General features: G+C 56.6%; 124 protein-coding genes, 1 pseudogene and 1 riboswitch (2 of these 126 only partly in view). Of the genes and pseudogenes, 103 read left to right on the top strand and 22 right to left on the bottom strand.

Annotated features, from left to right (window positions below; translation table 11 throughout):
• Positions 1-886 carry the 5' portion of a hypothetical protein gene (locus AZSP09_RS19530; RefSeq protein WP_152091293.1) on the bottom strand. Its footprint begins 497 nt before the window's first position, so only the first 886 of its 1383 coding nucleotides appear in the window; its start codon is at positions 884-886; its stop codon lies off the left edge, out of view.
• A gap of 79 nt (positions 887-965) precedes the next feature.
• Complete coding sequence (locus AZSP09_RS19525; RefSeq protein ID WP_152091292.1) at positions 966-1415, bottom strand: RidA family protein; 450 nt, start codon at positions 1413-1415, stop codon at positions 966-968.
• Between the two features lie 289 nt (positions 1416-1704).
• On the opposite strand from AZSP09_RS19525, the gene AZSP09_RS20805 reads away from it, so the two are divergent.
• The 7 genes from AZSP09_RS20805 to AZSP09_RS20710 are packed head-to-tail and all read left to right on the top strand — an operon-like array spanning position 1705 to position 6049.
• The gene (locus tag AZSP09_RS20805; protein ID WP_152091291.1) at positions 1705-2400 is read left to right on the top strand and encodes a DUF2251 domain-containing protein; all 696 of its coding nucleotides are present in this window, start codon (positions 1705-1707) and stop codon (positions 2398-2400) included.
• Position 2401: 1 nt separating this feature from the next.
• Positions 2402-2680 carry a hypothetical protein gene (locus AZSP09_RS19515; protein ID WP_152091290.1) on the top strand — a complete coding sequence of 93 codons (279 nt, stop codon included), beginning with the start codon at positions 2402-2404 and terminating at the stop codon, positions 2678-2680.
• The gene (locus AZSP09_RS19510; protein ID WP_152091289.1) at positions 2677-3021 is read left to right on the top strand and encodes a hypothetical protein; all 345 of its coding nucleotides are present in this window, start codon (positions 2677-2679) and stop codon (positions 3019-3021) included. The genes AZSP09_RS19515 and AZSP09_RS19510 overlap by 4 nt, the downstream gene beginning before the upstream one ends.
• A gap of 1 nt (position 3022) precedes the next feature.
• Complete coding sequence (locus AZSP09_RS19505) at positions 3023-3292, top strand: hypothetical protein (protein WP_152091288.1); 270 nt, start codon at positions 3023-3025, stop codon at positions 3290-3292.
• Entirely contained in the window at positions 3289-3867 is a 579-nt protein-coding gene (locus AZSP09_RS19500; RefSeq protein WP_152091287.1) for an NMCC_0638 family (lipo)protein, read from the top strand. Before AZSP09_RS19505 ends, AZSP09_RS19500 begins: the two co-directional genes overlap by 4 nt.
• Entirely contained in the window at positions 3864-4835 is a 972-nt protein-coding gene (locus AZSP09_RS19495) for a hypothetical protein (RefSeq protein ID WP_152091286.1), read from the top strand. Before AZSP09_RS19500 ends, AZSP09_RS19495 begins: the two co-directional genes overlap by 4 nt.
• Positions 4836-4843: 8 nt before the next feature.
• On the top strand, positions 4844-6049 hold the full coding sequence (locus tag AZSP09_RS20710; protein ID WP_269473834.1) for a M23 family metallopeptidase: 1206 nt from the start codon (positions 4844-4846) through the stop codon (positions 6047-6049).
• On the opposite strand, the gene AZSP09_RS19485 is transcribed toward AZSP09_RS20710, so the two are convergent.
• The 5 genes from AZSP09_RS19485 to AZSP09_RS20800 all read right to left on the bottom strand — a co-directional run bounded on the left by AZSP09_RS19485 (position 6046) and on the right by AZSP09_RS20800 (position 8860).
• Positions 6046-6465, bottom strand: coding sequence for a hypothetical protein (locus tag AZSP09_RS19485; protein WP_152091284.1), 420 nt, complete (start codon positions 6463-6465; stop codon positions 6046-6048). The two genes, AZSP09_RS20710 and AZSP09_RS19485, sit on opposite strands and share 4 nt — an antisense overlap.
• A 246-nt stretch (positions 6466-6711) precedes the next feature.
• A complete protein-coding gene (locus tag AZSP09_RS19480; RefSeq protein ID WP_152091283.1) occupies positions 6712-7155 on the bottom strand; it encodes a hypothetical protein in 444 nt (147 codons plus the stop codon).
• Positions 7156-7217: 62 nt separating this feature from the next.
• Positions 7218-7301: riboswitch (cyclic di-GMP riboswitch) on the bottom strand.
• Between the two features lie 111 nt (positions 7302-7412).
• A complete protein-coding gene (locus AZSP09_RS19475; RefSeq protein WP_152091282.1) occupies positions 7413-7898 on the bottom strand; it encodes a hypothetical protein in 486 nt (161 codons plus the stop codon).
• A 16-nt stretch (positions 7899-7914) separates the two neighbouring features.
• Positions 7915-8451 (bottom strand): retropepsin-like aspartic protease family protein, encoded by a 537-nt coding sequence (locus AZSP09_RS19470; RefSeq protein WP_172974854.1) that lies wholly within the window; start codon positions 8449-8451, stop codon positions 7915-7917.
• A 19-nt stretch (positions 8452-8470) separates the two neighbouring features.
• On the bottom strand, positions 8471-8860 hold the full coding sequence (locus AZSP09_RS20800; RefSeq protein WP_442858686.1) for a M48 family metalloprotease: 390 nt from the start codon (positions 8858-8860) through the stop codon (positions 8471-8473).
• Between the two features lie 114 nt (positions 8861-8974).
• Between AZSP09_RS20800 and AZSP09_RS20795 the strand changes: the two genes are divergently transcribed.
• The 7 genes from AZSP09_RS20795 (at position 8975) to AZSP09_RS19435 (ending at position 15129) form a co-directional block, all read left to right on the top strand.
• A complete protein-coding gene (locus tag AZSP09_RS20795) occupies positions 8975-9316 on the top strand; it encodes a hypothetical protein (RefSeq protein WP_172974852.1) in 342 nt (113 codons plus the stop codon).
• Between the two features lie 170 nt (positions 9317-9486).
• Entirely contained in the window at positions 9487-9669 is a 183-nt protein-coding gene (locus AZSP09_RS19460) for a hypothetical protein (protein WP_152091279.1), read from the top strand.
• Positions 9660-9995 carry a hypothetical protein gene (locus tag AZSP09_RS19455; RefSeq protein ID WP_152091278.1) on the top strand — a complete coding sequence of 112 codons (336 nt, stop codon included), beginning with the start codon at positions 9660-9662 and terminating at the stop codon, positions 9993-9995. Before AZSP09_RS19460 ends, AZSP09_RS19455 begins: the two co-directional genes overlap by 10 nt.
• Positions 9996-10063: 68 nt before the next feature.
• Positions 10064-11029: a hypothetical protein gene (locus tag AZSP09_RS19450; RefSeq protein ID WP_152091277.1), complete on the top strand. Its 966-nt coding sequence runs from the start codon at positions 10064-10066 to the stop codon at positions 11027-11029.
• Complete coding sequence (locus AZSP09_RS19445) at positions 11013-12989, top strand: DEAD/DEAH box helicase (RefSeq protein WP_152091276.1); 1977 nt, start codon at positions 11013-11015, stop codon at positions 12987-12989. Before AZSP09_RS19450 ends, AZSP09_RS19445 begins: the two co-directional genes overlap by 17 nt.
• 20 nt (positions 12990-13009) lie before the next feature.
• Positions 13010-13930: a recombination-associated protein RdgC gene (locus AZSP09_RS19440; RefSeq protein ID WP_152091275.1), complete on the top strand. Its 921-nt coding sequence runs from the start codon at positions 13010-13012 to the stop codon at positions 13928-13930.
• A gap of 77 nt (positions 13931-14007) precedes the next feature.
• The gene (locus AZSP09_RS19435) at positions 14008-15129 is read left to right on the top strand and encodes a restriction endonuclease (RefSeq protein WP_152091274.1); all 1122 of its coding nucleotides are present in this window, start codon (positions 14008-14010) and stop codon (positions 15127-15129) included.
• Here AZSP09_RS19435 and AZSP09_RS19430 read toward each other — a convergent pair.
• Entirely contained in the window at positions 15126-15623 is a 498-nt protein-coding gene (locus tag AZSP09_RS19430) for a hypothetical protein (RefSeq protein WP_152091273.1), read from the bottom strand. The genes AZSP09_RS19435 and AZSP09_RS19430 overlap by 4 nt on opposite strands.
• A 633-nt stretch (positions 15624-16256) precedes the next feature.
• Between AZSP09_RS19430 and AZSP09_RS19425 the strand changes: the two genes are divergently transcribed.
• A complete protein-coding gene (locus AZSP09_RS19425) occupies positions 16257-17714 on the top strand; it encodes a replication initiation protein (protein WP_152091272.1) in 1458 nt (485 codons plus the stop codon).
• On the opposite strand, the gene AZSP09_RS19420 is transcribed toward AZSP09_RS19425, so the two are convergent.
• Entirely contained in the window at positions 17711-18310 is a 600-nt protein-coding gene (locus AZSP09_RS19420; protein ID WP_152091271.1) for a DNA-binding protein, read from the bottom strand. The two genes, AZSP09_RS19425 and AZSP09_RS19420, sit on opposite strands and share 4 nt — an antisense overlap.
• A 171-nt stretch (positions 18311-18481) precedes the next feature.
• On the opposite strand from AZSP09_RS19420, the gene AZSP09_RS19415 reads away from it, so the two are divergent.
• From AZSP09_RS19415 to AZSP09_RS19285, 26 genes are all read left to right on the top strand, one after another.
• Complete coding sequence (locus AZSP09_RS19415) at positions 18482-18910, top strand: hypothetical protein (protein WP_152091270.1); 429 nt, start codon at positions 18482-18484, stop codon at positions 18908-18910.
• Positions 18907-20046 (top strand): ParA family protein, encoded by a 1140-nt coding sequence (locus AZSP09_RS19410; RefSeq protein WP_152091269.1) that lies wholly within the window; start codon positions 18907-18909, stop codon positions 20044-20046. Before AZSP09_RS19415 ends, AZSP09_RS19410 begins: the two co-directional genes overlap by 4 nt.
• 17 nt (positions 20047-20063) lie before the next feature.
• The gene (locus AZSP09_RS19405) at positions 20064-21077 is read left to right on the top strand and encodes a ParB/RepB/Spo0J family partition protein (RefSeq protein ID WP_152091268.1); all 1014 of its coding nucleotides are present in this window, start codon (positions 20064-20066) and stop codon (positions 21075-21077) included.
• 996 nt (positions 21078-22073) lie between these two features.
• Complete coding sequence (locus tag AZSP09_RS19400; protein ID WP_152091267.1) at positions 22074-23219, top strand: hypothetical protein; 1146 nt, start codon at positions 22074-22076, stop codon at positions 23217-23219.
• 240 nt (positions 23220-23459) lie between these two features.
• Positions 23460-23792 carry a hypothetical protein gene (locus tag AZSP09_RS19395; protein WP_152091266.1) on the top strand — a complete coding sequence of 111 codons (333 nt, stop codon included), beginning with the start codon at positions 23460-23462 and terminating at the stop codon, positions 23790-23792.
• Positions 23779-24444, top strand: coding sequence for a hypothetical protein (locus AZSP09_RS19390; RefSeq protein ID WP_152091265.1), 666 nt, complete (start codon positions 23779-23781; stop codon positions 24442-24444). Before AZSP09_RS19395 ends, AZSP09_RS19390 begins: the two co-directional genes overlap by 14 nt.
• 75 nt (positions 24445-24519) lie before the next feature.
• Complete coding sequence (locus tag AZSP09_RS19385; protein WP_152091264.1) at positions 24520-25659, top strand: AAA family ATPase; 1140 nt, start codon at positions 24520-24522, stop codon at positions 25657-25659.
• Positions 25660-25669: 10 nt separating this feature from the next.
• The gene (locus tag AZSP09_RS19380; RefSeq protein ID WP_152091263.1) at positions 25670-26125 is read left to right on the top strand and encodes a hypothetical protein; all 456 of its coding nucleotides are present in this window, start codon (positions 25670-25672) and stop codon (positions 26123-26125) included.
• A gap of 11 nt (positions 26126-26136) precedes the next feature.
• Complete coding sequence (locus AZSP09_RS19375; protein ID WP_152091262.1) at positions 26137-27075, top strand: hypothetical protein; 939 nt, start codon at positions 26137-26139, stop codon at positions 27073-27075.
• Positions 27076-27497: 422 nt separating this feature from the next.
• Entirely contained in the window at positions 27498-28040 is a 543-nt protein-coding gene (gene ssb / locus AZSP09_RS19370; RefSeq protein WP_152091261.1) for a single-stranded DNA-binding protein, read from the top strand.
• 81 nt (positions 28041-28121) lie between these two features.
• The gene (locus tag AZSP09_RS19365) at positions 28122-28382 is read left to right on the top strand and encodes a hypothetical protein (protein WP_152091260.1); all 261 of its coding nucleotides are present in this window, start codon (positions 28122-28124) and stop codon (positions 28380-28382) included.
• A gap of 2 nt (positions 28383-28384) precedes the next feature.
• Entirely contained in the window at positions 28385-28729 is a 345-nt protein-coding gene (locus AZSP09_RS19360; RefSeq protein WP_152091259.1) for a KTSC domain-containing protein, read from the top strand.
• A 393-nt stretch (positions 28730-29122) separates the two neighbouring features.
• Positions 29123-30082 carry a hypothetical protein gene (locus AZSP09_RS19355; RefSeq protein WP_152091258.1) on the top strand — a complete coding sequence of 320 codons (960 nt, stop codon included), beginning with the start codon at positions 29123-29125 and terminating at the stop codon, positions 30080-30082.
• A gap of 307 nt (positions 30083-30389) precedes the next feature.
• Entirely contained in the window at positions 30390-31589 is a 1200-nt protein-coding gene (locus AZSP09_RS19350) for a DUF3150 domain-containing protein (protein WP_172974851.1), read from the top strand.
• A 10-nt stretch (positions 31590-31599) separates the two neighbouring features.
• Positions 31600-33444, top strand: a complete 1845-nt coding sequence (locus AZSP09_RS20070) for a VWA domain-containing protein (protein ID WP_172974850.1) — start codon at positions 31600-31602, stop codon at positions 33442-33444.
• A 144-nt stretch (positions 33445-33588) separates the two neighbouring features.
• The gene (locus tag AZSP09_RS19335) at positions 33589-34332 is read left to right on the top strand and encodes a hypothetical protein (RefSeq protein ID WP_152091254.1); all 744 of its coding nucleotides are present in this window, start codon (positions 33589-33591) and stop codon (positions 34330-34332) included.
• A 172-nt stretch (positions 34333-34504) separates the two neighbouring features.
• The gene (locus AZSP09_RS19330) at positions 34505-35356 is read left to right on the top strand and encodes a PAS domain-containing protein (protein ID WP_152091253.1); all 852 of its coding nucleotides are present in this window, start codon (positions 34505-34507) and stop codon (positions 35354-35356) included.
• A gap of 160 nt (positions 35357-35516) precedes the next feature.
• Positions 35517-37547, top strand: a complete 2031-nt coding sequence (locus AZSP09_RS19325) for a type I restriction-modification system subunit M (protein WP_152091252.1) — start codon at positions 35517-35519, stop codon at positions 37545-37547.
• Entirely contained in the window at positions 37544-38179 is a 636-nt protein-coding gene (locus AZSP09_RS19320; RefSeq protein WP_152091251.1) for a hypothetical protein, read from the top strand. Before AZSP09_RS19325 ends, AZSP09_RS19320 begins: the two co-directional genes overlap by 4 nt.
• Complete coding sequence (locus tag AZSP09_RS19315) at positions 38176-39228, top strand: PDDEXK nuclease domain-containing protein (protein ID WP_152091250.1); 1053 nt, start codon at positions 38176-38178, stop codon at positions 39226-39228. Before AZSP09_RS19320 ends, AZSP09_RS19315 begins: the two co-directional genes overlap by 4 nt.
• A complete protein-coding gene (locus tag AZSP09_RS19310; protein WP_152091249.1) occupies positions 39225-40025 on the top strand; it encodes a nucleotidyltransferase domain-containing protein in 801 nt (266 codons plus the stop codon). The genes AZSP09_RS19315 and AZSP09_RS19310 overlap by 4 nt, the downstream gene beginning before the upstream one ends.
• Entirely contained in the window at positions 40022-41329 is a 1308-nt protein-coding gene (locus tag AZSP09_RS19305) for a restriction endonuclease subunit S (RefSeq protein WP_152091248.1), read from the top strand. Before AZSP09_RS19310 ends, AZSP09_RS19305 begins: the two co-directional genes overlap by 4 nt.
• On the top strand, positions 41326-44574 hold the full coding sequence (locus AZSP09_RS19300; protein ID WP_152091247.1) for a type I restriction endonuclease subunit R: 3249 nt from the start codon (positions 41326-41328) through the stop codon (positions 44572-44574). Before AZSP09_RS19305 ends, AZSP09_RS19300 begins: the two co-directional genes overlap by 4 nt.
• Entirely contained in the window at positions 44567-45871 is a 1305-nt protein-coding gene (locus AZSP09_RS19295; protein WP_152091246.1) for an ISL3 family transposase, read from the top strand. The genes AZSP09_RS19300 and AZSP09_RS19295 overlap by 8 nt, the downstream gene beginning before the upstream one ends.
• A gap of 56 nt (positions 45872-45927) precedes the next feature.
• A complete protein-coding gene (locus tag AZSP09_RS19290; protein ID WP_152091245.1) occupies positions 45928-46182 on the top strand; it encodes a YunC family protein in 255 nt (84 codons plus the stop codon).
• Between the two features lie 27 nt (positions 46183-46209).
• Positions 46210-47154, top strand: coding sequence for a sensor histidine kinase (locus AZSP09_RS19285; protein WP_152091244.1), 945 nt, complete (start codon positions 46210-46212; stop codon positions 47152-47154).
• Here AZSP09_RS19285 and AZSP09_RS19280 read toward each other — a convergent pair.
• Positions 47126-47785, bottom strand: coding sequence for a response regulator (locus AZSP09_RS19280; RefSeq protein WP_152091243.1), 660 nt, complete (start codon positions 47783-47785; stop codon positions 47126-47128). The two genes, AZSP09_RS19285 and AZSP09_RS19280, sit on opposite strands and share 29 nt — an antisense overlap.
• Before the next feature lie 433 nt (positions 47786-48218).
• Between AZSP09_RS19280 and AZSP09_RS19275 the strand changes: the two genes are divergently transcribed.
• The 31 genes and pseudogenes from AZSP09_RS19275 to AZSP09_RS19130 all read left to right on the top strand — a co-directional run bounded on the left by AZSP09_RS19275 (position 48219) and on the right by AZSP09_RS19130 (position 79165).
• Positions 48219-48671 (top strand): hypothetical protein, encoded by a 453-nt coding sequence (locus AZSP09_RS19275; protein ID WP_152091242.1) that lies wholly within the window; start codon positions 48219-48221, stop codon positions 48669-48671.
• 10 nt (positions 48672-48681) lie between these two features.
• The gene (locus AZSP09_RS19270; RefSeq protein WP_152091241.1) at positions 48682-49326 is read left to right on the top strand and encodes a FlhC family transcriptional regulator; all 645 of its coding nucleotides are present in this window, start codon (positions 48682-48684) and stop codon (positions 49324-49326) included.
• 96 nt (positions 49327-49422) lie between these two features.
• On the top strand, positions 49423-51417 hold the full coding sequence (mobH, locus tag AZSP09_RS19265; protein ID WP_152091240.1) for a MobH family relaxase: 1995 nt from the start codon (positions 49423-49425) through the stop codon (positions 51415-51417).
• Between the two features lie 3 nt (positions 51418-51420).
• Positions 51421-53346, top strand: a complete 1926-nt coding sequence (traD, locus tag AZSP09_RS19260; protein WP_152091239.1) for a conjugative transfer system coupling protein TraD — start codon at positions 51421-51423, stop codon at positions 53344-53346.
• A complete protein-coding gene (locus tag AZSP09_RS19255) occupies positions 53343-53867 on the top strand; it encodes a hypothetical protein (RefSeq protein ID WP_152091238.1) in 525 nt (174 codons plus the stop codon). The genes traD and AZSP09_RS19255 overlap by 4 nt, the downstream gene beginning before the upstream one ends.
• Positions 53868-53877: 10 nt before the next feature.
• Entirely contained in the window at positions 53878-54513 is a 636-nt protein-coding gene (locus AZSP09_RS19250; RefSeq protein ID WP_172974849.1) for a DUF4400 domain-containing protein, read from the top strand.
• A gap of 85 nt (positions 54514-54598) precedes the next feature.
• Positions 54599-55291, top strand: coding sequence for a lytic transglycosylase domain-containing protein (locus AZSP09_RS19245; protein WP_152091236.1), 693 nt, complete (start codon positions 54599-54601; stop codon positions 55289-55291).
• The gene (locus AZSP09_RS19240) at positions 55284-55874 is read left to right on the top strand and encodes an OmpA family protein (protein ID WP_232058927.1); all 591 of its coding nucleotides are present in this window, start codon (positions 55284-55286) and stop codon (positions 55872-55874) included. Before AZSP09_RS19245 ends, AZSP09_RS19240 begins: the two co-directional genes overlap by 8 nt.
• The gene (locus tag AZSP09_RS19235) at positions 55871-56125 is read left to right on the top strand and encodes a hypothetical protein (RefSeq protein ID WP_152091234.1); all 255 of its coding nucleotides are present in this window, start codon (positions 55871-55873) and stop codon (positions 56123-56125) included. The genes AZSP09_RS19240 and AZSP09_RS19235 overlap by 4 nt, the downstream gene beginning before the upstream one ends.
• 71 nt (positions 56126-56196) lie before the next feature.
• On the top strand, positions 56197-56493 hold the full coding sequence (traA, locus tag AZSP09_RS19230; protein ID WP_152091233.1) for a TraA family conjugative transfer protein: 297 nt from the start codon (positions 56197-56199) through the stop codon (positions 56491-56493).
• Positions 56494-56530: 37 nt separating this feature from the next.
• On the top strand, positions 56531-56824 hold the full coding sequence (traL, locus tag AZSP09_RS19225) for a type IV conjugative transfer system protein TraL (RefSeq protein ID WP_152091232.1): 294 nt from the start codon (positions 56531-56533) through the stop codon (positions 56822-56824).
• 33 nt (positions 56825-56857) lie between these two features.
• Positions 56858-57658, top strand: coding sequence for a type IV conjugative transfer system protein TraE (traE, locus tag AZSP09_RS19220; RefSeq protein ID WP_152091231.1), 801 nt, complete (start codon positions 56858-56860; stop codon positions 57656-57658).
• 10 nt (positions 57659-57668) lie between these two features.
• Entirely contained in the window at positions 57669-58382 is a 714-nt protein-coding gene (locus AZSP09_RS19215; RefSeq protein WP_152091230.1) for a TraK domain-containing protein, read from the top strand.
• On the top strand, positions 58382-59644 hold the full coding sequence (locus tag AZSP09_RS19210) for a TrbI/VirB10 family protein (protein ID WP_152091229.1): 1263 nt from the start codon (positions 58382-58384) through the stop codon (positions 59642-59644). The genes AZSP09_RS19215 and AZSP09_RS19210 overlap by 1 nt, the downstream gene beginning before the upstream one ends.
• 71 nt (positions 59645-59715) lie before the next feature.
• On the top strand, positions 59716-60459 hold the full coding sequence (locus tag AZSP09_RS19205; protein WP_152091228.1) for a DsbC family protein: 744 nt from the start codon (positions 59716-59718) through the stop codon (positions 60457-60459).
• A complete protein-coding gene (traV, locus tag AZSP09_RS19200) occupies positions 60456-61049 on the top strand; it encodes a type IV conjugative transfer system lipoprotein TraV (RefSeq protein ID WP_152091227.1) in 594 nt (197 codons plus the stop codon). The genes AZSP09_RS19205 and traV overlap by 4 nt, the downstream gene beginning before the upstream one ends.
• Positions 61050-61064: 15 nt before the next feature.
• Positions 61065-63734 (top strand): type IV secretion system protein TraC, encoded by a 2670-nt coding sequence (gene traC, locus AZSP09_RS19195; RefSeq protein ID WP_152091226.1) that lies wholly within the window; start codon positions 61065-61067, stop codon positions 63732-63734.
• Positions 63734-64282, top strand: coding sequence for a hypothetical protein (locus AZSP09_RS19190; protein ID WP_152091225.1), 549 nt, complete (start codon positions 63734-63736; stop codon positions 64280-64282). The genes traC and AZSP09_RS19190 overlap by 1 nt, the downstream gene beginning before the upstream one ends.
• The gene (locus AZSP09_RS19185) at positions 64279-64881 is read left to right on the top strand and encodes a S26 family signal peptidase (RefSeq protein WP_152091224.1); all 603 of its coding nucleotides are present in this window, start codon (positions 64279-64281) and stop codon (positions 64879-64881) included. Before AZSP09_RS19190 ends, AZSP09_RS19185 begins: the two co-directional genes overlap by 4 nt.
• A 157-nt stretch (positions 64882-65038) precedes the next feature.
• Complete coding sequence (traW, locus tag AZSP09_RS19180; protein ID WP_172974847.1) at positions 65039-65656, top strand: type-F conjugative transfer system protein TraW; 618 nt, start codon at positions 65039-65041, stop codon at positions 65654-65656.
• Complete coding sequence (gene traU / locus AZSP09_RS19175) at positions 65656-66702, top strand: conjugal transfer pilus assembly protein TraU (protein WP_152091306.1); 1047 nt, start codon at positions 65656-65658, stop codon at positions 66700-66702. The genes traW and traU overlap by 1 nt, the downstream gene beginning before the upstream one ends.
• Before the next feature lie 47 nt (positions 66703-66749).
• On the top strand, positions 66750-67439 hold the full coding sequence (trbC, locus tag AZSP09_RS19170) for a type-F conjugative transfer system pilin assembly protein TrbC (protein ID WP_152091222.1): 690 nt from the start codon (positions 66750-66752) through the stop codon (positions 67437-67439).
• Positions 67436-68581, top strand: coding sequence for a hypothetical protein (locus tag AZSP09_RS19165; RefSeq protein WP_152091221.1), 1146 nt, complete (start codon positions 67436-67438; stop codon positions 68579-68581). Before trbC ends, AZSP09_RS19165 begins: the two co-directional genes overlap by 4 nt.
• A pseudogene (traN, locus tag AZSP09_RS20790) lies at positions 68578-68949 on the top strand (conjugal transfer protein TraN); the annotation flags it as partial. The gene AZSP09_RS19165 and the pseudogene traN, both read left to right, overlap by 4 nt.
• Positions 68950-69021: 72 nt before the next feature.
• The gene (locus tag AZSP09_RS19160) at positions 69022-70485 is read left to right on the top strand and encodes a conjugal transfer protein TraN (RefSeq protein ID WP_232058919.1); all 1464 of its coding nucleotides are present in this window, start codon (positions 69022-69024) and stop codon (positions 70483-70485) included.
• Complete coding sequence (locus tag AZSP09_RS19155) at positions 70475-71212, top strand: hypothetical protein (protein WP_152091219.1); 738 nt, start codon at positions 70475-70477, stop codon at positions 71210-71212. The genes AZSP09_RS19160 and AZSP09_RS19155 overlap by 11 nt, the downstream gene beginning before the upstream one ends.
• A 706-nt stretch (positions 71213-71918) precedes the next feature.
• Positions 71919-72992, top strand: coding sequence for a hypothetical protein (locus tag AZSP09_RS19150; protein ID WP_152091218.1), 1074 nt, complete (start codon positions 71919-71921; stop codon positions 72990-72992).
• Between the two features lie 10 nt (positions 72993-73002).
• The gene (locus AZSP09_RS19145) at positions 73003-73803 is read left to right on the top strand and encodes a conjugal transfer protein TraF (RefSeq protein ID WP_152091217.1); all 801 of its coding nucleotides are present in this window, start codon (positions 73003-73005) and stop codon (positions 73801-73803) included.
• Between the two features lie 3 nt (positions 73804-73806).
• Positions 73807-75270 carry a conjugal transfer protein TraH gene (locus AZSP09_RS19140; RefSeq protein WP_152091216.1) on the top strand — a complete coding sequence of 488 codons (1464 nt, stop codon included), beginning with the start codon at positions 73807-73809 and terminating at the stop codon, positions 75268-75270.
• 9 nt (positions 75271-75279) lie between these two features.
• Positions 75280-78636 (top strand): conjugal transfer protein TraG N-terminal domain-containing protein, encoded by a 3357-nt coding sequence (locus AZSP09_RS19135; RefSeq protein ID WP_152091215.1) that lies wholly within the window; start codon positions 75280-75282, stop codon positions 78634-78636.
• A gap of 112 nt (positions 78637-78748) precedes the next feature.
• Positions 78749-79165: a DUF2059 domain-containing protein gene (locus tag AZSP09_RS19130; RefSeq protein WP_172974846.1), complete on the top strand. Its 417-nt coding sequence runs from the start codon at positions 78749-78751 to the stop codon at positions 79163-79165.
• A 53-nt stretch (positions 79166-79218) separates the two neighbouring features.
• Here AZSP09_RS19130 and AZSP09_RS19125 read toward each other — a convergent pair whose 3' ends face one another.
• Positions 79219-79503, bottom strand: a complete 285-nt coding sequence (locus AZSP09_RS19125; protein ID WP_152091213.1) for a hypothetical protein — start codon at positions 79501-79503, stop codon at positions 79219-79221.
• Positions 79504-79775: 272 nt separating this feature from the next.
• On the opposite strand from AZSP09_RS19125, the gene AZSP09_RS19120 reads away from it, so the two are divergent.
• Positions 79776-80831, top strand: coding sequence for an IS110 family transposase (locus AZSP09_RS19120; protein WP_152091212.1), 1056 nt, complete (start codon positions 79776-79778; stop codon positions 80829-80831).
• 186 nt (positions 80832-81017) lie between these two features.
• Here AZSP09_RS19120 and AZSP09_RS20785 read toward each other — a convergent pair whose 3' ends face one another.
• The 10 genes from AZSP09_RS20785 to AZSP09_RS19075 all read right to left on the bottom strand — a co-directional run bounded on the left by AZSP09_RS20785 (position 81018) and on the right by AZSP09_RS19075 (position 89004).
• The gene (locus tag AZSP09_RS20785; protein WP_152091211.1) at positions 81018-81362 is read right to left on the bottom strand and encodes a glutaredoxin family protein; all 345 of its coding nucleotides are present in this window, start codon (positions 81360-81362) and stop codon (positions 81018-81020) included.
• The gene (locus AZSP09_RS19110; RefSeq protein WP_152091210.1) at positions 81362-81901 is read right to left on the bottom strand and encodes a hypothetical protein; all 540 of its coding nucleotides are present in this window, start codon (positions 81899-81901) and stop codon (positions 81362-81364) included. The genes AZSP09_RS20785 and AZSP09_RS19110 overlap by 1 nt, the downstream gene beginning before the upstream one ends.
• A gap of 343 nt (positions 81902-82244) precedes the next feature.
• The gene (locus tag AZSP09_RS19105) at positions 82245-83678 is read right to left on the bottom strand and encodes a hypothetical protein (RefSeq protein WP_152091209.1); all 1434 of its coding nucleotides are present in this window, start codon (positions 83676-83678) and stop codon (positions 82245-82247) included.
• 98 nt (positions 83679-83776) lie between these two features.
• The gene (locus AZSP09_RS19100) at positions 83777-85285 is read right to left on the bottom strand and encodes a hypothetical protein (protein WP_152091208.1); all 1509 of its coding nucleotides are present in this window, start codon (positions 85283-85285) and stop codon (positions 83777-83779) included.
• Between the two features lie 4 nt (positions 85286-85289).
• Positions 85290-85460 (bottom strand): hypothetical protein, encoded by a 171-nt coding sequence (locus AZSP09_RS20065; RefSeq protein WP_172974845.1) that lies wholly within the window; start codon positions 85458-85460, stop codon positions 85290-85292.
• 2 nt (positions 85461-85462) lie between these two features.
• Positions 85463-85840 (bottom strand): GtrA family protein, encoded by a 378-nt coding sequence (locus AZSP09_RS19095; RefSeq protein WP_172974844.1) that lies wholly within the window; start codon positions 85838-85840, stop codon positions 85463-85465.
• A complete protein-coding gene (locus tag AZSP09_RS19090) occupies positions 85837-86589 on the bottom strand; it encodes a class I SAM-dependent methyltransferase (RefSeq protein WP_152091206.1) in 753 nt (250 codons plus the stop codon). Before AZSP09_RS19090 ends, AZSP09_RS19095 begins: the two co-directional genes overlap by 4 nt.
• A complete protein-coding gene (locus AZSP09_RS19085; protein ID WP_152091205.1) occupies positions 86589-87578 on the bottom strand; it encodes a glycosyltransferase family 2 protein in 990 nt (329 codons plus the stop codon). Before AZSP09_RS19085 ends, AZSP09_RS19090 begins: the two co-directional genes overlap by 1 nt.
• Positions 87575-87934, bottom strand: a complete 360-nt coding sequence (locus tag AZSP09_RS19080; protein ID WP_152091204.1) for a hypothetical protein — start codon at positions 87932-87934, stop codon at positions 87575-87577. Before AZSP09_RS19080 ends, AZSP09_RS19085 begins: the two co-directional genes overlap by 4 nt.
• Entirely contained in the window at positions 87931-89004 is a 1074-nt protein-coding gene (locus AZSP09_RS19075) for a PRTRC system protein D (RefSeq protein WP_152091203.1), read from the bottom strand. The genes AZSP09_RS19080 and AZSP09_RS19075 overlap by 4 nt, the downstream gene beginning before the upstream one ends.
• Positions 89005-90447: 1443 nt before the next feature.
• On the opposite strand from AZSP09_RS19075, the gene AZSP09_RS19070 reads away from it, so the two are divergent.
• From AZSP09_RS19070 to AZSP09_RS19030, 11 genes are all read left to right on the top strand, one after another.
• On the top strand, positions 90448-90717 hold the full coding sequence (locus AZSP09_RS19070; protein WP_152091202.1) for a hypothetical protein: 270 nt from the start codon (positions 90448-90450) through the stop codon (positions 90715-90717).
• A complete protein-coding gene (locus tag AZSP09_RS19065; protein WP_152091201.1) occupies positions 90710-91780 on the top strand; it encodes a tyrosine-type recombinase/integrase in 1071 nt (356 codons plus the stop codon). Before AZSP09_RS19070 ends, AZSP09_RS19065 begins: the two co-directional genes overlap by 8 nt.
• A 1-nt stretch (position 91781) precedes the next feature.
• Positions 91782-92120 carry a hypothetical protein gene (locus AZSP09_RS19060; RefSeq protein ID WP_152091200.1) on the top strand — a complete coding sequence of 113 codons (339 nt, stop codon included), beginning with the start codon at positions 91782-91784 and terminating at the stop codon, positions 92118-92120.
• Between the two features lie 24 nt (positions 92121-92144).
• On the top strand, positions 92145-92507 hold the full coding sequence (locus AZSP09_RS19055; protein WP_152091199.1) for a hypothetical protein: 363 nt from the start codon (positions 92145-92147) through the stop codon (positions 92505-92507).
• A complete protein-coding gene (locus AZSP09_RS19050) occupies positions 92476-92790 on the top strand; it encodes a hypothetical protein (RefSeq protein WP_152091198.1) in 315 nt (104 codons plus the stop codon). The genes AZSP09_RS19055 and AZSP09_RS19050 overlap by 32 nt, the downstream gene beginning before the upstream one ends.
• 255 nt (positions 92791-93045) lie before the next feature.
• Positions 93046-93198 (top strand): hypothetical protein, encoded by a 153-nt coding sequence (locus AZSP09_RS20060; protein WP_172974843.1) that lies wholly within the window; start codon positions 93046-93048, stop codon positions 93196-93198.
• Complete coding sequence (locus AZSP09_RS19045) at positions 93195-93794, top strand: hypothetical protein (protein WP_152091197.1); 600 nt, start codon at positions 93195-93197, stop codon at positions 93792-93794. Before AZSP09_RS20060 ends, AZSP09_RS19045 begins: the two co-directional genes overlap by 4 nt.
• A 55-nt stretch (positions 93795-93849) precedes the next feature.
• Positions 93850-94317 (top strand): hypothetical protein, encoded by a 468-nt coding sequence (locus AZSP09_RS19040; protein ID WP_152091196.1) that lies wholly within the window; start codon positions 93850-93852, stop codon positions 94315-94317.
• 214 nt (positions 94318-94531) lie between these two features.
• Complete coding sequence (locus AZSP09_RS19035) at positions 94532-94966, top strand: hypothetical protein (RefSeq protein WP_152091195.1); 435 nt, start codon at positions 94532-94534, stop codon at positions 94964-94966.
• A 47-nt stretch (positions 94967-95013) separates the two neighbouring features.
• Positions 95014-95184: a hypothetical protein gene (locus tag AZSP09_RS20055; protein WP_172974842.1), complete on the top strand. Its 171-nt coding sequence runs from the start codon at positions 95014-95016 to the stop codon at positions 95182-95184.
• A gap of 206 nt (positions 95185-95390) precedes the next feature.
• Complete coding sequence (locus AZSP09_RS19030; protein WP_152091194.1) at positions 95391-96293, top strand: hypothetical protein; 903 nt, start codon at positions 95391-95393, stop codon at positions 96291-96293.
• 359 nt (positions 96294-96652) lie between these two features.
• Here the strand turns inward: AZSP09_RS19030 and AZSP09_RS20050 are convergent, their stop codons facing one another.
• Positions 96653-96820, bottom strand: coding sequence for a hypothetical protein (locus AZSP09_RS20050; protein WP_172974841.1), 168 nt, complete (start codon positions 96818-96820; stop codon positions 96653-96655).
• Positions 96821-97080: 260 nt separating this feature from the next.
• Here AZSP09_RS20050 and AZSP09_RS19025 point away from each other — a divergent pair, with 260 nt between their 5' ends.
• From AZSP09_RS19025 to AZSP09_RS18935, 19 genes are all read left to right on the top strand, one after another.
• Complete coding sequence (locus AZSP09_RS19025; RefSeq protein ID WP_152091193.1) at positions 97081-97716, top strand: hypothetical protein; 636 nt, start codon at positions 97081-97083, stop codon at positions 97714-97716.
• Positions 97713-98108: a hypothetical protein gene (locus tag AZSP09_RS19020; protein ID WP_152091192.1), complete on the top strand. Its 396-nt coding sequence runs from the start codon at positions 97713-97715 to the stop codon at positions 98106-98108. The genes AZSP09_RS19025 and AZSP09_RS19020 overlap by 4 nt, the downstream gene beginning before the upstream one ends.
• Positions 98109-98207: 99 nt before the next feature.
• The gene (locus AZSP09_RS19015) at positions 98208-98831 is read left to right on the top strand and encodes a DUF6012 family protein (protein ID WP_152091191.1); all 624 of its coding nucleotides are present in this window, start codon (positions 98208-98210) and stop codon (positions 98829-98831) included.
• Between the two features lie 264 nt (positions 98832-99095).
• Positions 99096-99536 (top strand): hypothetical protein, encoded by a 441-nt coding sequence (locus tag AZSP09_RS19010; RefSeq protein ID WP_152091190.1) that lies wholly within the window; start codon positions 99096-99098, stop codon positions 99534-99536.
• Complete coding sequence (locus AZSP09_RS20185; protein WP_197739102.1) at positions 99530-99877, top strand: hypothetical protein; 348 nt, start codon at positions 99530-99532, stop codon at positions 99875-99877. Before AZSP09_RS19010 ends, AZSP09_RS20185 begins: the two co-directional genes overlap by 7 nt.
• Positions 99867-100334 carry a zinc-finger-containing protein gene (locus AZSP09_RS19000; protein ID WP_152091189.1) on the top strand — a complete coding sequence of 156 codons (468 nt, stop codon included), beginning with the start codon at positions 99867-99869 and terminating at the stop codon, positions 100332-100334. Before AZSP09_RS20185 ends, AZSP09_RS19000 begins: the two co-directional genes overlap by 11 nt.
• 12 nt (positions 100335-100346) lie before the next feature.
• Positions 100347-100838, top strand: a complete 492-nt coding sequence (locus AZSP09_RS18995) for a hypothetical protein (RefSeq protein ID WP_152091188.1) — start codon at positions 100347-100349, stop codon at positions 100836-100838.
• The gene (locus AZSP09_RS18990; protein ID WP_152091187.1) at positions 100831-101136 is read left to right on the top strand and encodes a hypothetical protein; all 306 of its coding nucleotides are present in this window, start codon (positions 100831-100833) and stop codon (positions 101134-101136) included. Before AZSP09_RS18995 ends, AZSP09_RS18990 begins: the two co-directional genes overlap by 8 nt.
• A complete protein-coding gene (locus tag AZSP09_RS18985) occupies positions 101129-102262 on the top strand; it encodes a DUF5131 family protein (protein WP_152091186.1) in 1134 nt (377 codons plus the stop codon). The genes AZSP09_RS18990 and AZSP09_RS18985 overlap by 8 nt, the downstream gene beginning before the upstream one ends.
• A 5-nt stretch (positions 102263-102267) precedes the next feature.
• Positions 102268-102594 (top strand): DUF4326 domain-containing protein, encoded by a 327-nt coding sequence (locus AZSP09_RS18980; RefSeq protein WP_152091185.1) that lies wholly within the window; start codon positions 102268-102270, stop codon positions 102592-102594.
• Positions 102595-102721: 127 nt separating this feature from the next.
• Positions 102722-104683 carry a DNA cytosine methyltransferase gene (locus AZSP09_RS18975; protein WP_152091184.1) on the top strand — a complete coding sequence of 654 codons (1962 nt, stop codon included), beginning with the start codon at positions 102722-102724 and terminating at the stop codon, positions 104681-104683.
• Positions 104684-104791: 108 nt separating this feature from the next.
• Positions 104792-105769: a thymidylate synthase gene (gene thyA, locus AZSP09_RS18970; protein ID WP_152091183.1), complete on the top strand. Its 978-nt coding sequence runs from the start codon at positions 104792-104794 to the stop codon at positions 105767-105769.
• An 11-nt stretch (positions 105770-105780) separates the two neighbouring features.
• A complete protein-coding gene (locus AZSP09_RS18965; RefSeq protein WP_152091182.1) occupies positions 105781-106053 on the top strand; it encodes a hypothetical protein in 273 nt (90 codons plus the stop codon).
• A gap of 50 nt (positions 106054-106103) precedes the next feature.
• Positions 106104-107081, top strand: coding sequence for a deazapurine DNA modification protein DpdA family protein (locus AZSP09_RS18960; RefSeq protein ID WP_172974840.1), 978 nt, complete (start codon positions 106104-106106; stop codon positions 107079-107081).
• Between the two features lie 130 nt (positions 107082-107211).
• Positions 107212-108348: a phosphoadenosine phosphosulfate reductase family protein gene (locus AZSP09_RS18955; protein WP_152091181.1), complete on the top strand. Its 1137-nt coding sequence runs from the start codon at positions 107212-107214 to the stop codon at positions 108346-108348.
• 45 nt (positions 108349-108393) lie between these two features.
• Positions 108394-109005, top strand: a complete 612-nt coding sequence (locus AZSP09_RS18950; RefSeq protein WP_152091180.1) for a phospholipase D family nuclease — start codon at positions 108394-108396, stop codon at positions 109003-109005.
• A gap of 9 nt (positions 109006-109014) precedes the next feature.
• Positions 109015-109482, top strand: coding sequence for a hypothetical protein (locus AZSP09_RS18945; RefSeq protein ID WP_152091179.1), 468 nt, complete (start codon positions 109015-109017; stop codon positions 109480-109482).
• 142 nt (positions 109483-109624) lie between these two features.
• Complete coding sequence (locus tag AZSP09_RS18940; RefSeq protein ID WP_152091178.1) at positions 109625-110158, top strand: hypothetical protein; 534 nt, start codon at positions 109625-109627, stop codon at positions 110156-110158.
• A protein-coding gene (locus AZSP09_RS18935) for a hypothetical protein (protein ID WP_152091177.1) crosses the window boundary here: on the top strand, positions 110155-110852 show its 5' portion. Its footprint extends 247 nt past the window's final position; 698 of the gene's 945 nt are visible here — the first part of the coding sequence; the start codon lies at positions 110155-110157; its stop codon lies off the right edge, out of view. Before AZSP09_RS18940 ends, AZSP09_RS18935 begins: the two co-directional genes overlap by 4 nt.

Below are 110852 nucleotides of genomic sequence, written 5' to 3'. Positions count from 1 at the left end.
CAGTTGCGCGATCCTTACGGACGTCGATCTTGGCGTGGTTCTCGGGTGGCTCAAGGAACCGCCTCAAGCCATCACCCGCCATCACCAGGCCGCCGGTGATCAAGCGATTCAGGTCTTTGATGAAGAATGAATTGAGAAAGTCGTCATCGGATCGCGGCGCCGCTTTCTTCTCCTGGTCGTTGTTGGGGTCCTTTTTCGGACGCTTGATCTGAACGGACTTGACGCGATGCGTGATGGAACCGCCAACTAGGTTGCCCAGCTTCAGTTTATCGATCACGAGCGCAGCGAATTCACTGATCCACTGGAACCCGATAGGCTCGCTGGCTGGGTGATTCCCTACACGCCAGGCCAATTCCTCTCGCAGCCGATCAAGCTGGATATCAAATCCGGGGAATCCGCTATCCGACGGCGGCAGCTCGCTCTTGCCAGGAGGTGTGTGCAAGCCGTCTGTGTCGCAAGCATCGCCATGTGGTAAGGCGTCCAGACCTCGGGTTTCGACAATGCCGAACGCCCAGGCCGCCATGCTGACCATCAGCGTTTCAGCGAGAGGCCGGCCGTTTTCGTCGATTGAAAGGGTGAATACGCTGGATTGCCCACCAGGGCGTTCCTCGAAGACATCGGGCTGCTTACCCAATCGTCGCTCGAGGAAATCGATGAAGCGTGAGCGGTCGTAGACAACCCCGAACAAGCTGTGCCGCCATGCCTTTGAGGGCGAGATCGGACGACGTTTGAACCCAGCATCAAGCCACGGCGGAAGGATATCTGGCCCCCAATCCCGAGCAGGCTCTTTCGGGTCGTTGGGGGCCTTCTTCGGTATTTCCTGGGGGCTTAGTGCCTCGACGTCGCGCCAGAACTTGATCAGGTCTACAAAGGTGGTGTCGTCCATATCTCACACAAATCCAAGGCCAACGTGATGGCAACGCCCAGGGCGTCCCAGCAACAAAGCGCGGTGACGCGACCAGAACTTACTTGGTTGCGATTGCGGAGATTTCGACGGCGACATCCTTGGGAAGTCGTGCTACCTGAACCGTGGCGCGAGCCGGCGGATTCGCACCGAAGTATGTGCCATAGACCTTGTTCATGGCGGCAAAGTCGTTGAGGTCGCGCAGATAGACGGTCGTGCTAACCACGTTTGCCATGCTCATGCCATTTGCTGCAAGCACCGCCGCAAGGTTATCCATTACCCGCTTCGTCTGCTCATCGATCGTCGTCCCAACAATTTGGCCGGTGCTCGGATCAAGAGGAATCTGGCCGGAGAGGAACAGCATGTTGCCAGAGGCAATTCCTTGGGAATAAGGGCCGAGTGCCGCCGGAGCGCCGTTGGTCGCCACAGCCGAGTTGCCAGGAGGCGTGGCGCACGCGGTAAGGGCGGTTGCAAGAAGTGAAAGAAGTAGGAGAAAACGAGTTTGTTTCATAGCACTTAAATTCCAATGGGATAGAAAAGGCGAATTGTCTTCCAGCGGCCCTCGTTGAGCAAGGACCCAGGACGGGTGGATATCGCTGGATGACGAATGACGTCGCAATTATCACACCGAGCCCAAGTCCTCCTCCAGTGTGTTCCCGCATCTTAGGTCCATTTCTCCGGCTACCACCCCTGTTTGCGCTGCATTTCCGCATTGCCACAGCCCCGCCGCCCCGGACAATGACGGTTTTTCAGCCCAAGCCCCGGTTGCTTGGCGGAGTGACGTCGAAGGAGTCCTATCAATGCCGATCCACATCGTTGCCGAACTGCCATTCCGGATCGGTGTCCCGACAGTTATCAAAGGGCCCGCCCCAGAGGGCCAGTTCGTGGTGGTGCTCGAGGACGACGGCGAGACCGGCTACTTCTACGCCATGGATAACTCGAAGGAGCAACCGTTCCAGGATGGGGTGATGATCTACTCCTTGCAATCCGCAGAGGACAAGCCATACGTCGCCCAAATTGGGTGGTCATCAGATAGCAAGAAGGCGATCCTTCTCATCAATGGATACCCGAATGCCGTATTCGATTTCGATCTGAAGCAAGGGTGCTGCCGCACGGGGTACCCGCCGATGCTTGGACCAGGCTGGTCGCCGCGGGGACACACTTGGGACGACTCAATGCTCCAACCCTTCGCCGCCCCCATTACCCAGCCCGAGAAAACGATTTGGACAGACCTGGTGCCCAACCTCGGGGAGATGTTCGGGATTGACACGTCATTTGAGGACCATCCCGACTTCCTCGTCGTTGATACCTCGCCGGTAACCTTCCTGGAGAACCCCGAACGGATCGAACCCCTGTTCGAGAAAATTCGTGAGCTATTGCCCGCCGGCGCCGTAATGCAATTCTTCAACGTCGAGCACCGTATTGCCTTGGTGCTTGCCCAATCCCAAGACGTGATCAGTCGCATCTCGACCGAGCGAGGCTATGTGGCGAACTGACATGTGGTCAAAGATCAAAGAGGCAACCACGGCTTTATTCGGCCACGGCCACGTCGAGTTTCTGGAAATGGGTAAAGCAATTGTAGGAGTGGCTAACGCCGACCAGGGGTTCAAGGACCCGCGCTTGATTCAACTTTTCGATGTGTTGCAGGAAGGCCTACCGCAGGGAGGCGTCCTCAGCATTCATCACCGGCAACCCCAAGTCATTTTCATCGCCGGCACCGATCGGCGGCTCGTCTCGCAGATTGAGTTGCAGCGTGGATTCCGGGAGGCGGCATGAGCCACGATACGTCCACCAGAAATCATCTCTTCGATATACAGCGCCTTGCGCTTGCGATGGCGCTCATCCTGTTGCCGGGCTGCATCCTTCACCTTGCAACTGATATGGATCTGGAAGGCGCAATTGAGCGCACCTCCTACTGGTTGATCCCAGGCTTCGCCTACATCTATTACAAGTCACGAAGCCTCACTGCCTTCCACAGGTTCTTGGTGTTCCTTCTACCATTCGGCCGCTGGCATTCCAGCGGAATCGTGGTCTTTTGCTGGTTCTGGCCTCTTTCCATCGCGCTGTTTCACCGCTTCAATCGGCGCTTGGACCGGTCGATGAATGGCGCCGAGTAGCATGGCCAAGTATTTCGTCGCATACGCCTACTTTTTGAAGAACGGCGGACATGGTTTCGGCAACATAGAGGCTGATCGTTCGTGGCCTATCGCTGGCCAAGCGGACATCAACGAACTGACCGAGCACATCACCGATTCCCTTTGTCGTGCGATGAATCAGCCATCACTGACGTTGACCATCCTTGGGTGGCAGCGATTCGAGGATGACATCGAGCGTAAGCGGCCTGAGCCCGGACAACCTTCAAACGTCATTTCGCTACATCCGTCATGAGCCAAAGAATTCTCCACAGCTGCCGCTGCATTACTGCCATCACAGCCCTCCTCTGCCTGTCATCTGGCGCATCCGCACGCACCATCTTCGATGGCAATGGGCAGGCGCAAGCCGAAGCCTTCTCTCGTATCTACGCTACGTTCTGCATGAAGCATCTGTCGGACTTGAAGAAGCTCACCGATCGGATGGCCTTCTCGCCGCAGCTCCCGAAAGAAAAGGCTGCACAGTTCCTTCAAGGAAAACCCGGGTCGGCCTGGCCCGTGCCGGAGCAAAGTGGGACATTCATTTTGGCCATCCGCAGCGATAAGCCGATGTGCATGGTCTACGGGATGAAAGCAGACAACGAAGCGGTCGAAAAAACGTTCTCCTCCATGGTCAAGGCCGCCCCTTCACCGATGGTGATCAAACAGATCCAGGATGAGCAAATGAACACCCGCCACGGCCCGGCCCATTCCATTTCATACGAATGGACCATGCCCAAGCAACCACGAAAGATGTTGTTTTCTCTGACCACAACAGCATCCGATACAGCACCCCTTCAAGCTCTCGCCTCCGCTGCGCTGATTACCAAATGATCATCCTCCGCATTCTCCTGGCCGCCGTTCTCGCCGTGCTGATCATGCCGACGGCGAACAATTTGTCACCGGACCAGGATGTCACTGTTTCGCCCCCATTCTCGGTCTCCGTCCTGGCAGACCTCGATCAACATATTGCTCAGGCTGCAGCCACGTTCGGAATCGCTGCTCCAACGGTGCGGTTCGTGACATCCAAGGCTGCCGGTGTCACGACGCAGAGCCCCGATTCCTCGAAGAAGGAACCCGAAATCAGACTTGGGCAACCGCTACAGCGAGCCTCATACCTCGATCGGCCCGATTTGCTTAAAGCTGTCGCCAGCCACGAATTCGGCCATGCCGTAATGCTCGCGCGGCACGATGATTTTCCTCTCTGGTCGATCCTGGTCATGTACGCCACTGGCTTGCTTCCCTTCCTGGCGGTCCTTCCGAAAGTAATCAGCTTGGTCGCCGGCGGCGGCATCATGGTCTTGGCGATGTCTGCCTTGATGCTGTTTCCCAAGTGGGCAATCGCTCATGATGCCTACCTGTTTTTCCTGGCGGGCCTTTCAACCCTATCGCTGCTGATCTGGGCGCTCGATTTCGCTAAGCTCCTCGACAATCCGTTTGGGCGTTGGTTGAAGCCCTTTCTCCCCTCCGCAAAAATGTTCGGTATCGCCGGGCTGGTGGCCCTTCCCCTCTTCCAGATGTCTTGCTACCTGGTTGGGCAAATGAACATCGAGCGCGAACTTCGCGCCGATGCTTTCGGGGCATGCCTCACGTCGCCGGCGACCATGCGCGAAGCCCTTCTTGCCCTGACGGACGTTGCGCCATCGGCGGCCAAGGAAGCCTTTGACACTTTCCATCCTTCGATGAAAGAGCGCACGGCGATCCTGGGCACCCTCGAGCAAGAACCGCTGAAAAGCCGAACCTGCGCCGCCCTTCTGTCAGGCAAAGAGCCGATCGTCATCGATGGCCGTGTGATTCAGTGACTCGGCGGTTGATCCTGCTGGTGGCGGGCTTCATAGCGGCCGCCAGCGCCATCGCCGCAGGACATCCTGTCCAGGGTGCGTATCCATTCCGGATCGAGACAAAGGCCGCCGGCCGAGAATATCGCCTGGTGGCTGTGAACAGCGGGCCGGCGACAATCACTCTTGCCGCTCAGATCAAGGGCGAAAATTTCGCTTCAGATCACAGCTGGCCATTGGTCGAGGTCATCCCCCCCAACGCCAGTCAGGAGCTGGGCCGTGTATTCGCGGCTACCCGTGGCCAAGGGTTCCGATTTACCACGCGCTACAGTCACGCCTTTGGTGACGCCCGCCGGCCACCAGACAGCGCACTCGCCTACCGGCTCCCATTTGCCGACGGCGTTCGCTCCCAAGTCGGGCAAGCGCCGGGCGGAGAGATCACAACCCATACCGGAAAGGAGAGCCTGTACGCGGTGGATTTCACCGTCCCAGAACAGACGCCGGTAGTTGCTGCCCGGGGAGGAACGGTTGTCGAAGTGAAGGACTGGTTCACCGAAGGAGGACCAAACCCGGATCTGCTCGACAAAGCCAATATCGTCACGGTTCAACACGGTGACGGATCCACGGCTCAGTATGTTCACCTCGCGACGAATGCCATTGTGGTCAGGCCGGGCCAGGTCGTTACCCAGGGCCAATTGCTTGGCTACTCTGGAAACACCGGGTATTCGTCGGGGCCACATCTCCATTTCGCTGTGACTCAGGCGGTTGTCTATCCAGACGGGACGGTCCATCAGGATTCACTACCCATTGCCTTCTACGCCTTCAACCCATCGGTTCGATTCGAGGCACGACAGAACATGGTCGTGGCAGCAGATTACTCAAGCCCCGGTAAGGTCGTGTATCCAGAAGGAAAGCGCGAAATCGTGGTCGCAATGGCGCAGCCAGCCCCCGGTCCCCTACCGGCCGAATCCACAAACACTCCCCGGGTAACATCCCAGGAAGTCGGCATATCGATTGAAGCGGAGCCGCAAGGGTCTTGGGCTGATGATATTGAGCGCGAGACCGGCTATCCGCTGTGGGCCTTGGTATGCGCCATCGCTGCCTTGTTTATCATCGTTCGCCTCGTGGCCGAGTTCTTGGACACTCTCAAGCCCCCAGGTGTGGCGATCAGGACAGAGAATTGGCGTGGTGCGGTGTACAACCCACGCGAATTCAGGCGCCCCAGAGACAGCGACTAGGAGACGGTCCCTGTCTGGGCCTTGGATCGGACCTTCGTTCGCCGTGGCTCGGCAGCGTCAACCACATTCGCGTGCGTCCGCTCGTTATCGCTTTTGCGCAACTCCTCACGAACCGCCTCCGGAAAGGCAGCCATCAGCGCATCGCGCGCCCACGCATACCCGAGGTGATTGAAAGCACGAAGCCGCTGCAGGGCGGTCAATGTCCGAGCTTTACCCTCCGGGGTGTTCCCGTTGGCCACGCTTTTTGCGTAACTGCGGATCTCGGATAGCACGCTCTTGTGAGCTCCGATCATCCTCGCCAGCCCACTATCCGACTTCAGCTCGAACTTCTCTTTCACACGATCCATCAGCGCGATATCGCGCTCCAACTCTGTTGAATCGAAGATGGTGAATAGGGGATCTTTCGTCGTAGTCATCGGGGTCTCGTGGTCTGAAGTGTAAATGTTCGCACCATGCGAATTATTATGGCGTAGAATTCGTTCGCACCGTGCGAACGTATTGTAGCTTTTCGTAGCATGGGCATTCGATTTACCTTGGCAAAAATCGACTATTCAGGCCGGCGACCTTGGGAGGTGCCGGCCAATTTTTTGATGGCCACAAGACGCCGATCACGACCTCCCAAGACCATGCCGCGCTGCCGCCAAGGAATCTGCTGCGGGAGATTAATTGACCTTGTTGGTCATGCCCGAGTCGCGGGCGGTGGAAACCAGGTCCTTGCCCAGAGCGACCGCAAAGTGCCGAATGCCGCCGCCGACCTCTAGGCCAATTTCACGCCCGGCGCGCTTCATTTCCGGGTCTTCGTATGCAAGCGCATTGATGCCGTGCTTCTCGACTTGCTCGGCCACCTTGATCGCGTAGCCGGGAATCTTGCGGAAAGAGGAATCCAACTGACTTACGCCGGCGGCGACGTCCTGCTCGATGCCGGCATTGCTGGTGATGACCATACCAGGGGGAGGACCATAACCACCAATCGGAGCAATCTGCTCGACGACTGCTGAGGCCTGCTCTTCTGGAGTGTAGGAAGACCCGTCATCGTGCTGCAGGCCGGTAAGGCCGTATTCAGCCAGGGCTGCGCCCAGGATCAGGGTGGTCAGAGTACCTTTCATGATTTTCTCCGTTCACGTCTTGTTTTGAGAAAACCATCAGGACGAGATACTGGTTGCGTCGATCCAGCAACTCCGCTATCTCGGCTTGGTGGCCGAGACCGGTGGCTTTGCGTCTCCACCTCGCAGTGGGTTTGCCAAAGATCATGCCGCGATCTAATTGCGAACATGAACCGATCACGCCCGCAATTTATTCGCACCATGCGAACGTGTCAACACTGATGGTCGGAATGTTACGAGTTTCGCGAGCCGTTCCATGGCTAACGGCGCTCCGGAACGATCATGTCATGCGCTGTATCCGTGGCGATTCCACTGATGCCGTTTCCAATTTTCCGGCCGACGGCTACACCTTGATCGCGAATTTCCGGCGGGACAGCCAGAAAGCCGCGAAGCCCGTTCTGTTGGATGTGGTTAGCCATTACCGCGGTGTATTTCTGTAGGTCTTCCATCCCCGATTCAAGATCCTTTACACCTTTCTCCATGTTAGGAGGAAGTCCCGGCTGAGCCGATGATCCACCGGAAGATGCAGCCAAATGAGGCTGTGGCGATGCGCTGTTGGCTGGAGATGGCGATGTCGATTCCGAATCGGTGATGAAGCGTTTCCGGGGGGCCTGCGATGGTGCCACCATCGGGCGGCTCGTGTAGCTTGAGGGTGGCGGTGCCGCGTCGTAATAGTTCGGCAGCGCACCTTCAGCCGCGGCAGCGGTACCGGAAATGAGCGCCATCGGCCATAGCAGTTGCTTCATCGAAAGTTCCCCTTCCTCAGTTCAAGCGTTGGAGCTGGATCGAGTCCTGCCCCTGGAAAATTCGGAAGTGACGGAGAACATCCATTCCGAGCAAGGCCATGTCCGAATTGGCCTGGTTCAAGGAAACCATGACCGGAACGTCGCTCAGGGTAAAGGCGCCGACCTGGAGGTAATTGCCCTCGCTCTGCATTGCGCTACCTATCCCGTTGGCGGTACCGATCTGGGCGCTTACCCCTGCTCGAATGCCAGCGTTCTTGGCGATTCTCGCCCCGATTGATGTCTTTGTAGCCCCCGTGTCCAGAAGAAACGTGACTGGGAACCCGTTGATAAAGGCCGGAATCCAGTAGTGGCCATCCGCCGATCGCGGGACCACATACCAGTTGCCTTTGTCCAGGTATGGCGCCGTTACCGCGTTCGGATGACTGGCAGCCCATTTCAGCTGCTCACCCTGATAACTCTTCCCGTCAATGACGACGTAGTTGATTTTTTGCTGTGCAAAGACTTGAGTGGACAAGCCCAAGGCGAAAACGAGGAGGAGAGAGTAACGAGACATAGAAAGTTCGCGGGATGAGCTAGCCGCTCCCCTCCGGAGATATGACCAGATTGCCATTGATGGCGGCAATTCGCCGGCGGAAACTAGGATGGCCACTGAAGAACTCAGAGAAGCGGGACAAATCCTTATCCCCTTCGATGAGGCGATATTCGTCGAAAGCGGCCAGAACATCCTCGGGGCTGGTCCTCTTTACTGCTGCTGTATCGGCAACGAATTCCCATTCCCGAAGCATGAACAGGTAGGCAAGAAGCAAGACAACGACGGCGCCAACAGGAACTCCAATTCCAAACTTGACCGCAGCCACCAGGCCGAGAATCGTTGCTTGTTTGATGGGATGCCGATTGTCAACGTGCCCGTATTCATGAGCAAGAACGCCGCGCAGTGCTCCGTGCGTGAGGGAGTCAACCATGCGCGTACTCACGAAGGCCCGGTGGGTATCTCCAGAATTGACAGTAATGGCGATGAATCTCTCCGAGTCCACAACGGACACGTACATCAACTGTTTCCCTGGGGGAGGTCCGGCTTGGCTACGCCGATCTGTGGCCCGTCGCTCTGCCTCATTCGCCGCAGCCAAAGCTGCACGTCCTTCACGCCGGCGCTTTCCTTTACGGCGCTCCTCGAGTATCCCGATATCGTAGAGGGCTGCACGAATCCTGGCCCTCCGCTCTGGCTCATCAACAAGCCCCTTGCCGCAAAAGACGAGGACCTTCCCCCCCTGGTAAGCGAGGAAGAAAACCATCAACCCGGCAACGCCCCCGGACAGCACGCCGCTGGCTTGGTGCGACAGTCCCCAACGCAAGAACACGTCGTCAACGAGAGCGAGAAAGGCACTGACCGCGAAAAGTACGAGCAGCAGGCGATGTAGTCGGAGTGGAATCATGGCGGCATTGTATGGGAGGCGCTTGTCATCCCGCACCACAAAAATCGCCCTTGCAGGTCCATTCCTACGTCTAACCCCTCAAAAACAGCGACATTTCCGTGATGACGCCTGTTTCGCTGGATGGGATCATCCACACATCAAATGAGAGGTGCGACATGGCTCATCTTCAACATCGACGCTTTCCTGGAAGCTTCCTTCTGGTCGCCGCCGTTTTGGCGATCCCATCCCTGCTCTACGGATTCGTGAGCGCGGCCGAGAAGGCCGACAAGTGCGCGGAAATCGCCAAGAGCGTTACGCCGCATACCGACCAGGCCAAGGCGAACCTGAAATGCGAGTAACGACCGTTGGCGCCATTATTTTGAGCGCCCTCCCCTTCATTACGTTCGCTGCCGAGGGCGACTATTGCGTCATCCCGAAACTGGAGCAGGGAAAGCCGACGATTGTCGACGTGCCCTACATCGATAAGCCGTTCTGCGGCATGGCGCTGATCGATCGTCACTACGTTCGCCTAAGCGAGTTCACCAAGGCACACGATGAAACTCCCGTTTCGTGCGCCACCGATGCTTCCTGCTCCAAGACGTCCCGATACTACCTGGACGAGAAGCGCGAAACAGAGCCCTACATCATCATCTTCCAAGGGCCCAAACAGCCGAAATCCGCATAAGCGGTTTTTTCAGAATCACCCACGTCGTTTCGGTACGCTCTTTGTAGTACCAGAAGGAGGTAACGAACATGACGACCACGAATCTTGCAACGGCGAAGGAAGTAGCGACCGCCGTTGCTTCGTTGGGCTTCCAAGCGTCCAGCGAAACCCTCGGGGCCATCTCCCGCAACTGCCGCGAGGACTTCCTGGAGCACCTGTCCCGCTGCATTACGGACCAAGACCAGGACGGCCGCAGCAAGAAATTCATCGGCAACCTGCTCCGCTGCCTAGCCCCGAACACCATCAATCGGATCAAGCCCATTTTCCCGGATGCGACGATCGACATGATCGTGCCTGTGGCAAAGGCAGTGCCGACCCGCTTCCTTTCGGCTATTGATGCCGCTCACGACCCGAAGCATGCTCGCCATGAGGATGCGAAAGCCTACCTCGCCTCGATCTTCGCGCCGCCAGATACGCATAGTGAGGAAGAGCCGCCTCAGTCTTCCTTGCAACAGCAGCACGATCAGCAAGAGGAACGCCCCGTTGACCAAGCCGCGCTCTCCCGACGCCTGGCGCCATCGGGCAGCAAGAAATATCACTCGGTCCACGTGTATGGGTCGAACGCTGCGCTCTGCTTCAACGCAACCGACTGGAACGGGGCCCCGGGAGTAATGGTCGATGCCGCGATGCAAACCGGCCCCAAAACCTACGATTGGAAGAACGCCGTGCACGTGTGGCTCGACATCAATGAAGTAGGCGCGGTCCTCGCTGTATTCCGTCGTTGGCGCAAAGGCGTCGAGTTCTCCGCCCATGGCGCGCAGAACGACAAGGGGTTCGCCATCGAATTCCAAGGGCAACACTTCTTCGCAAAGGTCACCGCGAAGAAGGCTGCGGCCGGCGCCGTTCGAGCCGTGAAGATCCTCCCGTCGGACGCGATGTCTGTGTCTATCCTCTTCCTTACCCAGCTCGCGGAGAGCTATCCAATGATTCCTCTAAACGAGCTGCTGGCAACGGTGCGGGCCACCCACCAAATCGAAGATGCAGCCGCCGCCTGACAATGAACGGAATGCGGTTGAACAGGCGAATGGGCAGCCTCTGCTCGATCGCCTGAAGCGCCTTGGCGTAACTGCCTGGCGCGAACCATTGCTCTGTCTTCCGAAGCTGTTTCAGGATTACTCGTCGATCAGCACATTGAAGCAAGCGCTGCCCCAAAATGATGTGGTGGCCGGGCCCAAGTTGTTCACCCTTTTGGTATCGGAAAAGGCTGTCGTCCTCTCTCAGCCTAAGAAGCGCCTCGTCATGACAGCCACGGATGGAATGCTCTCCGTGAAAATCGTCATCTTCGTGGTCCTGGGCGTCGATGTTCCTACTTGGAAGGCCTTCGAGGAAGGCGACAAGATTCACCTCCGGGGGGTGCTCCAGAACTGGAATGGAAAGCTACAGATCACCGGCCCAACCTTGATCGATCCGCAACTTGTCGGCAAGGTGATCCCCATCTATGAAAAACGTCGTAGTGTGGTAGCAGACGGTGCCATTTATGATGCCACCCGATACGCTCTCGAGCACCATCTGAAAGAGACGATTGACTACCTGGTCGAGAGCTATCACGGCCTGCCGGAAGCCGATATCCTTCGACGAGCTCGCCTCAAGGCCCCCTCCGTCGAGGTCATCCTGCGCGCGGCCCACCAGCCGACATCCGAGGATGAAGGAATGCGAGGAATCGCAGGAATGCGCCGCCTGGCAGCGCTTTCTGTCGTTGAGAATGCCCGTCGCCTCAAGCAGCGCGACCCAGTGCCGGAATCCGTGGTATCCATACCGGACACGCTGATTCAGCAGCTGACAGAAAAACTTCCCTATCCTCTAACCGGCGACCAACGCCGCTCCATTGGCGAGATTGTCGCCGACATGGCTTCGCCTCTGCCTATGCGCAGGGTTCTAAGCGGCGATGTTGGAAGCGGAAAAACGCTCCCCATCATGATTGCCGCTCTGGCGACGCAGCACCTGGGGCATAGGGCCGTCATCCTTACCCCCAATGGCCTCTTGGCTGATCAGTTCGTGAAGGAATGCAAGGCACTGTTCGGCGAAGACAGCCTGGTCATCTCGGTGACTTCTGGAACCAAGAAACTCGATCTCGCCAGCAATCCAATCCTGGTCGGGACAACAGCCCTTCTCAGCCGTCTCAAGGGGGAGTCTCCCCCTGCCCTGTTCTGCGTCGACGAGGAGCAGAAGATGTCTGTCAGTCAAAAAATCGAACTGACAGGGTTTGCCAGCAATTACCTCCAGGCGACAGCCACACCTATCCCCCGCACGACCGCCTTGATTACCCATGGCGCGATGGACGTCTCGGTTTTGAAGGAGATGCCCGTGGTGAAGAACATCACCACGCACATTGTCACAGCTGGGGAGCGTAAGCGCCTCTTCGACCATACGCGAAAGGTCCTCGCTTCTGGCGGACAGATCGCCATCGTCTACCCGATCGTCAATGACGATGAGCAAGAAAAGAAGAGTGTCGTCGCCGCGGCCGTCGAATGGGAAAAGCAGTTCCCCGGCCTTGTGGGGATGGTGCACGGGCAAATGAAAGAGGCTGAAAAGGTTGCTGCGGTCAACGGCCTCAAAAGCGGAAATCAAAAAATTGCCGTCGTGAGCAGCGTGATCGAGATCGGATTGACCCTGCCAAGTCTCCGTTCTCTCATCGTTGTCCATGCTGAACGCTATGGCACCAGCACTCTGCACCAGCTCCGGGGACGGGTGGCCAGACTAGGTGGCAACGGTTACTTCTTTCTGTTTCTACCGGAGACCGTGGCGCCTGAAACCATGCAGCGCCTTCAGCTGCTCGTCGACCATAGCGATGGCTTCACCTTGTCCGAAAAGGATGCCGAATTACGCGGATATGGCGATCTCTTTGAAGACGCTGAACGCCAAAGTGGAAATAGTCGAAGCACGATCTTCCGCTGCGTGGACCTTACTCCTTCGGAGATTCATGCTGCGACCATTCATGAAGCACTCCCCTCTTAACCTTCAAAGCACAAAACCAAATGTTCTTCCGTAACCTAACTTTGTACCGCCTACCAACTCCATGGAATATGGATCTCGCCAAGCTTGAAGAAATGCTGGCACGAAATCCCTTCACTCGCTGCTCCGGAAGCGAGCAGCAGCGAAGCGGATGGATATCTCCTCGAGACAAAGGCTCTCTGGTGTATGCCCAAAACCGGCAATGGCTAATTGCCCTTTGCACCGAGCAGCGATTGCTTCCATCGTCAGTCATCCAGGATGAAGTCCGAGAGCGGGCAGAAGCCCTCGAGGAGCAGCAAGGATATGCTCCCGGCCGAAAGCAGCTGCGTGAGCTAAAGGACCGAGTTGCTGAAGAACTACTCCCTCGCGCTTTTACTAGACGGCGCACGACATTCGTTTGGATTGATCCAGTCAACGGCTGGCTAGCGGTCGATGCGAGCGCACTGTCCAAGGCCGAAGAAGTTCTCGAACAACTTCGTATGGTGCTCGACGATTTTCCGCTGAGCCTAGTGCATACAAAATTGTCCCACTCATCAGCGATGGCAGATTGGTTGGCCGGCGGCGAGGCCCCGGTCAATTTCACAGTCGATCGTGATTGCGAACTGAAGGCTGTTGGTGAAGAGAAGGCCGCTGTCCGTTATGTTCGGCACCCGCTTGACGGTGATGGAATTGCTTCGGAGATCAAGGCCCACCTCGCCGCAGGAAAACTTCCAACTCGCCTGGCGCTGACTTGGAACGATCGCATCTCATTTGTCTTGACCGAGCGTTTGGAGATCAAGCGCCTTGGCTTCCTTGATTTGTTGATGGAAGAGGCAGAAAAAAATACGGAACACGCAGAGGAAAAGTTTGACGCGGATTTTGCGTTGATGACCGGCGAGTTGGCCCGGTTTATTCCGTCCTTACTGGACGCCCTCGGCGGAGAGGTTGTTGAAGATCGGGCCTGATCGCCGTTCTGTCGTCCCCTCTTCCAAATGACCGGCAGTAACCCCAGAACACAAGAACTCGATTGAAAGGAAAACTCATGTTTGGCCCGAAGAAACAAACCGCCGCAGCAAAGCCCAATGGCGTCGACAATCTGATCCATAAGCTCAAGGCGCTTCCGCCGGCGATTGACCTAATCGTCGCTGCAACTCTGGGCGGTTATTCCTTCGTGGCCATTTATGTCGACAATGCCAAATTCGTTGGCCTTGCATGCATCCTGATCGCGCTGATCTTTGCTGTCCTGGGCATCTCCGCCGTAACACGCGAAATGAAGGATTTCAAAGTGGTTGAGCAGAACTCGAACCCTGAAGCCCTTCGTATGATGAAGACCCAGCAATTCGAGAATTACTTGGTCGCCCTCTTCCGCCTGGATGGCTACCAGGTTCGTCCATCGATTGACGAGTTGCACCGGCAAGACGATGCCGACCTCATAGCGGTCAAGAAGAAGGAAACAATCCTGATCCAGTACAACCATTGGGACGAGGATATCGTCGGTACCAAGCCCATTCAGTCCCTTCACAAGGCCGCCGCCGCCGTGCGTGCTCAGGGAGCAACAGCGATTAGCTTTGGCCGATTCTCAGCTGAGGCGGCTGATTGGGCAAGGCGAAAAGGCGTCACCTTGATGACGATGCAGGACGTGATCGGCATGGCGTGTCGTCTCACTGGTCTGACCCCAGAGGAAGCCGCTGCAGAGCCGGACGAGGAAGTGGTGGTAGAAAAAGCCCATGAGGTAGCAGAGGTAGTTCGTGGCCATCATCGCTTTCTGTTTGTCGACTTTGCCGGCCTCGAGCATGGGCTTGCGCGGCTCAGCGAACTGCTTCTACAACACCCAGCCTACCAGGTGATCGCTTCAACCCTCCCCCCCTTGAAAAGCATGGAAGACATCCGGCTCTCACTGGGGGAATGTGGCGATCGTCTGGCCGGCGACTTGGAGGCGGCTCAAGACGGGCGGTACTTTGCCATCCAAAAGCATCTACAGGCCTCGAGGGAAGGAAAGCATGCAATCTGGCTGGCCGTAGATTCTGAGCCGCGTCAGTTTCCTGAAGGTTGCGCAGAGCTGATTGCTGTTAATCGCGCATTCGGCTTCGATGTCTCTGCATCCCAGCGCCTAATTGAAGCAATGGTGATCATTGATCGGCGAAGCATCGCCGGCGCCGGCTAATGTCGAGCTGAACTGCCGTTACCTGCGGACTCAGACTTGAATCGCATAATGGTCGCGATCCGATGCTCGATCCACTCCGACTTGTTTTCAACGGAGTCGGGCACGTCCTTCGCGACCTCGCGCACAAAGCGGCTGACCTCCGCCTTACTCCCCTTGGCCTCAGCCAGTTGAGCAATGACGTCCTTGTGGATGGTCACAGAGGTTTTCTGTCCGCCGATCGAAACGGTGAAATGCTCGTTCTGCTTGCGCGATTTCTTGGGCTTCACCTGGGCAGCGGCAAGAGCTTGAGCTACGGCATCTTTGATGATGTCGGTCAGGTCGGGAGGATCCAGAGCTTCCTGCGGCCGACCAAGAAGCTTGGCAGCCTTTTGCCGATAGGTTGAGGCGAAGGCGCCAATCGCCTCGTCATCGGCTCCGCTCTCGACGAGACCACGCACCGCTCCTCCTACGAGGGCGTTGAGCTGCCGGTCCTTGATCTCATCGTCGTCCATCACGCGAGTATAACTTGCATGGCCATATGCGCCTACTGGCCCGGGGCGACGCGCATCGCTGTTTTGATGCGCTACTACGGATTGTCGTTACCTAACTCAGCCTTTTTCGATGCGCTAACGACTAACGCGCATCGAGCGCATTGATTTTTTTATGCGGGATGTACATGGAGTTTTTGGCCGATTTGCCTAAACATTAAGCAACGCGCCCTGGTTTTCATGGCTTTTTTTGCCAAAAGAAACAAAACAACTTGCCCATGGCTATCCGCGATCGGGCGCCCTGCTCCGCTGTTTCTTCTTTTCCAATAAACGATTCCCAATGTTCCGGTCTGAATTTATCGTGCGGTAACAATAGGTTAGGCGGCCAAAGTTAAAGAAATGTGGACAGTGGACGGACCAACTGGACCGCGTCTACGGAGACCTTGCTTACAGTCGCTGGAGGGAACGAATACGGTCTATGTACAGATTGAGGAACTTGGGGGGCAAACCCCTGGTTTGCCGAGCACATTCATGTACAACCCGATGACTGGCCCATCGGAAAAAAAGTCTGTGGCATCATCGCGCAATCAAATCCCATAGACTTCTTGAGCGAATGTGGCGGAACGTAGAATACACATCATAGATGATCCTGATTTCGACATGCGCCAGCATCAGCCGGAGCAGCGAAATCTCTTCCCCACGGAAGATCTCATCGTGCCTGAGTCCTTGCAGAAGATGCGCAAGGCCGTCGCCGCTATTCACGCAATTCCCAGGAATCCGGAAGACTCTCAGAACCTGACCAACCGGCGAGTTTTCGACGGACTGATCATCGTAGCCCAAATTCACTGCCGGCAGCGAGGCAAGGAATTCATACAGCGGATCCGGGATGAGCGCGTGTCCCCATTGTTCGAGGTGCGCACCTCAGAACTGGGCAAGCTTTCCGGCATACCAGGCAAGAACTACGACCGCATCATCGAAGAGATCAGTCGGATCTACGAGATGGATTTCGAGTTCAATGTGTGCGCAGAGGATGGCGAGACTATCTGGGAGAACAGGGCTCGACTCCTATCGAGCCTAGGGGTCGGCAAGAATCACAAAAGGGGCTATATCCGTTTCGCAATGGATCCGGAGATGCTGATCTTGCTCCTGGAACCAAACCTCTGGGCATCGTTTTCGCTGTCCGTTATGCACGACCTCGGCACGTCGGCGGCATATGCACTCTTTCAGCAAACCTATCGCTACATCAATACCAACCAAAAGCTGACGGCAGCGTTGCCGACGAAGACATGGATCGAGTTACTGGTCGGAAAAAATCGGTATGTCAAAGACATTGATGGCAAGGAAGTCATCAATTACGGTGAGTTCAAACGGCGCGTCCTGAATGATGCGATCGAGAAGGTCAATGAGGTCCCTGCGCTCACCTACAACATCGAGCTGAAGGAGCACAGGCAGGGAAACCGGGTGGCCCGCCTGCAATTCAAGTTCATCCCCAAAGAACCTACCCTTCAACTCGAGTCGACCTGGCCAGAGGACATACTGACCGTCCTAAAGTCGATCGGGTTCCTGGATAAGGAAATTACCGACATCAGCCAGGCCCACTCCTCTGCGTCCGTTGCGGACGCCATCTGCCGATTGAAGGAAGCGGAGCAGAGATTGAAGTCCGAGGGCAAGGCCATTTCCTCCAGGAAGCCATATTTCCTTGGCATCCTCCGCAACATCGCCGCCGGCGAAGACGATATCGACCCTGAAAAGATTGAGGCTGAAGTCCGTATTGAAATGGCGGAACGCGCGGCCGAGGAACGGAAGAAGAAGATGCAGGATGCCTACGATGAACATCGTCGCAAGCGATTCTCTGCCTGGGTCACTTCCTTGTCCGTTGAAGACCGCAAGCAACTGATTGCTGACTATGAGGCCAGCGAGGACTTCAATCCGGTGCTGGGGAAATCCTTGAAGAAGATCCTGACCGAAGAGAATAGAAGCGGACTATCCACGCTCCGCGTCTGGATGGAAAAGCACAGGTCCGAGACCTTGGCTGGCGTCTTCAATACACCTGAATACCAGAGCCTTGAAGGCTGGATGATGTGGAAATTGTCTGGTGATGATGCGATCGAGGCCTAATCGACGTCGACCCCAAGCTCATGGAGCTGCGAGCTCATCTTGCGGTTCTTCGCGTCCAGTGCCACAAACCGCTGTAGGAGCTGGTCATGTCTAGCCTTCCAAAGGATGCCATCACCGGTGTCGTCGCCGGCAGCCTTCTGACGTTCAGTGGCGATGACCGCAGATGCCATGCCGCCCTGCCCTGCTTTAACCATCTGCCGGAGATCATCAACTCCCTGGAGCAACATCCTCTGGGAATCCTGGTGGCCAGCCAGAAGCTTATCGACGTCTGCTCGCGCGCTTGTCAGGGATTCTCTCAAAGCTTGATTCTCTGCCTCCAGCACCTTTTCCCGAGCCAGGCTTGCGTTAAGGGCGTCTTCAAGGGCGGCAATCCGCTGAGGGAGAGATTTGGCGCCGCGGCCGATCAGTGTGGCCGGCGTGCTGCGCTCTGCCTTGGCAAGTTCCTCTACGACCGTACTGGCAGACCCTCCACCAGCCTCCTTGAGAATGTCGCGGTGGGTCAGTGGCTTTCCAAGCGCAATACGCTCCTGGATTACCTCTTGAATTCGCTCCCGATAGGAATGCCGAGAACGCTTGGGTGTAGTCGATTCGCTCATAGTAGCAACATAGTAGCAAACGCTACGGTAATGTGCAGAAAAACGAGCGAACAGCTGTGGAACAGGCGATTTCCGTGGAACACAAGGGGTGTCGAAACTAGAGAAAACCCTTGTGGTTACTGGAATTCACGGCACATCGGAAGCCGACAGACAAAAATCCGTGAAACATCGATGAACGCCTTCGGCAGAGACGGCGATTCGCGCCAAAAAGAACATTCCAACGTCAATTATCGTAGCCGTGATGGGCGAGAAACGCAAGGTTCGCTGTCGTCAGCCACTAGAGTCCCCGTCCCGCGCGGACACGCACCACACCCGATTTTTCCACCGAGCTGGTCCATTCCTACACGTAAACCCCAGTTTACAGCTGTATTTCACTATTGTGGATTTCCCGAAGTCGCCCATACTCTCGCGAACTTGGAGACCCCGGGTCCAGAGGGCGCGGAAAACTTTGTGCAAAAAAAGATGGCTGAATGTGGTTATATGGCAACGGTTGGTAGGGTAAAAACACGAAAAGCGGCGTTTTGCCTACCAATGCGATTGACAAACAATACTCGCGCCAAAATAATGCGCGAAGGCAACCATAAGGATGAAATGGAATGAGCGACCTCAGACCCACCTATGCATACATTGGCGCTGTTGAGCACCGTCTGAAATCGGCAGCAGCCCTCCTCGGCGTATCCGAAAACACGCTGCGCACCACCCTGGCGGAAAGTGGCATCGAGGTTCGCCGCGCCAACCAGGACAATCCCAATGCTCCCGCCGTTCGGCTCTTCGACCTGCCGACGATCTTCCAAATCGCGGAGTACCGTCGTGCAAAGAAGCTGACCAAGGGCCCCGAGGGCAAAAAGCCCATCGTAATCGCCATTGAGATCATCAAAGGCGGCACTGGCAAGACGACCACTGCCGCCGAAGTCGCGGTGCAGCTCCAGCTGCAGGGCTTAAAGGTCCTGGGGATCGACATCGATATCCAGGCAAACTTTACTCAGCTCATGGGCTACGAAGCGGATCTCACTGAAGACGAGGCCGCCATGTACGGGCTGACTGAAGAAGCTATCGTCAATGGGACGTTCGCTACCATTTGCGGCCCCTTCATCGAGCGCAATGGCCGCCCCGTGGATGCGAAAGCGATCATCAAGTATCCCTTTGGCCCCAGTGGTCCGGCAATCATCCCCGCTGACACCTTTTTCAGTGACCTTGAACACGACATCTCGAAAACCGGCGGCAAGCGTGAGCTGGTCTTCCAGAAATTCTTCAAGGAATCCCTCGCGGGTAACGTCCCCGGCCTGAATGTTGGCGACTTCGACGTCGTTCTCTTCGACTGCCCGCCGAACATCAGCTTCGTGGCCACAAACGCACTCGCCTCCGCGGACATCGTTATCGCCCCGGTGAAGATGGAATCATTCTCGGTCAAGGGCCTTTCGCGCCTCATTGGCGAGGTCCATACGCTCAAAGCCGAGTACGGTGGCGAGGTGAAGGATCCCGAGCTGGTCATTCTTCCAACCTACTATTCCACCAACCTGCCGCGGGTTGGCCGCATGCAAGAAAAGTTGGCGCAGTATCGGGCCAACACCTCCCCCGTGTCGATCAGCCAAAGCGAAGAGTTTCCGAAGTCGACCGATAACTATATGCCGCTGACGGTAATCAAGCCGACGTGTCAGCCAGTCAAGGAATACCGCATGTTTGTTGATCATCTCATCAAGAGGATCAACGAGGTTTCCAAGGCTCGCGCCAGCTGATGAAGTAGGAGGAGAAAATGAAGCAGCGAGTAATTAAACGACCCGACATGCCATTGACAGCTCTCGGCGCGCCGGCGCCGGGCGCGGATACTTCAACCGACAAAGGGGAGCTTCCGGCTGTAAGCGCCACTACTCAGCCCCCCTCCCCTCCCCTTCTCCACCTGGCTGGAGCCGAGGAGGTGGTGGATATTCCGGTCAGCAAACTCCGTGTCTCACCATGCAATGCGCGGAAGATCCGCCTCCCGAAGCGGGTATCGAAGATCGCCGAAAGCCTGAAGAACAACGGCCAGAAGGATCCTCTTTACGTCTACCCCGGAGCCGGTGATGACGAAGGTTATTTCATGGTCCTTGGAGGGGAAACGCGACGCCTTGGGGCCTTGCAGATTGCTCTCCCGACGCTGAAAGCCTTTGTGGATCGGAAGGTTGACCCTACCGATGCGCTTAACCTGACCAAGATTTCCAATATCCTGAATGATTCCGCTGATGAATGCGACCTGGATCGCGGGATGGTTGCAATCGATTTGCTCGAGAAAGGGCACACCCAGGGTGAAGTGGCCGAGGTGCTTGAACTGGAAAGCCATACTCACGTTCAGCGACTGATCAAACTGGCCGGATTGCCGAAGCGATTTATCGACTTTGGCCAGGACTACCCTGAGCGGTTTTCAGCAAGCCTTGGCGCTTACATCAGCCAGGCAATCGACCGCCACGGCGAGGATTTCGCCCACGACCTCCTCAAGGCCGCCCTCGTCGACGAATTGCCGCATCGGAAGATCGCCAAGGCCATTGAAGCTGGGCCGAGCGACAAGCAACCAGGGCAGGAACGTGGAAAGCGGCTCCGTCGAGATGGTGGATTCGACATTCCAACCCCAGATGCTCCGGGTGGGCGCTACGACGTTTACAAATCAAAGACACCCGGATTAAAAGTGCTGAAGCTGCAGGTGGAGGTCCCTGATGAATTGGCAAAGGACTTGAACGAAAAACTGACCGAGGTCCTGACGCAATTTATCCAGACATCTAGGGATCAACAGTAACAAGGTACAGAAATTAAATGATCGGAGTTGTCATAGAACAGGCATTCAAGAGCCGGTGCGCAGCTTGGCGGCTGGCGCCTGTTCGACTCCGCCGGTTTTGCACGTTGACGTGCAATCGGATTCCAGGGATGTCAGCGATGCACGTTGACGTGCAATCCGCACAGCCCTCCTCTCGCATCACCCCTTGGTGCTCGGCAATGCACGTCAACGTGCAGCCCATGCGCCTCCCTCCCCGTCAGCGTGTTTTGCACGTCGACGTGCAACCTGCTGCTCACGTAGCAGGGGATCTGCACGTCAACGTGCAAAGCCCGTTTTTGCTCTCACAAGAAATCTGGCCTGGCGACTTTGGGCTGACCAAAGACATCTTGCACGTCAACGTGCAACCCCCTCGCCACTACCGCCGTAAGCGTGCTTTGCACGTTGACGTGCAAAACCCGTTTTTGCGCCTTTTGGAAGAACGGCCTGATAGCTTCGGGGCGACCGAAATGAGTTTGCACGTCAACGTGCAAAGATTGCGCAGGAACCGGCAACGGTGGGCGGGAGCTCTCTCGCCACACTCAAAACAGAAAGCAAGCAGACAACTGAGGCCCAGGCAAAACCTGGGCCTCAGTCATTTTGGGGCTCGGAAATGAGATAGCGAAAACCGAAGGTAGAAAAGGAAACGCCTCAAAGCGGCAACTTTGAGGCGTTGGGATAGAGAGGGGATTTAGGTCTCTCGTTCGGACAAACGAATCCTAAACACCCTCCCCCATGAAGTCAAACATTTTCATCGGCTGAAGAAGGCCGAGGGGGGTATTCATGCCAACAGTTACTACAACCGTTGGAAGTGGATCTATTGTCGCTGCACGAACGGGAATGGTGCGTCCTCGGAGGCGTCGGCCAGCGGTGGCCGTGCCAGCGCGGTACCGTAACCGGCCGTCGCAAGTGAGAGTAGCCATTTACAAGACTTGGGAAGCGTCAGCATCTTTAGGGTTTACGAAATCAACGACAGCAGTATTGCAAGCGATCATTGCGGCAGGCGTTGCCGCAGATAATCCGTTGGCGCCCATCTTCGCCAGGAAGGCCACGCTTGCAAAAATGGCCGAATGCAGCGAGGTGACGGTCTATCGAGCCATGCGCCAACTTGAAGACGCTGGGTGGATATCGAGATCCGAACAAGTCCGTCTCGACGACGGGTCCATGGACATTGGCCTTCTCTCGATCACGAAGAAGCTGGCTACTTTAGTTGGGCTTTGTCTTGACGAAGAGGTTCATGGCAGCGCAGAAGAGTCTAAGCGTTCACAGGACATTGATTCAGAGCCTATTACTGTGAACAACAAAAAACATACACTTACGCAGAATATTGCGGGCAGAGAGGGAGCGCCCACGGCTGCTGCCCTGGTTGGAAATGGTCCCAAACAGGATGGCTCAGATGCCAAACTTTGCACACAAATGAAAGACGGACTGATAGCCGGCCCCATATATAGGGGGGAACAAAGGGTTGATCCAAAGGCTTCAGTGAACTACCAGTCCACGCGGCCAGGATTCGTTCGCATCGACGGGAGATCGGTGGCGCAGGAACTGGTTTGGTTAATCGAAGAAAAGAGACTGACCTTTGGGGCTTTGTTCCAACTTCAGACGTTGGCAAAACAAGTCCCCGGACAAACCCTGTCCGATTTTGTGGCCTACCGAAGCGAGAGAATCAAACAACTGACAACAACAAATGATTGTTATCGTTACCTGAAGAAACTCATTTCCGATGGCATTGATGCTCGATACCTCTGCGCCCAGCGGGCAAAGAAAGAGCATCGCGTAATGCGGCGCCAGCAACGTGACAAAGCAGCGTCCAGCAGGGCAGCGTGGTGCCGAGCAAGGCACGAAATGACCTTCCTCAACACGCAAACTGGAGTGACTTACAGGATTAACGCCAACCATGAACTGCTCGAAGTGGGTGAGAACGGGCTACCGACTTCGAGGCCAAATCTCGCGATAACGAGCAAGTTCATCAAAGCGGTCGAGGAAGGGAGATTGGTTCCGTTCAGGATCCAAGAACCCGTGATCAATCTGGAGTTGGGCAACCGTCGCCTCGATGAAATGGCGTCGAAATTCCCGTGGCTCCGTCGAAAAGGGAAGGGAAGCCCCGTGGAAGAGGTGAGGGCTTGACATGGTGATAAATTAAGCAGCAAAATGCGAACATTGCCTGAAGTTTAGGCACAAGATTTCTACTTCGGCGTGCTTCATCTGTCGGGGTGCAGGTTTTTCGGGTGACCGAGAACGCTAGCAGAGCAGCGATAAGCTCCGCTTCAATCTGGCCAGTGTGATCTGCGCCAGGTACCTGCAACCCTTGGGGACTCGTAATCCCCACAGGGGCTTGCGATGTCCTCAGAAAGCATGAGGTACGTCGTGAGTAGTGCAGTTCTTCAAGGGGCTCAAGTCCCCCTTGTTGCCGAGTTCCACCAAGGCACGCAAGTGCTCATCCGGTGGGCGTTATGGCATAAGCAGCATGCCTATCCGAAGGCTATCCTGATTGGTGTTTTCCGCAAGGAAGACATTCGTTTGGTGGTCTATCAATACGGAAAAGCTCTCTGCGTTGCGGTGAAAATGGCCGATGTTGCGCCAAAAATCCGTGACTGGAGGGAATGGCGGCAGCGTTACGCTACCGTCAAAGGCAAGCTGATCCAACGCGGGTTTGCGCTGGTGGACGAGCGCGAGGAGGTGAGCCATGTCGCTCACTGACTTCGATCTGTTCGGCCATCCGGTTGCGGCGCCGCAAAATGTAACCCCTCCACGTCGTCGAGTTGTTTCGCAAGCTGCAAAGCGCGCGAAGCTCGCACGCCATCTCGAAAAATCCAACAATCTCGTGCTGTTTGACGAGCTACTGGATTTTCTCAAAGCCCCGTTGTTAAAGCAGCAATACGACATGGACGCGACGTTTGCGTCTGATGTTGGTACGGTGGCCGTCATCGAAGTTGATGAAGATGGTAATACGCAGGACGAGGATTCAGCGCTGGTCATTCCCTACGAAGCTTGGGGGGAAGAATGGGTGACTGACTCCAATGGCCTTGCCTGGTCGAAAGAAGGTTTGTTGTTCACGCAGGTGCGTCTCTTCTGGAGGTCTATGGAAGAACTTGCGCTAAACAACAACGAACAGGAGAAATGGTCTGTTTTGCGTTGGATTTTCCGCCCGGCGATTTGGAAGCATTACGTGTACGACAAGCGCATTGGCCGCAGCCATTGCTTTGAAGTGCACGAGCGTGACGAAACGTTTTCTTTTCACAACTGCTGCATCGCGGCGCGAGTGGATGAGGACACGGTTCGAGAAGGTGTCCGCAGGAATATCCCTGCGGAAGTAGTCAAGGCCGTCGAAAAAGTCTGCAAGTTCGACTGACGGTTCCCGCTAGGGGCACATCCCCTAACGGGGCATGGTGCCCCTTTCTTTTAGCCTTTGTGAAAGGAAAGCTCCATGTTTGATCTGTCTGCAATTCTGGTTCAAGTGTCTTACAGCCTCTGCGAAGTATTCGGGCTCGATCCGAATGAGGTTGATCCGAGCATCACCGTGGATGGGTTTGAAATTCCCGATCCGTCCACTCTTACCGACCCTGTGGCGCAGCAGTACGCAGCATTCCTGCGCGCCGCGGTTCCGCCAATCGATCCGTACTACCAGTTCCGCAAGGACTTGGTGCGGGATATTCGTTACTGGTGGCTGACAGGGGAGGGTGATGTTCTGCTGTTGTGGGGGCCTACCGGCTCCGGCAAGACCTCGGTCTTCGAGCAGTGGTGCGCCCGCCTGGGTATCCCTCTGTTTATGGCCAAGGGTCATCGTCGCTTCGAGCCGATGGAAGCCTTCGGGCAATTCGTCGGTGGTGAGAATGGGACGACGCCGTGGGTTGATGGGCCGGTGACGCTGGCGGCGCGGTATGGCTTGCCTTGCATCATCAATGAGTATGACCGCATTGCTGCGGACAGGACGATCGTGTTCAACGACGTTTTCGAGGGTCGTTCTTTCCCGATCCCCGGCAAGTCTGGTGAGGTGGTAACGCCGCAACCGGGCTTTCGCGTTGCCATTACGGCCAACACCAACCTGGTGGAGGACCTGAGTGGTAACTACGGCACTGCCAACACGCACGATATTTCGATCCTGGAACGGATTGTGGCCCTGCACGTGGGGTACCCGTCCGATGACACGGAAGCGAAGCTGTTGGAAAAGGAGCTGGAGCAATTCAGCGACGATCTTCTCTCCTACTGGTTTGATCAGGAGGGCATCAAAATCTCTACGCCGCAAGGCATGAAGGAAGGATCCGCAATCAACCGCGGTGAGTTCATTCAGGGGCTTTTGGAAGTGGCCAAGAAGATCCGGGCTCAGTCGAAGGATGGTGGCAACACCTCTGACTCTGCGCTCGAACGCACGATGTCCACGCGGATTCTTCGTAAGTGGGCTCGTCACTCGGTCGCACAAGCTAGTGCCCCTGAGAAGTTGGGGTTGTCGGCTTTGCACCTGGCGCTGAAGAAGTATCTCTCCAGCCTCTCAACGGAATCGACCCGTATTGCGCTCCATCAAGCGGTGGAAAACGTGTTCGGCGTTGGTGAAGTTGTAAAGCCGTAAGGAGATGCCCATGAGCAACAACAAGTTCGTGGGCGTTGCCTACTGGTCGGTGGCCACACAGGTCGCCGATTGGTTGGCCAGGGCAGTAGATGTCCTGATGCCGTTGGAAAGGGCAGGTATTGCAGTGCTTGCATATGACTGCTTGCCTGGTGGGAATCAGCTGACCGTTACTTTCGGTGAAGAGCGTCATCAGATGCTCGTCACCGACGGAAAGGGACGCGGTGTAGTGCGCGCGTCCGAAGCGGCAGCTGTGTTTGTCGTATGCCTGGTAGCCTTGAGAAAGGCCCTAGGAGACATCTCAGTTGTTACGGACTCGCAAGAAACCGTACCAGCACTTCCCCGCCAAAACTATCCGCTTTATGCGGACAGCTGGCAGCGCGTCCTACCGGTCGCGCAAGAACTTGGATTGGCCACAGGCGCAGCTTTTACCGCTCGCCATAACGCCGTCTTGAACAACGTGTTCTGAGGAGAATTGAGATGTCTGCACACATTATTGACAAGCTTTTGTTCCTGGTCATCATCGTGGCCGCTGCCCGTGTCCTGTGGCGCTTTTATCCCTACCGTCAGGTGGTGGTGGAAGAAGACTCCCGTGAGGTGGTCGCGCCTGAAGTTCAAACTCAACCCGAAGTAGTACAGCAGCAAATGGATGCTGCTCCAGTTTCATCGGAGCGCGAACAAGTAACGGCGTCACCCCTGTTTGTCCGTCATCTGAATGACATGGCAACCCTGATGGTTCGCTATCGGCATCGGAAGCAAGCCTGCACAGCCCACTTGATTGTTTGGTCGGGCTCGAAGCGCAAGGGTTATTCGGATAGCTACTTCGACCTTGGTCTCATCGAGGGACAGGAGCTTACCGAGCAGGTTATCGAGCAATCGCTGGCCTTGGCCAAGCAACAGCTCGTAGATCTGGCTGAAAAGGGCAAGCGGAAGCGTCGTGAATCCAAGAAGCAGAAACAGGAAGCTGCAGCAGTTGCGGAAGTAGTCGTTGCTGAAGCGGCGGTTTCGGAAGTGGTGGTCGCGGAAGTGGCAGAGGCTCCGGCCGATGTTGCCATCGTGGCTGCCACCGAGGTAGTTGAGCAGAAAGCGGAAGTGCCTCCGTTGGTTGTGGAGGACACCCCGCCTGAATCGATCAAGCTCAGGAAGTTCCCGTCGGTGTACCGGGGCATCATCAAGGAAATTGGGATGATGACTCAGAACAAAGATGGGCGTGAGTTCGAGACCTTCGGCGTGCGTTTCGAGACGCAAGAGGGAATCGTCGATGCAGTATTCGGCGTAAATCTCCGGGAGGCCTTGCGTGACGCAAAAGCGGACGTGGGTGACCAAGTGGAAATCCTGAAGATCGGTCGCAAGACCATCACGAAGGGTAAGGCGCCGATGAATCTGTTCAAGATCGCCAAGCTGGAATGCACTGCGTAACACCTTCATTTGGGAGCAAGGACCTTCGGGTCTTTGCTTCCCCTCCCTTTTTGTTCAATAGCGATTCGCAAAAGTCGCCATCGAAGAAAAAGGCATCCCGGTCCATAGCGGACTTCTTGGCTATCGACGTTCAAGCCTTCCCCAGTTTTTTCTCCGTGAGGAGTCAAGCCGCAGCCCTGGTCGGTTATCCAGGTGCTCTCTTACTCACCTTTGCGTGAGTGAAATTGGGGTCGTTGTTTGGCCTCAACAATCTTCAGAAATGCATATCTCGCCTAAGTAGCATCGAGGTAGCAGTTCTGGAAACGCGGTAGCGGCAACATGCTACCTTCATAACTTTACGCCTAATCCGGTTGGTACCTTTTCTATCCGCGCTCATTGAGCCGGCCGGTGCAGAACGTAGAAAAATGGAGATTTTTTCAGCCATGGCTTCAGTCAACAAAGTGATCCTTGTCGGCAATGTTGGTGCCGACCCCGAAACCCGCTACATGCCGAACGGGGATGCAGTGTGCAATCTACGTCTCGCAACCACCGAGTCCTGGAAGGACAAGAACTCCGGTGAAAAACGCGAGCTGACCGAATGGCATCGCATCGTCTGCTATCGCAAGCTGGCAGAAATCACGTCGCAGTATGTGAAGAAGGGCAGTCAGTTGTACCTGGAAGGCCGTATCAAGACACGCAAGTGGCAAGATAAGGACGGACAGGATCGCTACACCACAGAAATCGAAATGACGGAAATGCAGATGTTGGGCAACCGTCGCTCCGGGGACTCTGATGGCAGCGGTGATGATCGCCCGCCTCGTCAGCACAGTGCTGGCGGCGGTGGTAACGGTGAACCGCCGGCGCGTGAGCGTCGACCGGCTCCGGCCTATGACCCGATGGAGGACGACATTCCCTTCTGCCGGGTAGACATGAATGCCGATCCGGCTTTCGTGAAGGCCTCAGCCCGCGTTCGTCGGGTTGCTTAACCAGTTGTACCAACCTTTTGCGGGACCATATCCCGCAAGGGGTGATGGTTCCCGCTCGTTCTATTTTGAGAGGAAATCATCATGTACGGTGCACCTTATCTGGGCTACGGTTGTGAAATCGTCCATTCCTTCAATACCCTGATCGATGCGATCAAGCGTCGCCAAGTGCTTCGCCCGCGGAGCAAGCTCGCCATTAACCTGGCGGGTGGCGACATCGAGGTGAATCTGTTGCCCAACGGTTTCGTTGAGTTGGACGGCAAGGTTCAGCCGGTTGCCGTCGAGAAGGAAATCGAGGACGCCATGCAGCAGTTTGGCGCTGTCCTCAAAGAGGTTCTGGTGTAGAGATGCATCCGAATTTCACCCCGGTGTCGTCGAGCAATATCGACGGCTACCTTTACATGCCAGATCGGAAGATCCTGCTCATCGCTTTCAAAAGTGGTGGGACGTATGCCTACGAAGATGTTGAGCAACCTGTCGCTACTGGGTTCGCGCAAGCATCATCGAAGGGCAAGTTTTTCCGGTCGGACATCAAAGACCGTTACGCCACGTCCAAGCTGGATGACATGGCTGTTGCGAATCTCCTGGGTGGTATGGGTGCTTCGGTACCGCCGCAACCTCGCCGCAAAGCGCCGAGGGTAACGCTTCAATCGTTGTTGTCGCGCTATCCAATGCTCAATGCGGTTTTCTGATGATTCGGCCGGTAAGGATTCCTTCGGGACGCCTTCCGGCCGGCGTCATCTTCAGGGCACTTTCGCATGTGTATTGCATCCGAAAGTGACTTGGCGTATTGTCACTGCATAGTTTTTCTGGAGTGATCCAGAGAGCGGGAGCGCCCGGCATAGCGCGATCTCGATCCAGCCGCTCTGGCTGGGTAACCTGCAGCAGCAGTTCGTTGCAGTCTTTTTCCCCGGATGGGACACAGCTCCCGGATGGGGGACTTGTGCTCCGTTTTGGGTTTCCGGTCCTGTACCGACACCGTGGGGTTCGCTAAGAGCCTTGTTGTGTCCGTTTTCAGGGCTATCAGCCAACCTGTCCGTCCAACCTGGGCGCTGCGCGGGGGCAATCCAAGAAAGGAGTTCATCATGCAAAAGGACCAATCGTCCTTGGCCGGCACCTTGCCGGCAAACCGTCGCACTATCGTTGCGATGCCCGATCCGATACTCGGCAGCCTGCGCTGGCCCAACCGACCGAAGTTACCCGAAGGCAATCCTTGCTGGACGTACATGGTCGAGGGAACGCGCGAGCAATATGCTGTCGCTGTCGGACACGTGGAGAATGGCCGTCCGCATCCGTTTGAAGTATGGGTGTTGGCCAACGAGCAGCCCCGCTGTCTCGGTGCTATGGCAAAGACCCTATCTGCAGACATGCGGACTCAGGATCGCGCCTGGCTCACCAGGAAGCTCGAAGTCCTAGCATCGGTTACTGGCGATCTTGCCATTGATCTACCGCTTGGGACGGAAAGGCTTCTGGCAAGCAGTAATACCGCCGCGGTTGCACGTATCGTGCAATACCGGCTCAACCAGTTGGGCGTTGCTAATCCTGAAGAAGGGGAAGCCACTCCTTTGGTTGACGCCTTGCTGCCGGTTCGCGATGCAGGACACGAAGGAACGCTTTCGTGGACCGCCGACATCAAGAACCCGTCCTCCGGTGATGACTTCACGGTATTTCTACCAGAAGTCCAAACCGAGGATGGCCAGCATCGTCCTGTTGCAGTCCGTCTATCCGGCCGCTACCCACGCGATTTGGATGGATTAGCTGCGATCTTGACGATGGATATGGCAGTCGTCGATGTTGCCTGGATCGGCATGAAACTCCGGAAGCTCCTCGATTACGACGAGCCAATGGGATCCTTCCTTGCCAAAACGCCTGGTACTGGAAAGACCGAGCGGTACTCAAGCATCGTCGCGTACCTGGCTCGCCTGATCCTTCATCGCTATGCCACGCTCGGATTGCTCACAGCATCTGGCTACCCGGTGGTGGAAATGGGGGTGATGGTTTCCGTACCTGGCGACGCATCAAACGTCGTGCCCATTGCAGCTTGAATGCGAAGAGACAGAGCCCCCCCGGGTCTGTCTCTCGCTTCTTTTCGTCTTCTGCCCGATGTGGTTTGCAAGCAGCCCTCATCGGGCAGCAGTTGAAAAGGTTTGTTCCGTGAGGAGCGAAAACGCCGTGTCCGTCGTCTATCGGTCACTTGCTTCGGTCAGTTGTCTTGACCGGAAACACTCGTGTGTATGTTGCACGAGTTTCATTGGGTCCCTCTGGGACTCGAAACTAACCCGTGCGGGTGGTCCTGAAAATACCTCCCGCAAGGGGGGTCGGATCATTACGCACTCAGCTTGGAGAACTACCATGCAAGACGTGCTTAATGAAAAACTGACGCTGGTAAGCATCAACATCAGCACCTTCTCTGGCTACCGCCGTGCCACCCGCGATCACATTGCGGCGCTTGGTGGGAGTTTGCCTGCAAGTGCTGCCATTACGGAAGGGTCGATCAAGGTGTTCCCGTGCGACGGGACCAAATCCTTGCAGACTGTCCGCCGTGGCATCTTCCGCAAGCTGCAGGCCAAGGGCGTTCGTGCTCTGGGCTCGCAAAATGTGTTCGCAGTCTTGACGGACGATCTCCCTGAGATCGAGAAGGAAATTGCTGATGCCGAGGCCGAGTTCAAGGCCGAGGTGGTTGCTCTGGACAGCAATTATGACCAGATGTTCGATAATCACGTCGCAAGCAACACCGCGAATGAGAAATCGAAAGCAGCCAAGCAGGCCGTTGAAAAAATCATCCGTTCGTTGAAGGTTGATCGGGCGACGGCAATCGCCAAGTGTCGCTTCAGCAGTGACGTCTTCAAGATCGCGCCTTTCCTCCGGGAAGGGCAAAGCGAAGAAGAGGGCGTGGAAGGTATCGTTCGCGGCCTCGGCCGGCAACTGTACGAAGAGTTTGCAGCCAACATGGACAAGCTCCTCAAGAACGACGCCTTCGCGAAGAACCAGCGAGTTGGCCAGAAGACCTTGCGGCCCCTGAAGGCGGAGCTCCAGAAGATGAAGAAGTTGTCTTTCCTCGATCCGTCGGTGGAAGGCGCCATCACTCTGGTGTCGGACATTCTGAAGGCCTTGCCGCAGGAAGGCTATATCGAAGGACAGTCGTTCGTAACCCTGGAGAAGCTTGTAGAAGTGATGTCCGATGCGGACACGCTACTCAATGCAGCATCTAAGGTGAAGAACGGTGTGCCGGCATGCGATGTATTGTTCCCGCCGGCGCCTGTTCAAGCAGTAGAAGCAACGGTGGTTGAGGAAGTGGCGCAAGCTGCTGAATCGACCAAAGCAGTACCTGATGCGCCGGCAGCCGTACCGCCGGTTAGCGTCGCCCAGCAGCAAGTTGTGATGTTGCCGCCAATTCCGGCTGCGAGCGTTCCCGCCTTCACCAAGGGTACGGACGCGAGCATGTCGGACAAGCTGGGCCAGCTGGGGATCGCTCCCCTGCCGGCTCCAGTTCGTGCAGCACCGGTGTTGCGGCCGCGTGAAGCCCTGAAAACCAATTCCTTGATGTTCTGAGGAGACGGACATGGCTATGCGCGCTCAATCGCTGGATCGGGCTCTGCCCGCCATCGCAGGCTTCATTGCCGACCGCACGGGCATCCCGATCATTCGGGGTGACCGGGCCATGACCGACAATCAGGCGATTTACCTGCCGAAGCGTCGGTCTGAAATCGATCTTACCGAACGGGATCTGGTGGAGTCCGTGGCCTACCTCTATCACGAGGCTGGCCACATGCTTCATTCAAACTTCTCGTTGGGGGCAACCAACCCTCTTCAGCGCGCCATTACCGGCACGCTGGAAGACATCCGGATCGAACATCTGGTAATTGGGAAGTTTCCCGCAGCGCGACGCTACTTATCGCGCCTGGTAGGAATCGTGGTCGAAGATGGGGTTGATGGTCAGCGCGGATTTCCTGCGCTGGACGGCTCCGAATCGGAAGCATCGATTCTGCAGCGATACATGATGTATCGCTTGCGGCATGAGGTGTTACGACAGGAGCCTATCGCTGAACTATCGGCCGGTGCAATCAAAGTCGCTCAGCAGCGCCTGCCCGCAGGCATGCTGACGCGGCTGGACGCCTTGATGTTCCAGGTGACCGATTGTGCCAATGAGGACGAAGTGTTCGAGCTCGCCGCCGCGATCATCCAGATGATCAAGGAGGAGAAGGAAAAAGAGCAAGAGCAAAAGCGTCAGCAGCAACAGCAACAGCAACAACAGTCCGGCCAGCAAGGCGGACAACAGCAACAGTCGTCTGGTCAACAAGACGGACAAGGCGATGACCAGCAACAAGGTCCATCGTCTGGCGATCCAGCAGAAGGTGACGAGGAAGGAGGGCAGGGCGGCCAACAAGGCCAAGCTGACCAAGACTCCGAGTCGGGTGGCCAGGGTAGTGGGCAGTCCGGATCCTCGAAAGGGGAAGAGGGCGAAGCGTCGTCGCAATCGGCACGCGGAGCTGGTGGTACCGGATCTGGCCCTGACATGGAACAGGCTCTCGAACAGCTACTCAACATGTCCGACCAGGATGTGGAAGAGGATATGGGCGAGATGCTTCAAAACGCCATCAACACCGCGGCAAACGCCGAAGGCTACGATGGTGTCCATGTTCCGATGCCCAATGTCCACAAGGCGCGGCTCGGAGCGGTTCCCGTTGATATGGTGCAGCTCCGTGCCAGCGTCAATGCAACCCGCACCAGGACGTTGCAGTGGATGAGTTCGGTTGCCGAAGGAGAGGTTTCGCATTCCCGATCGGGGATGCAGATTGATTCGTCGCGCATCTGGCAAGGCCGTTTCGGTGGCTCCATCTTTGTCCGCGAGGATGAAGGTATCGACATCAATGCAGCGGTGTCGATTGTCATCGACCGATCTGGTTCCATGAGCCATACGATTGGCCATGCCGCGCAAGCGGCCGTGGCTACGATGCTGGCGTTCGACGTCCCGGGATTGAAGACGCAGGTATCGGTCTTCCCCTGGTACGGAGGAAATCGCGATGAAGGGGTGGCCGTGATCAAGCGTTGGGACGAAAGTCCTAAGCAGCTGGCTGGCCGAGTTGCAAGCCTCTCGACGGATGGCGGCACACCGATGGCGGAAGCCATCTTGTTTGCTGCTTCCGACGTTGTGCGTCGTGAAGAAACGCTGAAAATCGTGATGGTCGTCACCGACGGCGATCCGAATGACCGCGAAGCAACGAAGTACATCATCGATCGCGCTCGAGCTGATGGCATCACTGTTGTCGGGCTCGGCATCGGCGTCGATACATCGCCGGTGTTTGATTCCAGGTACGCCGCGACCATCACAGATATCGGGGAGCTGTCAGCCTCGATGGTGAAGTTGGTCAAGGCAGCTTTTGAAGACAACCGCCGCGTGCACTAGCACCGCTCTTTACATCCCCGACGAAAGTTGGGGGTGCTTTTCACCTGGCCCTCAATGCGCAAGAGGACCAAGTGAAAAGCACCCAGCAAGATTCCCTGAACTACGTACCCCAGTCGCGGTATCGTTGCGTTATTGGAGATCGACATGAACGATTTACATCTGACCACTACCCCAACCGCTGACCCGCGAGTTTTTGATACCTACTGGATGACAGGTCTCATCCAGAAGGGCCGGGTCCGCGTCACCACTCCCCGTCTCGATGACGCCCGTACGGCCGCCGAATTGGCCGCCGCCCAGTACCTGCTGACGGTCAAGAACGTTTGCGGCCACAACAAGGCAGGCGCCGGGCTGCGAATCTACACGAGTTCCGGCACTATCCCTGAACTGATGGCTGGAATATCGCCGAAAAGCTACCTGGTTCCCTACGCCAATTTCCTTCGCACTCGATTCCTTGGTGCTGAAGTCCAGCATTGCGAATCGCCGTACATCTGGGCAGATGAACTTTGCGAGTCCCAAGTGGATTTCCTGGATGTGCCGAAGCCGTCCGTAACCGTTCTTGATGTCTCCGGCGTCGGGCCCGTCGAGCTGACAGCTCACGCGGTCGAGCAGTATGTGGCCAGATTCGATCGCAAACCAGAGAAGGCTTGGCGAGAGCTGGCGAGAATTGCCCGTGACGTGCAACCCGCGGTACTTCTGAATCGCAACGTCATGAATGACATTAAGCATCGTCGGCCCGGGCGCTATGCGCTTGATGAAAAGCGAAGCGTCTTGCTGGTTATCGCGGAGCCCGACCGGATTGGTCGTCTGCCTCGTTTGGTCACGGTTGTTCATCCGGAATCAAACGCTCGAGTTGTCGCTACAAACGCACTGGCAGCAGCTGGTGCCTAAACTGGATTTTGTCCAGTCAAGCCGTGCGGCCCCGCTCCCGCACGGCTCATTCTTCTGGCTGAGCCACAATCTGTGGCAGGGGTCGCTGAATCGTGCAACAAAACGTCTGCATATCACATATACTGCATGTTTGCCGAATCTGCCCTGTAATCACTGAACATAGGGACCCACTATGAGCCAGCGTTTTTTATCCTCCCTGAATATCAAGACACTACTGTCGGTGGTTGTGCCGGCGCTACTGATCGCCTCGTTGAGCGTTTATGTGCTTGGGTTTCGTCCGAAGCCAAATGAAGAAGCCCGGGTGCTACTGGGAAAGCCGCTCGCTGCTTACGAGCAGTTCTATCCTATTCGCGCTAATGAAACAGGAGCGCTCGTCCTCGACAAGGATCTATTCGAGAAGGCCGTCGATTATTTCACGGCCAATCCCTCTCCTCGAGCGATCGCGGATCTCATCTACCTTGGCAACTCGAACCACGTGACGTTGGTGCTCAGTGAGTCAGCCAGGGCCAAGTACGTCAGCCTCAGCAACTTGCCAGATTACGCTGCAGTGGCAGAAGCGGACGCCCAGAAAGATAAGCTTCTCCAGACCTACAAGGACATCGTGAATGGAATCGGACAGACGTTCTCCGGAACGCCGATCGAAATCGTTCTCCATGACACCCGCAATCCGCTTATTTCCATTGTTGCCGTTCAAAACCCAATTTCCGGGCGGCGACTCGGTGACCCCAACACCAACTTCGGGATTCAGTTGATCAAGAACTACAGCCAAACCGAACGGGGCGCGGGCCAGTCCTTTGTCAGCTATGGCTTGACGTTGAAAGACGGAAGACAGGTCAAGTCGACGACCATTCCTCTTTTCAACAACACATATGGACTCATTGGTTTCATCTGCCTCAACATCGACATCTCGAAGATGGATGGAAAAGACCCTGCGGCCATCGCTAAATTCATCGAGGCCTTCCGGTCTGTCACCGAGAACGAGGCAATTTCCGAAATGATTCAGAACAGCAAGAAGCGAAATTAAGGACTTCCCCGCGTAGTACATTTTTTGGGCTTTGTGCAATCTGAGGTTGGAATCTTGAATCTACGCCAAACGTGATAACCATCCGTTTTGTGCAAAACATGGTTGAAAGTTCCCGCCGGTCTGGTATTCTGTTTTGTGCAAAACTTGGTTGGAGAACCACATGGCAGAACAGACAGGCTCGGGCGCATCGCTGGCGGATTTCATCTGGAAAAACGCCGAAGACCTATGGGGTGATTTCAAGCACACGGATTTCGGCAAGATCATTCTGCCGTTCACCCTGCTGCGTCGATTGGAATGTGTTCTGGAGCCAACTCGGAAGGACGTTCGTGAAACGCATGCCGCATTCAAGGATGCCGGGATCGATATTGACCTAGTGCTTCGCCAGGCAACCCGCTACCCGTTCTACAACACCTCCGAATACGCCTTGGGCAATCTGGGCAGCGCCAAGACCCGCCAGAACCTCCAAGACTATATCGCCCACTTCTCGGACAACGCTCGCATCATATTCGAGCAGTTCGATTTCACGAACACCGTCATTCGTCTCGATAAGGCTGGCGTTCTCTTCAAGATTTGCAAGAACTTCGCTGGTGTCGACCTGCATCCGGAAACTGTGCCGGATCGCGTAATGAGTAACCTCTATGAGCACTTGATTCGCCGATTTGGCGCCGAGGTGAATGAAGGGGCAGAAGACTTCATGACGCCCCGCGACGTGGTGCATCTAGCCACGGCCCTGCTGCTCGACCCAGACGATGCTTTGTTCGAGTCAAACCCCGGTCTTATCCGTACCCTGTATGACCCGACGTGTGGCACGGGTGGTTTCCTGACCGACGCCATGAACCACGTTGCCGAGTACGGTAATCGCTTCAAAGTGCCGCCTGTCCTTGTTCCGCATGGACAGGAGCTTGAGCCGGAAACCCATGCTGTCTGCCTGACCAGCATGTTGCTGCGGACCCTGGAGTCCGATCCGGGGCGCGATCTGTCGAAGAACATCCGTCTGGGCAGCACGCTCTCCAATGACCAGTTCGCCAACGAGCGCTTCCATTACTGCCTCTCAAATCCTCCCTTCGGCAAGAAGTGGGAGAAGGATTCGGACGCCGTAAATACCGAGCACAAGGAAAAGAAGTACGACGGTCGTTTTGGGCCCGGTCTGCCGCGCATCAACGATGGCTCGATGCTGTTCCTCATGCACTTGGCCAGTAAGCTGGAATTGCCTGAGAACGGCGGCGGTCGTGCGGCCATCGTGTTATCAGGGTCGCCGTTGTTCAACGGCGGGGCTGGTTCAGGGGAATCGGAGATCCGCCGCTGGCTGCTGGAAAACGATCTGGTTGAAGCCATCGTGGCGCTGCCCACGGAAATCTTCTTCCGCACAGGCATCGGCACCTATCTCTGGATTTTGTCGAACAAGAAGGATGGGCGCAGGGAGAAGCGCGTCCAGCTCATCAACGCCACAGGCTTTTGGTCGTCGATCAATAACGAAGGCAACAAACGCCGGATCGTGGATGACGACCAGCGCCGACAAATTGTCGACATCTATGCCGCCGCCGAAAACAGCGATGTTTCTCGGATGATCGACTACCGCACCTTTGGCTATCGCCGCATCAAGGTATTGCGCCCGTTGCGCATGTCGTTGGTGATCAACGACGAGGGGTTGGCCAAGCTCCAAGAAGAAAAGGCATGGCAGAAGCTGTCGCCGGAGCATCAGCAAATTTGGCTGGATGCATTGCGGCGGCACATGGGTGCTACGCATCTCTTTGGCTGGACCGAAACCTTTGCCGATGAAACGGTGCGTTCGGCGCTGGCTGCTGGCAAGGTCATCAAGGCGGGCAAGACCTTCATCAAGGCATTGACCAATGCCTTCGGTGTCCGCGATCCGCTGGGCGAACCTGTGCTGGATGCGGATGGTGCAGTTGTCGCCGATCCTGAATTGACCGACTACGAGAACGTGCCGCTGACCGAAGACATCCGCGACTACCTGGCCCGCGAAGTCCTCCCACATTTGCCGGACGCCTACATTGACGAAACCTTCCGCGACGACAAGGACAAGGAAATTGGACGTGTTGGCTACGAGATCAACTTCAACCGTTTCTTCTACCAGTACGTCCCGCCGCGCAAGCTGCATGACATCGATGCGGAGTTGAAGCAGGTTGAATCGGAAATCGCGGCGCTGTTGGCTGAGGTGGCCACAGAATGAAAAACCACAAGCAAGAACGCTTTGGCCGGATGCAGCGCCAATATCACCAACAGCACCAGTGGCGACTGGGTAAGGATGGTTTATACATCCCGCACTCCTACACCGAAACAACGCCAGATAGCCTATCTTGGTGGGACGACGTTGGCTTCATCCTGAATGGACGACGGGTAATCGTTTGGTGGCAACACCCACGCCATATTTACAGCACTGCCATTGAAGAACAATCCTGGGATCGGGCTGGACCCGACCCACAGGATGATTGGCTCTTCGAGGGTGCGACAACCAATTACAAGCAAGTGGGCAAGTCGCGGAAAAAGATCGTCAGCTACACCTCCCGGCAGCCATCGGCAGAGCAGGACGCTTATTACGAACATTTGCGTACCGTTCGTCAGAGCATGGAGGCCGAAGGGATCGACCTCGATGTTTCCACTTCATGGAAACGGGAACGGCTGAACTGGGCCACGGGCGTTAGCCTGGTTGTTCCACTGGAAGTCAGAAATGAAACTGAACTAGCACAACTGGCGTCCATGGCGCGGCGACTGTTGCTCGGGCAAACGACCTTGCAAAACGAGTTTCCTGATTATCGGTATGGCAGGGCGGATTGGCTTCGTGAGCAGGAACCCAGCAAATGACGGACATCACAATTCAGACGGATTCACTGCTGGCAGAAATCCGTGCGTTGATCGAGGATACGCGGCGTCATGTCGCACAGACAGCGAACAGTGCGCTCACGCTTCTTCACTGGCGACTCGGAGAACGTATTTCGCGTGAAGTCCTGCAAGGACAACGCGCCAGCTATGGAGAAGAGATTTTGCCAACACTGTCGGCAAAATTGGTTCCTGAATACGGCAAGGGATTCAGCGCACGCAATCTTGCCAGAATGATTCGGTTCGCAGAGGCATTCCCCGATCCGCAGATTGTGGCATCGCTTGCTCAGGAATTGGGCTGGAGCCATTTTGTTGAGATTCTGCCGCTCAAGCAACCGCTTGAACGCGAGTTTTACGCTGAAATGTGCCGGGTTGAACGTTGGAGTGTTCGCACCCTGCGAGAGCGCATTGGTAGCCAACTCTATTTGCGAACAGCGATTGCCAAAAAGCCGGAAGCAGTCGTACAGGCGCAACTCGGACAACTCCGTTCCGATGGGCGAATGACACCGGACATGGTGTTTCGAGACCCATACATGCTGGACTTTCTTGGACTGCCGGAAGGCTATAGCGAACGCGACGTGGAAGCTGCGATCTTGCGAGAAATGGAAAGCGTGCTTCTTGAATTGGGGAGCGGGTTCTGCTTTGTTGCTCGCCAGAAGCGCATGACCGTCGGCAAGGACGATTTCTACCTCGATCTCCTTTTCTATCATCGCCACCTGCGCCGCCTGGTGGCCGTCGAACTCAAGCTGGAATCCTTCCAGCCAAGCCACAAGGGGCAGATGGAGCTATACCTGCGCTGGCTGGACAAACATGAACGGGCTGTGGGTGAAGAGCCGCCTATCGGCCTGATCCTCTGCGCAAGTGCCGATGCTGAGCAAGTTGAACTTCTTCAACTGGATGAGGCATCCATCCGTGTTGCGGAATACTTGGTTGAGTTGCCGCCAATTGCCGTGCTGCGCGAGCGCCTGCATCGCGCAAGCGAACATGCCCGTGAGCGTGCCGTGCTGGCCGCGCCGGAAGAGGGTCAGGCATGAATACCGCGCATCCAATTGATCCGGCTGTCCGATGTGACATCGAGGCTCGCCTGACAACCATTGAGGCAGAGCATAACGTTCGAGTGCTCTACGCTTGCGAATCTGGCAGCCGGGGCTGGGGCTTCGCATCCCCTGACAGTGACTACGATGTTCGTTTCATCTACGTTCATCCGCTGCCCTGGTATCTCCGTGTCAGCCCTCAGCGAGACGTAATTGAGGTGCCGATCTCGGGCGATCTCGACATCAACGGATGGGAGTTGCGCAAGGCGCTTGGCCTGCTGAAAAAGGGCAACGCCACCCTGATTGAATGGCTGGATTCCCCTGTGGTGTATCGGGCCGATCCGGATTTCCTGAACGCCATGCGTGATGCCGCCCGGCAAACACACCAGGCAGAACGCACGTTCCATCACTACGTTCACATGGCACGCCGGAATTACCGTGAATACCTGCTGGGCGAAACGGTACGCCTGAAAAAATACCTGTACGTGCTGCGCCCCTTGCTGGCAACGCTGTGGATTGAGCAAGGGCGCGGCGTGGCTCCAATGCCGTTTCAGGAATTGGTGGATGCCATCGTCACTGATTCCGATTTGCTGGGAGCGATTGATCAGTTGCTAGCCATCAAGCGTGCAGTAGGGGAAGGGGAACATGGATCGCATTTTCCGATCATCAATGCCTTCATTGATGCCGAACTTTCGCGGCTGGAAACCGTCCTGCCGCCCGTGTTGCGCGACACCGATTACTCAATTTTGGATCGTTTGCTGATGGATACCGTGCTGGCGGGGGAGACCAAGAAATGAGCCACTACAAGCCTTACCCGGCCTATCGGGATTCCGGCGTGAAATGGATTGGGCAGGTGCCGGAACATTGGGAAATCGCTCGAATTAAGCGCCACGCATCAATCAGAACTGAACGACGTAGCGATGTGCCTGCCAATGCTACTTATGTTGGGCTTGAAGACGTTGAGGCCGAATCCGGCCAATACAAGCCAACAAGCGGTAATTCTCGGCAAACCGAGGATTCAACGGTCGGCATTTTTTATGAGCAGGACGTTCTGTACGGCAAGTTGCGTCCCTATCTGCGAAAAGCCATCGTTGCTGAGATGGATGGTGCATGCTCAACTGAATTTCTGGTTCTGAAAACGGGAAATACACTTCCGCGCTGGCTTCAACAGTGGCTGCTGACCCCTGATGTGACACAACAAATTGAGGCCGGATGCGAGGGTGCCAAGATGCCAAGGGCCGACTGGGAGCATGTTGGTTCTATTGAGATGCCAACCCCTTCCCATGAAGAGCAAATTCAGGTCATTTCCGCCGTCGACCGCGAAACCGCCCGCATCGACGTCCTGATCACCAAGAAAACCCGCTTCATTGAACTCCTGAAGGAAAAGCGGCAGGCGCTCATCACGCATGCGGTCACAAAGGGACTTGATCCCAACGTGAAGATGAGGGATTCGGGCATTGACTGGATTGGAGAGGTGCCGGAGCAATGGAATGTCGTCCAAGTGCGCCATGTTGCAACGCTTGGTTCCGGCCACACCCCAAGCAGGTCTCGCCCTGACTGGTGGGAGGATTGTTATATCCCTTGGTTCACTCTTGCGGATATTTGGCAGGTACGCCGCGAAGGTAGGCGTTTCGTAACCGAGACAGAAGAAAAGGTCAGCGATCTGGGGGTCGCCAATTCATCAGCAGTTGTGCATCCAGCGGGGTCTGTGATGCTTTCGCGCACCGCATCAGTGGGATTCCCTGCAATCATGGGTTGTGACATGGCTACATCGCAGGATTTTGCTGTCTGGCGATGCGGTTCCAGGGTTGTTAATGAATACCTGTACCTCGTTCTTCTGGGGATGAAACAGGAATTATCACGTTTAATGATTGGATCAACCCACAAGACCATTTACATGCCTGATATTGAGGCATTCAGGATGCCGCTACCTTCTGAAGAGCAACAAAAACTGATCGTCCAATATGTCGGCGATGAGCTTCAGCGGTTCGATACGTTAGTCGCTAAAACCCAGCGCAGCATCGATCTCCTCAGAGAACGCCGCGCCGCCTTCATTACCGCTGCCGTCACCGGCCAAATCGACCTTCGGGAGTCCGCATGAGCGACACCGCACACCAAGAAAAACACTTCGAGAGCTACATCGTTTCCAAGCTGGAGGCACAGGGCTGGAAGGTTGGCGAAACCACGAAGTACGACACCGAACGGGCGTTGTATGCCGACGACCTCATTGCTTGGCTGGAAGCATCCGGTCAAGGCGAGAAGTGGGCCAAGCTCAAGAAGGACAACGGCGACCGTGCTCTCGAAATCCTAATGGATCGGCTGGCCAAGGCGCTGGAAACGCATGGCACGGTTCAGGTGCTGCGCCAGGGCTTCTCCATCGCCGGGTGTGGGCATATCGATCTCTCGGAAGCAGCCCCGGAAGACAAGCGTAACGCTGATGTGTTGAAGCGCTACGCCGCCAATATCCTGCGCGTGGTGCCGCAGCTTCAATACCATCCATCACGCAAGCTGGCGATTGATCTGGTGCTGTTCATCAACGGTATCCCAGTGGCGACCGTCGAACTCAAAACCGACTTCACCCAGTCGGCGGATGCGGCCATGGATCAGTACCGTACTGACCGCTTGCCCTACGATCCCAAGACCAAGCGCCGCGAGCCGCTGCTGACCTTCAAGCGGGGTGCTGTCGTCCATTTCGCCATGTCGGATTCAGAAATCCAGATGGCGACGAAGCTCGATGGCGACAACACCTTCTTCCTGCCATTCAACAAGGGCAATGATGGCCATGCAGGCAATCCGGAAGGCGAGTTGAAGGCCGATGGCACCCGCGAATACCCGGTAGCCTACTTCTGGGAGGCTGTTTGCCAACCGGATGCCTGGCTGCGCGTGTTCCACAGCTTCGTCTATGTCGAGAAGAAGGATGTGGTCGACCTGAAGGGCAATTGGTCGAAAAAGGAAACGCTGATCTTCCCGCGTTTCCATCAATGGTCAGCGGTCAATGAAATGATCGCCGATGCCAAACAGAACGGCCCCGGCATGGTCTATTTGGCCGACCACAGCGCCGGTTCCGGCAAGACCAGCACGATTTCCTGGACGGCCCATGACCTCGTGAAGTTGCGCAGTGACAACGGCGATTCGATCTTCAGCAGCGTCATCATCGTCACCGACCGCAACGTGCTGGATGGACAACTCCAGGATGCCGTGAAGCAAATCGACCATCAGTTTGGTGTGATTGCCGCCATCGACCGCCAGAAGTCATCGAAGTCGAAGAGTCAGCAACTGGCCGATGCGCTACTGGCGGAAACGCCGATCATCGTCGTGACCATCCAGACCTTCCCGTATGCGATGGAAGCCATCGTGACGGACAAGGCGCTCAAGGGAAAGAACTTCGCAGTCATCATCGACGAGGCGCACAACTCCCAGACCGGCACCACGGCAGCCAAGCTCCAGACGGCGCTGGCGATGAGCGGCCAGGGCAAGATGGCTTCGCTGACCGTCGAAGAATTACTGGAGCAGCTTCAGAAGTCGCGGGCACGTCCGGATAACATCAGCTACTTCGCCTTTACTGGTACGCCCAAACACTCCACATTGATGCTGTTTGGCCGCGTTCCAGATCCATCGCGGAAGCCATCCAAGGACAATCTGCCCGAAGCCTTCCACAAGTACAAAATGCGCCAGGCCATCGAAGAAGGATTCATCCTGGATGTGCTGAAGGGCTATGTGCCGTACAAAACCGCGTTCAACCTTGCTAAGCAGATAGAGGACAACAAGCGGGTGAGCGGCAAGGCTGCAAAACGTGCCTTGGCTCAATGGATGTCGCTGCACCCAACCAACGTTACGCAGAAGGTGCAGTTCATCATCGAGCACTTCAGTAAGAACGTGGCACACCGTCTGGATGGCAAGGCGAAAGCAATGGTCGTGACCAGCTCCCGTGCTGCAGCGATCCGCTACAAGAAGGCATTTGACCGATATATTGCCCAGCACGCTGAGTATGGACACATCCATTCACTGATCGCCTTCTCGGGCAAGGTAACGGGCAAACAGGTGATGCAGGGGGACGACGAGCAATTCAAGGATGATGTCTTCATCGTCGATGAGAACGAGGAATTCACCGAGGAAAGCATGAACCCGGAGGTAAAGGGTCAGGATTTGCGCCTTGCCTTTGATCGCCCGGAGTATCGCGTCATGCTGGTGGCCGACAAGTTCCAGACTGGCTTTGACCAGCCAAAGTTGGTGGCCATGTATGTCGACAAGAAGATCGCCAACGATGTCGAAATCGTTCAGACCTTCTCCCGTCTCAACCGGATGGCGCCGGGCAAGGATGAAGTCTTCATCATCGACTTTGTGAACGATCCGGAGAACGTTCGCCGGGCCTTTGCCATGTACGACAACGGGGCCCAAATCGAGGATGCTCAAGACCCTAACGTGATCTACGAGATTCAGGAGCAACTTGACGGCCAGGGCTTGTATGACGCAACTGATCTGGAAGCCTTCAAGGAAGCACGGTTCAAGACCATCCGCGACATCACGCATGCTCAGGAGCCGCAGCACAAGGCGCTCTATACCGCGACCGATGGCCCCAAGCGCCTGTTCGAGCAACGACTGAAGATGTTGCGCGAAGCCATTGCGACTTGGGAGGCGGCATTTGACAAGGCGCACAGCCAAGGCGATCAGGCAGGCATGAAGTCGGCTGACCATCACCGGCAGGAGCATGCGGAGCAAATCAAAACGCTGATGTCCTTTAAGGCTGGCCTTGGCCGTTTCTGCCGCACTTATGCCTATGTCGCCCAGTTGATCGACTTTTGCGATCCTGAACTGGAAAACTTCGCTGCCTTCGCCAAGTTGCTGCAAAAGCGTTTGGCCGGCGAAACGCCCGAGCGTGTGGATTTGAAGGGGTTGGTACTGACTGGTTTTGATATCAAAGGCAAAGAGGATGCCCACCGCGAAGACGATAAAACGCCTGTGCTCAAGCCCATCGGGCCGGGAGGAGGCGGTGGCGCAGGCGACACGCCGCATTTCCTTACTGAAATCATCGACAAGCTCAATCACTTGTTTGGAGAGGCGACCCCGCTTCGGGATCAAGCAGCCTTCGTGAATCAGATTGCTTCAATCGCTCGTGAGAACGATGTGGTTATGGCCCAGGTTGAAAGCAATACGCGAGATCAGGCGATGAAGGGCAATCTACCCGGTGCTGTCCAGCAAGGCGTGGTTCGCGCCCTGACCAGTCACCAGAAGCTCGCTACGCTGGTATTGAAGTCCGACCGCCAAGCAATGGCGGCACTGACCGATGTGATTTACGAACTGATCAGCCAGCAGCGGAACATTGACCTGGATAGCACCAGTGATTGACCTCTTGAACCTCCCAGGCGTCAAGCCGGTGGACTACTTCTCACAGAAACACGGGCTCACCGTCGTTGCTGAAGCGCTCGATGGTGATTTGCCTTCATGCCCCGATTGCACCAAAGCCATGTACCGGCACGGCAAACGATCCAATATCTTTGCCGATACGCCGATGCAGATGCAGCCGGTGCGCCTGGAAATCTTCAGGCCACGCTTCCGATGCGATAGCTGCGGCAAGATGTTCTCTCCTGAATTGACGTTTCTGGATGAGAAGCGTCGGGCAACCAAACGACTGGTCGATGCCATCCGTGAACGTTGTTTGGGCATGACGTTTCACGCGCTTGCCGAGCAGACTGGGCTGGCCGTCAACACCATCAAGAATATCGCTCACGATCTGATTGAGGAGCTAGATCGAACGGTGCATTACGAAACCCCGGTCATCATGGGGATCGACGAGGTGAGCATCGTCGGGAAGTACCGGTGCGTCATCACGAACCTGGCCACGAACAACGTCTATCAGATGTTGGAGCTACGCACGCAGGATCACCTGAAGCCATTCTTCAAGAACCTGCCCGACCGGGAACGGGTGGAATGGGTCTGCACGGATATGTGGCGACCGTTCAAGCGATCATTCGCGCAGTACCTTCCCAATGCCCGCCTGGTCATCGACAAGTTCCATGTCGTAAAGATGGCATCTGAGGCTCTTGATGAAGAACGTAAGAAGTACCAGGCGACGCTGAGCAAGGAAGAGCGCGTGCATGTGAAGAAGTCGATTCGCTGGCTTACGCTAAAGCGCCCTGGCTCTTTGAATGCAGCGGAACTGAAAGCGCTGGCTGCGGTGCGGGAAACCATTCCTGAATTGGGCAAAGCCTATGACTTCAAGGAAGCCTTCTTCCGCATCTACGACGACCCAGACAAGGCATCAGCCCAACATGCTTTCGAGGCTTGGGAAAACACGCTACCTGAAGGCGAACTGGCGATGTTCCACTCGCTTGCAAAAACGGTGCGCAACCACTACGAAGACATCTTTGCCTACTGGGATTCTCCTGGTCGAATCACCAATGCCTATACCGAGTGTCTGAATGGCCTGATCAAGCTGTCGAACAGACTGGGGCGTGGGTATAGCTACGAGATCATCCGCGCCAAAACGCTCTACGCAAAACATGCCCGAAAAGTGGGCAGCGGCGTGCGGCTATCCAAGCCTTCCGAATCGCTGATTCCAACCAAGAGCACTACCGAGACGGTTGAATACGGGCCGCACATTCCAACCTTGGTTGAGCTTGCTGAATCAGGCGTTCTGGACTGAGAAATCAGGACTTTCCAACCTCAGAATGCATATAGCCATTTTTTGAAAGGTAGCAAATGAGCATCGAGACACTGAGATTCGAATTGAAGCGGCCGCTGCTGGTAATGAAGGGCTCAAATGGATTCCTTGCCTGCGGCTATATCAATTCGGAGACCTGCAACAAGACTGAAGAGGCCTGTGCAATCGTATCTGGCGTTAATAACTTCGAGGATATGAAGAAAGCCTTGATTGTTGCCGTCTCCAAGGCTGCAGAAGCCATGGGCATCAAGGTGGGTGACACCGGTGAATCGGCCCTTGCCAAGTTTCAGTAAGCAGTAACCGCGTGCAGGGAGCGCATCATGGATGAAAGCGTCGTCTTCCTAACGATTTGCGCTTTCCTGCTGGTTGTCTTCATCGCCAGCCTGGCGCTGGCCCTCCGGGGCAGCTCCCCGGCCAAATATTTTTTGTGGACATGGGCCGCGTTCCTGGTTGTCACGCTCCCATTCACGACCAAGGCTAATATCATCTCCAGCCTTCCTGCGGGGCTGATGCTGGTCTTTTTCCTGTACGTGCTCATTCTGGGGAAGATGCACAGCAACGTGCAGCTCGAAGTCTCGCACGAGGAGACTAGGCGTGTTCTCGCGGAATCAAATCGCCGCATCGACGAAGAGCGTCGAACAATTTCGCGGCGCCTCCATGACGATGTAAATCCCAATTTGGTTCTATGCAAAAACGAACTGAAGCGACTGGAGCCCTACGTAAAGGACGATCCTAAAGCCAGCAAAATTCTCAATTCCGTCCAAGAGCTATTGGCGGATGCTTATTCCCAAACGCGCGACATCATCAAGAACACACGGATCGAAGTGATCGATTCAATTGGCTTTACAGCGGCGATCGAGTCCTTGATATCTCACTACACAAACTTCTTTGACAAGCCAGAGATTGTTTTAGAGCACAATCTGCCGAAGCGACCGGAGCTCGAGGAGGAGGTGGCTGTCACTGCGTACAAAATCATCCGTGAATCCATCTACAACGCGATTAAGCATTCCAACGCCAAGCAGATCTCGGTGTCGCTGAAGCTTAATGAACGAATGCACCTCATCGACGTCGTGGTGATGGACGATGGGGTAGGGGTGAAGCCAAGAGCCAAGACGCCTTCAGAGATTACCGCCGGCATCGGTCTAATCGACATGCGTGAGCGAGCACGAGTGATTGGCGGCAATCTCAAGGTTCAGTCCGCGTTTCCGGGAAATGCAAAACGCCCGGGAACGCGAGTCAGCTTTTCGTTTTCAACTCGGTCGTAGTAAGCCCGAATCGAATCGCGAGTTTGGTGAAATCAGCCGGCGTCTCGATTTCGAGCTTGGACTTGATGCTCTTCAGCAGGTGGCCAACTGTTTTTGTCGAAAGATCCATTGACTCAGCGACGTCGGCAAGTGAAGCACCATCTGCGGTCAGCAAGAACGCACGAAGTTCCTTTTCGTCGAGAAGTTTGCTGGGATTCCGGTCCTTGACCGAAGAGCGAGCGAGGAGCTGCGCGACCTGGGGTGAAAAGAACTCCCTGCCTTCAGCTACGGTACGGATAGCTTGATCAAGGACATCGGTACACTCATCCTTCAGGACGAAGGCGAGGACGCCGATCTTGTACGCCTTCTCGATGATGTACTGGTCGTCGAATTGAGAGAAGACAATGATTTTGGCGTCAGGGTGCGTAGCCAGAAGTTCCTCGCACACATCCAGTCCCGTCTCAGAAACGCTCTTGCTATCAAACCGGACATCAATGACTAGCACATCCGGTTGTACCTCAAGGTAGCGGGTAATTAACCCATCGAGGCTGTAAGCTACCTCCACGACGTCAATGTCGTAGTCCTTGAGGGCGTGGCGGAAACCTTCCACCAAGAGGCGGTGATCGTCCGCCAGAAATACTCGAATCGGCACTGTATTCTACCTTTGCGCACCTAAGCCCGGATACTAGGTTAGAGCAAAAAGGCGCGCATTATATATGGCTTTAGTTATATAGAAGGCTTTGGGGTGGAGTCAGAGCACCACCAGTCAAGGCCAATAAAAATTCGTTTTTTGCGACCGAAATTCTACCTAAAACAGAAATTGGAGTCAGGTGATTGGTAAGTTCAACCCGCTGAAGACACCGCGGTGGCACGGCGGTCGACCTCTCCAATTTCACCGGATTTTCTCATACAGTCGTCAATACTTCCATAAGACGGAAAAAAAAGCTCCGTTATGAAGAAAAAAATCATTGACAAAACATGGCACACTTTCCCATAATCCGCATCACATTGAGATGACGTTGGGCTTGGCAATACGGGATTTCACCTAATTTGCGGCCCTGAACTACGGCAAAAGGGGGTTGCAAATGGAAGATCTGCATGCTTTGAACAAGCGCATCCTGACGCAAATGGGATCGGCAAACGTAAACTTGCTCTCAACGCTGAATCTTCTCGCCGTCTGTCTTGGGAAGCTGAAGCCTTCCGCTAATGAGCTCTCGACGGCTGCTGCGATAGTTGCTGCGTCCCATCACGAAAATTCCTTGGATGTCACCTCCATCAACAAGGAATACCTGATGTTCGCTCGGCAGACTGCCCGCGACATCCTGAACGGTTACTTCGATGGCCTGATCATCCTGAGTGTCGACCTGGCCCAAGCGCGAGTCCTGGCGCGGCTCACCAACCAACAAATCACCGACATCTCACGTCGCTGGCTGGGAACGGTATTTGACGTTTCTGGTGCCGCCACTCGTAATGTTGGCCCTCTGCATGCGAAAGCTGTTCCTCATTATTCCGCCGCCATGCTAGCCGCGGCTGCGTAAGGAGATCGACATGCACCCCGGCACCCCTATTCCTGAATCAGCTCAGTTCGATGACCCAATTTGGATGAGCAGATTCCTTGACCTGGCGAACACTATGGTCTTGATGGGAGGTAAGCCGAAGTTGATCGCAAGGTACACCGGTCTATCATCGAAGGCCATCGCCGATCGATATAAGCGTCTGACGGGGCAGGAAGCGCCGGCCGGAAGACTCCAGCAGACCCAACCGAAGCATTACGCGATACCGCACAATCGGGGCGGCCTCGATTGGAATCTTCAAGCGGCAGCTTTTGCCAGCATCTACCTCAAGATCGAAGCCGCTTTAGATGAGCCCGCAAACCGCGGCTGGTTGCTTACCACAGCATTCCAAGCCTACTACCGTCTCACCGACCCCCTCCAGCAAGCCCTCCCCAAGTTGTCCAGGATTACCCTGAATAACGCCTACGATCTGATGACCCACCTTGGCTATGGTTATGGACGAAAGTCCGCACCTTTGGCTTTGAAGGACTGCGGCGATTGTGGTGCAAGCTATTTGGTTATCACTGAAGCGGAACTGGACAACCAGTCATGTCCAATGTGCGCCATACAAAAGCGGTTTGCGAAGTTGGTTGAGAATTCCGAGCGCATTTCGGCATCCCGCCACGCCTGCGCAAGCTGATTTTTCCACGGCACCATCCATTCCTACGTCTAGCCCCGCATTTTCGGCGGCATTTCCCTGCTGCGTCTTTCTGGGCCGCTCCGGATAATTCCGGGCATGCTCACCTTCATCCGCCGCCTGCTGAATCGCGCACCAGCCCCGCCATCTGCTCCGCTGTTGGTCCCGCCGCAGCCCCAGTCCCGTGGATTGGGGCTGGATGTCTATCCGGGTGAAGAAGACCCGGGCGACTATGCGATAACGCGCTATCCCCCATTCGACAAAGGCATCCCAGTCATTTCTGTTGAGAAAATCCTGCAATCTCAACAAGAACTGCTGGATCGCATCTTCCGTACTGCCGGTGTTTCGCGCGCGGACTTCGATCGCCTCTATATGCCGGCCGTCCGAAACCTGGCGGGGCACGTCCATCTGCTTCCGGCGACGAGCACCACCTATTTCCGAGGAACCGGTGGGCTTTTCCGGATGAGTCTCGAAATTGCGCTGAATTCGCTCCAATCTGCCAATGCAGCAGTCTTTCCCGCCGGGGGAGGCGTAGAGCGACGCTTCTTCATGCAACCGAAATGGACATTGGCGACGTTCCTGGCCGGTCTGTGCAGCCAGAACTATCGCACGGTCAATTCGATGGCGGTCATGACCAGGGACAGTCAACAGTGGACCCCGCTCCTCCAATCCCTTTTCCAGTGGTGCATGAACTCGAAGGCAGATGTCTATTTTGTCCGATGGATGGAAGATATGCATGTCCATGGGGCCCAGGCGTCAGCAGCATACTCAATCTCGCAAGTGGTTCCCCATGACGTCCTGCAGTATCTCGCCAGTGACAACAATCAAGTCGTGCCGGCGATGACTGCGGCGATCGCCGGTGTCGAGACCAACATGTCCGAGAACCCGATCGGTCGTTTGGTTGCTCCTGTTATCACCCGGGTGATCGAAGATGACTTGAAACGATCCGCCACGAACTATGGGCACCTGGTAATCGGTGCGCACCTCGAGATGCATCTGGTCGACGCGATGCGTCGTTTGGTTCGTGGCGGGAAGTGGATCGCGAACAATGTCTCATCAGGCGGCCGTCTTTGGGTTGGGAGGGAAGGCGTATTCATTGACTGGCCTGTTGCTGCCGCTGACATAGCGAATCTGTTGGCTCGTGACTCGTTTGCCGGCATTCCGAAGGACCCGGATACCCTGGCAGACCTTCTGGTATCCGCGAATCTGCTCCAGATCAACGGACGAGGTGCCCGTTACTGGACAATTGCATTGCCTGGCACATTCGAGGCGAAAGAGGGCATGGTAAAGCTGCGGGAGGGAGAGGTCATATTCCCCCAGGGCTTTGACTTTGAGCCTTATCAGAATGTCCAGCTGACACTTACTTCGGCCTCGGCGGCCCAGCAAACAGCTCCGTCGGCAAGTAGTGCAAAGCAAGGCCCGAAGACCGACGCTCAGGCCCCGAACCAGCCCTCAGAGGCGGTAAAGGATGCGCCCGCTAGACCAGCAAAGCAAAAGCCGCGGCCGGCTCCGAAGCAAGAACTAGAGGCGCCTCCGCTCGAGGAGATCCCGCCCTACGTGCAAGAAAATGAACCTCCTCCTGAAGGAAGCCTGGAACCGCCACCGGCGCCGCTAGCAGGGAAAGATCGTAAGCGAAATAAGCCCAAGCCTGAAGAAGGGGGAGGCCAGAACGGTGGCGCCGAGGAAGATTCTCGATCGGACGATCCGCGCCCACCCGCACAGGAAAGCGACAGCGGTGCTTCGCTTGGAGCTGATGTGAGCCCGACGGCGGCAAAGTTACTCGGATCTCTGAAGCGGACAAATGCATGGCTGCTCAACGAGGTTATGCAGTCCTACCGCAATGACGCCATGACCGGCGTGGTCGCCGCGCTGCCTTACGGCTTTGGTATCAGCCACGAGGAACTAAACCGGCATGGAATTCCGGTGATGGAACTGCTCGAAGAGCTCGGCCTGAAGGCGTGGCTTTGGCAGGACAAGACCCGAGCAAGTCGCCGAATTCATCCAGTCGAGATCGACGGAAAGACGCACCGCATGGTAATCCTGAAGCCAGATATCGCTTCTGGCCTCGGATTCGATATGACCCACAAGGAATAACCAATGCTACTTCGCCAATTCGAGATGCCGTGGCGGACGGCCTACGAGGCCTACTCCGCAGCCGTGTGGTTCCTTTGCGTTGTCGGGCTGTCATTCGTCTGGTACACCACCTCGTTCCCTGATCTTCCGTTTTACTACCTTGGGGCTACCGCCCTTGGGTTCATGATCTTCAACCTTCTTAGGGCCTGGGAGATTTGGCGGCTCAAATGGAGTTTGGGTGGAAAGGGCATCAGTTTCATTTCCGACGAGGAATTGAAAGCCAAAGTCACCAGCGAAGAAGGGAAGGAGAACTCGCTGGCTCTGTGGTTCGGGAAGGGCTTCGACTGGACCCCTGTTCACACCCAGCGAGTGTACGAAATCAAGCGAGCTGACCCGGAACAGTTCTATCCACCGAAGATGATCATGTGGATGATCGAACAATGGAGCGGCGAGCAGGTTGGTGCAAACACGGCAGAATATATCGGGGCCCCTTGGATTCACGGCCTGAATGGAGCCGAGGAAGAACTGTATGTACCGATTCAGAACCTGATCGGTAACACCCTTCTGGTAGGTACGACTCGGTGCGGGAAGACTCGCTTCCTCGAGTTGATCGCTGAAATGGCTATCGAGCTTGGGTACACCGTCATCTGCATTGATCCGAAGGGAGACCAACCCTTTGATGCATCCCTGCGCGCGGCGTGCAAACAAGCGGGCCGGGAGCACGATTTTGTACGCTTCCATCTTGCGTTCCCTGCATCAAGCGCTCGTATTGATCCTCTGAAGAACTATACAAATCCAAGTGACTTGGCCTCGCGGATCGCCGCACTGATGCCTGGAGGGGATAAGTCCTCGTCCTTCAGGGACTTCGCGTGGGGGGTGCTGAACGCCATTGTTATGGGGATGCTGGCAACGGGCGAGAAGCCGTCGCTTGTGCGCATTCGTTCCTACGTGGACAACGGGATTGCCGATCTATTGATGCGTGTCATTCTTCAGTTCTTCGACGAGGAGCTACAGCCAAACTGGGAAACCGAAGTGGCGGCGTATGCGCGGACGCTCAAGCAAGCGAAGGGAAAGAAGGGACAGGAAGATGGCGAGATTCTTGTGCGCCAGTCACTCCACCTCCTCCTGGAGTTCTATTTGGACATGATCGTTCCGCGCGGCTTGCGAGACGAGGCTATTGAGGCCTTGGCAACTATCTACAAGCATGACAGCGCCCACTACTCCAAGATGATTGCTAACCTAGTGCCGATTCTGGGCATGCTCACCACCGGGGACCTGGGGGCTCTGCTTTCCCCCGACCCGAGGGATGTTGCAGACACTCGGCCGATGACAGACCTTGCTTCTCTGATCCGCGCCAACAGCGTGGTGAGTATTGGTCTGGATTCGTTGGCGAATAAGACAATCAGCTCCGCTGTCGGCTCAATGTTGTTATCGGATCTGACTTCGGTTGCTGCTGCTTTCTACAACTATGGTGGCAACCACAAGGTCTTCCTCATCGTCGATGAGGCAGCAGAGGTGGTCAACGATCCGTACATCCAAATGTTGAATAAATCCGCCGGCGCCGGCTTTATCAATTTGGCGGCGATCCAAACAATCCCCGACCTGGCCGCTCGCTTTGAATCGATGGACAAGGCGAGACAGATGCTCGGCAACTTCAACAACCTCGTCTCCATGCGAATCAAGGACCGAGTTACTCAAGATTTCGTCACGGAAACCTTTGGCCAGACCTACGTCTATACGCAGCAGAAGATCCATGCGACATCTTCTTCGACTGAAAAGACGATTACCCATTTCACGGGCTCCGTTCAGGAGAGGGTAACGGAAGCACTTGAAGATGTGCTCCCGCCGGACGTACTTGGGCAACTGCCGAACTGGCAGTACATAGCAATGGTGTCTGGCGGCAGACTTATCAAGGGTCGTCTGCCCATCATTTCACATGAAGAAGCATGAGTGGAGATACCTTCGTGCGGGTAAGCCTCAACAGAATTCTTAGCAACGCCGGGTTTTCATCGAGTCCGGTAAAGGCGTTCACCGATTGGCCTACCCTGGAGCGTGTTGCGCTCCAATTCATCCACTTCGTATCGCCCTGGTTGGTCGTTAATGGTGAGAACCTTGCCGAGCGCACACTGAGGGATGCGATCGCTACCTACGACGAAACGTTGCCATTGGGCTACGAAGCAAGCCACAGGAAGTTCATCGAGCGAATCGCTGCAAGCGCCAAGGTTCTCTCGTCTCTCCGCGTATCCGTCAAGGACAAGGATGGACTTTGGGCGGTTTGGACTTACGACGAGCCATTGATGAGGCACCTAGCCAACCATAAGCGCTACGCGATTCAAATTCGTGAGCGTGAAACCCCGGTCGCATCCGGCACCGTAATGATCAAGCTTTTGGCGGCTATCAGCCCGACTCAAGAACTTGAGGTGGCCGGACTTGATTACCATAGCTTGCTCCACATGAGCACCGCACAGTGAGGAAGACATCGTGACTCGCCACGGATTACTTTGGCTACTCGCCATCATCGTCATCTTTCTTTTCGCACCCCTGCTGATTAACCAGGCCGACTACGAGTCGTGCGTGGAAAGCGAACTGGCCACCGCGGGGGAGTGGTATGACGGTAAGGAAGTGCAAACGATCTTGGATCGGACGAACCGACTTTACGGCGCAGCGATGGTCAGTACGGGAATCGATCCGCTTATACGAAAGCATTTCGTGAAGCCGATGCCTAGCAAGGAGGTGGCGCCAGGGGTCATGCTGCCGAAGGCGATGACACCCTATGCGGAGCACCTGATGGAATACTGGGGGAACTTTCTCTACAACATCTGGATGTTCTTTTTCAGGGTCGCTCATTCCTGGTCTTGGATCGTCTATTTGACGCCGTTCTTGGCTGCCATCCTTTTTGATGGGGTAATGACGAGAAAGGCGAAGCTGGCGTCCTTCAAATATACGTCCCCCACCGTCTACAACATCTCGTGGCACGTCATCATCGCCATGGCCGCAATTTCGATGGTTGCCTTCGCGGTAGTAACCCCCTTGTCGGTCTTTTTCTACCCCGCCGTGATCACGTTTATGGGTGTTCTCGTACGTCTACTTATCTCGAACATTCAACATTCTGCGTAACGGGGTCCATTCCTACACCTAACCCCCTCAAAACGGCGGCATTTCTGCGTTGTGACGTTTCTTGCCAACCGGCAAGATTCATCCCATGCAGAACGCAACAAAAAACTTCCTGTTAATCGCGCTGTCGGGGCTGGCTTTTGCAGCTCCTATCGCCGCAAAAGCGACGTGTTGGGAGGCCGCCAGCGAGAGCTACGGCATTCCGGTCAACGTGCTGAAGGCTGTCGCGAAGACCGAGAGTGGATTCAATGCGAAAGCCCGCAACGGCAACAGCAATGGGACGCATGACGTTGGAATAATGCAGATCAATTCGAGTTGGCTGCCAAAGCTCGAAAAGTACGGTGTCACGGAAGAGTCCCTGAAAGACGCATGCACAAATATCAAAGTAGGTGCATGGATTCTGTCGAACAACGCCAAGAAGCTCGGTTGGAACTGGAATGCGATCGGCGCCTACAACGTGGGGTGCGCCAAGCTGGATAAAGCGGAATGTGATCGCCGCCGCAATCAATATGCATGGAAGATTCATGCAGCCCTGAACAAGGTCGGGGACATCGGTGCGCCGACACATGCGGCCGCCACCTATGAACAAGCGGCAACGGCCGCTTCCAACAAGGTTATTCACAGCGCAAGTGCTGCCGTGCAGCCGAAGAAAATCATGGTTGTGAAGCTCGGTGAGTCCGAGCAGCCCATGATGATCGCCTCGGCGCTGGCGGAATACGAGCCACGCACATTTTCTGTCGGCGGCTTCCTGAATTATGAAGAGGGGCGTGACGATGAATAAGCCTTTGATCTGCGCCTCTCTGGCTATGATGGTTACGGCCTGTGCATCTGTCCCGAACGCCGACGAGCAGTCTCCCAACGGTAAGTTTGGCGTTGTCCAGGTTGGTACCAAGCAAAACGCCGAACTGGTGTTCTGCGAAACAGACAAGTGCCCGCAGCGGACACCGAAATTCCTCCCCCCGTCGGCACCACCGGCACCGCCACCAGCCCCTGCTCCCGTCAAGGTGGCTGAGATGCCGAAACAAGTTCATTTCAAGGTCCACTTCCGCTGGGGCTGGAGCCGTCTAGACACCGATGGCCGCAAGGAAGCAGAAGCAGTTGTGGCGTCCGGTCTGCTGAAGGATGCAAAGCGCATTGAGGTGGCGGGTCGCACCGATCCGACGGGACCGCGAAAGTTTAACGAGAAGTTGGCCGTACGCCGTGCAGAAACTGTCAAGGCTGTACTGGTGATGGCCGGTATCCCGGCAGACCGAATTGCGGCAGTGGCGCAAAACCCCTGCTGTGATGGAAGCCTGGCTGCCTCCAAGGCCGCCATGAGAGAACTCAGACGTACAGACATTGAGATAACGGTTACGACCAAATGACTACACAGACTAGTGGAAATTACGAGCACGGTTACCGAGCCGTGCTTGTACGAGAAGACACCAAGAAAAGCCTTCGTAAGTTCCGCGCGGACCTCACCGAGCGGGACTTGTTTCAGGAGCGTCGCATTGCGACAGCCGCCCTTGAAATAGCGATCGAGGATGCAAGCAGGGACGATCAAGCGCGTGAGCGCCTGTTCGCCCGGGTCAAGGATGTCGTGAGGCGAGACCTCGACGACGACAAGGCCACGTAGCAGTTCAAGAGACTTTGAGACGACGAGACGACGAGACCCAATTCCCTCCAATTTTTGCCAAGGACAAAGATATGAAACTGCTTTCCAAGATGTTCAACCGTGCCGGCCTCGCTGCTACCTCCCTCGTTCTCGCTGCTCCGGCCTTCGCTGGTACCTCCGGTACCGAATTCGGCGCCATGTACAACCTGGTGAAGGGCTGGTCGGAAGGCTACCTGGGCCGCACCCTGGCCATCGCCGCCTTCCTGGTTGGTGCCATCGTCGGCTTCGCGAAGTCCACTGCCATGCCCGCCCTGGTCGGCATCATCTTCGCCGTGCTGTTCGCCATCGGCCCCGGCATCATCGATGGCATCGCTTCCGCGCTGATCTAAGTCAGCCGGCGCAAGCCGCAAGCATAGAGTAATCGCCATGTCGGATATCGATCACAAGTACATCATCCCGCACCGCCTGGATGATCCTCCCAAGTTCTTGTGGTGGGACTTCGATGTGGCGATTCTCTTCATGGGCTGTGTAGTCATCGGAATCATGACGAATCAGACCATGACCTTTTCTGGCTTGGGCGTGGTTGTCGCCATGTCCTACCAGAAATTGAAGGCTGGGCGCAGCCGCGCCTTTGGTCTTCACGCCCTCTACTGGTATTTGCCGACCAGTTTCGGCTTCCGTATTACCCCTCCGTCGGCCGTCCGTGAATTTATCGGCTGATCATCCCAACACCGAGACGACGAGACTGCACTAATGCTGCTCAGTAAATTGATGGCCGATGTGGAAGCACGCGGCGGCGTTACCAGGGCGTTCCAGATGATCCTTGGAGCTTCACTCCTGACAAACGTCTTCATGGCAGGGGCGTTCTTTACGATGGATCGCACGGTGCGTACCATCCTTTCCCCTCCAGAAATCAGCAAATCATTCTGGGTTGATGGCCGGACACTGAGTCCCGAATACCTCGAACAGATGGGTTCGTGGGTCATTCAGCAGTATGCGACCGTTACCCCATCCTCCATTGATTACCAGAGCAACCTTTTGCTCAAATACGTCCACCCGTCCCTTTATGGGGACTTGGCAATTCGCTTCAAGATCGGCTCGAATCGCCTGAAGGCAGACAACATGAGCAAGATCTTCATGCCCCGTGAGGTCCGTATTAGCGAGAAGGGTCAGTCGTTGGTGCTCATCGGCGCTCAGAGCACGTGGATCGCAGACAAGCGTGTCCCTAACGACGAGATGAAGGCTTATCTTGTGACTTTCGACTATGACGGAAGTCGCACCTTCATCAAGGAATTGCGTGAGACGAGTCCCCTCAAGCCGTTCGACCCTCCCGTCACCCAAGCCAATGCTGAAGTCGAAGCGGCAATGCAGCAGGAAGCTGCAGCTCAAGCTGCCGCAGCACAGGCTTCTCAACCAGCTGCCCCTGCAACGTTAGCTCCGAGCTCTGCACCGGCGGTTGGTACTGTCTTACCGCCTGCGCCGCAAGCGTCCAATCCCGCCGCGAAAGAAGCGCTTCAGTCGGGCGTAACGCCCACTACCCCAAATTCTCGCTAAAGGAATCGGTATGGCCCCTAAGAAATTGCTTCTGGCGGCGGCGTTCGCCCTCGCCTCGCTAAACGCCTTCGCTCTCCAAACTGTTGATCCCGTTGAAGGGCAGAACAGTTTCGTCAAGATCTCCGCGAAGGAAACGACCCGCCTCTATATCGACGGTGGAAAAATCCGCTCGTTGATCGCCACCGACGGCGAATTGACCGTCGAAAAGGACGATGATCGTGGGCAGTTGTTCGTTCGGCCGGTGGTTCTGAACAAGCCTATCAACGTCCGGGTCATCGCCTCGAGTGGGACGACGTACAACCTCGTGATGCAGGCCGTCGATATCCCCCAGGAAGATATTGTCATTCGCGAACCCTTCAATGTCCGGGCAGAGCGGAATGTTGCTGCTGGAGCAGGAGGGAAAAAAGGCGCAGCGAGTGGGATGGATCGGACCGTCCGTTCGCTTGTCGCCGCGATGGCCCTGGAGGAGCCGCCCAGCAACGTCGAAGTGCGGGCGACCAAGCAGGAATTCTCTCTCTGGGAAAACACGTATTTCGTGATGATCGCGGTGTACAACGAGCGCGAGTTGGTCGGCGAGAAATACGTTCTTACCAACACTGGAAAGACCCCCATGCGCCTTGTCGAGCAGGAACTTTACCGCAAGGGGGTCGTTGCGGTCGCGATCGAAAACATGCAGCTTGATCCAGGCCAATCCACGAACATTTATGTGGTGAGGAGCAACTGATGGCCGGAATCAAGTCGAAGGTGGCTGGGATGTCGCCCGTCCGCCGTAAGCAGATGGTGATCTTGGCCGGACTTGTTGGGGTAGTCGGTGTCATTGCATTCGGAGCTGCGATGCTCGGCGCTCCGAAAAAAGCCCCACCTCCACGTGCTCCTGAATCTACACGCAAGGCGTTCGGCGCGCTCGGTGAGCAGGTCAATAACGCGGATATCTGGCGGACTCAAGAAGGTGCTCGGGTCGCGCAGCTTCAACAGCAGCTGGCAGATATTCAGGCCAAGATGGCTGCGAACGACAAGGCTAGTGCGGACGCCAAATTCAAGGAACAAGAACTGGCTGCCAAGAAAGAAGCAGAAGATAAGATCGCCCGAGAACGGGAGCGTGAAGAAGCTGAACGCAAGGCGAAAGCTGCGCCTCCGCCTACTGGATTGCCGATGCAAACGGGTCAGTTGGGCCAGCCAGCAAATCCTGATTTCGCCGGCGGGCCGCGCCCGGAAACCATCAAGGGAATCATGCGGGTCGACATGGGGTCTGGCGGTGGTTCCTCACCTGCCAAAGCGGCGCAGCCGTCGCGAACTGGTGCCGTTGGTGGAAGCACTGGCGGAGCCAACGGTGGCGGCGCCAATGTGACGGGCGATCAAAGCGCCGAGACATATATCCCTGCAGGGACGTTCATGCGGGGAGTCTTGCTTTCGGGCCTTGACGCCCCTACTGGTGGCCAGGCTCAGCAAAATCCACATCCCGTGGTTATTGAAGTTCTCGATATGGCTTCGCTGCCGAACAAGTTTAAGGCCGACTACAAAAATTGTCGGTTTACCGCAAATGGAGCGGGCGATCTGAGCAGTGAGAGAGCCTATATTCGCCTGGATCGTCTGAGTTGCATTTCTGAAGACGGCGGTGCGTTGGATGTGTCGGTGAAGGGCTACATTGCAGACCAGACCGGCAAGGCCGGCGTTCGGGGTCGCCTCGTCAGTAAGCAAGGGCAGGTTCTCGCCAACGCCCTCTTAGCTGGCGTGGCCTCTGGTATCGGCACTGCCTTTTCCCAGGGGGCTATGACCACCTCTGTTTCACCGCTCGGTTCTACACAGTCGGTGAAAGACGGACAGCAGATTCAAGCTGGCGTTGGGCAAGGGGTTGGTAACGCGCTCACACAACTGTCCCGGTACTACATCCAGTTAGCCGACAAGATGTTCCCGATCATCGAGGTCGATGCTGGTCAGCCAGTAGATATCGTGATCACCAAGGGCGTTGCTGTTGCCCGAAAGTAAGAAATTCCAGAAACGCCTGGGCCTAATTGAAAGAATTAACGGCCCTCACTCATTTCAAAAGGAAGCATGCAATGAAGACGACGAGACTCATCACCACCATCCTGGCGGCCACTCTGCTGGCAGGCTCAGCTTACGCCGGCGACGCGCTCAAGGAAATGGCCGTTATGGCAACGCTCAAACAGAAGTATCCCAGCACGGTTATCAAGTCGGTCTCCTCGACGAACCTGCCCGGGGTCTACGAGGTCGTGATGGGCAAGAACGTTGCCTATGTTGAGGAGTCGGGTCGGTACTTCCTGTTTGGCCACATGTTCGACATGCAGACGCAGACCGATTTGACCGAAGGAAAGATCATGGCCGAACAGGTAGCGAAAGTCGACTTCAAGAAGCTACCGCTGAAGGATGCCATCAAGATTGTTCGCGGTGACGGGAGCCGCAAGGTCGCTATCTTCAGCGACCCGGACTGCCCCTATTGCAAGCAGCTCGAAAACAACATCGCGAACCTGACCAACGTCACAATCTATCTCTACCTGTTCCCCATCGATCAGCTTCATCCGCAAGCCAAGGCCAAGTCAGTTGGCGTCTGGTGTGCCGCAGATCAGGTGAAGGCATGGGACGGCCTAATGCGTCGCAACGAGGTACCAACCGGTCAGTGCGAAAACCCCGTGGATCGAAACATTGCGCTTGCTGAGGCTATGGGCATCAATGGCACCCCGACGGTGATTCTTCCCGATGGATCAATCATCCCCGGTGCGCCTTCTGCCGCCAAGCTTGAGCAGATGTTGAATCAGGCTGCTGCGAAGGTGGCCAGCAAATGAAGCGCGTCCCTTTTTCGGTGGGTATTGCGCTCGCCGCGGCTGGTCTTTTGGCCGGCTGCGGGAGCATGAGCGGTCTTGATGCTTCGAGCAGCTTCAGTTGTAAGGCTGCGCCCGGCGTTACCTGTCAATCCATCAGCGGTGTCCATCAGAACGCTTCGGCAGGAAATCTGCCGTTCCAGCGCACTGGCGAGGGCCAGTCAGCTAACAACGACCAGCCGTCGAAGGACGAGAAGAAGCCGGCTTATGGAGCGACGAAGACTGAAGGTAAGGTTTCGCCTAGGGATATGAATGCGGCGTACTCCGGGATGCCTGTACGGCAACCACCGTTGGTGCTTCGAGTTTGGATGGCGCCATATGAGGATGAGGGCGGCGATCTTCACGATCAGAGCTACTTCTACACGATGGTCCATTCTGGAAAGTGGATGATCGAGGCAAACCGGAACGCAATAAGCAATCAATTCCGCCCGATCTACCCCCTTAATCGGGCTACACAAAATCACGAGTCTGCACCTCCGGCGGAGAAGGAAGCGCAGCCGCTTATCCAGAAGGGCAATTATGAAAATCTGGTCGAGAAACCGGACTTGAAGTAAGCGAGGCCGAAACCCATGGGTGCTATCAAAAGCTTCATCAAGTCACTCTTCAAGGATGCACCGGAAGAGCATTACACGCCGACTCCGGTGTCCAATCCTACGAGGGAAGTGAACTACAACAAATTCTCGGAACTTTTACCGTATTTGGCATGGATGCCGAAGCAACGGCTGTTTGTCCTTGAGGGGGATGTTCCCCAGAAGGTAGATGGAATCGGTTTCTGTCTGGAAATGATTCCGCAGACAGGAGCAACGCCCGACATGGCGGATCTGTTGACCACGATTTTCAGCTACTTACCAAAGGGTGCTGGGGTTCAATGGAGCCTCATTGCGACCCCGCTTATCGATCGCTACCTGGATGCATATGTCAACGCTCGCCTTGACCCGGAGAAAGCCACATCGAAGGAGGAGCGCGAACGTCGCGAGTTGTTCCGAGCACTTGCCGAACGCCAAGCCGAGCATTTCCGAAAGGGGGCTACTGACCCCGTTGTCCCGAATCAGCCCTATTTGCTACGAGACTTCCGTCTCGTTATGAGTGTCGTCATTCCTGCTTCGACCTACGATGACGAAGACCTCCTGAACGAGATTGCTTCCATCCGGGAGACGTGTGCGACTACGCTCAAGACGTATTATCAATTCGAGCGAGAATGGGGACCCGAGGATCTGATCAATTGGTGTGCGGTCATCTTGAATCCCCAGGAAACCTTGCTGAAGAGAAACGCTCCTCATATCAACTATGACGAAGGCCGCCCGATCAAAGAACAAATCGTTGCGCCGAATACGGTGATGCGAGTTACCGAGGATGGTTTGGTCTACGGGCTACCGCAGCGGAATAACGAGATCGTTGCGAAGTGCATGAGTGTTCGCAGCTATCCGAAGGCTTGCACTCTCAACGCCATGGGGTCTTTGATTGGTGACTACATGCAGCCGGCAATTGGTTATACATCGCCGTTCATGATTACCATCGGGATCACCACTCAGGATTTCGAGGAAACTCGAGCCGCGACCCAGATGAAATCGGCTCGCGCAACGCAGAAAGCTGATTCGCCGATGGCGAAATTCATGCCTGAGCTGCAAGACATCAAGCACGACTGGGATATTGCACAACGCTCGTTTGACGATGGCAAAGGGACGGTGCGCATGTATCACCAACTCATCCTATTCGCTTCGCCAAACGATATGCCACGCGCCGAGCAGTCTGCTCAGGCGGTTTGGCGTTCTCGTCAGTTTGAGATTGTCGAGGACACCTTCATCCAGATCCAGGGTCTTCTGGGCTCGCTCCCAATGTCGCTAACGCCTACGCTCACGAAGGACATCCGTACCGCCCAGCGAATGACGACGAAGACGGTGCCGAATGCTGTCAACATGGCGCCCCTATTGGCCGAATGGCATGGCGTCGGAAGACCGATCGTGCCTATGTGGGGCCGTCGTGGGCAGGCGATGTGCGTCGACCTGTTCGGCAATGTCTCAGGCAACTTCAATGCGGCAATCTGTGGTACCTCTGGTTCGGGAAAGTCTGTTCTGCTGAATAGCATCGCGCTTTCCTACCTGGGAATCGGCGGTCGGGTGTGGATCATCGACATCGGCCGCAGCTTCGAGAAGTTGTGCCACACAGTTGGCGGGCAATATCTCGAGTTCACCCAGGAGTCTGACATTCGACTTAATCCATTCTCGATGGTTGAGGCGATTGATGAAGACCTCGAGATGCTGATTCCGCTCTTCGAGCAGATGATTTCTCCGAGCGAACCCCTCGACGACTACCGACGGCGCCAGTTGGGTTTGCACATTCTTTCGGTCTGGTACGACAAAGGGCGCAACGCTAGCGTCGATAATCTAGCTTACTCCCTGATTAACAATTGCGAGAAAGGTGGGCCGAATCCGCAGGCTGCAGACGAGGAGTGGGTTGCTAGGGTTCGGGCAATGTCGCACGAAGAGCGCCAGAACTATTGTGATCCCCGGATCCGTGATTTGGGCGTTCAGCTTTTCCCCTACACCTCTGATGGCCCTTACGGCCGCTACTTCCTGGGTGAAACCAACGTCAACTTTGACAATGACCTGATCGTGCTTGAGTTGGAAGAACTCGCTGCGAAGAAGGATCTGCAGGCTGTCATCATGTTCCTGCTGATGTACCGCATTACCCAGAACATGTACCTCACCCGGGACAAGCCGAAGGTCTGCATTTTAGACGAGGCCTGGGCCCTGCTTGGCGGTGGCGGCAGTGGCGACTTCATTGAGACGGGCTATCGCCGGGCGCGGAAGTACAACGGATCGTTCTGTGCTGCAACGCAGAGCATTGGGGACTTCTCTTTGAGCCGTGCTGCGGAAGCAGCGATGAACAACGCTGACTGGATGTTTCTGCTCAGGCAGAAGGCCGAGAGCGTTCAGGCGCTTGAGAAAGCAGACAAGCTCGTCATTGATAAGCATATGAAGGACATGTTGATGTCCGTCAAGACCGTGCAAGGTAGCTATTCGGAGGTTTTTGTCCATGGTGGACAGATGGGGCACGGCATCGGCCGGGTGCTGTTCGACCCGTTCTCTCTGCTGCTTGTTTCCTCCAAGGCGGAAGATTTCGAGGCTGTGCGTCATTACCGCGAGCGCGGATATTCAATCGTGGATTCCCTCGAGGCCGTTCTTGCAGATCGCGGTGTTCCAGGCTACGCCCACAAACAGAATAGAAAGGCTGCGTAATGAGTGAAAAACTAGAAGAGACTGGTGCGACCAAGGTCAGCACCGCGGCTGAAACTCATGTTGCATCCGAAGTCGAGGGGCAGCAAGACAAGGAAGGTAGTCGCTGGCTTGAGGCTCTGATTAGGGGAACAGGCATGCTGCTTATTGTCCTGGTGACACTGATCGCCTACCACTTTTTCGTCGTGGCTCCGAACAAGCAACGGTTTGGTGTCGTAGATATTGCCGAGGTGCTGAATCTCAAGGAACTGCAGGTTACCTTGGCTGCTACACAAGCCGAACCTGGCGAGAATAAAGGTGCCGCTGCATTCGAGGAAATCGCGCGGTTTGCCAAGGACATCGAAGTTGCTCTCGCCGAAATTCAACAAGAGTGTGGCTGCAGTTTGTTCGTCAAGGCCGCCGTGGTCAAACCTGCTGCTGCGGAAGATTTAACCCCACAGCTCAAGCAACGTCTTGGCATGGACAAAGTGGACCAGGCGCAACTCGTCCAGCAGCTGCGCGGCGCCGGCGGCCGTGGTCAGCCGCCCATGTTGGAGCAACCAAAAAAATGAGTTTGACTTCACTTTTCTCACCGGACAACGGGGCGCGCCGTTTATCGCTCTCCGAATATCTGGACTTGTGCCGGGCTCACTTTCGACGTTACTGGAAGCACTACACCATTCCGTTGGTTGCGGTGTTCCTGCTTCAGTTGGTAATCCGCATCGACGTCAATTACACCGAATCGTTGCCGGATCACGTCTTCATCACGGTTAAGGGGTGGAAGACAGGTCTCAAACGTGGCGATTATGTGGCTTTTGAATTCCCGACGGAAAACACGGTTTCTCCGTTCCGAAAGGGTGCCCATATGGTCAAGATCATTGGAGGAGTGGGCGGGGATATCGTCAGCATGACTCCTGCCAGGGGGTTCTCGGTTACATCACCAGGCGAACGCGATATGTCGACGATGATCCCAGGTAGCAACGGCACGATCGGTGTAGCGAAGACTCTTTCGAGGCGGGGCAAGCCGCTCGAGGCGGGGCCGGTTGGGGTGATACCGCAGGGCTCCTATTACGTGTTTGCTCCGCACCCCGACAGTCTGGATTCCCGCTACGCGATGGTTGGATGGATTTCGGAGAAAGAAATCATCGGCCGGACCTTCTCGTTGTTCTGATCATCCTCGCAAGGCTTCAACCGCAGCTTCGGCTGCGGTTTTTTTTGCCTGGCATCCATTCCTACACCTACCCCCATCATTTCGGCGGCATTTCCGCGTTGGCGTGGAGCGTGGGGCTCGTTATCTTTCCGTGATGCAAATTGCCCTTAGATTCCCCATGCTACGTCGACTCCTTCCACTGATCATCGCATGTGCGGTTGTGGCACCAAGTAAGGCCGCAGAGCAGATTGGTCCTGTACATCCGATCGTTGAACCGGACATGCTCCAGGAAATTTATCGGGTTCTTAACGAGAAGCAGAAATCCGGTGAGATGGCTAAGTTACAACAGGAAGCGGTTGAACGCGGCAAGCGTTCTATTGAGAATCCGAGGGCTGTCCAGGGTTTAAGGCGCGTTGAAAAGGCAAGGGTCTTCTATTGGGACCCAACGGTTCGTGTCCCGAAAACAATAACCGACCCGAACGGAAATGTAATTGCGGAAGCAGGGAAGACCGTAAACCCGCTTGATTACGTCAATCTTCCACAGAATATGCTGTTTTTTGATGGTTCTGACCACGCTCAGGTGGCAATGGCTAAGTCATTGATGAAGCATTACGACGGCCAAATGAAGGCCATCCTTGTAAATGGCCAGCCGCTCGAAATGTCGAGGCAGTGGAAAATCCAAGTGTATTTCGATCAAGGAGGATCGTTGGTACGTAAGCTTGGAATTACAAGAGTACCTTCGTTAGTCAGTCAGGAAGGGAAAAAACTGCGTATTGATGAGTTGGAGGTGCGTTGATGTTACTCCGCAGACTACTAACAGGATTCGCCGTTCTTTGCGCTGGAGTTCTTTTCTCTGTGGCTCACGCCGACCCAAATTGCACCGGAAAATTTGCGAATCCGATTACTGACTACTGCTGGTCTTGCTCATTCCCGATTGGCTTAGCGGGGGGCAATACTGTCACGATGGGCCAGGATGAAAATACTTCGAGCACAAACACTTCTGGCAACGCATTTTGTACCTGTACCAGCCCACCCAAGGTTGGTATGCGCATGAGTTTCTGGGAGCCGGCCAGAATGGTCGACGTTACCCGCACACCGTACTGTTTTGTCGGAATGGGCGGAGTAAGCATGGACTTCGGCATTGGTACGGCACGCCATGCACAAACCGGTAAGAGTGATGCCAGATCACCAAGCGCCTTCTATCACGCCCATTGGTACACGAATCCCCTGATGTTCTGGCTCGAGGTCCTATTGGATGACAGCTGCTTGGAGCAAGGGGTTTTCGACGTGGCATACATCACGGAAATCGATCCGCTGTGGTCGGACAGTATGACGACATTTATTATCAATCCGGACGTTGCATTGTGGGGCAACCCCATTGCGCAAGCAGCTTGTGCTTTGGACTGTGTTGCGGCAACGGCCTTTGGTTTTGGCCGCGACGAGCTGCTGTGGTGTGCTGGATGTCAAGGCTCCATGTTTCCTCTCAATGGATGGGTGAGCTCGAAGGTTGGAGGCGTGCAAGCTTCATCGCTTATTACGGCACGGATGACCTCAAAGCTTCACCGAGAAATGCTTATGTGGGCGGCTTCTGGGCAGGACGGAACGTGTGGATATTACCCCCAGCCTGTGATGATGAAGACCAACTATAAGTACACGATGCTCTATCCGATTCCTCAAACTAAAAAGATTGCTGGGAAATGCTGCCAGCCCTTTGGTCGCTCGACGGCACTTTGGGGGTCCGGCAGAGAGTTTCCATTCACCGGCGAAGATTTCGTCTACCAGATTTTCAGGAAGCGCGATTGTTGCGCTGGAAACCTGCTTGATTACTTTGGTGGCGGTTAAACCCAGCGTAATTGCGAACCCATAGACCATTTCAACGCGACGATCACATGAAAAACAACATCGCAATCTGTCTCTTCGCTGCATTTCCTCTTTTTGCGGTTGCGCAGCAAAAACCGCCCGCGCAAGAACAAGATCCTGTGCAGCGAACGCAGCAGGCCATTGAAAAAGCAATGGCCCAAGCTCAAGCTCAACAAGCTCTGAGTGCCAAGTCAGGACCTAAAACAGGCCTTGGTATCAATGAGTTGCGTAATATGCAAGGGGTCGATCCGCAACAACTTGCGGCCAAATACCAGCAGGCCGGGGTTGGTCAAGCGCCTGCTTCGCAGGAGCTAATGGTCTTTGTTTCCACATCAATTCCCAAGAAAGCGCTTGTAATGCTTGGGGAGCAAGCGAAAGTTACTGGCGCAACGCTTGTAATTCGCGGCATGGTGGCACCACTCGGAACAAAGCATGCCATGCAGAAGACAATGGAAGCCTTGCAACCGGTGGCGTCGACTGGCGCCAAAATACAGATAGATCCCGAGGCGTTTGGCCGCTACAACATCAAAGCGGTCCCCACCTTCGTAATCGCTACCAAAGAGGAGTCGTGTGCCACCGAGCAGTGCGACACCAAGTCCTTTGCATTGGCAGGTGACGTGGCCCTCGAGTATGCACTTGAGCAGTGGTCTAGTCGTGGTGGAGCCATTGGAAAACAAGCAGATAAGTATCTGCAAATGTTGGAGCGCGCCAAGCAATGAATATAGTTGCCTTGGTACTTATGTTATTTCTGTCTGGTTTTGCGACGGCCCAGACTCCAGATCAACTTAACGCCTTTAATGCCGGTAAAACTGCTGGTGGTAACAGTAATACCCAGGGAATCTTCGATAGTATTACTCACAGCCAAGCAGGTAATACAGTAAGTGGATATTCTCAAACACCACCTCCGCAATCATCATATTGGGGAGGTGCTAATAGTGTTATTGGTCCGATTTATAGCGGAGGAAACTCAAAAATAAGTGAATGTGGCACTGGTACCACGTCAACCGCGGCCCAAGATCAACAGCATTGCGAAGCTGTGAATTCGATAATGAAAACGCAAGCTGACATGCCAACAAATTTGGTCACGCGCACTGACCCATTAACGCTTCAAGGACAGGCAATTTCTGCAAATCCGGATTCAATTGCAGGAGCGATCGGAGGTAGCTATTCAAATTGCACAACAGAGCAGCAAACTAATAACTCACCATTCACGATGCAAACATGTGATGAATGGTCAGAAACAGGAACCTCTACATGTACCATCGGCCAAAATATTGTTGTAGATCCGGATTATATTTACAGATGCAAGGAAACCATTTCAACTATCAATAGTGGAACATGCAGCTATGGAAATGTTGTTGTTGTTGACGCCGATTATAACTATCAATGCGAATCCAATGTTCAGACCAAAATTACACAGTCGTGTCAAAAGATAGCAGTCCTATCGGTGGATTCGTCAAGCACTTGGGGAGGCGCTGGACAACTTCTGTTAAATCCGAATGTTTATCGAGGAATATACGCGAGAATATACGCTAATTCGACACCGAACACCTATACGATGTGTTTTTATTCTATCTATGTTTCCGGGCAAAACTGCGATTCGAATGTGTATAGCGGCAAGAGTTTTACAATCGTTGGAACTGGCAATCTTAGATACAACGCATTGATCGGATCGTTGTCGTGTAACGGTACGACATGCACATGGTCTGGATATGGAAACCTGGGTTGTTATGGAGTGCCAGGTTGTCAGTGGACAGCTAGGTATTTCAATTTCACCTTCGCTGCCCCAACTTCAACGGTCCAAGTAAAGAAAATATCTTGGCAGGACAATTGCACGGCTCTTGAGGCGGCAGCACGATGAGATACATTATATTCGCCATATTGATGGCGATAAGCAATCTTACTTTTGCGAATACGTGCCGGCTTGTCTCAAAAAATTGTGTTGATTCGGTCCAACCAAAGAATGTCGGGGGCACTAACTTTTATTTTGCTGATGTAGGAATTAGCGATGCTTGCTGGCAGTGGAATTCAACGTACGAATGCGTTGATTCCACCAGCAGCAGTCTGGTCGACTACTGCTCAGCAATGAATGCAACTCCCGGTTGTAATGTTACGTCATCCGTTTGCTCTTCATATTCAACAGTAAATGGTTCCTGTGATCGTTGGACAAAAACATATCACTGCGGTGATGCAGTTTCTCCAAATGCGGGAACCATACAATTAAATAATAGCTACACGATTGTCTACGACAATACAGACACATCCCCGTGTGCGTCATATTCGAGCAATCCGAGTTGCCAGTTGTCTGCAAAAACTTGTGTTGATGGACCGAGCACAAAAAATATAAATGGATTAGATGTCTATAAAGATTGCTGGGAATGGAAGGAGGATTACAACTGTGTAGTAAGTAATCCAGCAGATTACTGTATGCCACTTAAGCAGGCTGGCTGTACAAAACAAGCAGAGGTTTGTACAAACACGGCTTTTACCGGTACTTGCATAGAAAAAGAGTTGGATTACATTTGTGCTTCATCTGTAAGTCCTCTTCCAACCAACGTTCAATATTTGAGCACATCGTATTCAATCGTAAATGATCAGATCGATGCGTCACAATGTACAACGTTTGAAAGTAACCCAAACTGTGTTGTCGCTTCACAAGTTTGTGTAGATGGTCCAGCGACAAAAAATATTAACGGCCTGGATGTTTACAAAGACTGTTGGGAGTGGAAAAAAGATTATACCTGTGCATCCACTGTTCTTACCTCGACATGCAACGATTTAAGGAATAATCCGTTATGCACAGAGACAACGGCAAGCTGCGTTGACTACCTTCCTGGTGGCCAATGTGGTCTCCTCGAGCATCAGTATAAATGCGCTGATTCTGCCGCAACTACATCAACAATTGCTAATTGTGGATTACAGACGTTTTGTGTTGATGGCCAGTGCTTTGATACCGGATACATGCCAGATGGAGATTTTGCCAATGCCATAACCAATATGGAGCTGGCTCGTGAAGCTGTTAATTATGATTTATTCGTTGGCGAACCTGGCCATTGCCACAAAAATCTATTAAAAAATTGTTGTAAATCTCAAGGCGGTGGAGAAGGAGGTCGGAATGATGTTGTTGCACAAACGCTTGGGACTACAGCCCTAAAAGTTGGAGTTGAAGAAATTTATGTATGGGGATCCAAATTTATTTTTGAGGGACTGATGAATAGTGGCAGCGAGATGTTGGCAGAGTACGCTATGTCCGCTCTTAGTAGTGGGGTGCTTAGTACAACTGCTAACTTCACAGTCTGGGGTGCTGAATTTGCAGTCTCTACCAGTGGCATTACATTCGTTGGTTTTGATCCGTGGTCGCTTGTAATCGCAATAGCCATCTATGTAATTATGGATATGATGCAATGCGAGCAGGATGAGCAGGTTCTCGGTATGAAGCGTGGACAAGGGCTTTGTCATCAGGTTGGCTCATGGTGCAGTTCTAAAGTCCTTGGTGCATGTCTTGAAAAGAAGGAAGGGTGGTGCTGTTTTCCTTCTAAGCTAGGCCGAATTGTGAATGAACAGGGTCGTGCCCAGATTGGAAAGAGTTGGGGGTCTCCGCAAAACCCAGATTGTTCAGGCTTCACTCTTGATGAGTTGAAATTGTTGAGATTTGACCTGATGGATTTGTCAGAATTCTTCAGCAGCGTTGCTACCCCAACAAAGTCGCCCAGTTTCGCTACTGATCGACTCCAACAGAAGGCTCAAAGTTATTATGGAAATTAGTAAGGTAATTGCCGCAATGGCCGTTTCTATTGCTCTAACTACCGCGCTGACGGACGTCAGTGCTGCGCCTGATGTCCAGATTCAAAGGGAGCCTCATTACAACGAACTTCCCAATGCAAATCTGGCACAAAAACGTATTTTTGTAGTTTTTGACGGTAGCCCAAAGATGACTCGCGTCCTGCAGGAAAAGCTTCGGGCTCGTGGCTATTCCACTGTGGAAAATCCTGATGAGGCCGAGGAGCAATACCGGTTCAGCGGAATGTTTATGCTTTCTGGTGCTGGAAAGAATGAAGCAAGGGGCAAACTCGGAGAATTGCTTGAGTCATCGGTTAGCAATGACGTCGGGAATTCACCAAATTACGGTCATCAAAATGTCGATCTTCTCCAAATTGGAGTATCGGCGGCTTATTCTGGTGTCGCGTCCGCTATTTCCATTACGGACATGGTGCGCTGGCTTGGCCAGAAGACAGGCGTGGCTGGGCGTTTCAATGAGATGTTGACCGGGGATCCGCGTGGGTTTTGCCTTGCGGAGTCCTGTAGCAAGTACACCAGCACAGTCATTATGAACGTTAAGGGCACTTCCGGGCATTGGTGGATCCAGGAAAAAGCACAGGAATCCAAGGTTGTACTCGACTTGGTTGTAGCAGATGCAGTAGAACAGATGCTCAAGCCTTTTTATGACATACGTGGCCAAGAGGCAGCTGCGCCCGGAGGAAAAGCACAGTGATATCTAGAATTGTTGCCGGGATTTTCTTAGCCATTCCTGCGATTGCATTTGCCGCAGGTGAGGGCATGCCCATTGCAGCGAGAACTGGAACTGACTACCGAGACCTTCTTCTGAAGGCAATGGACGCAAAGGATGGAAGGGTTATCGTCGACGTGACGGGCAAAACGGCCGAGATGATTCGACAGCAGATCAACCGACCGAATGCGAGAGTTGTAGCGGAGGTTTCTACAATCGAGCAGTTGAAACAGGAGGGATGCAAACGTTTTAACATTCGGTTCACTACCCCTGGTACGTTGCTTCCAATGTCGGATGGGTCAACCCAAATGCTCGATATGAGCATGAAGCTCAATATGTGTCGCAATGGGTTCCCCCCTGGCACGGAGAATGAGATGGAGTTGAACGAAATGATGATGAAGGCAAATGCTGAGGCCTCTAGGGCTTCGCAATCAGGGCTTGATTCTCAACCACAGCAACAGAGAAATCAGAAAGTCAGGACCCGATAGTCCATTTCTCACGCTACCCCCACCATTTGAGCGGCATTTCCGCGTTGCTGTAAGCCGAAGCGGGGCGTTATCTTCCGGGCATGCTCCGCCCTCTTTGTTTGCTCCCTCTAATCACGGCTCTTGCCGCCTGTACCGGTTTCGGGACGGCGAGGCCTTATGTCCCGAAGTCGCCGCCCGAAATGCGCACTGCGGCGGCGTCGATCATGGGGCGGGACATCAACAACAGCGTCCCGCTCGATCCGGCGAACCCTGCGCCCCATGTTGATCTGAAGCCTTCTCCTGGGCGGGCACCAATGATCGGTCAGCTTGGTACTGAGGTTCTGCGCTCGGCATCGAAGAGCGGCTACTACGTCGCCTTTACGGGCCAGGTGCCCGTCACTCAGTATTTCGAGATTGTCCGCCGAGCAGACTGCGACGATTGGGTCTATCTGCAGCTCATCAATCCAACGATGGTGAGATCCAACCCGAACTATTACATCAGCGGCCAATATATCGGAGACAAAGCGGCGCTCAAGTGTGCCGGCGAGTTCCACAAGAAATTCCGTGACGGCAAGGATGAGCGCCTGGTGGGAACCGATGGCGTTGTATTCGACGCCGACTCGGCCGTCTATACCGACGTGGACGGCGGAGCAAACGGCCACAAAAAGCTCCACATGGATGGCTGGGCGGTCAAGTTTGTCGAGCCAACAGATGAAGCCATTCGCAAGCGCTTGGCGTCGAGGCCTTCCACGCCCATTGATGTCGTTCAACTGAAGACAGTCGCTTTCTGGATTGAGAAGAATCACGCGCGGCAGTATGCGAAGGATCTTCGGCGCTTGCTTCCGATGGCCAATAAGCGGGATGCACTAATCGCCTGGCACGGAGCGGACCGGGAGGTCTTCCGGGCGCTTGCTTCTATCGATGATCTGAACGAGTCATCCGACCTATACCTTCAAATCCTCGACGCTGGTATAGCGGAGATGTTGCGCCCTGGAAACCTGACTACCGTAGCATCACCAACGGTCGGTGACGTACCGTTTGTGGCTGCAAACGTTCTGGTTTGTCGCAATCAGCCGGGCACCATTTCTGAACTTCGCAAGGTTCTTCTCGAGGCAACCATCGTTCAACACAAGCTTGCGTCGGCAAAAGCGCTTTTTGCCCTCGGTGATATTCAGTTTCTTCAAGACCAACTCAGGGCTGGGCGGTTGGGCGACGTGTCGAACAAGGTCCAACACATGCTCCAGGGGAGGGACATTGAGCCATTTAGCTGCCCATATCGGAGCAAAGCAAGTGCGTAGAGCATCAATTATGTTGGCAGCCGTGAGCTGCCTTTTTGTATTCACCGCCCATGCAGCACCCAACGACAGCCGCCCCGCAAGTTGGTGGGACGAAAACCCGTGGGCGGATCCAGATCGCGGCTTCAACTGGTATCCCGATCCGAAGGAAGAAATCAAACCGCAGGAAAAGAAGAAAGCTGAGGAGAAGCCGAAGACCATCTACGAGATGACTTCGCTCGATGAGATCAAGAAGGAACTCGATCGCCTGAAGGGCGAGGCCGTTGTAAATCCTACGGAGAAGAACGTCCTGGCCTTCCTCAAGGCCCAAAACTTCGTCATGGACAAGGCATCGATGTTTGCGGATGTGTCCCGCCGAGTCGTGTGGGCCAATCCAGAAGTGAACTACTCCGCCCGGTCGCCCACGGTCAACTTTGCACGCGATCGTGCCAAGAGCAGAACCGACACGAAGCGTGACGAAAACCTGAAGAGCCTTTCAGAAACCCACGGCATTTTGTTCTTCGCTCGATCGGACTGCGATTTTTGCCACGACGAGGCACCGATCCTCAAAGCATTCAGCCTCAAGACCGGAATGCCGGTCTTGACGGTTTCCCTGGATGGAAAACCCATCCCGATGTTCCCTGACGCCAAGCCCGATAACGGCATCTCGATGATCGCATCGAGCGGGAATGGCATTCAGACAGTACCGGCCGTTTTCCTGATCGATCGCAAGACCCAGAAGATGATTCCTCTGGGAACAGGCGTTATCGCGAGCGAGGAATTGGCCGAGCGCATTCGAGTATTGACCATGACGACACCCGGTCAGGAGTTCTAAACCATGAAACTGCGTACCCGCATTACCGCATCAGCTGTTGCCCTTGCTCTGTCTCTCGGCTCGGTCGGCTCTAGGGCCGACTGGATTGGGGACTTTTACTCGTCCGCCGGCGCCGGGGTCAATGCAACTGCCCCACAGGCGATTGCTACCCAGTCAGCCGTAGGCTACTCCGGTGGTGGTTTGTCATGGCGCGTGCCTAACAAGAACTTCCAGCCCATCTCGATTACTCCACCTTCTTTGAAAGCTGGTTGCGGTGGTATTGATGCATACCTCGGTGGCTTCAGTTTTCCAAATAAGGATGCGTTCGTCCAAGCCCTGAGGAACTTTGGCCAGGCTGCTGTCGGATATTTTTTCGAGCTCGCGCTGCGCACAATGGCGCCTGAAATCGCCGTTACCCTCGACGTCATCAACGACCTCGCCACTCGCGTCAATCAGTTCTCGATCAATTCCTGCAAGGCGGCAAAGAAAGCTGTCGATTCCCTCGCCGGAGACTGGATGGAGGCCAATGCCAGGGATGCTTCCGGGTACGCGCGGGCTGCAGGTGAATTCGTCGATGAATTCGATGCCACCTTCGGGATCGAAGGAAACGGCAGCAAGACCATGGAAGAGAAGTACATGCAGAACTACGGCAAATCGCGTGGTTCTCTCACGGCGGCAGACGCCGGGAAATTCCTTCCGGTCTACGTGAACGTTCTGCGCTATGCCTTGGATAACGCAAATCCAATTGACATGAGCAATGACGAAAAGGACCTGGTGATGTCTCTTATCGGCCCGACCTTGATTCTGCGATCGGCCAATGCGTCCGATGGCACCGAGAATGTCCAGCCATCCGCAGTCCCGAAGACCCTCGATTTCAAGCAATTGGTTGGGGAGGATGTGTTGGGTGCCGCAACACCAGGAAATCTGGATACCTTGACCTGTGACAGCTTGCCGGAGTGCCTGAATCCAACGCATTCGTCCAAGCCATTCAAATCGTTCTCAGTCCGTGTCATGGAAGCGATCGGACGAATTCGTACCAACATTCAGACACGCAACGTTGCGACGGCACTTGATCCGGAGCATATCCTGGTGTTGAAACTGTCATCGGTTCCCATTTACCGTGCGGCCGCCATGGCTGAGAGTGCCGGGGTAGCCGCCATTGTCGGGGATCAAATTGTCTATGACCTGGCCGATTATGCAGCGGTTGATGCGGCGGTTCATATGGTCATCTATTACCTCGGGGCTGCAGATAGGGCATTGGCGTCAGTCAGCGCGAAAGTGCCTGCTCTTTATCAACCCGAGATGCAAGCTATGCGGCAGCGAATCGCGGACATCAAGACTGACATGCACATGCAGGTAACCCACTTCTACCAACAGAAGGGCAACCCCTACGAGAAGATCGATCAGCTGGACAAGGCGGAGAGGGCTATGTATGCGAACCTCAACACGATGCTCGCCGCCAATGCGCGCTTCGGCAAGCGCCAGTAAGGGGTAGTCATGGGAAGCGTCTATACGATTTACTGCTATTTCAACAGCGAGCAGATTCAAGGCATCCTCAACGCGGTTGTAATGCTGGTTGGTTCTGGCGGCGTGGATGGGGACTACCTGAGTCTCGTTCGAGTAGCAGCCATCATGGGCATGTTCATGGCCATGTGCTACGGATTTCTGCGGGCGCGTGGCGAAGATGCGGCCCATTACCTGGTGATGGTCGCCATCTTCTATTCAACCCTGTTTGTTCCTCGCGTGACAGTTCAGATCGAGGATCACGGTGGCGCAGGCACGGGCGCCCCGATTGTTGTGGACAACGTGCCCCTCGGGCTGGCTTTTTTTGCCTCTTCGACCAGCCATATCGGTTATTGGCTGACGGAAAAGACAGAAACCTTTTTCTCGCTTCCTGACACGTCTTTGCAGCTTAGCCAGCATGGTTTGATGGGTGGTCCCCGCGCAATGCGCATGGCGCAATCCGCGGCGATGCCAGATCCGGTGCTTGCTCAGGACATGATCAATTTCATGCGCGATTGCATCAATCCGGAGCTCGTTGCATCACCCACGCTCGTGAACGCCCTTCTCACTTCCACGAACATCTGGAACGACTTGGGTTCGACGGGGATTGGTGTCCTCAACCCTGGGCGCATGGTGACCCTTTCCGGAGCAACCGGGGCGGTTACGTGTGATGACGCTTACACGAACAAGCTCGGACCACGCCTTGCGCCTGCTGCGACCAGTGAGTTCGCGCGCATTGCGCAAATGCTCAGTCCCAACGCGCCGGCAGCAACCGCCCAGACAATGTTGACAGCGCTCCTGCCGGCAGCAGAGAGCCTGATCATGACATCCAGCGCATCGACGACGGAAGGGATCCGTCAGCGCATGATGATCAACATGCTCAATGACACCTCGGCAAACATGGCGCAGATCATGAACGATCCTTCAGCTGCGCAAACGGCGCTTGGGGCGGCTATGGCGACATCGAACGCCAACACGGCTTACTCCGTGATGGCTCGCCTGGCCCAGGAGACCCTGCCTCTTGTGCGCAACTCCATCGAGTTGGTGGTGCTCGGCGTGTTTCCGATCGTGCTGATCTTGATCATCATTGCCGGCTCCAAGGGGGGGATGGTTCTCCGCTCCTACGTCATGACAATGCTTTGGATTCAGTTGTGGGCTCCACTCTACGCAATCGTCAATTACGTTGGCACGATGGCGGGAGCGAAGTCGATGAAGGCGGCTCTATCGTCCGTTGACGGCGTTTCGGTAACCAATGCGGCGCAACTGTTGAACACAACAATTTCTGCGGAGGCCATCGCAGGGATGCTGACGATCAGCGTCCCGATGATCGCTCTGGCCATCATCAAAGGTGGCGAAACGGCGCTTTCTGGGATCAGTTCCGGTATTACCGGCCCTGCTGATAGGTCGGCAAACAAGGTTGGTGAACAGGTAGGTTCCGGCAACGTCAGTGCCGGCAATATTTCATGGGGTAACTTCAGCTCCAACAATGCTTCCGCAAACCACTCCAATACGGCCTTTGCTTACACAACGCCGAACCGTGGCGATATCCAGACGGAGTTCGGCTCCATGACCTACCGCGGTAGCCAGGCAGGGACGCCAAATGCTGTCGGGAATCTCACGGGCGAATTTGGCAATCTTGGGATCACAGGTAGCCATGGCGCTCGGGTTGAGGCGGCGAAGGTTGGCAGCAGCGGCGATCGTGCAGAACTTACCCAGGGTACGTCGTCTGGCCTTGCTCAAAAGACCTCTGGGCAATTCACGCATCAGGAAGGGGCTGCTGCTGCTGCGAAGATTCAGAAGAGCCTAGAGAGCAGCGTTGGCGGAGACTGGTCGTGGTTGAGCAGGGACGGGGCTGGAAAGACAAATGCAGCCACCGATCGCAGCGGTACTACTACAGGTACTGCTCATACCAGTAACCAGGATCTTGGGGGACGTGTCGGGGTGCAGGCAGGTGCTGACGTTGCCGCCAACAACCCAGTTCATCGGGCGGAGGATAACCGGAATGCTCAGGGCGCTGGGCACGTTCTCAATGGTGATCCGTATAAGGCCCCGGCAGGAGGTGCAACACCGGCTGCAGCGGCCGGCACCAATGCCCCGGCGCCAGCTGGGGTCCAACAACCTGGTGCAACTCCTGGGGCCGGTGTGCCAGCTGGTGGCGCAGCAGCTCCGACGCAGGGCGGAGCTGGTCCTCAGCCGACCGGCACTTTGCCCAAGGGTGCGGCCGACGATCTTCAAGGCAAGGCCAATCGTGCAGCCCAGCAACTTGGACAGGCACCTACCCGCTCGTCTTATGGTCCGTCGGCCAATTACGGCTACGGCGTGCGGGATGGTGAGCAACAGAATTGGTCCGGCGAGCGAGGCAATTCCACAGAAGTGCAACAGCGTGCGGAGAAGAACTTCGACAAAGCAGCAAAGGCGATCGAAGGGCTTATCGGCAAAACCAGCAATTCTGGAGAGCGGGCCGCAATGCAGAGCTTCCTCGGTTCACTGGCCAGATCTACCGACGCAACCTACCAAACCAATGTCGGCCAGAGTTACACGCAGACTGCGAGCGACACGAATTCGCGTACCGATGCAAACGGAGCATCCGTCCAAGTCAACGACAATGGTCGGTACGGTGCCGAAGCACTACGCCAGGCCGGGGGCAGCGGGGCTCGTGCGCTCGAGCAGTCGGTCACAAACCCAGGCTTCCGGGATCAAGTTGCTGGGGCAGTTGCTCCAGGCATCGCTGGCTCTGTCGCGCCTCGTGGCGGCGCAGCTGTTGGTATGGACGGTAAGCCAATTGAGGCTCCCAAGAGCGTTGGTCAGCAGCGTCACGATGGTCAAGTTGCTGTAGAGGATCAGCGTGGGAAGGATCAAGGAGCTGCCGCGGGCGCGGGGCAAGCCTACATTCGTGAGGCAAATGGACACCGAGCACCGATGGGAGCGCCGACGTCTGTTGCGATGCCAGATCAAACGCCTGCCCAGAAGGCCTTCGATACCAACAAGGGCTCGGCAGAACGTGGCTTGGCCACTGGGCAGCGCAATGCAGCCCGTGAGGCAGGTGTCAATCGCATGCTGGAGGCCGCGTTCGCTGACCAGGCTGGATTCGGGCGGCTACTTGGGGCGTCTCTGGGCTTTGGTGTGGGCACCAGGACGCACGAGGAAAACCGAGCCGCCATTCAGCAACTCGCGGATTCAAATCCAGCATTCAGCGCCCGTCTCGAGCAGATTGGTCGTCAAGGGCGTGTTACCGATGATGACAAGCAGTTCCTGACCGAAAATCGAAGAGACGGATTAGCGGATAGGGTTAGCGACACATTCAGTGAAGGTTACCAAAGCGTGAAGGACTACTATGGAATCGGGAAGTAACGTGATGCGCAGGATTGCTTGTATCGGGGCCATTTTCCTCGCTAGTGGCCTCTGTCATGCAGGTGATACGTCGAGGGATGCAAAAGTTCATCAGCTCCTCAATGCGCAAGGCATGATGACAACCTTCGATGAGCAGATGCGGATGCGCGAAGAAAGCAGCAGGCGCAGCGTTCAAATGATGGTGGATGAAACACTGAAGCGTCTCAAACCGAACGCTTCCTTCCGGAAGAAGTTCAATGATGCGGCCCAGGAGCTATTTTCTGCTCTCCAGCCTCCCTGGTCAGCACAGGAGGTGACAGACATCTGGGCAAGTATTTACGGAAGCAAGTTCACAGACGATGAGCTGGACCAGCTTCTCGCCTTCTACACTTCGCCGGTTGCGCAGAAGGAGACGATCGCGGGGCGTGCCTCACTTGCAGAGTTTGGCCAGTACCTGCAGTCTCAGTATGCCCCCTACGAGAAGAAAGCGATTCAACGGTACGTCGAGCGGATGCAGGTGCTCGGCAAGGAATGCCGGTGCAAACGGTAAATATCCGAAAATTTCAGCAGGCCAAAGTGAATTGGGCGCCAATCGGCGCCCAATTACTTTTCGATGTCCATGAAGAATGAATCCCCCTGGGGTCCGTCATAGACGGTCGGCAGGTTGGTGGTGAGCCACTTCGGGAACGGAGCGCTTTCTTCAACCCTGTCGTCAACACGAATCTGCGCCTTACATAGTCCAGAAGAACGGATGTCGTTCTGGATCATTTTCTGCCATTCAGCACGTGGGATCGTCAGCACGCCAGCCCCCCCGAAAAGCAGGAAGTCGAACGGCTTGAGGACCAAGAGCCGGAACACAGCAGAGAGGAAATGGAAAGCGGTTTTCATGATTAGACAATAGCATACCGCTCCGCCCCGTTCTGGAAAACCTATTCTTCGACGAATTTGAGCAATCGATCAGGGGTAAAACCCTGGAGTGTGCGGTTTTTGTATGCGAAGACCGGCGCCATTGGGGGAATCTTCATTGCTCGGCTATCTTCATCCCTTCATCGACTACAAAAGGACTTCCCCCACCCACCCGGTGGGCTTGCCACCTGGCATCCAAGTGCCAAGATTGAATTTCTGAAGCTCAATCTGAAACGGCGAGGAGGGAAGTCAAAATGGATACTACGACGGTTGGTGTGGATCTGGCAAAGAACGTCTTCGTGGCCTGCGTGGCGGATTGCACCGGGCGGATCGTGGCGCGGCGGGAGTTCAACCGGGCGGGCTTTTTAAGCTGGCTTGGCACGTTGCCGACTGGCACCGTGATCGGCATGGAAGCCTGCGGCAGCGCCCATCACTGGGGCCGCACCGCGCAGCGTCTGGGCCTGGCGCCGCGCCTGATGGCTGCCGAGTTCGTCCGACCCTATCGCAAGCGCCAGTCGGTCAAGAATGACCGCGCTGACGCCGAGGCAATCCTTGTCGCCTTGCTTTCGCCCGGCATGCGCTTCATCCCGGTCAAGACCGAAGCCCAGCAGCAGCGCCTGGCCTGGCACAGCCTGCGGGTCGGGTGGGTGGAAGAACGCACCGCGCTCCTTAACCGTGTCCGCGGGCTGCTCGCCGAATTCGGGGTAATTGTCGATCCCGGTCCAAAGCATTTGCGTGCGCTGCTGGCCGAGCGGGAATTCGACACCGCCTTGTCGCCAGCCCTGCGTGGATTGATCCAGAGCGTACGCGACCAACTCGATGCGCTGGACGCCCGGATCGGCGAGTGCGACCGGCAGATCACCGCCCAGCAGGCGAACGATCCGCTGGCGAAACGGGCGCGGGATCTGCCCGGCGTCGGGCTCATCACCGCCGATGCGGTGACCGCCAGCGTGGGTGACGCATCAATGTTCCGGAATGGCCGCCAGTTCGCCGCGTGGCTCGGCCTCACGCCCAGCCAGTCGGGCAGCGGGGGCAAGACGAAGCTTGGACGCATCACCCGGCGAGGCGACGACTATCTGCGGACCTTGCTCGTGCAAGGCGCGCGCAGCGTGCTGGCGGCGACGCTCCGTAAACAGCGGCGTGAATCCCCTGAAAAGCTGACTCGTCTGCAGCAGTGGATCGTCGTGCTCAACGGACGGATCGGCTATCACAAGACCTTGGTCGCCATCGCCAACAAGCACGCACGGCAACTGTGGGCGGTGCTGGCGAAAGGCGAGGCTTACAACCCACAGGCCTGGCAACGGGCCTGAGCGCCATCGAGCAATGGCAACTGCACATCAGCGATAGACGAACAGGTCAGACCGACCAGCAGAGAGCCTGGCTAACCTGATGGCGGATCAAAGAGGGAAACGGCTGATCCCTGTTTCCCTGATTCCGCCGACGAACGATTGAGGCCTGCTGGTGCGGTTAGTCGCATGGCCCCGGGCGAGACCCGATCAAGGCCGATTAGAGAGAGGCAGTCTGTCTGTCCGATCCGTCGCGTGTGTGCAGATGTCAGGAAGGGAGCGCAGGAAAGAAAAACCGGCCTGCCGGCCGGTCATTGGGAAACGGTACTTGACGGGGAAGTCCTTAGAGGAGGTTAGATCGACCTCGCGAAAGGGTATGTGTTTCTTGACCATCAGGTCCTTGGCTTGGCGGCAATATGAGCATCCAGGCAGAGTGAAGATTAAAACTTCGGGAGGAGACGCCTGGAGGTGGGCTTGAACCGATCCGGCCTGGCTGGGGATTGAAAATGCCAGCGAGAGCACAAGGAAAGTCGCAATTTTTAGGGCTCTGATCATCAATTCCCTGCAGAGAAGGCGTAGCCAACGCGAATGGGCACAACAGAAGCCGTCAACTGTCGATGCCTCATTTCGCCTTTCAGCATCCGAGCAATCTGCCGATAGCCGGATGTGGTCGGATGAATGCCATCAGCCAACGGGAGAAGGGTTAGATCGATGACGCCATCCCCATTGTCTGCGGCAATCTTTCGGATGATCGTCCTGGCTTCGAGTTGCTTGGCCGGCAGCAGCCAGGTTACGGATCCGTAGATACGGGAGCGCAGGAGGGCAAACGGCGCGCTTGAGGCTTTGCCGTCATTGCTTCCCGTACTTATGACCACATTGCGGGCGGCAATGGCTACCGGCGACACCCTCAATACCTCAAGCGTCGGGCGCCCTACCTTTGCTGACGTCAGGCAGCGTGATCCATCCTCGAGGATCAAATGCTGGGCTGTCCCAACAGCGATGCTGTCACCCAGAATCAGGCAATCCGCCGGGCCCGCATAAGCCTTGAGGCTTAAAGCAAGCGCGCCGGCGAGGAATAGCGCGAGCCTGGTCATTTTCGATCATTCGACGGCTTTGGGCGGCCCCATTGAAGCCGACTTATGCGCCGAGGAGCCGGAGGGGGTAGTGGTTCGACGTCAGCTGCACGCGGCTTGAAAGCTGCGGCATCAATTCGCCGTTGTAAGCTGATCGCCAAAGGATTGCCCTTTTTGACAAGGCGATCCAGTTCGGAACGGACAATAGGTGACATCTCCTGGGAGCTGCCTTGCAACTCCTGAGCCATGGTCAAAAAGTTAGCCCAGGCGTCTCGCTCTTTCGGGGACGCCTCGGGAGGGCGAATTTTCGGCACACGCACCTTTTTGATAATGTTGGATGGCATTGCGTTATCCGTTTTAGCGGTCAAGGGATGAAGTAACGAATCAAATGACCGCTGCCATCGAGGTACTTCAGGCGGTGCGGAGGTTCTTCCGGAAGAGGTGATCGTGATGGAACAAGAATCGAATAGCGTTCGTCCTCATATACTTGCTTCCAATCACCGGATGCCAATGCTACTTGTCGAAGAGCAACGTCCACTCGAAGCAGCATTGAATTCGGTTTGTAGCGGTTTATCAGCAAATCCCAGCCATTTGTGGCTTTGGAAGCCAAATACCACTCGAAGAAAAATTGGTCTTGATAGAGATCCAGGCGCCCGTCAATGAAAACGGGAATCCCTCGATGAATCAAATAGCTTGATTCCAGCGTGTCGGACAAAACCCGATCAGTCAGCTTGTGGGTTTCTAGGAAATCGGCTGCGGCTACAGGGTGCTGGCGGTTAATGTTTTTTTCAATATTGGTGTCGCCGATGGCTGCAATAGTGGGGTACGAGCACACTAAAGCGACGGCAATAAGAACATAAGCTATCGGGTGGCTCGGGTTGCTAAATGTCGGAAGCATCGTTTTATATTGAGGAGTTTTCGCTAGTACAGCCGCTATTAACGGAGCCATGACAGCGCCGCATAGAGCAACTTGACGATTAGCCATTACGCCAAATATCAGAAAGAACGTCGCCATCAGCGCATGCGAGATTCGAGGCCTGACGCCAGTTAGAGCGATTATCCCAACGAATGGAATCAGGGCGCTAAGATAGGCCCAACCTAATCCAGTTAGCAGATTTACGGGCTGCCATTCGATGATCACGGATGAGCTCTGAAGCCCTCCAATCATGATCACGGTGGCGAGAGCTTTGTAACCATATGGATTCAGAAAAGTGGCAACAACGGAGATCAATCCAGTTGCCCAAAGAAGGAGTAGTTCTCGCTGAGTTTCTTTATCGCCGAGTTTCTTCCCGGCTACAGCTTCAATAGAGTAGCCAGCCGCAAGCAAGAAAATGAGGATTAGTCCAACAACGAATCCGCCATGCATGTTTACCCAAGCGGCTATTGCAAGTGGGTAGAGGGCTAAGAATTTGAGGCGCCGAGTCTCCATCCAACTCACGACCAAGTAAGTCGATATGGCCAACATCGCAAATGAGAATAACTGTGGCCGCATCGGCGTGATGATTTGAAGCCAATTGCACGCAAGAGCAATACAGAGGGCGACAGACGTGTGAACGTATCGTGCTGCTGCTCTCCATGCGAAGCCAATGGTAATTGCGGTAAGTGCAACCGACAGAAGTTTGGTCCCAGCAAATCCATTTAATGAATAGGCGATGCCGATGGAAGCCTCTCCGAGCCATTGAGTAATTTGGTAGGGCTTGCCAGAGAACGTCCAGCTAAAAAAATCGACGGTCGGAATTGCGCCATGTTCGACCATCCAGCGACCGTAGGTCAGATGCCAAAAGAAATCGGTATCCATTAGTCCGGATGCTGGGGGGTAGATTGCCTTCAGCCAAATGATGCTGAGGAACGCAATTACAGTAGCGGGAAAGCGAAAAGACATAATCAATCCAATTCCTAAAGCAGCTCAAGAACCGCCTGGTTGGCGGGTGTCATTGAAACGGTCGGGAGATCGAGGCGGTAGCTTCGGCGTACAAGAACGGTATATGCCGGTCCTTCAAAGATGGCTCGATACAGCCCGCTATCCGCCAGGTGGTACCGGAGTGGCGAGGGGTTGTTGAGCAACACAACGTCTGGATCTAGGTGGGAAACGTACTCTTTCCATCCTGCGTCCCCGCGCATGGCGAACAACAACTCGAAGAGTGCTCGGTCACCATAGAGATCGAGGCGGGTGTCGATCGAAACCTTGGCACCGAGCTGGCGGATCAAATAACCGCCGGATTCAGGGGTGTTAAGGATTTTTCCGTCGATGGAATGCTGCTTCATAAAGGCGACTTCTTCGACCGGCAACTTGGATGCCATGTAACGCTCGGTCGTCTTGTCGATCGTCGACATCCCAACAGAGGCCACCAACACCAGGGCGATAGCTCCGGTGGCGATGGCGATATGGGCAGGGCGGTCGTAGCGTCTGGCTTCGCCAGAGAAAGCGAGGTCGTAGAAAGCTGTGCCACGAATGGCTGAGGCTAGCAGGGGCACCGTCAGGACAGTCGCCATAAGCGACAGTCGGACCGCAGACCAGCCAATAGCTCCTAGGGCGAGTGCGGTCAGAACCTGACTGACCGAGGGACGCTGTTTGGTCAACGACATCGCTGCCGCCACAGCGGAAGCGACCAGGAAGAAACTGAGGCCAGCATCGGTCTTGATACTCGTGGCCGCCCATTCATCGACGATGCCCGCGGAGGAGGACTTCAAGGCCGCGATCTGAATAGCGTAGTGCCACGCGCCCCAGCCGTAAGGATTTAGAAGGGTGGCCAGAAGGCTGACGCCGGCGGCGATGAAAAGTGGCACGGCAGAGGCTCGAAGTGTGGCCATGTCGCGCTGCATGTACGCCTCGACGGCGACTAAGGTGGCAATCATGCCCAGGTACATCAGGCCGAAGGCATAGCCGCCGTGCAGATTCACCCAGAGAGCAAAGAGGGGAGGGAGCCAATACAGGGCTCGGCGATTTCCGGTTTGGTAGGCAGCAAGAACCCAGGTCAGGACCGCAAGGCCCAGGTGGGTAAATTGATGCGGACGGCAAGCCAGCGAAATCAGAACTGAATTGCAGCCAATCGCGACCGCCAAGGCGGCGAGGCGATTGTCCAGGAAGTATCGAGCCGCCCGATACGATGCAGCCATCGTCAGGCTGACGAGCAGTGCAGCAAGCACGGACGTTCCCAAATGGCCGGCCACCTGGTTGGCGAATCCCATGCACACCTCGCCGAGCCATTGTGTCAGGCGATACGCATGGCCATCAAAGGTCCAGGACCAGAAGTCTTCCGTCGGAAGGCGTCCGTGGCCAAGAATCCATTCTCCATAGCTGACGTGCCAGTAATAATCAGGGTCCGTGATGCCCGATCCAGCGAGAGACGGGGCCCGATAAGCAAACAGGCACGCGAGGACAATAAAGGGGATCGAGACCGTCATGCCATCAACCCTTGGGCATGAGATTGTTGAGCCTGCCCTGCAGCACTGCTGTAAGGGTTTCTGCGTCATTGAGTGCGTCTACTGGATCGCGCGTCAGTGCCTTATGCAAGGCCTCCTTCAGCCAGAAGGAGGCAGCAGGGTCGGCCAGGATCTGTTCGGGGGTCGGAGGAGTCATTCTTAGCTTTCTTCGGGGGACAGGAACACGAAGATCCTGGACAAGAGGTAGGTGACAACGACGTGGCAAGCAATAGCTGCCGTTTGCGCGAGGTAAGGATTGAAGCCGGCGTGCAAGGCCGCAGTTAGTACAGCGTAGTTGGCGCAGTAGCCCGCCAGGATGGTCGGAACGTAGCGAGCAAAAGCTTTGAGTCTGTCGCCCTGGTCGCGGAAGGAAAAGTCGCGGTGTGTCAGAAATGAGATTGGCACAACTACGAGGTAGCCAACCAGGTTGGCCACGACATCGGAGAGGAACTGTCGGGCGCCGAAGATGACCGCCAAACCTAGGACGGTATTCCCGACGCCGACGGCCAGGAACCGGACCAATGTCCGATCGATCATGATTGCGGCCGGCGCAGAACCCAGCACTGCGTCCAGAGCAGGGAGGCGAACCTGGTGCCAGCCAGCTGCCGTGCGAACCATTGGCAGATCCGGGTCCCGGGCTCGCCGCAGAACTCTGCGATCGCCGGAAGGTAGAACGCTACGTTGTCCTGGCGCACAACCTCGAAGCCGGCAGCGTCAATCTGGGTTCGTAGTTGTGCACGGGTCATTCGGTTTATGTGGCCCAGGTCGTCCACGGACTCGCCGTAGATCATTCTGGCCAGATTCACGACCGGCCCGAATGAGAGCAATCGGGCGGTCAGTTCGACCGTCGAATAAGAGTTCGGGGTAGTCAGGATCAGATAGCCGCCCGGCTTGAGGCTGGAAAAAATGTTCTTGAGGGCCGACGCCGAGTCGGGAACGTGCTCGAGCACTTCGGAGCACAGGGCGACGTCGTGCACCGGCTCAAATTGGTCAGTGGTGATATCGGAAACCCGGGCAATCACATGCGGGATTTGGTTGGCGGCTTCCACGAAGGCCGAGTTGATGTCGATGGCGAACACCTGACCGCGGGCAGCCATCAGCTGGGTATAGATGCCACAGCCGATGCCGATTTCGATGAAATGGGGCTGCGACGGCGCTACCTGCTCGAGCGCGCGCATGACCCAATCGCGGCGGACGTTGTGGAGCCAGCGCCGGGTCGGGTTGTTGGATTCGTAGAGGTTTGCCTGGAAGGCAATATGTTCTTGGCGTAATTCAGCAGTGGACATCAAAGTGTTCCTCGGGCAGCGGATGCAGTTTCAAGCGGGACAACGGTTGGGCCGACGTTGCGGTCCTCGAATCCATGGAGGGCACCGACCAGGAAAAGAGGGCGGCGCTTGGTCTCAGCCACGATGCGGCCGATGTACTCGCCGAGCACGCCGATACCGATCAGCTGTATGCCGCCGAGGAAAAGGATGACGCTGGTCAAGGTCGCGAAACCCGGTGTCACCACGCCCCAGACCATGGTCTTAGTGATGATCCAGCCGGCGTAGGCGAAGGAGAACAGGGCAACGATGGCGCCGATATAGGTCCACACCCGGAGGGGGACCGTGGAGAAGCCGGTGATGCCGTCGAGGGCGAAGTTCCACAGCTTCCAGAAGTTGAACTTTGTTTCGCCGGCGGCACGTTCCGGCCGGTCATATTCGATCTGGGCCGCCTTGAAGCCGGCAGCAGCCATGATCCCTTTCATGAAGCGGTTCCGCTCCGGAAAGGACAGGATGGCATTGACCACTGCGCGGTCCATGAGACGGTAGTCCCCACAGTTGGATGGGATCGCCACATCAGTGATGTCCTCCATCATCCGATAGAAGGCGCCAGCCGTGGTGCGCTTCAGCCAGGTGTCGGTATGGCGGGACCGGCGGACTGCATGGACGACTTTGAAGCCAGCCTTCCACTTCTCGATCATGTCAGGGATCAACTCGGGTGGATCCTGGAGATCGCAGTCCATTGGGATGATGGCGTCTCCCGTCGCATAGGTGAACCCCGCGGTCATTGCGGCTTCCTTCCCAAAATTGCGGGAAAGCTCGACCAATCGCACCTGGGGGTACAGGCAGGAGAGGCCGACGATGGTAGCCACGGTGGCGTCGCGAGAACCGTCGTCAACAAAGACAATCTCGTAGTCGAGGCCGGTACTTTGGACAATCGGTGTAACGGCGGAAAGGAAGACCGGGAGGGCAGCTTCCTCGTTGTAGCAGGGGACGACAATTGATAGCTTCATGATGGAATGCCAAATCGGAATGAGGTTGGGTCGAGTCCCAGGGAGTCCAGAACATCAACGGGATCTGGCTGCGGGGCTGGCTCAGGCAAGGCCGCCACCGGTGCCGGAGCCTCCGATTTCTTGCGCGGGCCACGGTGGATATCGACGACCTGAGCGGATTGGTGGGCGTGCTCGTCCGCCGGGAATGAAGGCATCCGCCCTTTGGAAACTTCCAGTCCGAGACGCATCAGAAGGCGTATCCGCCCGGAGCGGTCAGCGCCCGGGGGAAAGCGGTTCAGGTCTTCTTCCAAGTCGGCATATTCGACCCGATTGAAGCGTGCCTGGACACGGAAGGAAGAATCGTCGTTGTCGCTCATGCTGTCGCTGCGGTGTTCATCTTCATCGCATGCCCGAGCGACTTGGCCAACTTCTCGCCGATCAGATGGAAGCCGCGCACGTTGGCCAGTGCCGGTTCCTCCAGCGTCACGACTTTATGGCGGGGGAACTTGTCTGCGACCGCCTTCGCATAGAACGAAGCCCCGCCGCCCGTGAGGATGATGACGCGGATATCCGAGCCAGAACCGACAGAATTCTTGATTGCCTGAGCGGCTTCATGAACCACGTCGTCGCCAGCCGAAAGGTGCTTCTCGAGATCGAAGTGCTGTCCATAAAGCTCGAACGGCGTTTTCGTGGTGAGGGATCGATCAATGGCTCGAATGAGCTCCACCGGGGTTGCGTCAAATCCGTGCGTCTTGATGATGTCGTCGGCGATGGCGCGAAGGACGGCGCCCATCCCACGCGGCACGGCATCGCTCAATGAATCGTTGGCGGACATTCCCTGGCAGACGAACCAATCGACCGTGTTGTAGCCGGGGTCGATTGATAGAGCCAATGGAGCTTTTTCGGAGGAGGGATTTGCCGCCAGGTAGGACATGTAGCTACCAAGCGGTTGGGGATAAACGTGGCAGGTTTTGATCTGGACCTTGCCCCCGCGCTCATCAATGACGTGTTCCCCTACGAAGCGCTTGGCCAGCGCAGCGTGGTGCTTCCGATAGGTGTTGAGAGGCAACCCCAATACCAAGACATCAATGACATCGGCCGGCAGGTTCGGAACCATGTAATTGATCGCACCAAAGAGGCGGGCAGCGTAGGCATCGCCGAGGCAGAAGTTTTCGTCCATTACCTCCGTCTCCTGCTTTCCGTGGAGAGCCAGATGGACGTCACGACCAACCTCGAACAGGCGATCGCCAACGGGTACCAGGAATGTGTCCCGCTGCTTCATGACACCGGTGCCGAGGTTAACGCTGGGCTTGGCGGTAGGGGACTGGGATGGAATGGAGTCGGTGCGGATGGTGTTGTTGTTCGTCGGGTCGCGGCCGTCGGAGAACTTGATGTGGCCGTAGCCAACGTCGATGGCACGGGCAATGAGCGAATTGAGGAGCGACATGAGGGGCCTTTCTATATGGGATAGGCGATTGTCGGCATCCAGTCGGGCGGGAGGAAGTCGGAAATACCGACGATTCGAGGGGGGTAGGCGTAGAAATGGACCCGTGGCCGCAACTTTTTTGCGCGATTGGCATGGGTGGTGACGTAGTGGTGACGCCGTGGCACCGAAGCGGCACCAAGACGGCTACATGGCGTCGCGGCAGTAGGGGGTTTGCTATCTGGCGACAGTGGGTCTCCAATGCGGAGACGTAGCGGTGACACAGTGGTGACGAAAGGCGGCAACCGGATCGCTACAGGCTGTGATTCCCAACCAGAGAAACCCGCCGGTGCCGCGGAAATGCATGCGGCAATGGAGGCCGAGAAGGGGGAAATTAAGCCGAAAATCCACCCGAAGGGATGGTGCAATTCGAGGTCCGCTCAAAATTCGACTTGAACCTGACGGGGATCACTTTCCGCTTCTGGACTAAGTTTGCGGGGTCACATTCAAACATGATAATCACCGGATTGAATAATGAATGAATAGCGGAGTTGACACGGACAGGGAAAAGTGATCAAAATTCGCCCCATTGTGTGTCCGTGATGGACCACCCAGGATCACGACGGCCTCCTGGAGTTGGGTGCAGGCAAAACCAACAAAGCCGTTGCTATTTCGGTGCGAGCCGCGCCGGAACCCCGTAGCTGATGGACTGGCTACGGTCACAGGTGTCCTATTGAGACATCCGACCCGTATGGACGGGCAGTAACGAGTTGTTGGGCAACTCACATCATCGTCATCCGTAGTGGATGGCACCTTTCTCGGGCCTTTTGGCATGTCGTCGCAGGAGCAGGGCGGTCCCTGTCTCGTATGCACTTCACCCACTGGCCGACACTCGAACACTGAAATTGCAGCGCGAGCGTCCTTGATGGACCCCCGGCGTGGACATCCGGTAGATGCCGGTAACTTCATCTGGACAGCGCACCCGAGGCCTCTGGTGGCAGGAGGCAAAAGTCCCTTACGGGCCGGAGCAATTTCTACGGAAAAGCGATCGAGTCGTCTGAGTATTTAGACGACCACCTTGCCTGGTTGGGCATAACGATCGGCCTGCGAAGCGAGTCCATTACGGACACGTGGTCGCAGACAGGACAGGACCGGTGCGGGCAAAAATCCGCCTGGGGGTATTCCTCTGGGGTGCTCCCGTCGAATGTGATTCGACACCAATGGGTCCAACCGCTGCGAGCGGATTGGGCTACCGGACTTGGGCGTGCCGCGCTGTGATGCGCCGCCGCTGACGCTGGGTTCCAGAAATGCAACCTGTCGTCGCCACTCTGATTCACCTTTCTAAACTCTCTCGCCATTCCTGCTGTACCCGAATTTCTCTTCACGCGCGGCTCCGCGTGAGGACTGCGCACATCCGCGCTCCGACAAGACCGAGTCGGTTTTCCTATCAACACCTGGAGAACGACCATGACCAACGATTCGACCAATCGCGGCTTCCTGCCGCAAGATGTCCATAACGATCTGCTCCGCTACGGCATCGATGTCGAAGCGGGCTCACTCGAGTGCATCGAGCTTCCCCCCGTCAAGCAAGAGTCTCTGGAGGCTGTCTCTCTGGAAGGCTGTGTGCTGACCGAACTGCCCGCTGAGGCAGTCCGCCGAGACCATCCGGAATTCCAAGCCTGGCTCGAGCGCGTGCCCCTTCCGGTCGTCCGCAATCTGGAGGTGGCATATGGCTAAGTCCCTTGCAGACCAGGTGTTGCCGAAATCCGTAATCGACGGCGTACATCGCACCATTGACCCGTACCTGCGGCTGCGCGCCAAGGGTGGTGGCGTCTGCTCCGCCAAGATGCGCACCGAACGTCGTCAGTTCATGCTGATGATGGTGGCGGAGCTGTGGGAACTGGGATACCGGATTCGCAAACTGGAGTCCCTGTCCGCAAAGCACGTCGAAGCCCTCATGGCCTACTGGCATGAGAAGGGCATCGTCGCCGGCACCCTGCACACCCGGTTGTCGATGATCAAAGTCCTCTGCGACTGGTTGGGGAAGCGCAACGTCGTGAAGGACATCACCGCCTACCTGCCTGCCGAGGTTGTCCGCCGGAACACGGTTGCCAAGGTCTCGAAGGCCTGGGACGCGAAAGACGTCAATCCGCTGGAGATCATCCAGCTCGCGAATCAGATTGATGAGCGCCTGTCCGTCATGTTGGCCATGCAGCACTTCTTTGGTCTCCGGGTGAAGGAGAGCATCGAACTGCGCCCGGCCAATGCCGTGGTCGACGGCGGAAAGATGCTGGAGATCCATGAGGGCACCAAAGGTGGTCGTGTCCGTCGAGTGCCGATCAAGTCGGATCAGCAGCGCGAAGTGATCGCCTGGGCGCGCCAGGTTGCTGAAGCTGGCAACACCAAGCGGCTGCGCTGGCCGGACTGCACCTTCACGCAGGCTCAGGGCCGGTTCTACCACTACGTCCGGAACCGTCTCGGCATCTCCGGCAAGTCAGTCGGCGTCACTCCCCACGGTCTGCGTCACGGCTATGCCCAGCGCGGCTACGAGGATGAGACCGGCGGCCTGCCCAGCCCGATCAAGGGCGGTGCCATTGGCCAGATCGATCGCGAGACACACCGGATCGCCAGTATCACCGTGTCCCGTGCGCTCGGCCATGGCCGTATCGATGTCACCACCGGGTACTACGGCAGCTACGGACACGCGCTGCGCCAGGCCCCGGTAAGCATGACCTACAAATTCAACCCGCTTTCGCTGTCCGTGACGGACAAGCCGAGCAAAGATGAAAAGGAAGACTGAAATGGAAATCGTACTTGTCGCTGGAACTGAACAAACCGCCCCGGTATGCGCCAACGGCGTCCCCCCTGGACCGACATGGGCCGGGAAGCGCCTGCAACAGCTTTCCAAGGACGAACTGGACGACATGCTCGCCTACTGCATGAAGGAAGGTCGCCGCCTGGGCTATGAGGACACCATGGAATGCCGTCCGGTACGGATCAACCCGTTCCATCGTCGCTATCTTCATGGGATGCCCTGGCTGCATTTCAAGTCGTTCTACGAGGTCGGTCGCCAGGCTGCCTTGAACGAACTGCGTTCCCGTCGTCGGCAAGCAGAGCGTCTTTCGCTCGCTGCTGCCTGAGTCCATCCATAGGAGACAAGCATCATGGCTACCATCGTTCTGAACGGCGGACCGGATAATGCGCCCGTCTATATCCCTGACTCTGGACATCCTCCCTCCTGGTCGGGGAAATCGATTTATGAATTGACCAGGAGGGATCTGGAAGCGATCGCCAATTTTTCCATGGACGTCGCCTACGAGCTCGGTAAGGATGACTTCCTTGAAGACCGGCCGGAAACGCCCAACCCCTTCCACCAGCGTTTCCTCATGGGGGTGCCGCGTTCCACCTTCGATACCTTCTATCGCAGAGGGCAGACCTTGGCGATAGGGTCGTACTCCGCGTCGCTCGATTTCGGTCTTTTCGGGGAGGGCGCTCATGGTCACCAGCCAGCAGCCGTACCCGTTTGACGATGCCTGGAAAGCATCGGTCGATCGGAGCAGCTTCGAGTGGATGGCCTACTGCGAGTCCGCGTCTCTGGTGAAGCGGTACATCAGGACGCGGCTTCGGGATGGCAAAGACGCCGCGGTCGCGGAGTTCGAGGACACCTGCGAGCTGTATGGCAAGAACGGCGCGCAGGGTGCCGCCCGGGTGGCGAGGATCCGGGAACACTTCCAGTTGATCTGGGCCAATGAGCGCGAAGCCATGAAGGTGAAGGTGCTCGAAGAGGATGCCTTGCCCAAGGCGGCGTAAGAGTCCAGTCAGGACTCTTCCCTTGGTCAGGCGATCAAGGCAAGCGCCCTGGCGCAATCGATGTTCTGTGGTGTCGCGGGATACGCCCTGATTTATCCCGACTCCTTCCGGTGCTGTTCGACCGGGACTCCCTGCAGCGAAGTCTGTTGCAGGTTTCTATCGCGGTACCGCTTCGGCGGTCTGCGGTCTTTCCCTGTTGGGGCCAACAACCCCGACAGGGGTTGATTGCGCCCCGCTTTTAAGTGAGGTGCAACCATGCAAGCAGTCGTTTATTCGCGTTTCAATCGCAACATCTTTACGCAGAACTCCATCTGGAACAACCGGGACAAGCTGGACGCCCTGGTGTTCAAGGTCACCCTCGTCTGCGGCATCATCGGTCTGTTCCTCCCCTGGGGAGGCCAGGCATGAACGCCGTCGTCGTGTGGCTGACCAAGGGTGGCATCGTCGAACACGTTGCCAGCCCCGAGGTGGATGTGGTGGTCATTGACTTCCAGAACCTGGAAGCTGGTGATCCAGCCCCGGACATGAGCGACGCCCACAAGGCACTGCTCCGGGAAAAGGCGCCGTCCGTACTGGACGACATCGCTGAGTACATCGTGCATTACCGGTGTGACAACTGCGATGCCGGGTATCGGAAGCTGGACGAGCTCAGGCCCGTCCGTGATCTAGAGCAACGGGTCGCCCCGGGCGAGCCGAGACCGGTTGGAGAGTGTCCCGCTTGCGGGGCGGTCGTTCATCCGGTTGCCGATGATTGGTGGCCAGTTCCCCAGTCCGCGCTCGACCGGCATTGCCTGTCGGGTCGATTCAACCTGGCGCCCGAGGCTCTGCCTCTGGTCCACAAGGTCGGCCTGGATCGGGTTCTTGCCTGGTTCGAGACCACGCGCGGTGTGACCGTTGGCGACACGATGCTGGTCGGTGATTTCGGACTCAAGGCCTTCTTTGGCTTCGACCCGGACAAACCGAACGGTGAGTGCTGCTACGTGAACATCAGCATGCTGCGTTAAAGCTTATGCCCCCTCGCCGAAAGGCTTGGGGGCGTTTCTTTTGGGATGTGAAGAAATGAAAGAACAGTTGAAACAGCAGGTCCTGGCCATCATTGTCGGCAAGATGATTGATGCTGGCTGGACGGTACTCGGCACTGCGCCGAAAGTGATGAACAAGTTCTTCGCGACCGCAGTGGGTCCGAAGGAAGCGCAAATTCGTATCGATGAAGGATCGGAAGAGAAGTGGTGGGTGAATGGCTGGTACTGGAGCGAAGGCAACAACGTTCTGGCAGCCATGGACATCTACATCCCGTCCGACATGGACCCGGAACTCGTCGCCCTGAAAGTCGACGCCTACCTGGTTGATGCGGAGATGCGTATTGGTTCGAGCTACGCTGCCCGGCTACTCCACCCGGTTCAACCGGGGAAGGTGCTGGAAGGTGAAGTGCTTCCTCCCGAGAGCGAATTGATGTCCCGCGGCCGCCAGCTGCTGGACGATATCGCCAGTGAGATCCGTGCGATCGAGAACATCGGTCGTCGGTGATCATGCTTTTCCCTTCCTTTGGAGGGGACTTTTCAGCAGGGCTTCCCAAGGCCCTGACGAAAAGCTGAGTTTTCCCGAGTGATCGGAAACGCCTACTGGTCTGCGTTATGACCTGCTACTTCAGTGAGTAATCACTGGAACCATCAGCAAACCACCCAACGGGATACCTACTGTCCCTTTGGGACGGCCCTGAGGGAATTCAAGGAGTAGAAAAATGAACATGTTCGATGCAACGCAATGCTTCGTATCCCGTTCTCGGATGACCATGATTGATGTCTGCCGCCCGGACGGGACTTCCTGGATCAACGGTCAAACGTTGGAGCAGATGAAGGTCCGCTACCCAGACATTGAAGTGATGTCGGTGGATGAAGCAACTGAAGAGCTGGAGCGTGTTCGCCTTGAAGCCTCTGGGGCTCCTTGTGTGATTACACGCGAGCAGTTCATTGAAGCAATGGAGTGCCTTCCGCCGCGCGAGTGGCATCAGGAAGTGGATTCGGAGTCCTTCAAATCACCCGAAGCGCTCTCTGGACGAATTGCCTCAACGTGTGTGCGAATCGGGAATCAATATTTTTCGCTTCACGCGCGCTACGGCACACCCCATAGCGACCTGGTTGCTCAATGTCGTGCCGCTGTTCCGCTTGCATCCTAAAGCGGTCCATCACAACGGTTCGCGTACCTAGTTATCAAGGAGTCATCATGCAGCGCCCATCAGTAGTTCGCATTTCCCTTCTAGTGGTCAAGGGTGCCGTCAAGCAATGTGCCAAGACGCGCTTCCCAACCTTTAATCACATCCAACTGTTTGTCCGTGACCATGGCCACGGTTGGTTTGACCAGCGTCGTCGCTTTGCCTTTGGCCGAGACGAATGAACGCTTTTCCCTTTCCCCTGCGGAGAGGGTTTTTCAGCGTTCCTTAGAGACAAGGGGGCGACGAAAAGCCGAGTTTTCCCGAGTGATCGGAAACGCCTACTGGTCTGCGTTATGACCTGCTACTCCTGCGCTGTTCGGCAGGATTTCGACCCTGGCGGGGCTTATCCCCACAGGGGACAGGCTCCGTCGCATTTGAGGAGCTGTCCATGAAGTCATTTTTCAATGCAACCTGCAAAGCCAACGTGGTTGGCGACGGTACGGTTGGTGCAACCATCGCCTGGCTGGAGAAGTTCATCAATGTCCTGTTCCCCGATAACGGGATCGAGTATTGGTCCGACAACCAGTATGGGAAGGGCCAGCATTACCTGAAGCGAGATGATCGTCTTCCGGAGGCCGGTTCTGCCGATGAATGTGTCCACCACGTCGCTTGCTACGTGCGGCCGGGGAATTGCGAAGGGAGGATCATCGAAGTCGCGCTGAGTTTGCGTGGAGGCGAGTTCAAGTCACTGACCTGGATGAAGACCTTCGGCAAGGTTGATGAATGCTGGCTCATTGCCCGCGCCATCGACGAAGCGCTCAACTCGATCATCTACTGGAACGAGCTCCCGGAGATCGTGGCCATGTCAGAGAAAATGCCGCGCCAGCAATCCTGGCATCGGCAGACATCGCTGACGGAGGAGGTGACCATCCTGTCCGGCACGGACAAGGTGCTGGTCAAGGCCGCTTCTGGCTTGATCCTGGACGACCGCTGTTGGGGCGGCCAGGCGTACGCAGGATCCAATGCAACTGCAGTAACCCAGGACTGGGTAACCGTCCTCACCAACACGAACGCCAAGTTCAAGCTGGTGAAGGACACTACGGATCGACTCACCGTGCCGGATCTCCCTGGCTACGTGATCTCGAAACGTGGGATCGAAGTGGATGGCTTCTACGTTCTGCCCCCGGGCGGAAACGAGAACGATGACCGTACCTATCTGGGCTACTTCCCGGATGCGGGCGCGGCAATCCAAGCTTCCCGCGATCACCAGGCAAAGCAGGTTCCGGTTGCGGCCGGTGTTCAGATGGACGTCTCGCTGAATACCGCTGCGCTGGAGGTGACACATGGGTAGCCGACTTGAGGAGATGGCCCTGGCGAAGCACATGCCGGAGTCCTTTAAGGAGGCATGCCCGGTCTGCAAGTCCCAATGGACGGTGAATATCGTCGGCGGGAAAGTGCAGTTCGAGTGTCGCTCCTGCAGCCACGATCAGATCGTTCTGTCACAGCCCATGAAATGGTGGGCGACGAGCGGCAGCTATGTTCATCCCCGTGACTGGGCGTGGCAAAAGTTGTGGCGCCAGTTTGTTCAATGCTTTGGCCTGTCCAGAGCAGTGAACATGTGTTCGGGCTGATCCAGTCCTTTGACCCCTTTCCATGTGAAGGGGGCTTTTCAGCCGGGCTTCCAGGAGGCCTTGCCGAAAAGCTGATGCGCTATTCGCCCTTGGGCGGTTCGACCTCTGTCTCGGCCGCCGCCTTGGGCTTCTTTTTGGCGAGGAGGTAAGCCAGGCCCAGCAGCATTCCTCCCGGTACCACTACGACCAGTGTGGTGACCAGTGCCTTTTTCAACAGGGCGGAGTGCTTTTCGGACTTCAGTTTCACGGTGGGCCTACAGATCGTCTGGATGGAGGGATAGAGCGCAAATAACGCGCAACCAAGCGAAATGATAGACAGTTCAGGTCGATGCAATGCAAATATTTCTCCGCCATCTTGGTGTGTCCACAAGGTTTTTTCGGGTGACCGAAGACGCGAACGGGTCTGCGTTATGACCTGCTCTTGGTTCCTGCCGTCCGGTAGGGACTTTTCCCGTGTCGGGGCATCTCTCCCGACCGGGGTGGATGCCCCTTTGTTTGGAGGTGTCCATGATGTTGAAGTATCTGCATGAAGCCGCGCTGGCGAGTCTTGTCGTTCCGGAAGGTGCGGACAAGGCCACCGAACGTGAAATTTTTCGCCGCCGCCAGCAGGTTGAAGCCCAGTGGTCGCTCGCTTGTCGCGCGATCCTGATGCTGAAGAGCCTGCACGCCGATGTCTCCGCCCTGCGCGTGGATGACGGTGATGGTTTCCAAGGGACGGGCAACTGCGAATACGGTCATGAAGGCGTGGAAGTCACGCTCGACTGGCCGAACCTCGCAGTGCTCACCGACGAGACCAAGACGATCCTCGACGAGGTTGCCGCCTCGGACGTGCCGAAGGTCTGGTTTGTCCTTCATGGCGACTGCTCGGTACCGCACCGCTGTGAAGCGGAGGACCACGAGGAGGCGATGGAGATCTGTGCCGAGGCTCACCCGGGCAGCAAGGTTCATGTTGCTGTCCCGGCCGATGCCCACGGCGAGTTCGTGCTGTATGGCTACGGTGAAGAGATGGTCCATTGCCCGCTCTGCGGTTCGCGCACCGAGTTCGGTGAGCTGCCCCGCGATGGCTGGCAGGTCCATGTTTGCCGCTGCAATCACAGCTTCATCGCTGTCCCTGAAGACGAAGAGACAGAGGTGGAGTCGTGAGCCCGCAACGTGCCCAGGAAATCTGGGACAGCCGGCTTCCCTTCGGGGAGCTGTCCATGACGGACGCCGAGCGCATGGCGGTGAGGAAGGTCTGGACCGGCATGCCCGGCCATACCTGCTTTGCCGATGCGCTGCTGCGTATCGCCAGGGGCGAGGCCGACGCTGTGCAGCCTGTGATGATCGGAACCGCTGTTTTCACCTACGGCGACGAGATCATCGAACAGACCCCGGTCTATGAGGGGGAGATGGCTGGCACGGATGCGGTCTATGCGCGCGCACGCCGTTCGATCCAGATGCTTGGCATGCCGGCGACCGATCCGGTCCATGGCTGCAACGCAAGGCTGATCAAGCTGCAGACCGCCACCGTGAAGTTCTATCCACGGGGCCACTAAACCACGCAGTTCCTTTCGCCTCCACTGGGGGCGTTCTTTTCAGGACGTTCAACCGAGCGCTTCCTGAAAAGAACCCGTTCATCACAAAGGAGCATTCACATGCTGATCCATGTTCTACCCAAGCTGTACGTCCCTGGCGGACTGGATGCCGCCGTTCGACTCGTCGATCTGACCATCGAGGAGACGGGCCTGGTGCTCAAGGGCGACCAGGACCTGACCATTCGCCGGCCCTACCCGAACAAGTGCTACTGGGTGGGCTGCCGCAAGGTCGGCCAGAAGGCTGTGGCCGGTCTCTTCATCGAGACCGAGAAGTTCCTGAGTGCCTATACCGTGGTGACACGCTGGGCGATCAACGCCGACACCGTGCTGACCCACCGGGTTGAGCATGTTGTCCTGGATGGACACTTCGATTCGGTCAGCGACGACATGACCCTCTGGTACGCCACCTGCGAGAGCCTGGGCAACTGGCATTCCCGCTGGCCGCTTTGCTACAACGGGATGCCGCCGGTGAAGGTGCAGCCACGCATGGATGTGCTGGCCCCTGACTGGGGCGGCTCCAAGCGCGATGTTGAACTGTGCGACGTGCTGTCCGAGGATGGCCTGGTGATCCGCCGGGAAGAGCGGTTCATGGTGCCCACCATCGAGCGCGGCCGCTTCCAGGGCAAGTGGGCCGAGATCGGCCGGCTGCCCGAGCTGAAGGACGCCTTCAAATCGGTCCCGTGAATGACCCTGCCGGACATCAAGGGCAGGGGAGGTGGAACGCACGCAGCGCGTCCCTTACGGACCCCGACGTATCCAAAGCACAGGCTGATCTTTTCCCAGAATCGCCGATGCCATCTATGTAATCTTGGTTTCAGTTCTCCCCCGCTGGCCTCACCTTGAGGCTTTCGGCCTCCTCTCCTCCTGGAGGCCTCTTTTTCGATCCGGTTCGGCGAGCCGGATGGAAAAAGACCGGGGGGCTGATACCAACCTCTTTGGAGTATCACCATGATCAGCAATTACCTGCACTACCAATTCGCTCTGCTCCTCCTGCTGCTGAAGCGTGACATCGACGTGCCCACCTGGCGCTACGCCGCGTGGCATCGCCCCATTGTCGTTTGTGGGCACACCGGAAGCTGGGTGGTGGACACCCCCCCGGAAGCTCTCAACAGCACCCTCAGCCAGCGTGCGCTGGCCCAGTTCTTCGTCGGCATGCTGATGATCGCCGGTGCCGTCGGCTGGATCGCAAACACCGTCGATGGGGGGGGCTTCTCTGCAATCCTGACCCTGGCATCATTCAAGGCCGCCGGGGTGGTCGCCCTCGGGCTGGTGCTGGCGCTGGATGCGACGGCCGCTGGCATCTATCGCTGGGTGTCTATGCCGTGCCCTGGCCAGAAGGCCTGCCGTCAGCGGATGGCGGTGGCCAAGCCGGAGGAAGCATCATGCTGAGCCTCGGCATGCTCGAATGGATTGGTGCCATCGGGGGCGCGGCCGGGGCGCTCCTCCTGGCCTTCAACAATCGCTGGTCCGGGTATGGGTTCGTCCTGTTCCTGGTGTCTAACGCGGCCTGGATGACCTATGGCGTGATGACGCACACCTTCGGCATGGTCACCATGCAGATCGTCTGTACGGGAACATCGCTCCTGGGCGTTTGGCGGTGGCTTGTGCTGCCGCGTCTCAACCGGTCGCGGAGCTACCGCGACGATCTGGCCATGCTGCCGGTGCAGCGGATTATTTGCCCTTCCAGAGCCTTGCAACCTTGCCCGAACGGTGAAAGCCATGGCCGGTAAGCGCAGACGGTTCAAACCCTACGAGTTGTTCGGGCGGACGGTGAATCTGCCCGAGGCTGTCGCGCGGGTGAAGGGTGATCCCGTATCCGTGCCGGACACCTGCCGCTTCTGCAAGGGCGAGGTGAAGCTGGTCAACAACGCCGATTTCTACAAGGGCCGAGAGTATGGATGGCCCTTGGCCTATTGCTGCACGTCCTGCGGTGCGCGGGTGGGATGCCATCCCGGTACCGACATCCCGCTCGGCACGCTGGCTGATGGGCCGACCATGCAGGCCCGCCGGGAAGCCCATGACGCCTTTGACCGGCTGTGGCGGGGGAAGACCCCGTGGCACCGGTCTCAGGCCTACAGGGCACTGGCCAAAGCCCTTGGGGTTCGCTTCGCTCACATCTCCTGGATGGATGTGCCTGAGTGCAAGCGTGTCGTCAGTCTGTGCCAGAGCGGCGCACTGTTCGTCTAGGAAGGGAAAGGTATGCAAGCAACGATGACGCGGCCGCCGATTGGTGGCCTGTTTCCCCTGGTGGTGAGTCGGGCGGGGGCGGTTCCCCGTCACGGGCTGGCCCAGGGCAAGGCTACGGCCCATGTGGCGATCCTGCATGGACGTGATGGGCGAGTCGTCGTGGCCATGACCGACGGCAACCATGGGGCCAGTATCACCAACTCCGCTGAGGAACTGGTGAGCTTCCTGTATCACCTGCACATCCAGGCGCTCAACGTTGCCCTGGAAGACATCCGCTGGGTGTATCGGGACAGCGACGGCAACTGGGACGAGATCATCCCGGCCCTGGTGCATGGCACCTCTGTCTATGGCGTGAAGTTCCGCCCGCTGGGTGGTCGGTCTCAGGCCGACGCCCTGTTGGTGATCGCTGCCGAAGGCGTGTCCCTGTCGGACGAGGAAAAGACCTTGTTCAACGAAAGCCTGGGCCTGACGCCCAGAGAACTGGCAGAGGGCGTCTGTGGCTGAACTGATACTTACCGAGGAAGAGAAGGCTGCGGCACTCTGGAGCGACCTCGACGACGCCGCACTCGGCAAGTTGGTGAAGAAGAAGATCGCTTTGCTGACCAGTGCTGCGGAGCAGCTTGACCGCGTGACGACTTTCGCGGCGGCCATGCTGCTTTGCTGTGCCGCATCGGAACAAAACGCCAGCGAGATCGCGCTGGAGATCGATGGATTGAAGCAAGCCGGTCGCGAGTTCGGCGACTGGAAGGTGGTGGCTGTAAAGATGGCTCCACCAACAACTGAAGGGAGTGCTCATGGCTGACAACAGCAAGATTGAATGGACCGATGCCACTTGGAATCCGATAACGGGTTGCTCTGTAACCTCCGGTGGTTGTCGGCTGTGTTATGCAATGAAGCTGGCCGGCGGCCGCCTCAAGAATCACCCGTCCCGCGCAGGGCTGACCATCGACACCAAAAACGGTCCGGTATGGACCGGCGAAGTGCGCCTGAACCATGAATGGCTTGACCAGCCGATTCGTTGGGGGCGGCAGCGCCAGGTGTTCGTCTGCGCCCACTCGGATCTGTTCCACCCGGACGTGCCGGACGATTGGATCGACACCATCATGGGTGTGATGTGGGCCTGCCTGTATGGCCGCAACGAACAGGACGGCCATATCTTCCAGGTGCTCACCAAGCGCGCGCAGCGCATGCGTGACTACTTCAGCACCGACCGGCGGGAGGCCTGGGCGCGGGCGGCTGTCAATCACGGTGGCGGCACGGACCCCGACGGCATCTGGGATCAGGTGATGAACTTTGATGGCCCCCATCCCCGTATCTGGCTGGGCGTTTCTGTGGAAGATCAGGCAGCGGCTGACGAGCGGGTGCCATTGCTGATGGACACGCCAGCGGCAGTGCGCTGGGTAAGCTGCGAGCCCCAATTGGGGGAGATCGATCTGGCCCGATGGCTCAATCCGGTGGGCGTGCAGTGCAAAGACGTTTGTCCGGACAGCTGCTATGTGATCGCCGACGAAATCGAGACCGTAAAGGATGGCGAGGAAACCGTGCCTCTCTGCCCGCACTGTGGTGAGCGCGCAGGATGGACCGCCTACGACCCGGGCATTGACTGGGTTGTCCAGGGTTTCGAGAGCGGTATCGGTGCTCGGCCAGGCCTTCCGGCTTGGGCGAGGATGCTGCGTGATCAGTGCGCAGCCGCCGGCGTGCCCTATCTGTTCAAACAATGGGGCGAATGGGCGCCAGGCGAGGTTGCTGGCCCCAACGACCGTGCGATCGACGCCGCGTACTGGTTCAACGGCAAGTGGGACATCCGGCGCGTCGGCAAGGCGCGTGAAGATGACCATATCGACGATGAGCCGGATATGTTCCTGATCGGCAAGAAAGCTGCGGGGCGCACGCTGGACGGCGAGATTCACGACGGCTACCCGGTGTAGCGGCCATGCCAGAACGTGTGCAACTAAAGCGCGCCAAAGGCTGGCGCATGCCGGAAAACACGGTGAAAGTGGATCGGACGACAAAGTGGGGGAACCCCTTTGTGCCGGGGAAACCAGCGCCGTTCGGTCCGACCAAGGGCCAGATCGTTCGGGACAAGCGGCATGCGTTCGTGTTGTATCGGTCGCTGGCTCCTCTCAACCCCAAACTGGTAGCCGAAGCCAGGGCCGAGCTTGCTGGGAAGAATCTGGCCTGCTGGTGTGGGAAGGATGATCCGTATGAGGACGCCTGCCATGCGGCAGTGCTTTTGGAGCTGGCCAACAAGGAGACATAAGCAGCGCAGATGTTACGGACAGGCAGATTGAAGCGGGCACACCTCCGGGGTCTGCCCGCTTTTTTCAGAAAGGCCTGGCTCAGATAGGCAGACTTGACCCAATCGTCATTCACAGAGGGCACGAACAATGGGCAAGCAACTGCTGCTGAACATCCACCGGAAAAAGATCGTTGACGGGTTCGCCGGCGCGGGCGGGATGTCGATCGCCTTCGAGAAGGCTTTCGGCAGATCGCCGGATGTCTGCTTCAACCACAACGATGACGCAGTGAGCTGCCATCGGATCAATCACCCGACCACGCGGCATTTCTGCGCCGATGCCTACGAGGTGGATCCTCGTGGCGCGACGATGGGTGATGAAGTGGGCTGGTTCCACTATTCGCCCGATTGCACGCATTTCTCGCAAGCAGCAGGCGGTCAGCCGCGATCGAAGAAGATCAGGGGCTTGTCCTGGTCGGGGATGCGCTGGGCTGGGCAAGCCAAGCCGGACGTGATTTCGCTCGAGAACGTCCTGGCCATCCTGAAATGGGGTCCGTTGATCGCCAAGCGGGATAAGGCTACGGGCCGCGTCATCAAGCTGGTGACCGAGGTCGTGAAGGGTAAGAAGAAGGTCCGGCAGGTTGTGGCCGAGCCAGGTGAGCGCGTGCCGGTGCAGCAGCAGTACCTGATCCCCGACCCCAAGCGGGAAGGTGAGACCTGGAAGAAGTTCGTCAGGAAGCTTCAGGCGATGGGCTACGTGGTCGAGTGGCGCGCGCTGGTGGCGGCGAAACTGGGCGGCCATACCACTCGCAAGCGGCTGTTCATGATCGCGCGCCGGGATGGGTACCCCATCATTTGGCCCGAGCAGATCCACTTCGAGAGTCCCACCGGAAAGCAGATGGCCTACAAGCCGGCTGCCGATTGCATCGACTTCTCCAACCTGGGCAAGTCGATCTTCGGCCGGAAGAAGGAACTGGCGCCGGCCACGAAGCGCCGGATCGCCAAGGGGATCAAGAAGTTCGTCCTGGACAACCCGAAGCCGTTCATCGTGAACAACATGATGAACAACGTCCCCCGCATGGTCGACGAGCCGATGGCGACCTGCTGTGGCGGGAATCACAAGTATTTGGCTACGCCGAGCATCGTTCCGATTGCCCACTACAACGGACAGGATGTGGTTCACAGCGCACTGGAACCGTTGCGGACAGTGAAGGCGGCGACCAAGGGCGGAGAATTCGCCGTGGCGACCCCGATCATCGTCCCGGCAACCCATCAAGGGTCTGACCGGATGCACTCGGTTGAGGGCTCTCTGCCCACGATTACCACGGCCCACCGCGGCGAGCTGATGCTGGCCACCCCGGTGCTGTCGCCATCGAAGCCGTCCGGCCCGTCGAGCGCCTTCATGATGCAGGCAAACGACGGTTTCAACGCGACGATCGGCCGCGGCCTGGATGAGTCGATGACGTCGATCACGACGACCGGCAGCCAGCAGCAACTGGTGGCACTCAACCTGGCTCAGTTGCGCAACAACTGCGACGCCCGGGATCTGAACGCCCCGATCCAGACCATCTCCGCTGGAGGGGAGCATCATGCGCTTGTGGCAGCTTTCCTGTCCCGCCAGTTCGGCAACAGTGTCGGGCATGCCGCGAACGATTCGATGGGGACCGCCACGGCCGGGGGCGGAGGAAAGTCTGCCTTGGTGGAATGCGAGCTGGCCGGCGAGACCGAAAACGGCCTGTCCCCTGAAGACGAGGCAGGCGCGCTGAAAGTCGCCGCCTTCCTGATGGAATACTACAGCGAGGGCGGGCAATGGTCCGCGCTGGACAAGCCGCTCAACACGATCACGACGCGAGACCGGTTGGCCTTGGTCACCGTGTTCATCAAGGGCGACCCGTATGTGATTGTCGATATTCGACTTCGCATGCTTACGCCCCGCGAACTGGCGCGCGGCCAGGATTTCCCGGAGGACTACATCATCGACCGTGGTCACGACGGCCGGAAGTTCTCCGTGGCCACCCAGGTCCGCATGATCGGTAACAGCGTCAATCCGGTGATGGCGGAGGCATTCCTGCGCGCCAATGCCCCGTGGCTGGCGGTCAAGAAAGCCGCCTGACGGACACAGCCAATCCAAGAGGGACAGCGGAAAGGATTCCAGATCAAGGGGTATCGATCTGGCATCCTGTCTCTGTCCAAACGATTTCTACTTTTACGCGAGGGAACCATGGAAAACTACCACCAGCTGCTGCGCCTGACGATGGAGCAGGGCGTCGATCAGTACAACACCCGTACCAACAAGCTCTGCCGCGCGCTGGTGGGGCATCAGGTGCAATTCGACCTTCGTCAGGGCTTCCCGGCGCTGACCACCCGCAAGCTGCCCTTCAAGAACATCGTCGGCGAGCTGCTGGGCTTTTTCCGGGGCTACGACAACGCCGCCGACTTCCGCGCCTTGGGCTGCCATTTCTGGGACATCAACGCCAACGAGACGCCGGCCTGGCTGGCCAGTCCCTACCGTCGCGGTCACGACCACCTATCGCGAATCTACGGCAAGCAATGGACCGAGTGGATGGATCGCCGCATCGCGGATACCCCGGCTGAACGTGATCGGCTCCTGGCCCTGGGCTACCAAGTGCGCATGTGCGCCGATGCGGTCGACGAGGACGGGAAGAAGACCGAATGGCTCATGCAGCGGACCATCAACCAACTGGAGAACTCGCTGAAGAAGCTGCTCACCGATCCCTCTGATCGGCGCGTGATCGTCTCTGGCTGGAACGTGGCCGAACTGGACATGATGGCGCTGCCGCCTTGCCACATGGACTACCGTTTCGTGGCCTTCGAGAACCCCCGTGTCCTCAACCTGGTCATGACGATCAGGTCGTGGGATCTGTTCCTTGGCGCGCCGGCGAACATCGCGGCGACCTCGATCTTCCTGGCGATCATGGCGCGGCTGGCCGGGTTCGAGCCTGGTGTGGTCACGATCCAGGCGACAAACGCACACATCTACGAGGACCACTTCGACCAGGTGCGCGAGCTGCTGGCCAGGGAACACCTCGAAGCCCCGAAGCTGATCCTGTCGGACAACATCAAGCGGATCGAGCGCCTGGAGGACGTCGCCGGTGCCTTCACGCGCATCGAGCCCGCCGACATCACCCTCGAGGGCTACGAATCGCATGCCGCGATCAAGGCCCCGATGGCCGCCTGAGCGGGGGCGCCATGAGCCTTGAGTACATCCGCAGGACCTACGGGGTGCCCGCCCGGCGTGGCGTGCGTGTGCGCTACACCGACGGGGCCGGGGTTATCTGGAACTGCACCATCACGTCCGCCAAGGGCCCGCATCTGCGGGTCCTGGTCGATGATCGGGTGCCAGGCTACCGCGGGCGTTTGATCCTGCACCCAACGGACAACCTTGAGTACATTCAGGTCGAAGCGAAGCCGATCCCCAACGGACAGGGAAGTATTTCGGAACAGGCCAGGGCCAATCCGTAGCATGACGACTGACTGAGGGCCGCGCCCTCGAGCAATCGGAGTGCTTCAACATGGATCATCAGCTGGAACTGGGGCGTTTGCCCACCGGGCAACACAATGCCGTCCTGGATGACGAGCTCGTTATGCGGGTCGGCATTCCCCACCGCGGAGGAAAGCTGGCCTTTCACGCCTTCAATGAAGACTTCCCCGTCATGGTGAGCGCGAATGCCTTCTGGGACGCCGAGAAGGGCTGTTTCCGCGTGCCGGAGGCCACCGATCTATCCGAGCTCGATGTTGCGCTGGACAGTGCCGGCTTCACCGCAATGAAGCTGTGGAAGGCGAAGGGAAAGCAGCCGGGCATGGCTGGGGTATTCCCTTGGTCATACGAGCAGTATGTTGAACTGGCGTCGTTGTTGAGCCCGTCGTGGTGGTCCCAGCCGGATCTCTGCTGCGAGCCGGAGATCGCCCAGGACCAGGCGGCGATCGACTACCGGATCAACGCGACGGCAACGCTGCTTGAGGGCGTGCTGCGCGTGGTCTACGCCTGGCAGAACGAACTCGCCAAGACGTGCTCAGCCTCGGTGGTGGCCAACATGTTGCCGCCGCCGGTGCCCGTCATCCAGGGGTGGTCGGCATCCGACTACCTCCGCAGCCTGGAACTGCTGACGGCCGTTTGGGAGCGCTGGCAGCCCTGGCTTGATGCGCCTCTGCTCATCGGAGTTGGATCGGTGTGCCGGCGGAACCTGCATCACCCGACACACGGCCTCTACGCCATCCTGTCCGCCCTGGAAGGGAAGCTGCCACAAGGCGCGCGGCTGCACCTGTTCGGGGTCAAGGGGGCGAGCCTGTCCGAGGTGAAGATGTTGGACTGGGTGGCTTCGGCCGACTCCATGGCCTACGACTTCGGCGCCAGGATCAAGGCGCGGCAGAGCGGTCTGTCCAACACCACGGCCCACCGCTCGAGCGAAATGAGCCGCTGGATGAGGACGGCGCGCTCCCGCATGTCCGCGCAGCCGGGCGACCAGCTCCGCCTCCCGCTCGCCGCCTGAATTCGGGCCGGAAGACGGGCCACCAGACAGTCCATCGCGGACAGGGAAGTATTTCAGAATCGGGTGGGGTCAATCCGTAGCATGACGTTTGAGTGAGGGCCGCGCCCTCAAGCCAACGGAGTGCGACTTGATGGACCGACTGCAGCAGCTTGACTTATTCGCCCCGGCAATCGCCGCGGCAGGCCAGTACGACGTGGCCGTGACACCGGAGGTCAGTGAGTGGCTGGCGGCAGGCGCAGTTTGCGCACTTGGCGTGAGCGCAGGGAAGGACAGTGTCGCAATGGCCGTTCGCGTTTCCGAATACCTCGACCAGATTGGTCATTCGGGGCCGCGTGTTCTCATCCACAGCGACCTTGGCACTGTCGAATGGAAGGATAGCCTACCGCTGTGCGAACGCCTGGCAAAGCGCTTGGGATGGGAACTCATCGTCGTGCGCCGTGCTGCGGGCGACATGATGGATCGATGGGAAGTCCGCTGGAAGAACAACATTGAGCGGTACGCATCGCTCTCGACGGTGAGGATCATCCTTCCATGGTCAACCCCATCAATGAGATTCTGCACCAGCGAGCTCAAGACATCGATCATCTGCAGGGAGCTAACGAAGCGGTACCCAGGGCAAAAAATCCTGTCCGCAACGGGCGTTCGCCATGCGGAGAGTGCTGCTCGAGCAAAAATGCCCATCGCTACGCCGCAGCCGCTTCTCTCGGCCCGAGGATGCGTGGGCATGAACTGGAATCCAGTGATCAAGTGGCCGACGCCAGCAGTATTCGACTACATCGCGCTCAAGCAGGCGCCCCTGCACGAGGCCTACACCGTCTACGGAAGCACGCGCCTCAGTTGCACGTTTTGCATTATGGGGTCGGCCGGCGATTTGAAGGCATCGGCGTCCTGCCCGGATAACGCCGATATCTACCGCCGGATGGTGCGCCTGGAGATCGCCTCGACGTTCGCCCTGCAGGGGGCGACGTGGCTCGGCGACGTGGCCCCGCATCTTCTGTCCGCAGAGGAGCGAGAAGGGCTGGCTGATGCCAAGCGTCGCGCCGAACTGCGCGTCCAGGCTGAATCCCGGCTGCCTGCTCACCTGCTCTATTCCTCTGGTTGGCCAACCTGCGTGCCGACCGAGGAGGAAGCCCAGCTTATCGCCGAAGTCCGCCAGGCGGTGGCCGACATCCTGGGCATCTCTGTGGGCTTCACCACGGCCGGCGAAGTGATCGCCCGGTACCAAGAACTCATCACCCTCCGCCAAGCCAAGGGCAAGGGGGAGTAAAACCGTTCCCGCCGCGCAAGCGGCTCAATCTCGAAAGGAAGCAACATGAAGCATGCCGTACTCAGGGCAGCCGCCCTCGCACTCGTTCTTTTCGCCGGACAGGCCGGCGCAACCAACTGGCTGAATGTAGCCGAGAAGGCCGTCCAGGGCCTCCAGGACCATTCCTCGACGGTCCAGCATAGCGGGACCATCGAATATGCCTTCAGCCCCAATGAAGGCGCCGAAAAGCTGGTTCTGAAGGTGATTGGATCAGCCCGCTCCGAGATCCGCATGATGACCTATTCGCTGACCTCGGCACCGGTGGTGGAAGCCCTGATCGCGGCCCGCCGGCGGGGCGTCGATGTCGCCATCGTTTCCGACTACAAGAACAACGTCGTCGAGGACAAGTCCGGCAAGGCCCGGGCGGCGCTCTCCGCCTTGGTGAATGCTGGCTGTCGCGTGCGGACGATCTCGATCTACCCTATCCACCACGACAAGATCGTCGTATCGGACAGGGAGACGGTCGAGACCGGTAGCTTCAATTACAGCGGCGCGGCGGCGAACAAGAACAGCGAGAACGTGCTGGTGGTCTGGAAGAACCCTGAGCTGGCCAAGGGCTACCTGGAGCACTGGAACAGCCGCTTCTCCCGTGGCGACGATTACCAGACTCGCTACTAGGAGGCTGCCATGGTCCATCACCTCGGAATCGGTGTCGTGGGGGCGGCACTGCTGGCCGCGATCCTGGCTCCGGCAGCATGCAATCCCCTGAAGTCCAAAGAGGACACGCAGGCCCCGATCGCCCAGGTTCAAGCCGACGCGGCAACCAGTCAGTCTGTTGAGGACGCCGCGCGGCTTTACCTGACTGATCTTTACTCGAAGGATCCTGCGCGCGTGCGCCGGGCGCTGTTGGCCAATGCCGGATCTGTGGGCGTATCTGACGCCCAGGTGGCGGCGGCCGTCGCGGACAACCAGGCCAAGCCGACGCCGAAGGAAATCGTCATCGTCCGGCAGGAAGTCCAGCACATGCCGCCGCAGGGACACAGCGCGTCCGTTTGGTTCGTGCTGGTGCGCCCCGATGCGACGACGCAGACGGGACGCCTGGCCGCGTGGCGTCGTCACGGAGGCAGTTGGACTTTCACCCTGGCTGGGTACTGACCAGGCGAAAGCCACGCCACCAGGCGGGCTTCGGCCCGCATTGACGAACAAATTCAAGAAACGCCGATGGCATTCACGTACCTTTACCACATGACCTTTCACCCGCCCTGAGCGGTTGCCTGAATTCTGGAGGGAAACACCCATGAGAACCCAAAAAGACGAAGCGGCTGGCTCCACCAGCATGCTGACAGCCATGCTGGCGGGCGCGATGCCGGCCATGCCAACACCCGATCCGGGAGCGGTACGCCAGCACCGCCTCGACGATTCCAGCCCGGCCCGCCGCGCTGCTCTGGCCGTGGTTCCGACGAACCCGGCGCAGAAGCCCAGCGGCTTCACCGCTGCCGACAAGGCGCTGATCCGCAAGGTGCATGGCTACATGGCACCGCTGCAACTTCTCGGCATCCTGAACGAGCGTCTGATCTGCGACCAGGGCGGGAGCGCGGTGCTTTACACCATCGACCAGCTCAAGGCCGAGATCGCCAGTGTGACGACGGCAGTCCCGTCCTCCGGCAACGACTGGGGAACGCTCCGCAAGCTGCTCGCCAAGGCCCGGCGTGAAGGGGTTCTCGACCAGATCAACGAACAGGTCATCAATGACTTTGCCGTGGTCTATTCGCTCAATCAAAAACAGGTGATGACCCTCAAGGACATCCTGCTCAATGGGGAAGACGCATGAGCCATACCGTGATTCGTCGCACCGAAATGGTCGGTGCAAGCCTGAACCTTGGTGGTCAACCTCTGGATTTGACCGAGTATTCGACAACGGGCCTCATGGCGCTGGCGGTGGGGCCGCGTGGCTTCGGCAAGACCAACGCCGGCCTGCTGATGGCGGAACAGCTTTCGGAGCAGGGCTGGGTCAGTATCCTGATCGACCCGGAAGGGGAACTTGAGTCGATCTATGGCGCCGCCGTGGCGGACGCCGATGCGCTGCGTCAGCGCCTCACGCTGCGCGACGTTCCCATCGTGGTGGTGTCCGCAAAGGACGCGCTGGATTTCATCCCCTATGGGCAGGTGATCCTCGATGTCGCCGACGAGCTTCGCAAGCCGCTGTTCGTCTGCATCGACGAAGGGCAGCTATTCAGCGCGGCCCGGAAGCGGGCCGATGGCGTGGGCGAGGCCTGCGACATCATCGCCCAGTTCGCCGAGCGCGGCCGCAAGCGCGCCCTAGACCTGTTCGTGACGGCGCTGCGCTACACCGGCACGCTGCATCGCACGATGTTCTCGAATTCCAACCTCAAGCTCGTCGGCGCGCAGGAAGACCCGACAGCGTGGTCCGCCCTGGCCCCAATGTTCCGCTCCTCCGGCATCGAGTTCAAAGACCTGAACGCCCTCGGGCCTGGCGAATTCGTGCTGTTCTCCCGTCGCGGCAT

The sequence above is a fragment of the Azospira sp. I09 genome (genome assembly GCF_009177135.1).
In the GTDB taxonomy this organism is placed as follows: domain Bacteria; phylum Pseudomonadota; class Gammaproteobacteria; order Burkholderiales; family Rhodocyclaceae; genus Azospira; species Azospira oryzae.
This window is presented reverse-complemented; position numbering and strand designations above follow the sequence as displayed.

Excerpts from the sequence above, each read along its gene's own strand:
- AZSP09_RS19525 (WP_152091292.1), bottom strand. The coding sequence starts at position 1,415 with ATGAAACAAACTCGTTTTCTCCTACTTCTTTCACTTCTTGCAACCGCC.
- AZSP09_RS20805 (WP_152091291.1), top strand. The coding sequence starts at position 1,705 with ATGCCGATCCACATCGTTGCCGAACTGCCATTCCGGATCGGTGTCCCG.
- AZSP09_RS19515 (WP_152091290.1), top strand. The coding sequence starts at position 2,402 with ATGTGGTCAAAGATCAAAGAGGCAACCACGGCTTTATTCGGCCACGGC.
- AZSP09_RS19510 (WP_152091289.1), top strand. The coding sequence starts at position 2,677 with ATGAGCCACGATACGTCCACCAGAAATCATCTCTTCGATATACAGCGC.
- AZSP09_RS19505 (WP_152091288.1), top strand. The coding sequence starts at position 3,023 with ATGGCCAAGTATTTCGTCGCATACGCCTACTTTTTGAAGAACGGCGGA.
- AZSP09_RS19500 (WP_152091287.1), top strand. The coding sequence starts at position 3,289 with ATGAGCCAAAGAATTCTCCACAGCTGCCGCTGCATTACTGCCATCACA.
- AZSP09_RS19495 (WP_152091286.1), top strand. The coding sequence starts at position 3,864 with ATGATCATCCTCCGCATTCTCCTGGCCGCCGTTCTCGCCGTGCTGATC.
- AZSP09_RS19485 (WP_152091284.1), bottom strand. The coding sequence starts at position 6,465 with ATGACTACGACGAAAGATCCCCTATTCACCATCTTCGATTCAACAGAG.
- AZSP09_RS19480 (WP_152091283.1), bottom strand. The coding sequence starts at position 7,155 with ATGAAAGGTACTCTGACCACCCTGATCCTGGGCGCAGCCCTGGCTGAA.
- AZSP09_RS19475 (WP_152091282.1), bottom strand. The coding sequence starts at position 7,898 with ATGAAGCAACTGCTATGGCCGATGGCGCTCATTTCCGGTACCGCTGCC.
- AZSP09_RS19470 (WP_172974854.1), bottom strand. The coding sequence starts at position 8,451 with ATGTCTCGTTACTCTCTCCTCCTCGTTTTCGCCTTGGGCTTGTCCACT.
- AZSP09_RS20800 (WP_442858686.1), bottom strand. The coding sequence starts at position 8,860 with ATGGTTGACTCCCTCACGCACGGAGCACTGCGCGGCGTTCTTGCTCAT.
- AZSP09_RS19460 (WP_152091279.1), top strand. The coding sequence starts at position 9,487 with ATGGCTCATCTTCAACATCGACGCTTTCCTGGAAGCTTCCTTCTGGTC.
- AZSP09_RS19455 (WP_152091278.1), top strand. The coding sequence starts at position 9,660 with ATGCGAGTAACGACCGTTGGCGCCATTATTTTGAGCGCCCTCCCCTTC.
- AZSP09_RS19450 (WP_152091277.1), top strand. The coding sequence starts at position 10,064 with ATGACGACCACGAATCTTGCAACGGCGAAGGAAGTAGCGACCGCCGTT.
- AZSP09_RS19445 (WP_152091276.1), top strand. The coding sequence starts at position 11,013 with ATGCAGCCGCCGCCTGACAATGAACGGAATGCGGTTGAACAGGCGAAT.
- AZSP09_RS19440 (WP_152091275.1), top strand. The coding sequence starts at position 13,010 with ATGTTCTTCCGTAACCTAACTTTGTACCGCCTACCAACTCCATGGAAT.
- AZSP09_RS19435 (WP_152091274.1), top strand. The coding sequence starts at position 14,008 with ATGTTTGGCCCGAAGAAACAAACCGCCGCAGCAAAGCCCAATGGCGTC.
- AZSP09_RS19425 (WP_152091272.1), top strand. The coding sequence starts at position 16,257 with ATGCGCCAGCATCAGCCGGAGCAGCGAAATCTCTTCCCCACGGAAGAT.
- AZSP09_RS19420 (WP_152091271.1), bottom strand. The coding sequence starts at position 18,310 with ATGAGCGAATCGACTACACCCAAGCGTTCTCGGCATTCCTATCGGGAG.
- AZSP09_RS19415 (WP_152091270.1), top strand. The coding sequence starts at position 18,482 with ATGAACGCCTTCGGCAGAGACGGCGATTCGCGCCAAAAAGAACATTCC.
- AZSP09_RS19410 (WP_152091269.1), top strand. The coding sequence starts at position 18,907 with ATGAGCGACCTCAGACCCACCTATGCATACATTGGCGCTGTTGAGCAC.
- AZSP09_RS19405 (WP_152091268.1), top strand. The coding sequence starts at position 20,064 with ATGAAGCAGCGAGTAATTAAACGACCCGACATGCCATTGACAGCTCTC.
- AZSP09_RS19390 (WP_152091265.1), top strand. The coding sequence starts at position 23,779 with ATGTCGCTCACTGACTTCGATCTGTTCGGCCATCCGGTTGCGGCGCCG.
- AZSP09_RS19385 (WP_152091264.1), top strand. The coding sequence starts at position 24,520 with ATGTTTGATCTGTCTGCAATTCTGGTTCAAGTGTCTTACAGCCTCTGC.
- AZSP09_RS19380 (WP_152091263.1), top strand. The coding sequence starts at position 25,670 with ATGAGCAACAACAAGTTCGTGGGCGTTGCCTACTGGTCGGTGGCCACA.
- AZSP09_RS19375 (WP_152091262.1), top strand. The coding sequence starts at position 26,137 with ATGTCTGCACACATTATTGACAAGCTTTTGTTCCTGGTCATCATCGTG.
- ssb (WP_152091261.1), top strand. The coding sequence starts at position 27,498 with ATGGCTTCAGTCAACAAAGTGATCCTTGTCGGCAATGTTGGTGCCGAC.
- AZSP09_RS19365 (WP_152091260.1), top strand. The coding sequence starts at position 28,122 with ATGTACGGTGCACCTTATCTGGGCTACGGTTGTGAAATCGTCCATTCC.
- AZSP09_RS19360 (WP_152091259.1), top strand. The coding sequence starts at position 28,385 with ATGCATCCGAATTTCACCCCGGTGTCGTCGAGCAATATCGACGGCTAC.
- AZSP09_RS19355 (WP_152091258.1), top strand. The coding sequence starts at position 29,123 with ATGCAAAAGGACCAATCGTCCTTGGCCGGCACCTTGCCGGCAAACCGT.
- AZSP09_RS19350 (WP_172974851.1), top strand. The coding sequence starts at position 30,390 with ATGCAAGACGTGCTTAATGAAAAACTGACGCTGGTAAGCATCAACATC.
- AZSP09_RS20070 (WP_172974850.1), top strand. The coding sequence starts at position 31,600 with ATGGCTATGCGCGCTCAATCGCTGGATCGGGCTCTGCCCGCCATCGCA.
- AZSP09_RS19335 (WP_152091254.1), top strand. The coding sequence starts at position 33,589 with ATGAACGATTTACATCTGACCACTACCCCAACCGCTGACCCGCGAGTT.
- AZSP09_RS19330 (WP_152091253.1), top strand. The coding sequence starts at position 34,505 with ATGAGCCAGCGTTTTTTATCCTCCCTGAATATCAAGACACTACTGTCG.
- AZSP09_RS19325 (WP_152091252.1), top strand. The coding sequence starts at position 35,517 with ATGGCAGAACAGACAGGCTCGGGCGCATCGCTGGCGGATTTCATCTGG.
- AZSP09_RS19320 (WP_152091251.1), top strand. The coding sequence starts at position 37,544 with ATGAAAAACCACAAGCAAGAACGCTTTGGCCGGATGCAGCGCCAATAT.
- AZSP09_RS19315 (WP_152091250.1), top strand. The coding sequence starts at position 38,176 with ATGACGGACATCACAATTCAGACGGATTCACTGCTGGCAGAAATCCGT.
- AZSP09_RS19310 (WP_152091249.1), top strand. The coding sequence starts at position 39,225 with ATGAATACCGCGCATCCAATTGATCCGGCTGTCCGATGTGACATCGAG.
- AZSP09_RS19305 (WP_152091248.1), top strand. The coding sequence starts at position 40,022 with ATGAGCCACTACAAGCCTTACCCGGCCTATCGGGATTCCGGCGTGAAA.
- AZSP09_RS19300 (WP_152091247.1), top strand. The coding sequence starts at position 41,326 with ATGAGCGACACCGCACACCAAGAAAAACACTTCGAGAGCTACATCGTT.
- AZSP09_RS19290 (WP_152091245.1), top strand. The coding sequence starts at position 45,928 with ATGAGCATCGAGACACTGAGATTCGAATTGAAGCGGCCGCTGCTGGTA.
- AZSP09_RS19285 (WP_152091244.1), top strand. The coding sequence starts at position 46,210 with ATGGATGAAAGCGTCGTCTTCCTAACGATTTGCGCTTTCCTGCTGGTT.
- AZSP09_RS19275 (WP_152091242.1), top strand. The coding sequence starts at position 48,219 with ATGGAAGATCTGCATGCTTTGAACAAGCGCATCCTGACGCAAATGGGA.
- AZSP09_RS19270 (WP_152091241.1), top strand. The coding sequence starts at position 48,682 with ATGCACCCCGGCACCCCTATTCCTGAATCAGCTCAGTTCGATGACCCA.
- mobH (WP_152091240.1), top strand. The coding sequence starts at position 49,423 with ATGCTCACCTTCATCCGCCGCCTGCTGAATCGCGCACCAGCCCCGCCA.
- traD (WP_152091239.1), top strand. The coding sequence starts at position 51,421 with ATGCTACTTCGCCAATTCGAGATGCCGTGGCGGACGGCCTACGAGGCC.
- AZSP09_RS19255 (WP_152091238.1), top strand. The coding sequence starts at position 53,343 with ATGAGTGGAGATACCTTCGTGCGGGTAAGCCTCAACAGAATTCTTAGC.
- AZSP09_RS19245 (WP_152091236.1), top strand. The coding sequence starts at position 54,599 with ATGCAGAACGCAACAAAAAACTTCCTGTTAATCGCGCTGTCGGGGCTG.
- AZSP09_RS19240 (WP_232058927.1), top strand. The coding sequence starts at position 55,284 with ATGAATAAGCCTTTGATCTGCGCCTCTCTGGCTATGATGGTTACGGCC.
- AZSP09_RS19235 (WP_152091234.1), top strand. The coding sequence starts at position 55,871 with ATGACTACACAGACTAGTGGAAATTACGAGCACGGTTACCGAGCCGTG.
- traA (WP_152091233.1), top strand. The coding sequence starts at position 56,197 with ATGAAACTGCTTTCCAAGATGTTCAACCGTGCCGGCCTCGCTGCTACC.
- traL (WP_152091232.1), top strand. The coding sequence starts at position 56,531 with ATGTCGGATATCGATCACAAGTACATCATCCCGCACCGCCTGGATGAT.
- traE (WP_152091231.1), top strand. The coding sequence starts at position 56,858 with ATGCTGCTCAGTAAATTGATGGCCGATGTGGAAGCACGCGGCGGCGTT.
- AZSP09_RS19215 (WP_152091230.1), top strand. The coding sequence starts at position 57,669 with ATGGCCCCTAAGAAATTGCTTCTGGCGGCGGCGTTCGCCCTCGCCTCG.
- AZSP09_RS19210 (WP_152091229.1), top strand. The coding sequence starts at position 58,382 with ATGGCCGGAATCAAGTCGAAGGTGGCTGGGATGTCGCCCGTCCGCCGT.
- AZSP09_RS19205 (WP_152091228.1), top strand. The coding sequence starts at position 59,716 with ATGAAGACGACGAGACTCATCACCACCATCCTGGCGGCCACTCTGCTG.
- traV (WP_152091227.1), top strand. The coding sequence starts at position 60,456 with ATGAAGCGCGTCCCTTTTTCGGTGGGTATTGCGCTCGCCGCGGCTGGT.
- traC (WP_152091226.1), top strand. The coding sequence starts at position 61,065 with ATGGGTGCTATCAAAAGCTTCATCAAGTCACTCTTCAAGGATGCACCG.
- AZSP09_RS19190 (WP_152091225.1), top strand. The coding sequence starts at position 63,734 with ATGAGTGAAAAACTAGAAGAGACTGGTGCGACCAAGGTCAGCACCGCG.
- AZSP09_RS19185 (WP_152091224.1), top strand. The coding sequence starts at position 64,279 with ATGAGTTTGACTTCACTTTTCTCACCGGACAACGGGGCGCGCCGTTTA.
- traW (WP_172974847.1), top strand. The coding sequence starts at position 65,039 with ATGCTACGTCGACTCCTTCCACTGATCATCGCATGTGCGGTTGTGGCA.
- traU (WP_152091306.1), top strand. The coding sequence starts at position 65,656 with ATGTTACTCCGCAGACTACTAACAGGATTCGCCGTTCTTTGCGCTGGA.
- trbC (WP_152091222.1), top strand. The coding sequence starts at position 66,750 with ATGAAAAACAACATCGCAATCTGTCTCTTCGCTGCATTTCCTCTTTTT.
- AZSP09_RS19165 (WP_152091221.1), top strand. The coding sequence starts at position 67,436 with ATGAATATAGTTGCCTTGGTACTTATGTTATTTCTGTCTGGTTTTGCG.
- AZSP09_RS19155 (WP_152091219.1), top strand. The coding sequence starts at position 70,475 with ATGGAAATTAGTAAGGTAATTGCCGCAATGGCCGTTTCTATTGCTCTA.
- AZSP09_RS19150 (WP_152091218.1), top strand. The coding sequence starts at position 71,919 with ATGGGGCGGGACATCAACAACAGCGTCCCGCTCGATCCGGCGAACCCT.
- AZSP09_RS19145 (WP_152091217.1), top strand. The coding sequence starts at position 73,003 with ATGTTGGCAGCCGTGAGCTGCCTTTTTGTATTCACCGCCCATGCAGCA.
- AZSP09_RS19140 (WP_152091216.1), top strand. The coding sequence starts at position 73,807 with ATGAAACTGCGTACCCGCATTACCGCATCAGCTGTTGCCCTTGCTCTG.
- AZSP09_RS19135 (WP_152091215.1), top strand. The coding sequence starts at position 75,280 with ATGGGAAGCGTCTATACGATTTACTGCTATTTCAACAGCGAGCAGATT.
- AZSP09_RS19130 (WP_172974846.1), top strand. The coding sequence starts at position 78,749 with ATGATGACAACCTTCGATGAGCAGATGCGGATGCGCGAAGAAAGCAGC.
- AZSP09_RS19125 (WP_152091213.1), bottom strand. The coding sequence starts at position 79,503 with ATGAAAACCGCTTTCCATTTCCTCTCTGCTGTGTTCCGGCTCTTGGTC.
- AZSP09_RS19120 (WP_152091212.1), top strand. The coding sequence starts at position 79,776 with ATGGATACTACGACGGTTGGTGTGGATCTGGCAAAGAACGTCTTCGTG.
- AZSP09_RS20785 (WP_152091211.1), bottom strand. The coding sequence starts at position 81,362 with ATGATCAGAGCCCTAAAAATTGCGACTTTCCTTGTGCTCTCGCTGGCA.
- AZSP09_RS19110 (WP_152091210.1), bottom strand. The coding sequence starts at position 81,901 with ATGACCAGGCTCGCGCTATTCCTCGCCGGCGCGCTTGCTTTAAGCCTC.
- AZSP09_RS19105 (WP_152091209.1), bottom strand. The coding sequence starts at position 83,678 with ATGGATACCGATTTCTTTTGGCATCTGACCTACGGTCGCTGGATGGTC.
- AZSP09_RS19100 (WP_152091208.1), bottom strand. The coding sequence starts at position 85,285 with ATGACGGTCTCGATCCCCTTTATTGTCCTCGCGTGCCTGTTTGCTTAT.
- AZSP09_RS20065 (WP_172974845.1), bottom strand. The coding sequence starts at position 85,460 with ATGACTCCTCCGACCCCCGAACAGATCCTGGCCGACCCTGCTGCCTCC.
- AZSP09_RS19095 (WP_172974844.1), bottom strand. The coding sequence starts at position 85,840 with ATGATCGATCGGACATTGGTCCGGTTCCTGGCCGTCGGCGTCGGGAAT.
- AZSP09_RS19090 (WP_152091206.1), bottom strand. The coding sequence starts at position 86,589 with ATGTCCACTGCTGAATTACGCCAAGAACATATTGCCTTCCAGGCAAAC.
- AZSP09_RS19085 (WP_152091205.1), bottom strand. The coding sequence starts at position 87,578 with ATGAAGCTATCAATTGTCGTCCCCTGCTACAACGAGGAAGCTGCCCTC.
- AZSP09_RS19080 (WP_152091204.1), bottom strand. The coding sequence starts at position 87,934 with ATGAGCGACAACGACGATTCTTCCTTCCGTGTCCAGGCACGCTTCAAT.
- AZSP09_RS19075 (WP_152091203.1), bottom strand. The coding sequence starts at position 89,004 with ATGTCGCTCCTCAATTCGCTCATTGCCCGTGCCATCGACGTTGGCTAC.
- AZSP09_RS19070 (WP_152091202.1), top strand. The coding sequence starts at position 90,448 with ATGACCAACGATTCGACCAATCGCGGCTTCCTGCCGCAAGATGTCCAT.
- AZSP09_RS19065 (WP_152091201.1), top strand. The coding sequence starts at position 90,710 with ATGGCTAAGTCCCTTGCAGACCAGGTGTTGCCGAAATCCGTAATCGAC.
- AZSP09_RS19060 (WP_152091200.1), top strand. The coding sequence starts at position 91,782 with ATGGAAATCGTACTTGTCGCTGGAACTGAACAAACCGCCCCGGTATGC.
- AZSP09_RS19055 (WP_152091199.1), top strand. The coding sequence starts at position 92,145 with ATGGCTACCATCGTTCTGAACGGCGGACCGGATAATGCGCCCGTCTAT.
- AZSP09_RS19050 (WP_152091198.1), top strand. The coding sequence starts at position 92,476 with ATGGTCACCAGCCAGCAGCCGTACCCGTTTGACGATGCCTGGAAAGCA.
- AZSP09_RS20060 (WP_172974843.1), top strand. The coding sequence starts at position 93,046 with ATGCAAGCAGTCGTTTATTCGCGTTTCAATCGCAACATCTTTACGCAG.
- AZSP09_RS19045 (WP_152091197.1), top strand. The coding sequence starts at position 93,195 with ATGAACGCCGTCGTCGTGTGGCTGACCAAGGGTGGCATCGTCGAACAC.
- AZSP09_RS19040 (WP_152091196.1), top strand. The coding sequence starts at position 93,850 with ATGAAAGAACAGTTGAAACAGCAGGTCCTGGCCATCATTGTCGGCAAG.
- AZSP09_RS19035 (WP_152091195.1), top strand. The coding sequence starts at position 94,532 with ATGAACATGTTCGATGCAACGCAATGCTTCGTATCCCGTTCTCGGATG.
- AZSP09_RS20055 (WP_172974842.1), top strand. The coding sequence starts at position 95,014 with ATGCAGCGCCCATCAGTAGTTCGCATTTCCCTTCTAGTGGTCAAGGGT.
- AZSP09_RS19030 (WP_152091194.1), top strand. The coding sequence starts at position 95,391 with ATGAAGTCATTTTTCAATGCAACCTGCAAAGCCAACGTGGTTGGCGAC.
- AZSP09_RS19025 (WP_152091193.1), top strand. The coding sequence starts at position 97,081 with ATGATGTTGAAGTATCTGCATGAAGCCGCGCTGGCGAGTCTTGTCGTT.
- AZSP09_RS19015 (WP_152091191.1), top strand. The coding sequence starts at position 98,208 with ATGCTGATCCATGTTCTACCCAAGCTGTACGTCCCTGGCGGACTGGAT.
- AZSP09_RS19010 (WP_152091190.1), top strand. The coding sequence starts at position 99,096 with ATGATCAGCAATTACCTGCACTACCAATTCGCTCTGCTCCTCCTGCTG.
- AZSP09_RS20185 (WP_197739102.1), top strand. The coding sequence starts at position 99,530 with ATGCTGAGCCTCGGCATGCTCGAATGGATTGGTGCCATCGGGGGCGCG.
- AZSP09_RS19000 (WP_152091189.1), top strand. The coding sequence starts at position 99,867 with ATGGCCGGTAAGCGCAGACGGTTCAAACCCTACGAGTTGTTCGGGCGG.
- AZSP09_RS18995 (WP_152091188.1), top strand. The coding sequence starts at position 100,347 with ATGCAAGCAACGATGACGCGGCCGCCGATTGGTGGCCTGTTTCCCCTG.
- AZSP09_RS18985 (WP_152091186.1), top strand. The coding sequence starts at position 101,129 with ATGGCTGACAACAGCAAGATTGAATGGACCGATGCCACTTGGAATCCG.
- AZSP09_RS18980 (WP_152091185.1), top strand. The coding sequence starts at position 102,268 with ATGCCAGAACGTGTGCAACTAAAGCGCGCCAAAGGCTGGCGCATGCCG.
- AZSP09_RS18975 (WP_152091184.1), top strand. The coding sequence starts at position 102,722 with ATGGGCAAGCAACTGCTGCTGAACATCCACCGGAAAAAGATCGTTGAC.
- thyA (WP_152091183.1), top strand. The coding sequence starts at position 104,792 with ATGGAAAACTACCACCAGCTGCTGCGCCTGACGATGGAGCAGGGCGTC.
- AZSP09_RS18965 (WP_152091182.1), top strand. The coding sequence starts at position 105,781 with ATGAGCCTTGAGTACATCCGCAGGACCTACGGGGTGCCCGCCCGGCGT.
- AZSP09_RS18960 (WP_172974840.1), top strand. The coding sequence starts at position 106,104 with ATGGATCATCAGCTGGAACTGGGGCGTTTGCCCACCGGGCAACACAAT.
- AZSP09_RS18955 (WP_152091181.1), top strand. The coding sequence starts at position 107,212 with ATGGACCGACTGCAGCAGCTTGACTTATTCGCCCCGGCAATCGCCGCG.
- AZSP09_RS18950 (WP_152091180.1), top strand. The coding sequence starts at position 108,394 with ATGAAGCATGCCGTACTCAGGGCAGCCGCCCTCGCACTCGTTCTTTTC.
- AZSP09_RS18945 (WP_152091179.1), top strand. The coding sequence starts at position 109,015 with ATGGTCCATCACCTCGGAATCGGTGTCGTGGGGGCGGCACTGCTGGCC.
- AZSP09_RS18940 (WP_152091178.1), top strand. The coding sequence starts at position 109,625 with ATGAGAACCCAAAAAGACGAAGCGGCTGGCTCCACCAGCATGCTGACA.